This window comes from Nocardioides zeicaulis, assembly GCF_042432345.1.
Taxonomy (GTDB): Bacteria; Actinomycetota; Actinomycetes; order Propionibacteriales; family Nocardioidaceae; genus Nocardioides; species Nocardioides zeicaulis.
The window spans coordinates 376,854-487,650 of record NZ_JBHLXH010000002.1; the positions used below are offsets into that span (position 1 = coordinate 376,854).

Sequence of the window (110,797 nt, forward strand, 5' to 3'; positions counted from 1 at the left end):
GACGCGAGATGTCGACCGAGGACTGGAACGACGACGCCTGCCGCACGGTCGGGATGTTCCTGAACGGTGCCCCGCTCCGCTCCCCCGGCCCGCGCGGCGAGCAGGTGCGGGACCGGTCGTTCATGATCTGGCTCAACGGCGGGGTCGACGACGTGGAGCTGGCCCTCCCGGCCAACCAGTGGGTGCACCACGGCGAGGTGGTGCTGTCGACCAACGCCGACGTGCCGCTGGGCACGCCGGTCGTGGCGGGCGGCACGCTGACGCTGCAGGCCCGCTCGGTGCTGGTCCTGCGCCAGACCTGAGCCGGACCGGTCAGGCCGGGCGCTCGACCGCCTTGGCGGCCTCGATGACGACCGCGAGCCGCTCGCGCAGCTCGACGAGCTCGTCGAGGTCCATCCCGAGGCGCTCGACCACCGTGCCCGGCACCGCGAGGGCGCGGGCGCGCAGGTCGCGGCCCTCGTCGGTGAGCGCGACGGCGAGGCTGCGCTCGTCGTCGGGGTTGCGCCCGCGGGTGACCAGGCCGGCCGCCTCGAGCCGCTTGACCAGGCGCGACAGCGTGCCCGCGTCGAGGTCGAGCTGGTGGCCCAGCGCGGTCAGCGACAGCGGCTCGCGACCCCAGAGCGCGAGCATCACGAGGTACTGCGGGTGGGTCAGGCCGAGCGGCTCGAGGACCGGCCGGTAGACCGAGACGACCGTGCGGGAGGCGACCGCGAGGGCGAAGCAGACCTGCCGCTCGAGGGCGAGGGGGTCGTCGGCTTGGGTCGGGGCGGCCATTCGGTTAGCCTAGCAACAGTTGTCACAGCAAGGAATTGGACGGTCCCCATGCCGAGCAGCCTCCCCGCCCGCCGCACCGAGAAGGGTCGCGGTCACCTCCTCGACCTCGACGCGCCCCGCCGCGTCGTGCGCGACCCCTCCGCGGAGGACCGCGACCTCGCCCGCGTGCAGCGCTGGGTGATGTCGGTGATCGCCGTGACGACGATCCTCCACCTCTCCGGCGGCCTCGTGGTCGCGGCGGTCATGCTCGACGACAAGCCCCACTCCTCGCAGGTGGGGCTCGCCGTCATGGCCGGCGTGGTCGGCGTCCTCGCCGTGGCCACCGGGCTGGGCATCCACGGTCGCCGGATGCTCTCGCCCTGGCTGGTCCTCGGCCTGCTCCCGACCGCGATCGGGCTCTGGCTGATCGGCTGACGCACCGACCGGCCGGTGCTCAGGCCGGCTGGGCCACCCACTCGGCAGGGTCGCCGCAGTCGAGGTCGGTGATGCCCTGGGTCTCGAACGCGCCGAGCACCACGAGCCGGCGCACGGCCGCGAAGGTGAGCACGTGGGCCACCATGCCGGCGTAGGAGTAGACCCGCGGCTCGTCGCAGGTCACGTCGAGGAACGTGTCGTCGAGGCGGCCCTCGGCCACCGTGGTGCGCACCTGCGACAGGAAGGCGGGGCCCTCCTCGGCGAGCTCGCGGCGCAGGGTGGTCAGCGACTTCCCGCGCTCCTGGTCCCAGTCGTAGCGGCGCTGCTCGACGGCGGCGTTCCACTGCGCGAGCTGGCCGACGATCCGCGCCAGCACGGAGCGGATGGTCATGTCGTCGTCGATGGTGCCGATCGGCACCTCGATCGGGGCGTCGAGCTGGGCGTCGCCCAGCCGCTCGGCGCGGTCGAGCATCTCGCCGGTCAGCCAGAGGTGGTGCTCGATCATCCGGGTCAGCAGGTCCATGGCGGTCACCTTTCGGGCGGTGGGCAGCCGGAGGCTGCCCGGTGGGTGGAAGTGCACGTCGCTCGCAGCCGGGATCCGGGTGCTGCTCGGTGCGTGACGCCAGCGGCTGGGTGCGCTCCCGTAGGCCCGTGCGAAGGCACGGGTGAAGGCCTCGTGCGAGCCGAAGCCCGCCGCGATCGCCACGTCCAGGACCGGACGGTCCGTCGAGACCAGCTCGTACGCCGCCCGCTCGAGCAGCAGCCTGCGTCGCATCCGCTCGGGGGGCTCACCGCCGGCCGCCGAGACGACCCGGTCGAGGTGGTGGCGTGAGAGGTGGAGCCGACGCGCCCGCTCCTCGCTGCCCAGGTCGAGGGTCTCGGCCAGGGTGGCGAGGAAGTCCGCGAAGGTGTCCGCCGCTGTCGTCATGGCTCCAGCCTCGACGTGCGCGCCGCCCGGCGCTTGATCGTGCTTGCGCTCTCCCCCGGCACGGTGCGGGGCCTCAGAGCCGCAACGTGCTGATCGCGACGAGGTACGCACCCCGGACGAGGTCGGGGGCGTGGAAGCGCTCCTCGTCGTGGGCCAGTGCGCTCTCCCGGGCGCGCATCGCGGCTCCCGGGTCGGGTGCGGTCAGGTCGGCCGCGAGCGCGGCCACCACGAGCGGCAGGTCGTGCGCGTCGAGGTCGTCGAGCACCAGCCCGTCGTGGAGCATCCCCGCCGCCTCGGCCATCAGCTCGCGGGCCACGTCGGCGTCCACCTCGGGACGCGAGGCGGCCGCGGCGTCGGCCGCGGCGAGGAACGGGTCGAGCACGTGGGCGGGGACGCGGGAGGTCACGCCGCCATCCTCGTCACGGTCGCGCCGACGGGCAACCGTCGCGGGTCAGCGCGAGGAGACGATGGAGACGGCGACGCTGGCGTAGGCCGCCAGCGCCACCACCACGCGTGCGAGGGGGTAGAAGGCCATGCGGCGACCGTACGTCCGCCCGGCCGGTCCTGTCCCGGGAACGCCGAGTCGTGCTCGGCGCCCCCGGGAGCGACGGCGTCAGGCGGGCTCGGCGACCAGGCCGAGCTCGGCGACCGAGGCCAGCGCGTCGTTGCGCGGCACCACGCGGACCGTGTAGCCGAACGCGCCGGAGAAGGCGAGCGGGACGGTGGCGTCGAAGCGGTGCCGGTTGCCGTCGTAGGACTCCCCCACCGCCATCGGCGCGACGGCCGTGGCCGTCATCTCGTCGTCGGAGCCGATCCGGCCGTGCACGAGCTGGACGTCGACGTCGGCGGGCGAGAGCGAGCCGAGCGCGACCCAGGCGCGCACCGCGAGGGTCGCGCCGACCTCGGCCTGGTCGCCCACGCCCTCGGAGTCGACGTGCTCGACGCGGACGGACGGCCACGCCTCGCGGACCGCGTGCTTCCAGCCGGACAGATCGCGGGCACCGGCGTAGTCGGAGTTGAGCGCGCGGGCGGTGTGGGCGGCCGGCGCGTAGAGCTCGCGGACGTAGTCGCGGACCTGGCGGGTGGCGAGCACCTTGGGGCCGAGGGACTTGAGGGTGTGGCGCACCATCTCGATCCAGCGCGGGGGCACGCCCTCGTCGTTGGTCTCGTAGAAGCGCGGGACGACCTCGCCCTCGAGCAGGGCGTAGAGGGCGTTGGCCTCGAGGTCGTCACGCCGGTCGGCGTCCTCGATGCCGTCGGCCGACGGGATCGCCCAGCCGTTGTTGCCGTCGTACCACTCGTCCCACCAGCCGTCGAGGATCGAGAGGTTGAGGCCGCCGTTGAGCGCGGCCTTCATGCCCGAGGTGCCGCACGCCTCGTAGGGCCGCAGCGGGTTGTTGAGCCACACGTCGCAGCCGGGGTAGAGCGGCTGGGCCATCGCGATGTCGTAGTTGGGCAGGAACGCGATGCGGTGCCGGATCTCGGGGTCGTCGGCGAAGCGCACCATCTCCTGGATCAGCTTCTTGCCGGTCTCGTCGGCCGGGTGGGCCTTGCCGGCGATGACGAGCTGGATCGGGCGCTCGGGGTCGAGCAGCAGCTTCTTGAGGCGGGCGGGGTCGCGCAGCATCAGCGTGAGCCGCTTGTAGGTCGGCACGCGGCGCGCGAAGCCGATCGTGAGCACGTCGGGGTCGAGCGCGGTGTCGACCCAGGTCGTCTCGGCGGGGGCGAACCCGCGCTTGGCCGCCGAGCGGCGCATCCGGTCGCGGGCGTCGGTGACGAAGCGGGTGCGCAGGGTGCGCTTGAGGTCCCAGATCTCCCGGTCGGAGACCTGGTCGACCAGCGGCCACAGCGCGTCGGTGTCGTCGCCGTCGACGTCGGCACCGCGGCTCGCGGCGAGCTCGATGACCTCGCGCGCGATCCAGGTGGGCCCGTGCACGCCGTTGGTGATCGAGCTGATCGGCACCTCGGCCTCGTCGAACGCCGGCCACAGGCCGTTGAACATCCCGCGCGAGACGTGACCGTGCAGCTGGGAGACGCCGTTGGCTCGCTGAGCGAGGCGGAAGCCCATCACGGCCATGTTGAACACGCCGGCGTCGCCGCCGTCGTAGTCCTCGGCGCCGAGCGCGAGCACCCGCTCGACCGGCACGCCGGGGGTGGGCGAGCTGCCGCCGAAGTACTGCGCGACCAGCTCGCGGGGGAACCGGTCGATGCCCGCGGGCACCGGCGTGTGGGTGGTGAACACGGTGCCGGCGCGGGAGACCTCGAGCGCGGTGTCGAAGTCGAGGCCGGGGCCCCCCTCGGCGACGGTGAGCTCGCGGATCCGCTCGATGCCGAGGAAGCCGGCGTGGCCCTCGTTGGCGTGGAAGACCTCGGGCGCCGGTGCACCGGTGATGCGCGACCAGACCCGCAGGGCGCGCACGCCGCCGACACCGAGGAGCAGCTCCTGGCGCAGGCGGTGCTCGGAGTTGCCGCCGTAGAGCCGGTCGGTGACGTCGCGGTAGTGGGCGCTGTTCTCCTCGATGTCGGTGTCGAGGAGCAGCAGCGGCACCCGGCCGACGTGGGCGACGAGGATCCGCGCGACGAGGTCGGGGCCGTCGGGCAGCGCGAGGCTGATCGTGGCGCGGGTGCCGTCGGCCTCGCGGAGCACGGTCAGCGGCAGCTCGTCGGGGTCGAGGACCGGGTAGCTCTCCTGCTGCCAGCCGTCGCGGTCGAGCGCCTGCTTGAAGTACCCGTGGCGGTAGAACAGCCCGATGCCGACCAGCGGGATGCCGAGGTCGGAGGACGCCTTGAGGTGGTCGCCCGCCAGGATGCCGAGACCGCCGGAGTACTGGGGCAGCACGGAGGTGATGCCGTACTCCGAGGAGAAGTACGCGATCGCCCGCGGGGCGTCGTCGCCCGCCTTGCGGGCGTACCAGCGGTCCTCGGAGAGGTAGCGCTGCAGGTCGGCGTGCGCGGCGTCGAGGCGCTGGCGGAAGTCACCGTCCTCCACCAGCTCGTCGAGCCGCTCGCGGCTCACCGCGCCGAGGAGGCGGACGGGGTCGCCGGACACCTCGCGCCAGAGCGCGGGGTCGACGGACGCGAACACGTCCTGGGTCGGCGGGTGCCACGACCAGCGCAGGTTGCCGGCCAGGACGGACAGCGCTCCCAGCGGCTCGGGCAGGACGGGACGGACGGTGAATCGACGGATCGCTCGCACGGTCCACGACCGTAGGGCATTTCTTGGAACGATCCAAGACCCATCCGCCCGGGTGGGTCGTCCCACCCCTCCGCAGGGTGAGAACACGGGGCCTCCGGCTTGCGCGGCAACCACCAGTTCGCAAGTGTGGGGGCATGGTTGGACGCATTCCCGTCATGGACGTCTCCCCCGTCGTCGACCTCGGTCGGCAGTCGGCGAAGGCCACCGTCGGCGAGCCCATGCCGGTGCGCGCGACCGTGTTTCGCGAGGGGCACGACCAGCTCGCCGCCGAGGTCGTCGCGATCGACCCGGCCGGCGTGCGCCGCCCGCCGGTGCGGATGTGGCCCGAGGGCGAGGAGCCCAACCGCTACCTCGCCCACGTCACTCCCGACGTCGAGGGCGAGTGGACCTTCGAGGTGCACAGCTGGTCCGACGCGATCGCGACCTGGCAGCACGACGCCGGGATCAAGATCCCCGCCGGCGTCGACGTCGAGCTGATGTTCACCGAGGCGCGGCTGCTGCTCGAGCGGGTCGCCGCCGGCACCGGCCCCGACGCCCTCGACAGCGGCGAGGCCGCCCTGGTGAAGGGCGCCGCGGCCGCCGCCGAGGACGCCTCGCGCCCCGTGGGCGCCCGTCTCGCCGCGCTCCAGGACCCGGCCCTGGCCGCCGTGCTGCTCGCGCACCCGCTGCGCGAGCTGCTCACCACGACGGGCCCGTTCCGCTTCCGCGCCGACCGCACCCGCGCGCTCTTCGGCAGCTGGTACGAGTTCTTCCCGCGCTCGGAGGGCGCGACCGAGGACCCGAAGACCGGCAAGGTCACCAGCGGCACCTTCCGCACCGCGGCGAAGCGGCTCGACGCGGTCGCCGCGATGGGCTTCGACGTGCTCTACCTCCCCCCGATCCACCCGATCGGCGAGGTCAACCGCAAGGGGCCCAACAACACGCTCACGCCCGGGCCCGACGACCCGGGCTCGCCGTGGGCGATCGGCAGCAAGGACGGCGGGCACGACGCCATCCACCCCGAGCTCGGGACGTTCGAGGACTTCGACGCCTTCGTGGCCCGGGCCCGCGAGCTCGGCCTCGAGGTGGCCCTCGACCTGGCCCTCCAGGCCGCGCCCGACCACCCGTGGGTGACCACGCACCCGCAGTTCTTCACCACGCGCGCCGACGGCACCATCGCCTACGCGGAGAACCCGCCCAAGAAGTACCAGGACATCTACCCGATCAACTTCGACAACGACCCCGCCGGCATCTGCCGCGAGGTCCTGCGCGTGGTGAAGCTCTGGATGTCGCACGGCGTGCGGATCTTCCGGGTCGACAACCCCCACACCAAGCCCCTCGCATTCTGGGAGTGGCTGCTCGCCGAGGTGCGGCGCACCGACCCCGACGTGCTGTTCCTCTCCGAGGCCTTCACCAAGCCGGCGATGATGCACGGCCTCGGCGCCGTGGGCTACCACCAGAGCTACACGTACTTCACCTGGCGCACCGGCAAGCGCGAGATCGAGGACTACCTGCGCGAGGTGTCCACGGAGTCCGACCACCTGATGCGGCCGAACTTCTTCGTCAACACGCCCGACATCCTCCACGCCTACCTCCAGTACGGCGGGCCGGCGGCGTTCAAGGTGCGCGCCGCGCTGGCCGCCACCGGGTCCCCGAGCTGGGGCGTGTACGCCGGCTACGAGCTGTTCGAGCACGTCGCGGTCAAGCCCGGCTCGGAGGAGTACCTCGACTCCGAGAAGTTCCAGATCAGGGTCCGCGACTGGGAGGCCCGCGAGGCCGAGGGCACCACCCTCACGCCGTACCTGACCCGCCTCAACGAGATCCGTCGCCAGCACCCCGCGCTCCAGCTGCTGCGCAACATCACCATCCACTCCAGCGACGACGACAACGTCCTGGTGTTCTCCAAGCGGCACGTCCTGCCCGACGGGACCGACGACGTCGTCATCAGCGTCATCAACCTCGACCCCCACGGCACGCGCGAGACGATGGTGCACCTCGACATGCCCGCGCTCGGCCTGGACTGGCACGACTCGTTCGTGGCCCACGACGAGATCACCGGGGCCGACTGGAGCTGGAGCGCGCACGACTACGTGCGCCTCGATCCCGGCTGGGAGCCCGCCCACATCATCAGCGTCAGGAGGACCCGTTGACCGAGCACGCCCCGTCAGCCCCCACTTCGCCGGCCCCGATGCCGGCCGACGCCGGAGCGGCCACGGCGGTGCTCAACTCCGAGCCCGAGTGGTTCCGGACCGCCGTGTTCTACGAGGTGCTGGTCCGCTCGTTCCGCGACTCCAACGGCGACGGCACCGGCGACTTCAAGGGCCTCATCGAGAAGCTCGACTACCTCGAGTGGCTCGGCGTCGACTGCCTGTGGATCCCGCCGTTCTTCACCTCGCCGCTGCGCGACGGCGGCTACGACGTCGCCGACTACAACAACATCCTCCCCGAGTGCGGCACGGTCGAGGACTTCCACGACTTCATCGACGCCTGCCACCAGCGCGGGATCCGCGTGATCATCGACTTCGTCATGAACCACACGAGTGACGCGCACCCGTGGTTCCAGGCCAGTCGCAGCGACCCCGAGGGCCCCTACGGCGACTTCTACGTCTGGTCCGACACCGACGAGCTCTACCAGGACGCCCGCGTCATCTTCGTCGACACCGAGCCGTCGAACTGGACCTGGGACCCGGTGCGCCAGCAGTACTTCTGGCACCGGTTCTTCCACCACCAGCCCGACCTCAACTTCGACAACCCGAAGGTCCACGAGGCGATGCTGGAGTCGATGGCGTTCTGGCTCGACATGGGCCTCGACGGCTTCCGCCTCGACGCCGTGCCGTACCTCTACGAACGGCCCGGCACCAACGGCGAGAACCTGCCCGAGACCCACGAGTTCCTCAAGAAGTGCCGCCGCTTCGTCGACGAGAACTACCCCGGCCGCGTCCTGCTCTGCGAGGCCAACCAGTGGCCCGCCGACGTCGTGGAGTACTTCGGGCCCGAGCAGACCGAGGACGGGCGCTGGGTCGGCACCGAGTGCCACATGGCGTTCCACTTCCCGGTGATGCCGCGCATCTTCATGGCCGTGCGCCGCGAGTCGCGCTTCCCGATCTCGGAGATCCTCGAGCAGACCCCGGCGATCCCTGATGGCTGCCAGTGGGGCATCTTCCTGCGCAACCACGACGAGCTGACCCTGGAGATGGTCACCGACGAGGACCGCGACTACATGTGGTCGGAGTACGCCCACGACCCGCGGATGAAGGCCAACATCGGCATCCGCCGCCGCCTCGCGCCGCTGCTCGACAACGACGTGAACCGGATGGAGCTCTTCACCGCGCTCCTGCTCTCGCTGCCCGGCTCGCCGGTGCTCTACTACGGCGACGAGATCGGGATGGGCGACAACATCTGGCTCGGTGACCGCGACGGCGTCCGCACCCCGATGCAGTGGACGCCCGACCGCAACGCCGGCTTCTCGTCGGCCACGCCGGGCAAGCTGCACCTGCCGGCCATCCAGGACCCGGTCTACGGCTACCAGTCGGTCAACGTCGAGGCGCAGCTGGAGAACACCTCCTCGCTGCTGCACTGGACCCGCCGCCTGGTCCACACCCGGCGCCGGCACCCGGCCTTCGGCCTCGGCACCTTCACCGACCTGGGCGGCTCCAACCCCAGCGTCCTGTCCTACGTCCGCGAGCACTCGCCGGCGGGGCCCGACGGCGAGGACCGCGACGTGATCCTCTGCGTCAACAACCTCTCGCGCTTCCCGCAGCCGGTCGAGCTCGACCTCCGCCAGTTCGAGGGGATGGTGCCCGTCGAGCTCCTGGGCGGGGTCCCGTTCCCCGCCGTCGGCGAGCTCCCCTACCTTTTGACCCTCGGTGGCTACGGCTTCCTGTGGCTCAGGCTGACCGACCCGACGACGGGTCAGACGGGAACAGAGCAGTGAACGAGGAGATCAGCGCCTGGATCGGCGAGGCCCGGTGGTTCGCGGGCAAGGGACGTGAGTGGACGCTGACGTCGCAGCGACGCGTCGGCGAGCTCCCCGACCCGCCCGAGGGCCTGCGGGTCGCCATCGAGCTCGCCGAGGTCACCTACGCCGACGGCGACACCGAGCTCTACCAGCTGCCGCTGGCGTCCTACACCGAGCCCCAGGAGCGGCTGGCCCACGCGCTCGTCGGCGAGTGGGACGACGACGACCTCGGCCGCGTGTGGGTCTACGACGCGCTGCACGACCGCGAGGCCATGGCCCTGTGGCTGCGGGCCTTCGACGCGGCCGCCAACGCGACCCGCGGGCTGCTCCACTTCCACCGCATCCCCGGCCACGAGCTCGACCTCGAGGCCCACTCGACGCTGTTCTCGGGCGAGCAGTCGAACTCCTCGGTCGCTTTCGGCGACGACGCGCTGATGAAGGTCTTCCGCAAGGTCACCCCCGGCGTGAACCCCGACATCGCGATCCACCACGTCCTGACCGAGGCGGGCTCCACGCACGTCGCGGCGCTCTACGGCTGGCTCGACCTGGTCGACGAGGACACCGACACCACGATCCAGCTGGCGATGCTCCAGCAGTTCCTCCGCACCGCGAGCGACGGCTGGGACCTCGCCCTGGCGAGCGTGCGCAACCTGTTCGCCGAGGCCGACCTCCACGCCGACGAGGTGGGCGGCGACTTCGCCGGCGAGGCCGCCCGGCTCGGGGTCGCGCTCGCCGAGGTGCACGCCGACCTCGCCGGGCACTTCCCGGTCGAGCAGCGCGACGCCGCCGCGCTCGACGCGCTGGCCAGCGCGATGGAGGGGCGCCTCGACGCCGCCCTGCAGGTCGTGCCCGCGCTCGCCGACCACGAGGCCGGCCTCCGGCAGACCTTCGACCGGCTCCGCGCGCTCGACGGCGTCGAGGTGCAGCAGGTCCACGGCGACCTCCACCTCGGCCAGACGCTGCGCACGGCCAAGGGCTGGAAGATCGTCGACTTCGAGGGCGAGCCGGCCAAGCCGCTCGCCGTACGTCTCGAGCCCGACTCGGTGTGGCGCGACGTGGCCGGCATGATCCGGTCCTTCGACTACGCACCGCGGGTCGTGGCGCTCACCGCGGGCGCCGACACGGCCGAGGCCGAGCAGATCGCCTACCGCGCCACGGAGTGGGCCGCCCGCAACCGGCAGGCCTTCCTCGAGTCCTACTCCGCGCAACGGGGTACCGGGCTCGACGAGGCGGCGAGCGTCCTGCTCGACGCCTACCTCGCGGACAAGGTCGTCTACGAGGCCGTCTACGAGGCACGCAACCGCCCCGGGTGGTTGTCCATCCCGCTCGCAGCGTTGGGAGACCCCGCATGACCAACAGCACGACCGACACCACGCACGCCCCCGGTGAGCTCGACCTGCACCTGATCGGCGAGGGCCGCCACGAGGAGCTGTGGACCGTCCTCGGCTCGCAGCCGACCGACGAGGGCACCTCGTTCCGCGTGTGGGCACCCAACGCGATGGAGGTCCAGGTGGCCGGCGAGTGGGCCGGCTGGGACGGCGCGGCCCACCCGATGACCCGCCTCGACGGCTCGGGGGTGTGGCACGCGCACGTCGCCGGGGCCGGCGTCGGCTCGCAGTACAAGTACCGGATCCGCGGCGCCGACGGCCAGTGGGTCGACCGCGCCGACCCGATGGCGCAGTACGCCGAGAAGCCGCCGAGCTCGGCGTCGGTGGTGTGGCGCTCCACCCACGAGTGGGGCGACGACGCCTGGCTCGAGGCGCGTCGCGGCAAGAAGCCGGTCGACGAGGCCATGTCGATCTACGAGGTCCACCTCGCCTCCTGGCGCAAGCACTACTCCGGCGAGCTCTACGACTGGGACCAGATCGCGGACGCGCTGGTGCCCTACGTCGCCGACCTCGGCTTCACCCACGTCGAGCTGATGCCGGTGATGCACCACCCGTTCGGCGGCTCGTGGGGCTACCACGTCACCTCCTACTTCGCGGCCGACTCCCGCTTCGGCGACCCCGACGGCCTCAAGCGCCTCATCGACCGGCTGCACCAGGCCGGCGTCGGCGTGATCCTCGACTGGGTCCCGGGCCACTTCGCCACCGACGAGTGGGCGCTGGCCCGGTTCGACGGCACCCCGCTCTACGAGGACCCCAACCCCCAGCGCGGCTGGCACAAGGAGTGGGGCTCCCACATCTTCAACTTCGGGCGCAACGAGGTGCGCAACTTCCTCTACGCCAACGCGGTCTTCTGGCTCGAGGAGTTCCACGCCGACGGCCTGCGCGTCGACGGCGTCGCCTCGATGCTCTACCTCGACTACGCCCGCGAGCACGGCGAGTGGTCCCCCAACAAGCACGGTGGCCGCGAGAACCTCGAGGCCGTGCAGTTCCTCCAGGAGATGAACGCCACCGTCTACAAGCGCGTCCCCGGCATCGTCACGATCGCCGAGGAGTCGACCGCCTGGCCCGGGGTCACCGGCCCCACCAGCGACGGCGGCCTGGGCTTCGGCTTCAAGTGGAACATGGGCTGGATGCACGACTCGCTCGACTACGTGGCCAAGGACCCGCTCTACCGCAGCCACCACCACGGCCAGATGACGTTCTCGCTCGTCTACGCCTACGCCGAGAACTACGTCCTGCCCATCAGCCACGACGAGGTCGTCCACGGCAAGGGCTCCCTGCTGCGCAAGATGCCCGGCGACCGCTGGAAGCAGCTGGCCAACCTGCGCGCCTACCTCGCCTTCATGTGGGCCCACCCGGGCAAGCAGCTGCTCTTCATGGGCTGCGAGTTCGGCCAGGAGTCCGAGTGGGCCGAGAGCCGCGAGCTCGACTGGTGGCTGCTCGAGCACCCGGAGCACGCGGGCGTGCACGCCATGGTGCGCGACATGAACGCCGTCTACCGCGACACCGCCGCCCTCTGGGGCCGCGACAACGACCCGTCGGGCTTCCAGTGGGTCGACGCCAACGACGCCGGCCGCAACACCTTCTCGTTCGTGCGCCGCTCCCCCGGTGCCCCCGACCTGGTCTGCGTGACCAACTTCGCCGGCCAGCCGCACGACGGCTACCGCCTGGGCCTCCCGTCGACGGGCACCTGGACCGAGGTGCTCAACACCGACGCCTCGTCCTACGCGGGCTCCGGCGTCGGCAACCTCGGCTCCATCACCGCCGTCGAGGGCGAGCACGTGGGCCAGCCCGCCCACGCCGACATCGTCGTCCCGCCCCTCGCCACCGTCTGGTTCCGCAAGGACTCCTGACGACCACCCGCATGCGGTCGCGGGGTTCCGGCACCTCCTGTGCCGGTTCCCCGCGGCCCGGGGTGGCCGTGGTGACACACCGTGGGCCGCGTCCGCGGACCGCGGGGACCCCGATCCGGCACACACGGTGTCGCCACGCCTGTGGAGAGCCGGTCGCGGCGGTGCAGGCGATCTGGTCGACTGAGGAGATGCCCAAGGTCGTCGACTACAGCGGACGTTTCGCCTTCTTCGAGCTCGCCGCCTTCACCCTCGTCCGCGACCACGGCGTGAGCAGCCTCAGCCGCCACGGGGTCGCACGCGTGCTGGCGACCTCCATCAGCACCGTCCGTCGCCTGCTGCACCCGGAGGCGGACCTGCGAAGCCTCGCGCTGGGCGAGGTCCGCGTCCGGCACCGTCGTCGTCTTCGCGGGCGCGGACCCGAGACCGGCGTGGACGCCGCCCTGGGCCGCCTTGCCGCCGTGGTGCCGTTCAGTCCCGCGGACGTCGAGGAGGAGCTCGTGTGGTGGCGTCTGGCGGTGTCCGCACCGAGCACCGCCCGACCCGTACGCGAGCTCGAGGGCGACGAGCGCGTCGGTCCGCTGCACCACCAGTTCGCGGTCGCGTCCCACGGGTACGTCCCGATCGACGTCCTGCAGGCCGATGTCGGACGACCGACGTCGGGCTTCGTCACCGACGACGACGCCGACGTCGACGTCGTGGTGGCCGCACGGCGCGAGCGCGACGAGGAGGTCGCGGCCCGGGTGCACGAGGCGGTCCTCGTCGCAGCACCCGACCTGCCGGTGTCCGAGGCCGAGCGGCTCGCGCCCGTCCTGCACGCTCTCGTCGACGGCCTGGGCCTGGCCGTGGCCCTGGGGCGGCTGACACCGGCTGCGGCCCGGGAGGTCGCCCGTGCCCACCTCGAGGGGCTCGCGTGCGGGCGCTCGTTAGGCTGACGTGGTGCCGAACCCGATCAGCGTGACCAGCCACGACGGCGTCGCCCGGCTCCGCTGGAGCGGGGAGGTGAACGTCGACGAGCTGCGGCGGGAGGTCGCCGAGGCGCTGACCCGGCACTCCCGGGTGGAGGCGCTGGTCCCGGTGGACGACGCGTCGGCCCACCGGGCGGCGACGTGGGCCGGGATGCACCGCGAGGGCGTACGGCGGGCGCTGGACGCGGACGGCGAACCGGCCGACCAGTTCGTGTTCGCCCGGCTCGTCACCGACGAGCCCGTCTCGGAGCCGGTCGGCTTCCGCTCGCTGCTCAACTCCTTCCTCCCCCGCAAGCGCGCGATCGCGCAGATGCTGGTGCGCGACCCGGAGGGACGGGTGCTGCTGTGCCGCCTGACCTACAAGCGCGACTGGGACCTCCCGGGCGGGGTGGTCGAGGTCGGCGAGTCGCCGCGGGTGGCGGTGGAGCGCGAGGTCGAGGAGGAGCTCGGGCTCACGCTGCCGGCCGGCCCCCTGGTCCTCACCGACTGGCTGCCGCCGTGGGGCGGCTGGGACGACGCGGTCTGCCTGGTCTTCGACGGCGGCACCCAGCAGCCGGGCGTGCTCGCCGACGTCGTGATGCAGGAGCGCGAGATCCGCGACGTGCGGTTCTGCACGCTCGAGGAGGTCGACGAGCTGGCGGCCGACTTCACCGCCCGGCGGGTCCGTGCCGCCGTCACGGGTGAGGAGCCGTATACGGAGTCCGGTCGCTGAGGCAGGATGCCTCCATGACCTGGGTCTACGACTTCGCAGAGGGCAGCAAGGACCAGAAGGACCTCCTGGGCGGGAAGGGGGCCAACCTCGCCGAGATGACCAACCTCGGCCTCCCCGTCCCCCCGGGCTTCACGATCTCCACCGAGACGTGCCGGGCCTACCTGGCGCTGAAGGAGACGGGCGAGGGCGATGAGCCCGAGGGCCTGTCCGAGGAAGTCACCGAGCACCTCGCCTCGCTCGAAGAGGCGATGGGCAAGAAGCTCGGCGACGCCGAGGACCCGCTGCTCGTCTCGGTCCGCTCCGGCGCGAAGTTCTCGATGCCCGGGATGATGGAGACCGTCCTCAACGTCGGCCTCAACGACACCTCGGTCGGCGGCCTGGCCGCGCGCAGCGACTCCGAGCGCTTCGCCCAGGACTCCTACCGCCGGCTGCTGCAGATGTTCGGCGGCACGGTGCTCCACGTCGACTCCGAGCTGTTCTCCGACGCCCTCGACGAGGCCAAGCGCGCCAAGGGCACCGAGTCCGACCTCGACCTCGACGCCGACGACCTGCGCGGGGTCGTGGAGACGTTCAAGCAGATCATCAAGGACCAGACGGGCCGCGACTTCCCGCAGGACCCGCGCGAGCAGATGGACCTCGCGATCCGCGCGGTCTTCGACTCCTGGAACACCGACCGTGCCCGGCTCTACCGCCGCCAGGAGCGGATCCCGGAGGACCTCGGCACCGCGGTCAACGTGCAGGCGATGGTCTTCGGCAACTTCGGCATGGACTCCGGCTCCGGCGTCGCGTTCACCCGCGACCCCGCCAGCGGCGCGCAGGGCGAGTACGGCGACTACCTCCAGAACGCGCAGGGCGAGGACGTCGTCGCCGGCATCCGCAACACCGTGTCGCTGGCCGACATGGCCGAGATCGACCGGCAGTCCCACGACGACCTGATGACGATCATGACGCGCCTCGAGCGCCACTACCGCGACATGTGCGACATCGAGTTCACCGTCGAGCGCGGCAAGCTGTGGATGCTCCAGACCCGCGTCGGCAAGCGCACGCCGGAGGCGGCGTTCCGCATCGCGGTGCACATGGTCGACGAGGGCATGATCCAGATGGACGAGGCCGTGCTGCGCGTCACCGGCGACCAGCTCGCGCAGCTGATGTTCCCGCGCTTCGACGAGTCCGCCGAGCGCACCCTCCTCGCGAAGGGCATGAACGCCTCCCCAGGCGCCGCCGTCGGCAAGGCGGTCTTCGACTCCGACACCGCCGTGGAGTGGGCTGATCGCGGCGAGGACGTCATCCTCGTGCGCAAGGAGACCAACCCCGACGACCTGCGCGGCATGGTGGCCGCCCGCGGCATCCTCACCAGCCGCGGCGGCAAGACCTCCCACGCGGCGGTCGTGGCCCGCGGCATGGGCCGTACGTGTGTGTGCGGGGCCGAGTCCCTCGACGTCGACCACAAGGCGCGCGAGTTCCGGGTCCGCGACGGCGAGACGATCCGCGAGGGCGACGTGATCTCGATCGACGGCACCACCGGCGAGGTGTTCGCCGGCGCCGTGCCGGTCGCCGACTCGGTCGTGGTGCGCCACTTCGAGGGCGAGAAGATCGACGACGACCTGGCCCAGGCGGTCGCCCGGATCATGGCGCACGCCGACGGCGCCCGCCGGCTGCGGGTGCGCACCAACGCCGACACCCCCGACGACGCTGCGCGAGCGCGCCGCTTCGGCGCGCAGGGCATCGGCCTGTGCCGCACCGAGCACATGTTCCTCGGCGAGCGGCGCGAGCTGGTCGAGCGGCTCATCGTCGCCGAGGACGAGGCCGGCGTGGAGGCCGCGCTCGACGAGCTGCTGCCGCTCCAGCGCCAGGACTTCACCGAGATCCTCGAGGCGATGGACGGCCTGCCGGTCACCATCCGCCTGCTCGACCCGCCGCTGCACGAGTTCCTCCCCGACCTCACCGACCTCAGCGTCGAGGTGGCGCTCGCCGAGGAGCGGGGGCAGGTCGACGAGCACGCGCGCACCCTGCTGACCCACGTCCGGCGGCTGCACGAGCAGAACCCGATGCTGGGCCTGCGGGGCGTACGCCTCGGCATCCAGATCCCGGGGCTGTTCCGGATGCAGGCCCGCGCGATCGCCGAGGCCGCGGCCGACCGGATGGACGCCCACGGCACGCCGCGGCCCGAGATCATGGTGCCGCTCGTGGCCAGCGTGCGCGAGCTCGAGATCGTCCGCGCCGAGATCGAGCGGCAGGTCGCCGAGGTCGAGGAGGAGCGCGGCGTCAAGCTCGACATCTCCATCGGCACGATGATCGAGCTGCCGCGCGCGGCCTTCCTGGCCAACCGCATCGCCAAGGCGGCCGACTTCTTCTCCTTCGGCACCAACGACCTCACCCAGATGGCGTGGGGCTTCTCGCGCGACGACGTCGAGGCCTCGTTCTTCTCCCGCTACTTCGAGCACGGGATCTTCGACGTCTCGCCGTTCGAGTCGCTCGACCAGCTCGGCGTCGGCGGCATGGTGGAGATGGGCACCAAGAAGGGCCGCAAGACCAAGCCCGACCTCAAGGTCGGCGTGTGCGGCGAGCACGGCGGCGACCCGCGCTCGGTGCACTTCTTCGACGAGGTCGGGCTCACCTACGTCTCGTGCTCCCCCTTCCGCGTGCCGGTCGCCCGGCTCGAGGCCGGCCGCTCGGTGCTGGGGAAGCGCGACTCAGAAGAGCGCTGAGGCCAGGTTGCGACGACCCGCCAGCACGCGCGGGTCGTCGTTGCCGACCGCGGCGAACAGCCCGAGCAGGTGGTCGCGGGCCCTCTCGCGGTCCTTGTCGCTCGTGCGGGCGACGAGGTTGACCAGGCGGGTGAAGGCGTCCTCGACGTGGCCGCCGAGCATGTCGAGGTCGGCGACCATGGTCTGGGCGTCGACGTCGTCGGGAGCGTCGGCGGCTGCGGCGCGTGCGGCGTGGAGGTCCACCCCCTGCGTGCGCTGCATGACCTTCGCGATCGCCAGGCCACCGGCGGCCTCCACGTCGGCGGGGTTGGCGTCGACGAGCTTCTGGTACTCCGCGACGGCGCCGTCGATGTCACCGGCGGCGAGCGCGTCCTGCGCGGGTGCGTAGCGCGGGTCGACGACCTCCTCCTCGCCCTCGGCAGCGGGCGCGCCGCCCGAGCGCGGCTGGTGGCGGCCGGTGATGCCCTGGGCGGTGAGCTGCTGGCCCAGCTGGCCGAAGAGCGTGGTGAGCTCCTCAGGGGACAGCGCGCCGGGGATGGGCTGGGTCACCGGGCGGCCGTCGAGCACGACCATCATCAGCGGGACCTGGGGGATCTGCATGCCCTGGGCGATCTCGGGCTGGGTGTCGACGTCGACGAGCGCCGCGAGCAGGCGGCCTTCCTGCTGCTCGGCGACGGCGGCCACGTCGGCGGCGTACTGCTCGCTGCCCGGTGCCTGGCGCGCGGAGTGGAACACCATGACGACCGGGGCCGTCATCGACTCCTGGAGGACCTGCTGGAAGCTCTCCTGGGTGACGGCCACGGAGTACGAGCCGCCGGAGGTCGGCGCACCCGCCGGGGCGGCGGCCTGCTGGGGGGCCGGGGACTGGCCGAGGCCGGAGAGGTCGATGGCACCGGGACGGCTGAACGGCTGCTGCGTCATGCCCCCATCCTAGGAAGAAGGTGCACGCGGCGCAGATCGGGTCGGTAGCCTCGCTCCCATGGGATCCCGGGGCGCAGCACTCCTGACGCGGCACCGGCACAACCTGGGGCTGCTCGGCCGCTTCGGGGTGGTCGGTGTGTCCGGCGTCGCGGTCAACCTGGTGACCCTCGTCCTGCTGCGCCGCACCGGCCCGCACTTCGACGACGCCGTGGTCGGCCTGGGCACCACCGACTTCAACCTGCGCTGGTACCACGTGTACTCGACCGTGGCCTTCCTCGTCGCGAACCTGTGGAACTTCCAGCTCAACCGCACCTGGACCTTCCGCAGCAGCGGCCGGGCGCGGTGGTGGAGCGAGTACTGGCCGTTCCTGGTGGTCGGCCTGGGTGGCCAGGTGATCGGCCTCGCGCTGCTCACGCTGCTGATGCACCCGCACTCCCCCGTCGGCCTGCCCCGCGACGTCTTCGACGACTCCTCGGGCCTGCGCAACCGCCTCTACTGGTCGCAGCTGCTGGTGATCGCGCTCGTCACGCCGCTGTCGTTCGTGCTCAACAAGCTGTGGACCTTCGCGGCGGTGCGCACCGGCCACGAGGCGCTCGCGGACCCGCTGCGCGAGGACGAGGTGCTCGTCGGCGACGAGCGCCGCTGAGTCGGCCGGGGGCGCTGGCGCCCCGCCCGTGGGGGTGAGGTCGCGGCGTGCCGTCTTGTGGCCGAACTGAGGACGGCTCGCCCTGTCACCCGGCAGCTACCGCATGGTAGAAAACTCCGAGTCCAACGGGAGGGCGATCAACGCATGACTTCGGGGTGGTACGACTTCACCGACTACCAGGTGCTCGTCGTCGGAGGGACCCGTGGCCAGGGACACGCCATCGCGACGGCGTTCGCCGAGTCGGGCGCCTACGTCACGGTGACGGGCACGATGATGCTGCGCCCGCGCTACGCCGACGACCTGTCGGCCTTCGAGTACGAGTCGGTCAACCTCGCCCGGCAGGACTCGATCGACCACCTGGTCAGCGCCGTCCAGCACGTCGACGTGCTCGTGCTCGCCGCGGGGTGCAACCTGCCCCACGACCTGCCCGGGAGCGAGCGCGACTTCATCACCGAGGCGACCAGGCTCGGCCTGCTGGGGCCGACGTTCCTGACCACCCGGCTGCGCCTCAAGCTCAGCAACAGCCCCGCCGACGGCGGGGGCTGCGTGGTCAACACCGACGCCGTCCGGTCGTGGTTCGAGCTGTCGTCCACCCCCGACGAGGCGCGGGCGGAGGTCGTCGACTCCACGCGGCGTGCCGGCGAGAAGTGGGACGGCCTCGGCGTCCGGGTCAACTCCGTGGTCCGCACGCCCCGAGCGGTGGTCCCCCGCCAGTACGCACCGACCCCCGGTGCCGGCACGGCCAGGGCGGCGGGCGACACCCTCGTGCGCACCCGCCAGAGCACCTCCGACGCCGTCACCGACGCGACGCTGTTCCTCGCCAGCCGCGGTGCGTCCCGGATCACCGGGCAGACCCTGCACCTGGCCTGACACCGGCCTGACCCCGGTCAGTCGGCCGCGCGGGTGACCAGCTCGTCGGCGGCGCCGAACGCGTCGAGGTCGCCCGCGGCCACGAGCGAGGCGAGCCGGTCGAGCTCCGCCGCGCCTCCGGCCGCCCAGCGCTCCCGCAGCGTGGCGAGCGCGATCGCCTCCACCTCGCGCGCCGCGCGGGTCGTGCGCCGCCGCGCCAGCTCGCCGGTCTCGGCCAGCCAGGCCGCGTGGCGGTCGACCTCCTCGAGCAGCCGGTCGATGCCCTCGCCGGTGCTCGCGATCGTGGCGAGGACGGGCGGACGCCACGCGCCCTCGCGGCGCTCGGCCAGGGTGAGCATCGAGCGCAGCTCGCGCCGCGTGCGGTCGGCGCCGTCGCGGTCGGCCTTGTTGACCGCGTAGACGTCGCCGACCTCGAGGATCCCTGCCTTGGCGGCCTGGATGCCGTCGCCCATGCCGGGCGCGAGGAGCACCAGCGTCGTGTCGGCCAGGCCGGCGACCTCGACCTCGCTCTGACCCACCCCGACCGTCTCGACGACGACGACGTCGAAGCCGGCGGCGTCGAGGACCCGGACCGCCTGCGGGGTCGCGCGTGCCAGTCCACCGAGGTGGCCGCGGGCGCCCATGGAGCGGATGAACACGTCCGGGTCGAGCGCGTGGTCACCCATCCGGACCCGGTCGCCGAGCAGCGCGCCGCCGGAGAACGGCGACGACGGGTCGATCGCGAGCACGCCGACGCGGCGCCCGGAGCGCCGCAGGGCACCGACCAGCGCGTTGGTGGAGGTGGACTTGCCGACTCCCGGAGCGCCGGTGATGCCCACGACGTGCGCCCGGCCGACGTGCGGGGCCAGCGCGGCCATCACCTCGCGCAGGACGGGTGAGGCGTCCTCGACCAGGGTGACCAGCCGGGCCACCGCCGCCGCCTCGCCGCCCCGGGCGCGCGCCACGAGGTCGGGCACGGCGACGGTGCCCCGTCGCGTCACGCCGTCCCCACGACCCGTCAGGCGCCGGGCACGCGGATGATCAGGGCGTCGCCCTGGCCACCGCCACCGCACAGCGCGGCGGCACCGATGCCGCCACCGCGGCGCTGCAGCTCCAGGGCCAGCGTGAGGACCACGCGCGTGCCGGACATACCGACCGGGTGGCCGAGGGCGATGGCGCCGCCGTTGACGTTGACCTTGGCGTCCTCGATGCCGAGCTCGCGGGCCGACGAGATGCCGACGGCCGCGAACGCCTCGTTGAACTCGACGAGGTCGAGGTCGGCGGGCGTGATGCCCTCCTTCTCGCAGGCCTTCGCGGTGGCGGCGGCGGGCTGCAGCTGCAGGGTCGAGTCGGGCCCGGCCACCTGGCCGTGCGCACCGATCTCGGCGAGCCACGTCAGCCCGAGCTCATCGGCCTTGGCCTTGCTCATCACCACGACGGCTGCGGCGCCGTCGGAGATCTGCGACGCCGAGCCGGCCGTGACGGTGCCGTCGGGCCGGAAGGCCGGGCGCAGCCTGGCCAGGGACTCGACCGTGGTGTCGCCGCGGACGCCCTCGTCCTCGCTGATGACGACCGGGTCGCCCTTGCGCTGCGGGATGCTCACCGGCACGACCTCGTCGGCGAAGACGCCGTTCTTCCACGCCACGGCGGCCTTCTGGTGCGAGTACGCCGCGAAGGTGTCCTGCTCCTCGCGGGTCAGGTTCGCCCCGGCGGCGTTGCACTCCTCGGTGAGCAGGCCCATTGCCTGGGAGGTGAACTGGTCGAACAGGGCGTCGTAGGCCATCGAGTCGACGAGCTTCACGTCGCCGAACTTCACGCCCTCGCGCGACTTCGGCAGGAAGTGGGGGGCCTGGGTCATCGACTCCATGCCGCCGGCGACGACGATCTCGCACTCGCCGGCGCGGATGAGCTGGTCGGCCATCGCGATCGCGTTGAGGCCCGACAGGCACACCTTGTTGATGGTGATCGACGGGACGCTCATCGGGACGCCACCCTTGACCGCCGCCACGCGGGCCGGGTTCTGGCCGGCGCCGGCCTGGATGACCTGGCCCATGATCACGTAGTCGACCTGGTCGCCGCTTACGCCGGCCTTCTGCAGCGCGCCCTCGATGGCGACGCCGCCGAGGTCGGCCGCCGACTGGTCCTTCAGGCCGCCGAGGAGGCGTCCGATGGGCGTGCGGGCGCCCGCGACGATGACTGATCCGGTCATGGTTGTTCCTCCAGGCCTGACGGGTGTACGGCGGCAGCCGCCGCCACTCGGACGATACCCACCGCTCCCGGCGCCCCGGGAGGGGGTGAGCGTTCGTTCACCTGAGGCGCACGTCACACCCGCTCGCGCGGTGCCCCCGTCGGCGCGAGGATGACGCCATGAGCGCTCCCGACCTGCCCGCCGACGTCCAGCACCTCTTCACCGCGATCGACCACGTCGGCATCGCGGTGCCCGACCTCGACGAGGCGATGGCCTTCTACCGCGACGCCTACGGCATGCAGGTGCTGCACGAGGAGACCAACGAGGAGCAGGGCGTCCGCGAGGCGATGGTGGGGGTCGGCGACTCGGGCTCCTGCATCCAGCTCTTGGCGCCGCTCGGCCCGGACTCGACGATCGCGAAGTTCCTCGACCGCAGCGGTCCCGGGATCCAGCAGCTGGCGTTCCGGGTCGACGACGTCGAGCACGTCGCGGCCGTCCTGCGCGAGCGCGGGCTGCGCCTGCTGTACGACGCCCCGCGGCGCGGCACGTCCGACAGCCGGGTCAACTTCATCCACCCGAAGGACACCGGGGGCGTGCTGGTCGAGCTCGTGGAGCCGGCCGCCGCCGGCCAGTGACCCCCGCCGGCCGGCTCACGGCGCCGCCACCCAGCGGAAGCGCACCGTGTCGCCGGGTCGCAGCTGGGCCGCGCGGTCGACGTCGGCGTCGACCACCACGGCCACGACGGGGTAGCCCCCGGTGACGGGGTGGTCGACGAGGAACAGCACCGGCTCGCCGCTCGGCGGCACCTGCACGGCGCCGCGCCACGCGCCCTCGCTGGGCAGCTGCTCGTCCCGTGCGGGTGTGAAGGCGTGACCGCCGAGCCGCATGCCGACGCGGTTGCTGCGCTCGGTGACCTCCCACGCCGCCGTGACGAGGGCGTCCACGTCACGGACCCACCCGTCACGCGGACCGCGGACGGCGCGGAGCACGACCTCCCCGTCGAGGTCGGGCGCCGGCACGGTGTCGAGGTCGGGGAAGCGGTCGCCCGGGGTGCCGAGGGGCAGCTCGTCGCCGACCTCCAGCGGGCGCGGGCCCACGCCCGCCATCACGTCGGTCGACCGCGACCCCAGCACCTCCTCCGACACGACGCCGCCGCGGACCCCGAGGTAGGACCGCAGGCCCGCCGTCGGCGTCCCGAGCCGCACGCGCGTCCCGGGCCCGGCGAAGAAGACGGTGTGCGACCCGACGTCGCGTCCGTCGACGGTCACCGGGCACGGCGCCCCGGTGACGCAGCACCAGCTGCCCGCGCCGACCACCTCGACGTCCAGCCCGCCGGAGGTGACCTCGACCTCGGCCGCGCCCTCGTCGTTGGCGAGGACCCGGTTGACCTGGCGCAGGGCGGCCCGGTCCGCGGCCCCCGACCGTCCGACGCCGACGCCCGCGTGGCCCGGGCGGCCCAGGTCCTCGACCAGGGCGAGCGACCCGACGGCGTGCACGCGCAGCGCCCGGGTCACCGCCCGACCTCCACGAAGCGGACCCGCACCCCGGGCGCCAGCAGCGCCGCGGGGTCGCGGTCGAGGTCCCAGAGCACGACGTCGGTGCGGCCGATCAGCTGCCAGCCGCCCGGGGACGAGCGCGGGTAGATGCCGGAGTACTCCCCCGCCAGCCCGACCGCGCCAGCCGGCACGCGCGTGCGCGACTCCTCGCGGCGCGGCACGTGGAGCCGGTCGTCCTCGCCGACGAGGTAGCCGAAGCCCGGCGCGAAGCCGCCGAAGGCGACCTGCCAGGTCTGCCCGGTGTGCGCGGTCACGACCTCCCGCTCGGACAGGCCGGTCAGGGCCGCGACCTCGGCCAGGTCCGCGCCGTCGTAGGTCACGGGGATCTCGACCATCGGGCCGTCCGCCCCGGTGGCGAGGGTGGTCGGCACGACGTCGGCCAGGTGTGCGCGGAGGTCAGCCACGCCGACGCCCTCGGCCGCCACGACCAGGACCGTGCGCGCCGCCGGCACCACCTCGCCGACCGGTCCGGCTCCCGCGACGGAGCCGCGCGCGCGGAGCGCCGAGGCGTACGCCACCGCCTCGCGCGTCGATGCCAGCTCGACGAGCACGGCGCGGTCGCCGTAGGGCAGGAGCACGGGTGCGGCGCTCACGCGAACGCCCGGAGCCCCACGCCCTCCGCGACCAGCGCGTCGCGCACGGCGGTGGCCATCTCGACCGCGCCGGGGCTGTCGCCGTGGACGCAGACCGAGTCGGCCTCGACGCGCACCGTCGAGCCGTCGACGGCGACCAGCGTCCCGTCCGTGACCAGGCGCACCACCCGCTCCGCGACCTCGCCCGGGTCGTGCAGCACGGCGCCCGGCTCGCTGCGGGGAAGCAGCGTCCCCTCGGGGGTGTAGGCCCGGTCCGCGAAGGCCTCGCGCACCGTGCGCAGGCCCGCCGCCTTGGCAGCCTCGAGCAGCCGCGAGCCGGGAAGGCCCAGGACCGGCAGCGAGGCGTCGTAGGCCCTCACCGCCTCGACGACGGCACGCGCCTGCCCCTCGTGGTGGACGGTCGCGTTGTAGAGCGCGCCGTGCGGCTTGACGTAGGCCACGCGGGTGCCCGACGCGCGGGCCAGGGCCTCGAGGGCACCGATCTGGTAGAGCACGTCGTCGGTGAGCTCGGTGGCGTCGTAGTCGATGAACCGGCGGCCGAAGCCGGCGAGGTCGCGGTAGCCGACCTGGGCGCCGACGACCACGCCGAGCCGGGCTGCCGTCGAGCAGCACGCTCGCAGCGTCGAGGCGTCGCCGGCGTGGAAGCCGCACGCGACGTTGGCGCTGGTCACGACCTCCAGCACGCGGGCGTCGTCGCCCAGCGTCCAGCGTCCGAAGGACTCGCCGACGTCGCTGTTGAGGTCCATGGGAGGACGGTAGTCGCCCACCCGCGCAGGACCCGTCGGATGCCCGTCCCGGGCCCCTCGGACGGGCTGGATCGATCCAACGAGGCCCTGGCCGCGGCGTGCATCACACTCGGGTGACACCACCTGTACCCGTCGGTACGTTTCACGCACCCCGAGCCCCGACCCCAGGAGCCAGCCCGTGCAGCACATCCTTGACGCCATCCAGTCCGGCACCGCGAACTCCCAGGACTTCGCCAGCCTCGAGCTGCCCGAGTCCTACCGTGCGGCCTTCGTGAAGAAGGACGAGGTCGACATGTTCGAGGGCCTGACGACGAAGGAGAAGGACCCGCGCAAGTCGCTCCACGTCGACGAGGTCCCGCTCCCCGAGCTCGGTCCGGGCGAGGCGTTCGTCGCGGTCATGGCCAGCGCCATCAACTACAACACCGTGTGGACCTCGATCTTCGAGCCGGTCTCCACCTTCGGCTTCCTCGAGCGCTACGGCCGCGGCTCCGAGCTGACCAAGCGCCACGACCTGCCCTACCACGTGGTCGGCTCCGACCTGTCCGGCGTGGTCCTCAAGGTCGGCGCCGGCGTGACCCGCTGGAAGCCGGGCGACCGGGTGGTGGCCCACTGCCTGTCCGTCGAGCTCGAGGGCCCCGACGGCCACAACGACACGATGCTCGACACCGAGCAGCGGATCTGGGGCTTCGAGACCAACTTCGGCGGCCTGGCCGACGTGGCGATGGTCAAGGCCAACCAGCTGATGCCCAAGCCCGAGCACCTCACCTGGGAGGAGGCCGCCTCCCCCGGCCTGGTCAACTGCACGGCCTACCGCCAGCTCGTCTCCACCAACGGCGGCAACATGAAGCAGGGCGACAACGTCCTCGTCTGGGGCGCGTCCGGCGGCCTCGGCGGCTTCGCGACGCAGTACGCCCTCAACGGCGGCGCCACCCCGGTCTGCGTGGTCTCCAACGAGGAGAAGGCGAAGATCGCGCGCAGCATGGGCGCCGAGCTGATCATCAACCGCTCGGAGGAGGGCTACAAGTTCTGGAACGACGAGGGCACCGAGCAGGACCCCCGCGAGTGGAAGCGGTTCGGCGCCCGGATCCGTGAGCTCACCGGCGGCGAGGACATCGACATCGTCTTCGAGCACCCCGGCCGCGAGACCTTCGGCGCCTCGGTCTTCGTCACCCGCAAGGGCGGCACCATCACCACCTGCGCCTCCACCACCGGCTACATGCACGAGTACGACAACCGCTACCTCTGGATGAACCTCAAGCGGATCATCTCCAGCCACTTCGCCAACTACCGCGAGTCGTGGGAGGCCAACCGCCTCATCGCCAAGGGCCGGATCCACCCGACCCTGTCGAGGACGTACACCCTCGACGAGGTCGGCCAGGCCTCGCTCGACGTCCACCACAACACCCACCAGGGCAAGGTCGGCGTGCTGTGCCTCGCCCCGGAGGAGGGCCTCGGCGTCCTCGACCACGAGATGCGCGCCCAGCACGAGAGCGCCATCAACCGCTTCCGCGGCGTCTGACGGGGTCCGACGGCGTCCACCAGCGTCCGACCGGCGGTCCCGCACGGGCCCGCCCGGCCCCTGAGAGCCATCCCTCACCCCGGTTCGCGGATCGTCCGCGAGCCGGGGTGGGTTTGTCCCCCGGGATCGGACAGACTGGCCCCCGACGCAGTCCGTACGACGTGAGAGTGGGTGCCGCAGCATGAGCCGCGAGCAGGGTCTGTCCATCTTCGACGAGCCGGAGTCCGGGGGCGACTCGGGCGAGGAGACCCAGGTGCTCCCGGTGACGCCCCGGACGTCCTCGGCGCCCGAGGAGGCGCCGGCCGCCTCCCCCGACGAGGCCACCACCGCCGTCCCCGTGGTCACGCCCGACCCCGCGCCGGTCCCGCCGGCCGCTTCGCGCGAGCCCGAGCCGACGCAGCCGACCCGTGTGGTGCCGCCGCCGGCTGCCCAGCCCGCCGCCCAGCCGACCGCCCAGCCCGCCGCCCGGCCCGCCGCCCAGCCCGCGCCCGTCGCCGCCGCCCCGCTCCCGATGGTCCGTCGCGGCGGCTACGACAAGGCCGCCGTCGACCAGCGGCTCGGCCAGCTGCAGTCGGAGAAGTCCGGCCTGGCCAGCAGCCTGGCCAGCAGCGAGCAGCGCGTGATCGACCTCGAGGCCGAGCTCGACCGGGCCCGGGCCGAGCTGGCCGAGAACACCAACCCGACCTACGCCGGACTCGGCGGGCGGGCCACCTCGATGCTCAAGATGGCCGAGGACGAGGCCAACGACGTCCGCGTCGCCGCGCAGCGTGACGCCGACGAGATCCGTCGCAGCGCCGAGCGCGACGCGGCCAGCATCCGCGCCGAGGCCGCCCGCGAGGCCGACGACATGCGCCTGGTCCAGCTCAAGGAGCTCGACGAGATGCGCGCCCGCCTCACCGCGGACGCCGAGACCGAGCGCAGCCTGGCGAAGTCGGAGGCCGAGGACCTGCTCGCCGCGGCCCGTCGCGAGGCCGACCAGCTGCGCCTGGCCGCGCAGCAGGAGACCAACGAGATGCGCACGACCGCGACCCGCGAGGCCGAGCAGGCCCGCGCGGCCGCCGACCGCGAGGTGCAGGAGGCCCGGCGGACGCTCGCGGTGGAGAAGGAGCGGCTGGCCCGCGAGGCCGCCGAGCACCACAGCAACGCCACGGCCGAGACCGCCCGCCTGGTCAAGGAGGCCGAGGACCGCGCCACGGCCGCCGAGCAGCGCGCCCGTGAGGCGACTGCCCAGGCCAACGCCCACCGCGCGCAGGCACAGACCGAGGCCGAGGGCCTGCTCACCCGCGCCCGTCGCGAGGCCGAGCAGGTGGTCGCCTCCGCGCGCACCCAGGCCGACTCGATCAGCACCAGCCGCGCGGCCGAGGCCGAGCGCGAGCTGGCCAACATCCAGGCCGAGGTGGAGCGCGTGAAGAAGCGTCGCGACGCGATCACCGCCCAGCTCGGCGCCCTGCGCGACGTGGTGGCCGGGTTCGGCGAGGACGAGTCCTGAGCGGCGAGGGCCCCACCGAGCCCGGGCGCACCGACCCCACGGACACCTCCGAGGAGGAGGCGGCGAGCGAGGCGGCGGAGCGGGCCGAGCAGGCGGCCGACCGGGCCGACGACGCGGCGGAGGCGGCCGAGGAGGCCGCGGAGGTCGCGGAGGTCGCGGCCGAGTCGTCCGCCGCCATCGCCGAGCAGATCGACAACTCCACCGACCTGGTCGTCGCGCCCGACGCGCCGGCGTACCCCGACCCCCACCTGCCCTCCGCGCAGCCGGTGTCGGTGCTGCGCCACTCCCCCTTCAACATCGGGTTCTTCGGCGCCCTCGGCGCGGTCGTCGCCATCTTCTTGACCCAGCAGCTGCTCAGCATCTCCTCGGTGCTGGTGCTGCTCGTCCTGGCGATGTTCCTCGCGATCGGGCTCAACCCGGTCGTCGAGTGGTTCATGCGACGCGGCGTGCGGCGCGGGCTCGCGGTGGTGGTGGTGCTCGTCGTGGTGATCGGCGTGCTGGCGCTCTTCGTCGGCGCCGTGGCCCCGGTGATCAGCGACCAGATCGCCCTCATCACCACCAACGCACCCGGCTGGTTCACCGACCTGCAGCGCAACACCTACGTCGAGCAGCTCGACGACCGGTTCTCGATCATCGACAAGGCGCGCGACTACGTCACCGACGGCGACTTCACGCAGCGGGTGTTCGGCGGCGCGCTCGGCGTGGGCCTGGCGGTGCTCTCGGCCCTGACCAACACCTTCATCGTGCTGGTGCTGATGATCTACTTCCTCGCCTCGCTGCCGAGCATCAAGCACGCGGGCTACAGCCTGGCCCCGGCCTCGAAGCGCCCCCGGGTCAGCGAGCTCGGTGACCGGATCATCCGCAGCACCGGCGCCTACGTCTCGGGCGCGTTCCTCGTGTCGATCTGCGCGGGCATCAGCACGTTGATCTTCACGATGATCGTCGGACTCGGCGACTACAGCTTCGCGCTGGCGTTCATCGTGGGCCTGCTGAGCCTGGTGCCGGTCGTGGGTGCGGTGGTGAGCGGCGTGATCATGACGCTGCTGGCGCTCACGGTCTCGCCCACCGTCGCCCTCGTCGCGGCGATCTACTACATCGCCTACCAGCAGCTCGAGTCCTACCTGATCTCACCGCGCATCATGAAGAAGGCCGTCGACATCCCCGGCGCGATCACGGTCATCGCCGCGCTCGTCGGCGGCAGCCTGATGGGCATCGTCGGCGCCCTCCTCGCCGTGCCGGTCGCCGCCGCGCTGCTGCTGCTCCACCGCGAGGTCTTCCTCAAGCGGCAGGACGCCCGCTGAGCCGGGGCCGGCGAGCGGCGCGCGCCCCTCGCCGGCCTTGACCACCACGACGCCCAGCAGCACCAGCACCCCGCCCGCCAGCTGCACCGGCCTCGGCAGCTCGCCGAGCAGCAGCCACGCCCACAGCACGGCGGCGAGCACCTCCCCCAGCGCGACGAACGAGGCCAGCCGGCTGCCCAGGCGACGGCCGGCGGCGATGCCGGTGACGTAGGAGAACGCGGCGGTCACCAGGCCCAGGGCCAGCATCGGCACCCACCACGCGACGGCACGGCCGTCGTAGACCGCGTCGGCGGTGGAGGCGTGGAAGGGCAGCAGGCCCGACAGCCCCGCGACGAGGAGCACGGCACCGCCGACCAGCAGCCCGCCCGCGGCCAGTGTGATGCCGGGGAGCCCGTTGTCCTCGTCGGCCGAGATCACGAAGTACGTCGCCGCGCCGACCATGGCGCCCAGCGCCCAGAGCACGCCGACGGTGCTGAGGTCGGCGCCCGAGACCACGTCGAGGACCAGCGCAAGGCCGACCGCGCACACCCCCGCCCCGAGGAACGTCAGGCCCGAGGGGCGGTGGCCGTGGCGCAGCCAGAGCCAGACGACGACCGCGACGGGCGCGGTGTACTCCAGCAGCAGCGCGACGCCGACCTGCAGGTGGGTGACGGCGTAGAAGTAGCACAGCTGGGCACCCGCGACGGCGGCGACGCCGTAGACGACCACGACCCCGGCGCCTGCGCGCAGCAGGTGCCACCGGCCCCGGAGCGCGAGCGCACCCGGGACGACCAGGACCAGCGCGGCGATGGCGATCCGCAGGCCCACCGTCGCCCCGGCGCTCCAGCCGGTGTCGAGCAGCCCGCGCGCCAGCGCGCCCGAGAGGCCGAACGACGCGGCCGAGGCGACGGCGTACGCCAGCCCGGACGTGGTGCGGGACCCGATGTCATGTGTCAAAGCCGTCACGGTCATGACACTACGAAGGCGTGTGTAATGTGTCAACGTGCTGTTCACGGATGACACCGACGCCGCGCTCCAGGCCGCGGTCGCGCTGGCGAACTCCACCGACGAGCCCGGCGACCCGCTCGGGTCGGTGGACGACCTGTCCGCGTTCCTCGCCGAGTGGGCCTACACCGGGCGCCACGACGCCACCGCCGACGAGCTCGACGCCGTGCGCCGGCTGCGCCCGGCACTCCGTGGCCTGCTGCTCGCCGAGCGCGACGAGGCGGCCGCGATCGTCAACCAGATGCTGGCCCGGGCCCGCGCGCTCCCCCAGCTCCAGCGCCACGACCAGTGGGACTGGCACCTCCACGCCGTCGACCCCGACCGTCCCCTCGACGAGCGGGTCGTGGTGGAGACCGCGATGGCGATGGTCGACGTGATCCGCGCCGACGAGATGTCCCGGCTCACGCGCTGTGCCGCCGACGACTGCGAGGACGTCGTGCTCGACCTGTCGCGCAACCGCTCGCGGCGCTACTGCTCGACCACCTGCGGCAACCGCGAGGCCGTGGCGGCCTACCGGGCCCGCCGGAAGGGCTGACCCGCCGCCTCAGGCCAGGAAGCGCCGCAGCACCTCGAGGAAGACCTCCGGCTGCTGGGAGTGCACCCAGTGGCCGGCGCCCTTGATGGTGATCCGGCGGTTGCGGGGGAAGCGGCGGTCCATCTCCGGCGCGTGCTCCTCCGAGACGTAGTCGGAGTCGGCACCGCCGATCCACAGCACCGGGCCGTCGTACGACGCGTCACCGAGGCCCTCGGACGGCCAGCCGGCCAGCTCGTCCATGTGGCGCCCGAGCAGCTCCAGGTTGGGCTGCCAGTGCCAGCCGTCGTCGGTGCGGCGCAGGTTCTGCAGCAGGAAGCTGCGCACGGTGGGGTCGGGCACGGCGGCGGCCATCGCCGCGTCGGCCTCGGCGCGACGCTCGAGGGAGCCGAGGTCGAGCCCCCGCATGGTCTGCGTGTAGCCGATGAACTCGCGGCCGCTGTCGTAGGCGACGGGAGCGATGTCGACGACGGCGAGCCGCTCGACCAGCGCGGGGTGGCGCAGCGCCACGCACATGCTGATCTTGCCGCCCATCGAGTGGCCCACCAGGGCCACGGGCTCGTCGCCGAGCTCGGCGGCGACCAGGTCGGCGAGGTGGAGGTAGTCGAAGGTCTCCGTCCACGGAGAGCGCCCGTGGTTGGGCATGTCGAGCAGCGTGACGCGGTGGTCGGCGCTGAGCGCCTTGGCCACCTGGGTCCAGTTCTTGCCCTGGCCGAACAGGCCGTGGCAGAAGACGACGCGGCTCCCGGTCTCCCCGAGCTCGGTGCGGTGCAGGCTCACCGCGCCATCCTCGCGCAGCACCCTCAGGTCGCGACCACCGACCCGTCGTCGGTGCGGTGCACCAGGCCGTCGCTGGCGGCGAGGGCGAGGGCGCGGTCGAAACGCCCCTCCTCCCACCACTGGCCACCGACGAGCTGGCGCAGGTCGTCGGGGTGCGTCGGGCCGTGGGCCTCCAGGGCGCGCACGATCTGTCCCATCTCGTGGAGGACCTGGCGGTCGCGCGGCCCCTCGGTCGTCGGCTTGGGGGGTGGCATCGGGCTCATGCGTGGCTCCTCTCGCGCTGCTCTCCCTCGGAGGGCTGGTCCTCCGCGGTGAGCGGCTGGGCGATGTCCTCCAGCGACTGTCCCTCGGCCTTGACGCCCAGGAAGATCTCCACGATCCCGCCGGCCACCATCAGCGCCGCGCCCAGGAAGTAGCCCGGCGCGATGTCGGTGATGGCGTCGGCGGCGTCGATCAGCTTGCCGAACAGCAGCGGGCCGGTGATGCCACCGACGGCCGTCCCGATGGCGTAGAAGAAGGCGATGCACAGCGCCCGCGTCTCCATCGGGAAGACCTCCGAGGCGGTCAGGTACGCCGCGCTGGCCCCGGCGGAGGCGAAGAAGAAGATGACGGCGCCGAAGACGGTCAGGGTCACGGCGCTCAGGCTGCCCAGCATCAGGCCCGCGACGGCGAGCAGGACGCCGGAGAGGATGTAGGTGCCGGCGATCATCCGCACCCGGCCGATGCTGTCGAACAGCGGGCTCAGCGCCAGCGCCCCGATGAAGTTGCTGGCGGCGAAGATCGCGAGGTACCACCCGGTCTGGCCGACGTCGAGGAACGTGCTGAGGGTGTCGCCGTAGGTGAAGAAGAACGCGTTGTAGAGGAACGCCTGTCCGACGAACAGCGAGAAGCAGAGGATCGTGCGGCGCGGGTACATCGTGAAGACGGTCTTGGCGATGAGCGGCAGGCTGATGGTCTTGCGCTGCCGGATGGTGATGGTGCGGTCGACGCCGTGCAGCTCCTTGCCGCTCTCCTCCGACACCGTGCGCTCGATGTCGCGCACGATCTCCTCGGCCTCCTCCTCGCGCTCGTGGATGAAGAGCCAGCGCGGGCTCTCCGGCACGTGGCGACGCACCACGAGGATGCCGATCGCGAGGACGGCACCGAGGCCGAACGCCGAGCGCCAGCCCCAGCTGGGGTCGACCACGTTGGGGTCGAGCAGCGGGATGGTGAGCAGCGACCCGAGGGCCGCGCCCACCCAGAACGACCCGTTGATGGCCACGTCGACGCGACCGCGGTACTTGGCGGGGATCAGCTCGTCGATGGCGGAGTTGATGGCGGCGTACTCGCCGCCGATGCCCATGCCGGTGAGGAACCGGCAGGCGAAGTACCACACCGGGTTCATCGAGAAGGCGGTCAGCACGGTGGCCACGGTGTAGACGCCCAGGGTCAGCAGGAACAGCTTCTTGCGGCCGAAGCGGTCGGTGAGCTGGCCGAACAGCAGCGCGCCCACGCACGCGCCGGCGACGTACATCGCGCCGGCGAGGCCCACGTCGCTGCTGGAGAGCCCCAGGCCGGTGTCGTTCGGCTTGAGCGCCTCCGACATCGAGCCGACGATCGTCACCTCGAGGCCGTCGAGGATCCAGACGGTCCCGAGGCCGATGACGACCATCCAGTGCCAGCGCGCCCACGGCAGCCTGTCCATCCGCGCGGGGATGTCGGTGGTGATGGTTCCTGTCTCGACTCCGGCCATCCTCCGGACGCTAGGCCCGGTGCGGACGGCCCATCACCCCCCTGCGGGCGAACGGTTCAGAAGTCGAAGCCGTCGAACATGTCGCCGATGCCGTCGCCGATGCCGCCGAACAGGTCGCCGATGCCCTCACCGATGGCCCCGATGCCGTCGCCGAGGCCGTCGAACCCGCCCCCGAAGAGCATGCCCATGAACATCCAGTCCATCGGCGAGAAGGCGCCGAAGTAGCCGGCGGCGTAGGGCTGGTAGGCGCGACCGCCCTGCCAGTAGGGCACGCGGCGCGAGCCCACCATCACCTTGCGGATGTCGGGCTCGGCGCCGGCACGGACCCGCTCGACGTCGAGCGCGCAGGCCGGCACGTCGCGCTGCGCACCGCCGGGCGGGGTCCACGGCACGTCGGCCACCGACAGGCCGTGGCGCGGGTCGAAGAAGCACGGCGGCCGGCGCTGCGGCAGGGGCTGGCCGGCGACGCGGGCGCGCACGCACGCCATCGCGTAGCGACCGTCCTCCAGGATCTCGGTGACGTGCCTGACGTCCTCGGGCCGGCTCAGCGCGGCGGCGGCGGTCTTCGCGGACTCGTAGGCGTCCAGGGCGCGCTGGTAGTCGGCGTTCGCACCGGCGTCGAGCTGCTGCCCGGCGAGGTCGATGTCGAGGTCCTGGAGCTCCACGCCGAGGGCGGTGACGTCCTCCTCGGCGAGCCGCTTGACCGGCGCCACCTCGGCCTCGACGCGGGCCAGCTCGCGCCTCCTGCTCGACCGGCCTGCCCCGACCGCGACGGCGGTCAGCGCCCCGAGGACCACGAGCAGGAGCACGATTCCCATGCCCACAGCCTACGCAGCGCACCCACACGCGAGGGCGGGCCGCACGTCGACCCCCGACGACCTGCGACCCGCCCTGACACGCGGCCGGGGTGCGGGGCCATCCCCTGTGCGGCCCCGTTCCTCCCGGCGTGGGACCACCCTCCCGCGGGGCGGCCCCGCGCATCATCCGTAGTCCTACGTATCTGGTTACGCACGCATCCCCCGGAAGTCAGCGGCCCGCGGGGGTCCCGGGGCGCTAGATTCGCTCCGTGCTCTCACCCTGTCTCGGACGTGACGACGTGCGGCTCGCGCTGAGCGAGGCGGTCGAGGAGTCACGCTGGGTCACCGTCGTGGGCCCGCCCGGCAGCGGCAAGACGCTGCTGGTGCGCCACCTCGCCGAGACCTCGTCCGCCGCCTGGGTCGACGCGCGCAACCTGCGCAGCCTCGACGAGGTGCTGGTCGCGGCGCTGGCGACGCTCGAGTCCGAGACCGCCCCGGGCGACAGCCTGCTGGGCGCCCTCGGTCGCGCGGTCGACGGCCGGGACGGGTTGCTGGTGCTCGACGGGCTCGACCTCGACGCCACCGGCGCCGGTCCGCTGCTCCAGGCCGTCCTGGAGGGCACCAGCGAGGCCCGGCTCGTCGTCACCGCCCTCACCACCGCCGGGCAGCCCTGGGAGTCCGTCGTCCGGGTCGGTCCGCTGCCGGTGCCCAGCCAGCGCGCCCCGCTGGAGGGGCCGGCCGTCGACCTCTTCCTGCGTCGCATCCGCTCGGCCGGCGGCCAGCAGGTCGACCTTGAGCGGCAGGCTCACGAGGTGCGGCGCCTGCTGAGCGCCACCGGCGGCCTGCCGCTGCTCATCGAGCAGGTCGCGGTGCAGAGCGCGCTGGTCGGGCTCAGCAACGCGCTGACGTCGGTGAGCCTCGACCAGGCCGTGGACTCCGCCCACGAGCTCCTCGACGCCCCGAGCGCCACGGCGCTGCGCCGGATCGGGCTGCTCGACTTCCCCGCCGGGCTCGGCGTCGTGGCCCGGGTGCTCGGCCTCCCCGTCACCGACGCCGCCGAGGTCGCCGGCAACCTGGTGCGCCGCAGCCTGCTCGAGGTCGACGCGCAGGGCCGCTTCGACATGCTCTCCCCCATCCGCGGCCGCGCCCGGGTGCTCGCCACCCCCGACGACGCCGACGCCGTCGGGGCCGCCCTGCTGGCGTGGGCCGAGGAGCACGCGCCGGCCCACGACAACTACGGCGCCGCCGACGCCGAGTGGCTGCGCGACCTGCCCGCGATGCGGCACGCCGTGCTCACGGCCTGCGCGCGGCCGGAGACGCGCGCCCAGGGCTACTCGGTGGCCAACCGGATCTTCTCCTCGCTCTACACCTCCATGCGCACCCGCGAGGCCGTCGACATCCTCGAGGGCGCGCTCGCCAGCGGCGACGGGCCCCCGGAGATCGGCGCCCAGGTGGCGCGGCGGGCCGGCATCGCCGCCTCCGAGATGCGTGGCACCTACGAGGGTCTCTGGCTGCTCGACCGGGCCGACCAGCACGCCTCGTCCGCGCCGCGCCCCGAGGAGCAGCTCGCCAAGACCGCTTCCATCCGGGCGGAGATGCACCTCGACGCCGGTGACCTGGCCAGCGCCGAGCAGGAGGCCAGGCGCGCGATCGCGCTCGACCCGGAGGGGTCGATCAGCCGCCAGGCCACCCGCACCCTGGCCGACGTCTACGCCTCCCAGGGGCGGTTCGCCGAGGCCACCCAGGCCGTCAGCGAGGCGGTGCCGGCGCGGATGACGCGCGACGAGCGCTGGATCGACCTGTCGGCCCGCACGGTGCTCGCGCGCATCGCCCAGGAGCAGGGCCGGATCGCCGAGGCGGTCGCCGGCACCCGCGCGGTGATGGCCGAGGCCCGCGAGCTGGCCGAGGACCGGGTCTGTTTGCTGGCCGAGACCCTGCTGCGCGGGCTCGACCCGGCCTGGGTGCCCAGCGACGTGCAGCGCGAGTCACTGCCCTGGGCGGTGCGCCTGCCCGTCCTGGCCCAGGACGGCCGCGACCTCCTGCGGCGGGGCGACGCGCGCCGGGCCGCCGGGCTGGCGGCCGACGTGGTCGCCCTCGCCGACTCGGCGCGCCTGGGCCGCGACGGCGTCGAGGCGCGACTGCTCCTGGGCCGTGCGCTCGTCGAGCTCGGCGACCTCGACCAGGCCACCACCACCTACCTCACCGCCCTCGACCACTGCCGGTCGATGGGGATGCCGCTGCGGGGCGCCGACGTGCTCGACGGGCTCGCCGGGGTGGCCCACCGGCGCGACCTGTCCGAGGCCCGGGCGCTCGCGGCCGCAGCGTACGCCCTGCGCGTCCCGCGGATGGCGGTGCGCTGGGGCTACGCGGCCGACTACGACGTCGCGCCCGCGGGGCCGGTCCCGGCCGGCTGGCTCGACGGCGACGACCTCGGGGCGGACGTCGTGCCCCTCGTGACGGCGGTCTTCCACCGCCCGGCCTCCGCACCCCCGTCGGTGCTCGACGCGCTCACGGCGGCCGAGCGACTCGTGGCTGAGCGAGTGGCCCAGGGGCTGACCAGCCGCCGGATCGCGGAGGAGCTCTTCGTCTCCCCCCGCACCGTCGACGCCCACCTCACCCACATCTACCGCAAGCTCGACATCAACAGCCGTGCCCGCCTCGCGGCGCTGGTCATCGGGCAGGCCGCCCGCTGATCCTGCGCCGACCCTGGCCACTGTCGGTGGGCCGCGCCACCATGGGCGCATGAGCCGCACCCTCCAGGTGACCTTCGACGCCCACGACCCCGAGCTGCTCTCCCGCTTCTGGGCGGCGGCCATGGGCTACGTCAACCCACCACCGCCCGGGCGGTCGGTCGAGCCCGGGCAGGACGTGTTCGAGCTGTGGCACGCGTTCCTGGCGCAGGTGGGCGTCCCCGAGCAGGAGTGGAACAGCGCCTCCGCCGCCGAGGACCCCGACGGGGGCGGGCCGCGGCTCTTCTTCCAGCGGGTGCCGGAGGGCAAGACCGCGAAGAACCGGGTGCACCTCGACCTCCGTGCCGCCCCCGGCCTCGAGGGCGAGGAGCGGATGGCCGCGCTGGAGGCCGAGGCCGAGCGGCTGGTGGCGCTCGGGGCCACGCTCGTGGCGCGCCACGAGCCCGCGCCGCCGCTGGCCCACGGACACCTCGTCATGGCCGACCCCGAGGGCAACGAGTTCTGCCTCGACTGACCGGCCGCGACGTCGTCGTGCTCTACTGTGGGAGTGCGCTCGGGCACGCGATGGGCTGACCCCGGGGGACATGATGAGTGACGTGGCGGAACCGACCACGCGTGCGACGCCGTCGCGACGCGCCGTCGTCGGCGGCATCTGGACCGCGCCCGTCCTGGTGGCCGCGAGCACCGCGCCCGCCTTCGCCGCGTCCGCGGCGGCGGCCCTCGCGATCGACACCTTCACCGCCTACGGCGCCGCCTACGACGGTGCCGGCACTCCCCTGCGGATCGAGACCAAGGTCCAGGTCCGACGCGCGTGGGACGCCACCGCCCCGAAGGTCACGAGCATCTCGGTGACCATCGCCTTCCCCGACACCCTGGCCGCCGGCGGGAAGGCGACGTCGGTGTCCGGCGACGGCTGGTCGGCCACGTCGGAGAGCGGTCCCGCCGGCAACGCCTACACCTACGTGTTCACCTGGACCGGCATGCTCGACAACACCACCCAGTCGACCCCGGAGCTGGTGTTCCAGGTCAAGCGGAACAGCGTGCGCGCCACCGGCACCACGCTCACCGCCTACGTGACCTCGCCGCAGGCCACCGCGACGAGCCGCACGATCGCCACGACCACCTGAGGTCAGCGCGCGCCGTAGTCGCGGAAGCCGCGCCCGGTCTTGCGGCCGAGGTAGCCCGCGGTCACGAGGTGCTCGAGCAGCGGTGCCGGGGAGAAGCCCGGCTCGCGGAACTCGAGGTAGAGCTCGCGCTGGATCGCCAGCGAGACGTCGTTGCCCACCACGTCGAGCAGCTCGAACGGTCCCATCGGGAGCGCACAGCCCTGCTTCATCGCCGTGTCGATGTCGTCGGCGGTGGCGTAGTGCGCCTCGAGCATCTTGACCGCGTCGTTGAGGTAGGGGAACAGCAGCGCGTTGACGATGAAGCCCGACCGGTCGCCGCAGCGCACGGCGACCTTGCCGACCTGCTCGCACAGCGCCAGCACCGTCTCGGTGACCGCTTCGTCGGTGGCGACGGTCGAGACCACCTCCACCAGCTTCATGATCGCGGCGGGGTTGAAGAAGTGCATGCCGATGACGTCCTGCGGACGCGAGGTGACCCGCGCCATCGCGATGATCGGCAGCGACGAGGTGGTGGTCGCCAGGATCGCCCCGGCCCCGCCACGACCGCGGGTGCAGATCTCGTCGAGGTTCTCGAAGAGCGTCGTCTTGGTGGCGAGGTCCTCGGCGATGGCCTCCACGACGAGGTCGACGTCGGCGAGGTCGTCGAGCGAGGTGGTGCCCCGCACCCGGCCGAGGACCTCGGCCTTCTGCTCCTCGGTGGCCTTGCCCCGCTGGATCTGCTTGTCGAAGCTCTTGGTGAGCGTGGCGACGACGCCGTCGACCTTGTCCTGGCTGCGGCCGGTGAACAGCACGTCGTGACCGGCCTTGGCGAAGACCTCGACGATGCCGGAGGCCATCGTGCCGGTGCCGACGACGCCGACCAGGCCGATGTCGTGGCGCAGCTGCGGCTTGTCCTCTGCGCTCGGCGTGTGGGCGTCGGCGACGACGACCGGCGAGTCCGGGGCCTCGTAGGTGTAGAAGCCGCGGCCGGACTTGCGTCCGAGCAGGCCGGCGGTGACGTACTGCTTGAGGATCGGCGCGGGCGCGTGGAGGCGGTCACGGCCCTGCTTGTACATCGTGTCGAGGATCTCGTAGGCGGTGTCGAGTCCGATCAGGTCGAGCAGCGCGAGCGGGCCCATCGGGTAGCCGCAGCCGAAGCGCATGGCGGCGTCGATGTCCTCGCGCGAGGCGTACTTGCCCTCGTACATCGACACCGCGTGGTTGAGGTAGCCGAAGAGCAGCGTGTTGGCGATGAAGCCGGCCTTGTCGCCGCACACCACGGGGTTCTTGCCGAGGTCGCGCAGCAGGTCGGTGACCGCCGCCAGCACGTCGGGCTCGGTCACCACCGTGCGGATCACCTCGACCAGGTCCTGCACCGGCGCGGGGTTGAAGAAGTGGACCCCCACGACGCGACCGGGTCGCGCGTTGGCGGTGGAGATCTCGGTGACGCTGAGCGAGGAGGTGTTGGTGGCCAGGATCGCGTCGGGGCGCACGACGTCGTCGAGCGTGCGGAAGATCGCCTTCTTGACCTCCAGCGACTCCACGACCGCCTCGACCACCAGGTCGGCGTCGGAGAGGTCGGACATCTGCGTGGTGAGGGTGATCCGGCCCAGCAGCGCGTCGGCCTGCTCCTGGGTCATCTTCTCGCGCTTCACCGCGCGGCCGGTGGAGTGCTCGAGGTGCTGGCGACCCCGCTCGACGCCGGTCTCGTTGACCTCGACCCCGATGACGGCGTAGCCGTTGCGGGCGAAGACCTCGGCGATGCCCGCACCCATGGTGCCGAGGCCGATCACGCCGACGGTGGTGAACGCAGGGGCTGCCGTCTCAGTCATGGACGCATGCTCCCACGCCCCACGTCCGCCGTGGGTGTGGGGACCGTCACGCCCCGGGGCGCACCACGACGACCTCGTCGCCGGGGCGCACCGGGCCCGGTCGCACCACCCTCGCGCACAGCCCGCGCAGCCGGCGCGGCCTGCCCTCGGGGCCGTTGACGAAGGTCATCGCGTCCTTGCCGAAGCGGGCGATGAACTTGCCGCAGCCGTGGTGCGGCTGGTCGGTGACCACGACCACGGCACCCTCGGGACCGCCGATGTGCAGCTCGCTCCAGACGGGCAGGTTGTCGTGGGACAAGTCCAGGTCCAGGAACATCTGGTCGCCCGCGAGCACCTCGCGGTCGGGGTCCTGGGCGAGGAACTCCACCAGCCGGTGGTTCATCAGGTTCAGCTGCATGTCGGGGTGCGCGGAGCCGTCCGGCGTACGCCGGCTCCCGCGCTGGCGCCAGGAGTCGCCCACGAGCCCCTCGACGACGTCGAGCCATCCGACGTCGAGCACCTCGCGCTCCCCCGGTGCCGGTCGGCGCACCACCGTGCGCAGCACACCTACCTCGCGGGGCGAGGCGTCGAGCTCGGGGAGGAACGCTGTCAGGTCGGCGACCGACCGGTGCGGGCGCAGCACGCGACGCATCCAGGTGCGGCGCCCGTGGCGGCCGAGGCCGAGCCGCTCCTCCTCGTCGGTGACCTCCTGCTGCGGTCCGGTCAGCGGGTCGTCGGCGGCGAACTCGACGAACCCGTGGCGGGCGTAGAACGGCCCGTTCCACGGCAGGTCGGCGTACGTCGTCAGCGTCAGCGACCCGTGGCCCTTGAGCGTCGCGCGCTCGGCCGCCGCCTCGAGCAGCGCGGCACCGACGCCGCGGCGCCCGTGGTCGGGGTGCACCGAGAGCTGCGCGAGGTGGGCGTGGCCCACCATGTCGACGACGTGGGCGAAGCCGACCGGCGGGTCGCCGGCCACGAGCACGAACCCGGGCTGGGCGGCACGCCACTCCCCGCTGGGAGCGGGCGCGGACAGCGCGTCGCCGGTCAGGTCGCCGAGCACCGCCTCGAACATCGGCACCCCTGCGTCCTCGATCGCGGCGAGGAGCGGGAGGTCGCGCGCCCGCGCCGGGCGTGCTTCGTCGTCGGCCACGGGCCCACTGTAGATTCGCGCGACGTGAGGATCGTCGTTGCCACGTGCCAGGTCGACTACGCGGGTCGGCTCTCGGCCCACCTGCCGATGGCCACGCGGGTGCTGATGCTGAAGAACGACGGCTCGGTGTTGATCCACTCCGACGGCGGCTCCTACAAGCCGCTCAACTGGATGTCGCCGCCCTGCACCGTCCGCGAGGGCCTCTCGGAGGACGGCCGGAGGGAGTGGCTGGTCACCGCGACCAAGACCGACGACACCCTGCGCATCCTCATCGACGAGGTCCACCACGACACCTCGCACGACCTCGGTGTCGACCCCGGCCTGCAGAAGGACGGCGTGGAGAAGCACCTGCAGGAGCTGCTCGCCGAGCACCCCGCCACCCTCGCCGACGGCCTCACCCTCGTCCGTCGCGAGTACATGACGGCCATCGGCCCGGTCGACCTGATGTGCCGCGACGCCGACGGCCTGTCGGTCGCGGTGGAGATCAAGCGCCGCGGCGAGATCGACGGCGTCGAGCAGCTCACCCGCTACCTCGAGCTGCTCAACCGCGACCCGATGCTCACCAGCAGGGGCCCGGTGCGTGGCATCTACGCCGCCCAGGAGATCAAGCCGCAGGCACGGGTGCTGGCCACCGACCGCGGCATCACCTGCGCGCTCGTCGACTACGACGCCCTGCGCGGCATGGACGACGCAGAGCACCGGCTCTTCTGATGACCGTGCCGGACCGGATCTTCCACATCGCGACCGATGCCGACTGGCGCCGCACCCTGGAGACGGGCACCTACACGACCTCGACCGTCGGGCGGACCCTCGACGAGGAGGGCTTCATCCACGCCAGCAGGCGCGAGCAGGTGCAGGGCGTCTTCGACCGCTACTACGCCGGCCTGGGCGAGCACCTCGTCCTGCTGACGATCGACCCCCGCCGCCTCGACGCCGAGGTGCGGGTCGACCCCGTGGGCGACGACACCTACCCGCACGTCTACGGGCCGATCAACCGATCGGCCGTCGTCGGCGTCACGCCGCTGGACGGGCACGGCCGTCCGCAGACGCTGCTGTCGCTGTGGCTGCGCGGCATGGCGGTGCGGATGGGCGTCGCGGTCGTGGTGATGGCGCTGGTGCTCCTCGCGCTGTGGGCCACCGGCGTCCTCGGCTGAGCCGGGCTCAGAGGTCCTGACCGGCCCAGGAGCGGGCCACCCAGCCGTCGGCGTCGGCCTCCATCGCCACCAGGCCGCAGTGGGGCATCGGCAGGTCGCGCGAGTGGCTCGGGGCGAGGTTGACGGCCAGCGCGGACAGCGCCAGGCACATCACGCCGCCGTGGCTGACCACCAGCGCGGCCTCGCCGCGGTGGGTGTCGGCGACCTCCTCGAGGACCGCCCGGTAGCGGGTGACGACCTCCTCGCCGCTCTCGCCGCCCGGGATCCGCGCCGCGAGGTCGCCGTCGAGCCAGGCGGCGAAGGTCGCCGCGAACGGGTCGGGCACGCCGGTGGTCCCGCGGGCGTCACCCACCCCGAACTCGCGCAGGCCGGTGCGGACCACGACGTCGGTGCCGAGCACCCCCGCGACGATCTCGCCCGTCTGGACGGCCCGCGCCATGTCGCTGGTCCACACGCGGGCGACGCGCTGGCCGCGCAGCGACTCAGCCAGCTCGCGCGCCTGCGCACGGCCAAGGGGCGTCAGCCACCCACCGGCGTCGCTGAGCAGCTCGCTCTCGTAGGCCGCCTCCCCGTGGCGGGCGACGAGCACACGGGCGGCGCACTGCAGGTCAGCCATCGACCAGACCCACGACGTCGCCCGCGCAGCCCCACGACAGGGTGACCCCGGCGCCGCCGTGGCCGTAGCAGTGCACGACGTCGCCCACCCGCTCGAGGCGCACCTCCGGGCGCGCCGGTCGCAGCCCGACCTTGTGGCGCAGGACCCGCGCGCCCTCCAGCTCCGGCACGAGGGCGACGGCACGGTGCAGGACCTGCTCGGCGACGGCCGGGTCGGGCGTGCGGCTCCACTCCCCCTCGACGTCGGTGCCGCCGAGGACCACCTCGTGCGTCCGGGGCACCACGTAGGTCAGCCCAGCGCCGTCGAGGGTCCAGCGGTCGAGGCCGACCTGCTCGACGACCACGACCTGCCCGCGGACGGGCTGCACGCTCGGGTCGGCGCCGAAGTGGCGCGCGCCGAGTCCGGTGGCGTTGACCACCAGCGAGCCGTCGTCGGGCAGGGCGGAGAGGTTCATCCGGGTGAGGGTGCCGCCGAGCTCCTCCACGCGCGAGGCCAGCCAGCGCAGGTGGACGGGCATGTCGACGACCGGGCTGGCGAACGTCCACCCGTCGGCGTAGCCGGGTGGCAGCGACGTCTCACGCTCCAGCGTCGGCACCGCCGAGCGCCACCAGGGGTCTGGTGCGTGCTCGCGGAGCAGCTCGGTGCCGGTCAGCACCCGCACGCCCGTCCGCGGGTCGCCGGCGAGCCCCGCGAGGACCTCGTACGTCGTCGCGCCCCACGTCGTCACGCGCTCGCGCGGTGCGGCGCGGTAGGGGTACCAGAGCGCGGCCGCCACCGCGGAGGTCGTCTCCAGCGGAAGGTCGCGGGCCACCACGTCGACGCGGTGCCCGGCCTCGAGCAGCCGCACCGCGCAGGTCAGCCCGACCACACCCGCCCCGACCACGATCACCCGTCGCATGCCGGTGAGTCTGCCAGCCGCGGGACGGGCGTGCGTCGCCTCAGGCGGTGGCGCCCGCCTGGCGCGGTGCCGTCGGGTCCTCGCCCTCGGCGCCGTGCTCGCGGGCGACGTACTCCTCGATGTCCTCGACGTCGTCGCGGTTGCGCGTGACCACGGCCAGCAGGTCGCTCATCGTCGCGACCTCCTCGACCTGCTCCTTGATGAACCACTGCATGAACTGCTCGGAGGCGAAGTCGTGCTCCTCGCGGGCGATCCGGAGCAGGCCGCCCACCTGCTCGGTCACGGTGCGCTCCTGGTCGAGGGCGAGCTGCACCGGCTCGACGACGTCGGTGAACGACGACGTGGGCGCCGGGACGGCGGGGATGGTGACCGCCTCGTCGGTGTCGAGGAGGTACTGCACCATCATCATCGCGTGGCCGCGCTCCTCGAGCGCCTGGGCGTAGAAGAAGGCGGCCATCCGCGGCATCGTCAGCGCGTCGTAGTGGATCGCGCACGCGAGGTACTGGTGGTGCGCGGCGAGCTCGTTGCCGATCTGGACGTTGAGCTGGGCGGTGAAGCGGGCGGCGGGCATCGGGGCTCCTGGGTCGGGCGCGGGCTCAGGCCGCGAGCTTCTTCTTCGACTTCTTGCGCGTGCGCTCGAGCTCCGCGGTGGTGACCAGGCGCCTCCTGTGGACGGTGTAGCCCTCGGGGAGGGTGCCCTCCTTGAGCATCCGCAGGGGGCACCGCCGGCACTTGGGGGTGTCCTCGCAGCACTTCTTCTTGGGCAGCGTGGCGACGGCGCCCTTCGACGCCTTCATCTTCTTCGTCGCCTTCTTGCCCACGCGCACACCGTACAGGAGGACTTAGGGTTGCCTCACCTCAGTCCAGGCCGTGGGCCGTCCGGATGACGTCCACGAACCCGTCCATGATCTCGGTCAGCCCGAAGTCCTTGGGCGTGTAGACCGCGGCGACCCCGCGCTCGACGAGCGCCCGGGCGTCGGAGGAGGGGATGATCCCGCCGACGATGACCGGCAGGCCTCCGAGGCCGGCGGCCGCCAGGCCGTCGAGCACGTCGGGCACCAGCTCCATGTGGGAGCCGGACAGGATCGAGAGACCGACGAGGTGCACGTCCTCGGCCACCGCGGCGGCGACGATCTGCTCGGGGGTCAGGCGGATGCCCTGGTAGATCACCTCGAAGCCGGCGTCGCGGGCGCGCACCGCGACCTGCTCGGCGCCGTTGGAGTGTCCGTCGAGGCCGGGCTTGCCGACCAGCACGCGCAGCCGGCCGCCGAGCTCCTCGCCCGTGGCCCGCACCCGCTCGCGCACGGCACTGAGCGCCTCGCCGGCCTCGGCGACGCCGACGGCGCCCGAGACCCCGGTGGGGGCCCGGAACTCGCCGAACACCTCGCGCAGCGCACCGGCCCACTCCCCCGTCGTCGCGCCGGCACGGGCGGCGACGAGCGTCGGCTGCATCAGGTTGGCGTCGGTGCGCGCGGCGTCGGCCAGAGCCGCCAGGGCGGCCCGCACCTCGTCCTCGTCGCGCTCGGCCCGCCACGCCTCGAGGCTGGCGAGCGCCGCACGCTCGGCCTCGGGGTCGGCGGTCTGGATGGCGCCGTCGAGGTCGGCGGTGAGCGGCGAGGGCTCGGTGGTCTCGAACCTGTTGACCCCGACGATGACCTCCTCGCCCGACTCGATGCGCGCCCGCCGGGCGGCGTGGGCGGAGACGAGGTTCTGCTTCATGTAGCCCGACTCGACGGCGGCGATCGCGCCACCCATCGCCTGGACCCGCTCGATCTCGTCCTTCGCGCCCGCGACCAGCTCGGCGACCTTGGCCTCGATGACGTGGCTGCCGGCGAAGATGTCGTCGTACTCCAGCAGGTCGGACTCGAAGGCCAGCACCTGCTGCAGCCGCAGCGACCACTGCTGGTCCCACGGGCGGGGCAGGCCGAGGGCCTCGTTCCAGGCCGGCAGCTGCACGGCACGCGCCCGGGCGTCCTTCGACAGCGTCACGCCGAGCATCTCCAGCACGATGCGCTGCACGTTGTTCTCCGGCTGCGCCTCGGTCAGGCCGAGCGAGTTGACCTGCACGCCGTAGCGGAAGCGGCGCATCTTGGGGTCGGTCACGCCGTAGCGGTCGCGGGTGATCTCGTCCCACAGCTGCACGAAGGCGCGCATCTTGCAGGTCTCCTCGACGAAGCGCACGCCGGCGTTGACGAAGAACGAGATCCGCCCGACGACCTTCTCGAAGTCGTCCTCGGAGACCTGCCCCGACGCCCTGACCTGGTCGAGCACCGCGATCGCGGTGCACAGGGCGTACGCCAGCTCCTGCACCGGCGTCGCGCCCGCCTCCTGCAGGTGGTAGCTGCAGATGTTGATCGGGTTCCACTTCGGGATCTCGTGGACCGTGTAGGCGATCATGTCGGCGATCAGGCGCAGCGACTGCTGCGGCCCGAAGACGTAGGTGCCGCGCGACAGGTACTCCTTGATGATGTCGTTCTGGGTGGTGCCCGCCAGCAGGTGGGCGACCTCCTCCGGCGACAGCTCCGGGTTCTGCTCCTCCGCGACGACCTGGTACATCGCGAGCAGCCACATCGCCGTCGCGTTGATCGTCATGGAGGTGTTCATCTCCGTGAGCGGGATGTCGGCGAACAGCTTGCGCATCTCGCCCAGGTGCGGGACCGGGACGCCGACCTTGCCGACCTCGCCGCGGCTGAGCGGGCTGTCGGGGTCGTAGCCGGTCTGGGTCGGCAGGTCGAAGGCCACGCTGAGCCCGGTCTGGCCCTTGGCCAGGTTGGTCCGGTAGAGCGCGTTGGACGCCTCGGCGGTGGAGTGGCCGGCGTAGGTGCGCATCACCCACGGCCGGTCCTTGGCAGGACGCTCCGGGACCGTGCGGTCCGTCTCACCCGATTCCGTCATGGCGACACAGTAGGGCGAGGGTTACTGGTCAGTCACCGGCCGCGACGTGTGACGGATGCCTCAGGATCGGGTGCCGGTCACGCGGTGGCGGCGACCCGCTCGACCTCGATGGCATGGGCCAGCCGGGCCAGGTGGGCCATCCTGCGGACCGCGGGGCCCGGGTTGCGGACCGTGAGGTGGTGGCCCGAGAGCCACGCACGCCGGGTGGCCACGGCGAGCAGGCGGAGCGCGGTCACGTCGATCGTGGAGACGTCGGACATGTCGATGACGACCTCGCCGTCGGGGCCCGCGAGGCACGCGTTGATGGCGTCACGCACCTCCCGGGTGCTGCGCACGTCGAACGCGCCGTGCAGGACCAGCGTGGAACCGTCCGCGGTGATCTCCATCTGGTGCTCCTCACCGACGCCCCCCGGACGCCCAGTCGTGACCCCTGTCACTCCCATGGACGTTGTTGTACCCCGCGCGGTTGCACCGATGCACCATCTTTTCCGGCGAGTCGGCCCCCGTAGGCTGCGCCCATGGTCAACCTGACGCGCATCTACACCCGCACCGGCGACGCCGGCCGCACCCGCCTCGGCGACATGAGCGAGACGACGAAGACCGACCTGCGGCTCGAGGCGTACGCCTGCGTCGACGAGGGCAACGCCCACATCGGCGTGGCGCTGTCCCACGCCGCCGCCGACGGCGGCCTGGAGGACGACGTGGTCGCCGTGCTCACGCGCGTGCAGAACGACCTCTTCGACGTGGGCGCCGACTTCGCCACCCCCGTCGTGGCGGACCCGGAGTACCCGCCGCTGCGCGTCGAGCAGGACTACGTCGACCGGCTCGAGGCCTGGTGCGACCACTACAACGCCGACCTCCCGGCGCTGCGCTCGTTCATCCTCAACGGCGGCACCCTGGCCGCCGCGCACCTCCACGTCGCCCGCACCGTGGTGCGCCGCGCCGAGCGCGCCGGTTGGGCGGCCTACGCCGAGCACGAGGACACGATGAACGTCCTCGCCATCACCTACCTCAACCGGCTCTCCGACCTGCTCTTCATCCTCGCCCGCCACGCGAACCGCGAGAACGGCGACGTGCTCTGGGTGCCCGGCGGCGAGCGCTAGCACCGAGCTGACGCACCTGCACTGCTGAGACCCCCCGAGTCGGCGCAGATGTCCCGCCGAGACCCGCCGAGCTGACGCATCTGCACCCCTGAGGCCCGCCGAGCTGACGCATCTGCACCGCTCAAGGACGCCGGGTCAGTGCACTAGCGACAGCTCGACGCCGTTTCGCGGTGCACTCGCGACAGCTCGGCGCCATTTCGCGGTGCACTCGCGACAGCTCGGCGCCGTTTCGCGGTGCACTAGCGTCAGCTCGGCGGTGTTTTTCGGTGCACTCGCGTCAGGTCGGCGGTCAGGCGTCCTGGCGGACGCGCTGCTCGCGGGCCGAGGGCACGACGAGGGCGGCGGGCAGCAGCAGGAAGGCGACGACGAGCAGCGCCTTGAGGGTGCCGACGTGGTCGCCGACGAAGCCGAGGAACGGCGGGCCGGCGAGGAACGCGGCGTAGCCGACGGTCGACACGACGCTGACCCGGGCAGCGGCGCGCAGCGGGTCGTCCGCGGCGGCACTCATCCCGACCGGGAAGCCGAGCGAGGACCCGACGCCCCACAGGACGATGCCGAGCACGACCGACACCGGGTGGTCGGTGAGGACGATGAGCAGCACGCCGGCACCGGCGAGCGCCATCGTGGCCCACAGCACCGCGACGCGGCCGTGGCGGTCGATGAGGCCGGTGCCGAGGAAGCGGCCGGCGGTCATGGCTGTCACGAAGACCGCGAACCCGGCGACGCCGACCGCGTGCGAGACGTCGTGGCCGTCGACGAGCGCGACCGCGAGCCAGTCGTTCGCGGTGCCCTCGGTCATCGCGAGCGCCAGCACCATCAGGCCGATCAGCAGGGTGCGCGGCTCCAGCCACGCCCGCGCGGCCGACGTCCGCTCGCCCTCGTGGTCCTCGACCACCGGCAGGAACGACGGCGACGTCGTCCACACGACGACGAACGAGAGGACCACCACCAGGCCGAGGTGGACGGCGGAGGGCACGTCGAGCTCGATCATCGCCACGCCGAGCAGCGCCCCCACCACGGTGCCACCGCTGAAGCCGGCGTGGAAGCGCGGCATGATCGTGCGGTCGAGCCCACGCTCGACCTCGGCGCCCTCGACGTTCATCGCCACGTCCCACACGCCGATGCCGACGCCGTAGACCGCCAGCCCGACGACCGTCAGGGGCAGCGCGTCGCCGAGCGAGAACGCCGCGGTCAGCATGCCGACCGTCGCGAGCACCGCGCCCGCGCGGACGATCCGGACGGTCCCCCAGCGCGTGATGAGGGCGCCGGTCGTGGGCAGCGCGACGACCGACCCGATCGAGATCGCCAGCAGGACCAGGCCGAGCCGGCCGTTGCTGAGGTCGAAGCTCGAGCGCACCTCGGGGATGCGGGAGACCCAGCTGGCGAAGACCAGGCCGTTGAGGAAGAAGGTCAGGCCGACGGCATTGCGGGCGGCGGTGAGCTGGGGCACGGCACTCCTTGGCGAAACGTTTCGATCGAATCGATTCGATGCTAACCTCCAGGACGTGTCCGGATCAACCCGAACCCCCACGCTGGCGGACGTCGCCGAGACGGCCGGGGTCTCCCTGTCCACGGCCTCGCTCACCTTCTCGGGCAACAAGCCGGTCGCGGAGGCGACCCGCGAGCGGGTGCTGGCGGCCGCCGCCGCCCTGGGCTACCGCGGCCCCAATCCGCTCGCCCGCAACCTGCGCCAGGGACGCAGCGGCGTCGTGGGGGTGGCGGTCGGGCAGCTCAGCGAGGCCTTCCGCGACCCGGCCACGCTCCCCCTCTTCGACGCCATGTCCGAGGTGCTCGGCGCCGCCGGGCTCGGGCTGCTGCTGATGGCCGACGACGACGGGCACGCGAGGCTGCCGCTCGACGCGGTCATCTTCGACATCTGCGGCCGCGACGTGTGGATGCCCTACGACGACCTGGTCGCCCGCGGCGTGCCGCTGGTCGTCATCGAGGGGCCGGCCTGGCCCGGCACCACCTACGTCGACATCGAGCACCGCCGCGGCTCGGCCGAGCTGGCCCGCCACCTGCGCGGGCTGGGCCACGACCGGGTCGCCACGGTCACCCTCGAGCCCTCGCAGCCCCAGCGCGAGCGCGAGGCCGGGCTGCGCGAGGTCTACGCCGACCTCGAGGTCGTCGGCGCCTGCGCCAGCGACCTCACCGCCGCCCAGGAGGTGGTGGGCGCCTGGCTCGACACCGACCCCGACGCCACCGCCCTGGTGTGCCAGAGCGACGTCCAGGCGGCCGGTGCGGTGCTGGAGGCACGACGCCGGGGCCTCTCGGTGCCGGGCGACCTCAGCGTCGCCGGCTTCGACGGCGTCGCCACCCCGTGGCTCGACCTCGAGCTCACGACGGTCGTGCAGCCGATCGCGGAGAAGGGGCGTACGGCGGCGCGAGCAGCCCTGGCCCGCATCGAGGGCGAAGCCGTGGCCGACGTCGTGCTCCCGGTCGAGCTCCGCGTGGGCGGGTCCACCGGTCCGGCCCCGCGACGGGATGCCCAGGGCGGCTAGCGCCGGTCCCAGTCGGTGCCGGGCGGGCCCGACTCCAGCCACGACTGGAAGCCGGTGAGGGCCGACTCGCTCATCGCGATCTCCAGCGCTTGGCCGTCGTAGTGGCACGACGCCACGACGTGGCCGTCGTAGAGCGACATCTCCTCGGGGCCGGCCGGCGCGCGTCGACCGGAGTACTCGAGCAGGTCGCGCGCCCAGACCCGCTTGGGTCGCGGGGAGAGCGAGAAGATCCGGAACCACTCCAGGGACTGGCCGGAGTACCGGCCGACGCCGAGCAGCCAGCCGCGGCCCGGGTGCTCGGTGCGCACGCGGTAGCTGAGCTCGAAGGTGCCGCCGTGGCGGGCCAGCAGGCGGCGCCGGACGATGAGGGAGATGCCGTAGAGCAGCGCTAGGAGGAGACCGAGCCCGACGATGTCGAGCAACCACTCCCAGACCGGCATCCACACCTCCACAAAGCAGTGAGCGCACGAACCCGGAGGTTCGTGCGCTCACCCTAGCGCCAGTGCTCAGGCACCCGTCAGGAGGCCCGCTCCGCAGCACGCACGCGTGCCTCGGCGCGACGGACCTTCTCCTGCGCCTCGTCGTCGTTCTCGCCGGCCTGCTTGCACCGCTCGAGCTCGGCCCGGGCGTGCTCGAGGTCGATCTCGTGCGACATCTCGGCCCGCTCGGAGAGGATCGAGACCCGGTTGTCGGCGACCGAGAGGAACCCGGCGTCGACCGCCGCGATCCACGTCTCGCCCTCGACCGTCTGGACGTCGACGACGCCCTCGATGATCGAGGACAGCATCGGCGCGTGGTTCGGCAGGATGCCGACGTCGCCCTCGGTGGTGCGGGCGATGACCATGGTGGCCTGGCCCGACCAGACGAGCCGGTCGGCAGCGACCAGCTCGACCTGGAGGACTGCGTCGGTGGCCATCAGAGGCTCTTCTGGATCTCGGCCCACTTCTGCTCGACGTCGTCCAGACCGCCGCACATGAAGAAGGCCTGCTCGGCCACGTGGTCGTACTCGCCGTCGGCGATCTTGTTGAACGCCTCGATGGTGTCGGCCACCGGGACGGTCGAACCCTCGATGCCGGTGAACTGCTTGGCCACGTAAGTGTTCTGCGACAGGAAGCGCTGGATGCGACGGGCGCGGGACACGATGATCTTGTCCTCCTCCGACAGCTCGTCGACACCGAGGATCGCGATGATGTCCTGGAGCTCCTTGTTGCGCTGCAGGATCTGCTTGATCCGGACCGCGCAGCGGTAGTGGTCGTCACCGATGTACTGCGGGTCGAGGATCCGCGAGGTCGAGGTGAGCGGGTCCACGGCCGGGTAGATGCCGAGCGAGGCGATCTCGCGCGAGAGCTCGGTGGTCGCGTCGAGGTGCGCGAAGGTCGTGGCCGGCGCCGGGTCGGTGTAGTCGTCGGCGGGGACGTAGATCGCCTGCAGCGAGGTGATCGAGTGACCACGCGTCGAGGTGATGCGCTCCTGCAGCTGACCCATCTCGTCGGCGAGGTTGGGCTGGTAGCCCACCGCGGACGGCATGCGGCCGAGCAGCGTGGAGACCTCGGAGCCGGCCTGGGTGAAGCGGAAGATGTTGTCGATGAAGAGCAGCACGTCCTGCTTCTGCACGTCGCGGAAGTACTCCGCCATCGTCAGGGCCGACAGCGCGACGCGCAGGCGGGTGCCCGGCGGCTCGTCCATCTGGCCGAAGACGAGGGCGGTCTGCCCGAGGACGCCCGCCTCCTCCATCTCGACGATGAGGTCGTTGCCCTCACGGGTGCGCTCGCCGACACCGGCGAACACCGACACACCACCGTGGTCCTTGGCGACACGCGCGATCATCTCCTGGATGAGCACGGTCTTGCCGACGCCGGCACCGCCGAACAGGCCGATCTTGCCGCCCTGGACGTAGGGGGTGAGCAGGTCGATGACCTTGATGCCGGTCTCGAACATCTGGGTCTTCGACTCCAGCTGGTCGAACGCCGGCGCCTTGCGGTGGATGCCCCAGCGCTCGGCGGGCTCGAAGGTCTCGCCCTCGGCGAGGTTGAGCACGTCACCGGTGGTGTTGAACACCTTGCCGAGCGTCGCGTCGCCGACGGGCACGGTGATCGACTGACCGGTGTCGGTGACCTGGCCGCCGCGGACCAGGCCGTCGGTCGGCTTCATCGAGATGGCGCGGACCATGCCGTCACCGATGTGCTGGGCGACCTCGAGGATGATCGACTTCGTCTCGCCGCTGAGCTGGAACTCGCAGGTCAGGGCGTTGTAGATGGGGGGCATCGAGTCGGTCGGGAACTCGATGTCCACGACCGGGCCGATGACGCGGGCGATGCGGCCCACGGCGCCACCCCGGGTGGTCGTCTCTTCAACAGTGGCAGTCATGTTCACTCACTCCCGGCTTGTGCGTCGGCAAGGGCGTTGACGCCACCGACGATCTCGCTGATCTCTTGGGTAATGCCAGCCTGGCGGGCCTGGTTGGCGATGCGCTTGTACTTCTTGATGAGCTCGTCGGCGTTGTCCGTGGCGGACTTCATCGCCTTCTGCCGGGCGGCCAGCTCGGAGGCGGCCGCCTGCAGGAGGGCGAAGAAGATCCGGCTCTGGACGTAGCGCGGGAGCAGGGAGTCGAGCACGTCCGAGGGGGACGGCTCGAACTCGTAGAGCGGCAGCAGGTCGCCCTGCTCGGGAGCCTCGGTGCCCTCCACGACCTCCAGCGGGAGGAGCCGCACGGCAGTGGGCTCCTGGCTGAGCATCGAGCGGAACCGCGTGTAGACCACGTGGACCTCGTCGACGGCCCGCTCGTCCTCGCCGGTCTCGCCGAGGAAGGCGTCGATCAGCGTCGCGCCGATCTCGGCCGCCACGTCGTAGGTCGGCTGGTCGGAGAAGCCCGTCCAGGACTTCGCCACGGCGCGCTGGCGGAACTTGAAGTAGGCCTCGCCCTTGCGACCGCTGGTGTAGAGGTCGACGTCCTTGCCCTCGCCCTTGAGCTTCTCGACGAGGCGCTCGGCCTCCTTGAGCACGCTCGAGGAGTAGGCGCCCGCCAGGCCGCGGTCGGAGGTGACGATGAGGACCGCGGCCCTCTTCGGGTCCGCCGGCTCGGTGGTCAGCGCGTGCTCGACGTTGGAGAACGTCGCCACGGCCGACACCGCGCGGGTGAGCTCACGGGCGTACGGCGCTGCCGCCTGCGCCCGCTGCTGTGCCTTGATGATGCGGGACGCAGCGATGAGCTCCATGGCACGCGTGATCTTCTTCATCGACTCCGTCGACCTGATCCGCGCGCGGTACTCGCGTACCGAGAGAGCCATGCGTCAGCCTCGCTTCTGCTTGACGATCTGCTCCTGCTCGACGTCCTCGTCCTCGAGGGCGACGTGCTCTTCCTTGCCGGCCTTGATGCTCTGGCCGTCGGAGGTCTCGAACTGGTCGAGGAAGGAGTCGTACGCAGCGGCGAGCTGGTCCTCGGTCGAGTCCTCGAACTTCAGCGACTCGCGGATGCCGGCGAGGATGCCCTCGTGGCTGCGACGCAGGTAGTCGAGGAACTCGTTCTCGAAGCGCAGGACGTCGTCGGTGGGGACCTTGTCGAGGCGACCCGACGTGCCGGTCCACAAGGAGACGGTCATCTCCTCGACCGGGTACGGCGAGTACTGCGGCTGCTTGAGCAGGGCCATCAGGCGCTGGCCGCGGTCGAGCTGCTGGCGCGAGGCGGCGTCGAGGTCGGAGGCGAACATCGCGAACGCCTCCATGGCGCGGAACTGCGCCAGGTCGACCTTGAGCGAGCCGGTGACGTTCTTCATCGCCTTCGTCATCGCCGAGCCGCCCACGCGCGAGACCGAGACGCCCACGTCGATGGCGGGACGCTGGTTGGCCGCGAACAGGTCCGACTGCAAGAAGATCTGGCCGTCGGTGATCGAGATGACGTTGGTGGGGATGAACGCCGAGACGTCGTTGGCCTTGGTCTCGATGATCGGCAGACCGGTCATCGAGCCCTTGCCCATGTCGTCGGAGAGCTTCGCGCAGCGCTCGAGCAGCCGGCTGTGCAGGTAGAAGACGTCACCGGGGTACGCCTCGCGGCCCGGCGGGCGGCGCAGCAGCAGCGACACCGCACGGTAGGCCTCGGCCTGCTTGGTGAGGTCGTCGAACACGATGAGGACGTGCTTGCCGTCGTACATCCAGTGCTGGCCGATGGCCGAGCCGGTGTAGGGGGCGAGGTACTTGAAGCCGGCGGAGTCGGACGCCGGGGAGGCCACGATGGTCGTGTACTCCAGCGCGCCGGCCTCCTCGAGGGCGCCACGCACGGAGGCGATGGTCGAGCCCTTCTGGCCGATGGCGACGTAGATGCAGCGCACCTGCTTGTCCGGGTCGCCGGACTCCCAGTTGGCCTTCTGGTTGATGATCGTGTCGATCGCGATCGTGGTCTTGCCCGTCGCGCGGTCGCCGATGATCAGCTGGCGCTGGCCGCGGCCGATCGGGGTCAGCGCGTCGATGGCCTTGATGCCGGTGGCGAGCGGCTCGTGCACCGACTTGCGCACCATCACGCCGGGAGCCTGGAGCTCCAGCGCGCGTCGCTCGTCGGAGGCGATGTCGCCCAGGCCGTCGATCGGGTTGCCGAGCGGGTCGACCACGCGGCCGAGGTAGTTCTCGCCCACGGGGACCGAGAGGATCTCGCCGGTGCGGCGGACCGTCTGGCCCTCCTCGATCTTGTCGAAGTCACCCAGGACCACGACGCCGACCTCGCGGGTGTCGAGGTTGAGCGCGAGGCCGAGGGTGCCGTCCTCGAACTCGAGCAGCTCGTTGGCCATGACCGAGGGCAGGCCGGAGACACGGGCGATGCCGTCCGCGGCCTCGGCCACGGTGCCGACCTCTTCGGTCGTGGCCGACTCGGGCTTGTAGTCCGACACGAAGCGCTGAAGAGCGTCGCGGATCTCGTCCGGACGGATGGACAGCTCCGTCATTTCATCTCACCTGTTCTCTGGTCTGCTCGAAAGTGTTGCTTGGGTCTGGGTGGTCTGGATCAGCCGGCGAGCCTGCGCCCGGCGTCGTCGAGGCGGCTGGAGACCGTCCCGTCGATGACGTCGTCACCGATCTCGACCCGGATGCCGCCGATGACCGAGGGGTCGACGACGACGTTGAGGTGGACCTGTCGACCGTACGTCCGCGACAGCGAGGCGGCCAACCGCTCGCGGTCGGCGTCGGACAGCGGGCGGGCGACGTGGACGGTCGCGACGCCCTGGTTGCGGACCTCGGCCGCCACCTTCTGGTACTCGGTCAGCGCGACCGAGATCGTGCGGTGGGTGCCGGACAGGGCCTGGCCGACGAGCGCGAGCGTCGCCGGGAGCACCTTGTCGCCGAGCAGCCCGTGCACGAGCGCGGTCTTGTCGGAGCGGCTGCGTGCGGGGTCGGAGAGCGCCTGGCGCAGCTCCGGGCTGCCCTGCACGAGCTGGCCGACGGCGAACAGCTCGTCCTCGAGGCGGCCGGCGTCGTCACCCGACGAGCGGACCAGCGCGACCACGCCGAGCTGCTCGAGGACGTCCGGGAGGTCCCGGGTGGCGGTCCACCGCTGGGACACAGCGGTGGTCACCACCTGGAGCGCCCCGTCGGAGACCTTGCCGGACAGCACGTCTCGGACCAGGCCGGCCTTGGCCTCGCCGGGCACCGACACGTCGGTGGCGACCCGGCGCAGGCCCGCCTCGGCACGGAGGAGGTCGGCGACGCCGAACAGGTCCTGCGCCACCGTGCCGAGGTCACCGCTGCCCGGGAGGGCGGCGGCGGCTGCGGCGTAGGCGTCTGCGGACGCACCTCGCATCATCAGTTGACGCTCCCCGGCGTGGAGCCCTGCGCCTCGAGGTCGGCGAGGAAGCGCTCGACGACGCGGCTCTGGCGGGCCTCGTCCTCCAGGCTCTCACCCACGATGCGCCCGGCCAGGCCGGTCGCGAGGGTGCCGACCTCGGCACGGAGCGAGGTGACCGCCTGCTGGCGCTCGGCCTCGATCTGCGCCTTGCCGTGCTCGATGATGCGGCTGGACTCGGCCTGGGCCTGCTCCCGCATCTCGGCCACGATCTGGGCACCCTGCTCGCGCGCCTCCTCGCGGATGCGCGCCGCCTCGTGCCGGGCGTCGGCGAGCTGCTTCTCCAGCTCGGCGAGCCGGGCGTCGGCCTCGGCCTGCTTGGACTCGGCCGCGGCGATGCCGCCCTCGATCGCCTGGGTGCGCTCGGCGAAGGTCTGCTCGAAGCGCGGGGCGACGAACTTCCAGATCAGGAAGAGCAGCAGGCCGAAGACGACGAGCGACAGGGCGAACTCGACGGGGACGAACCCGAGCGGGTTCTCCGGGGCGTGCCCACCCTCGGTGGGCTCGCCCTCCGCGAGGAAGATCAGATTCTGCATGGGGCAGTCCTAGGTCAGTGAAGGGCAGGCGTCAGCTGAGGACGAACGCGAGGGCGATACCGATGATCGCGAGCGCCTCGGCGAGCGCGAAGCCCAGGATGGCGATCGACTGGAGGCGGCTCTGCGCCTCGGGCTGACGGGCGACGCCGGAGATGTAGGCCGCGAAGATCAGGCCGATGCCGACACCGGGGCCGATGGCCGCCAGGCCGTAGCCGATCATGTTGAGCGAGCCGTTGAGTTCACCAGTCACGGTGAGTTCCTTTCGTTCAGTGCTGCTTCAGGTGTTGGGGTGGTGCAGATCTGGGGGCGACGCGGGCGGGTCAGTGCTCGTCGGCGAGCGCGCCGGAGATGTACATCGCGTTGAGCAGGGTGAAGACGTAGGCCTGGAGGAACTGCACCAGGAGCTCGAGGAACGAGATCGCGATGGCCAGGACCCAGGCGAGCGGACCGGCGACGTAGCCGATGCCGCCGTACTCCAGCAGGAAGAGGCCGCCGGTGGAGAACAGGATGAGCAGGAGGTGGCCGGCGAACATGTTGGCGAAGAGTCGCAGCGCCAGCGTGACGGGGCGGACCAGGATGTTGGAGAAGAACTCCAGCGGGACCAGCAGCGGGTACATCGCCGGGCTGACGCCCGACGGCACGCTCTGGAGCTTGAGGTAGCCGAGGAGGCCGTGCTTCTTGATGCCGACACCGTTGTAGATGACCCAGCTGAGGCCCGCCAGCGCGTAGGCCATCGAGGCCCGCGAGAACGTCGGGAACTGGATGAAGGGGATCGACGCGAAGGCGTTGTTGATCAGGATGAAGAAGAAGAGCGTCACGAGGTACGGCACGAACTTGATGAAGTCGTGGCTGCCGATGATGTCGCGGCCCATCGAGTTGCGGACCATGCCGTAGGCGCTCTCCCCGGCGAACTGCATGCGGCCCGGGACCAGCGAGGGGCGGCGGAAGGCGACGAAGAAGAAGGCGAAGACCAGGACAGCGCCGAGCAGCAGCTGCACCATGGGCTTGGTGATCGCGGTGTCACCGATGTGGAACAGCGCTTGCTTGGAGAAGTCGAAGCTGTTGGGGCCCGGCGCGACGAACTCGCCACCGGACTCAGCCATCGTGATGCCGAACATCGAGTCAGTCTCCTACTGGCTTGCCTTGTTGAACCGTGCGTACGTCATGTAGATCCCGAAGCCGGCACCGACGAGGATGCCGATCGCCACGAGGAAGGTCGTTCCGAGCCACCGATCGAGCGCCCAACCTGCCAGCCCGTAGAGCGCCACACCGGAGACCACGTAGCCGAAGGCGTGCCAGGGGTCGCCCTTGGGTGCGTCGTCGGATGGGGTCTGCGGGGGAAGCTGTCGAGCCATCGCAGACCGGACACTAGCAGCGGAATCGGTCATCGCTCACCCCCGGGGTGAGCCACCGGCTGCCCGGTGGTCGAAGCGCTCGACGAGACGTCCCAGGCGGGGATGCGCTGGCGCGTGGCGGCGACGAGGTGCCCGGCCATCCACAGCAGGGTCACCGCGATCACGCCGGCCGCGAACCAGCCGCGAGCGAGGGTGTCGGCGCCGTAGCCGGCACCGTCGATGGCCAGCACGCAGACACCGAGGACGAGCAGCTGGAGCACGTAGGTCAGCAGGGCGACCAGGAGGGAGGCGCGGGGCATCACGCGGGCCACCAGGCTCACGAACGCGATGCCGAGGGCGAAGACCAGCAGGGTCAGCACTCCCCCGGTCGTCGCACCGACCACGGCGGACCGGCCCGCCGTCACGGCGCCGACGAGAACCAGGACCAGGACCGCTGCCGCACCGGCGCCCAACGCACCGAGGAGCGGTGACATCCCGGTGCGGGTGTCCTGCTTCGACTCGGTCGTCATGGTGGCGGCCTGTCCGTGGTGGAGGTCAGTTCTGACTGCTCGTGAAAACTATCACAAAGTCCTGCGGGGCCCCGAAACGGGGTCCCCGGATCCTCTCAGGACCCGAGGGCGGACGCGTCGGCGGGCTCGTCCTCGCGCCCCTCGACGGCGGCGTTCTCGGGCAGCCCGGTGTCCCCCAGCCCGGTCTTCCGGGGCCGGTGGACCTTGGGCAGCACGAAGGTCATCCCGATCGTCAGCGCCAGCATGGAGCCCACCGCCACCCACACCAGCCGGGTGTCGTAGAGGCTCACGATGACCGCCCCCGTGGCGATGGTGAACGCCCACATCCACATGATCAGCACCGCGCGGCGCTGCGAGTGGCCGATCTCGAGGAGCCGGTGGTGCAGGTGCTGCTTGTCGGCGCTCATCGGCGAGCGGCCTGCGCGGGTGCGACGTACGACGGCCAGCACGAGGTCGACGATGGGCACCATGAGCAGCGAGATCGGCAGCAGCACCGGCAGGACGGTGACGAAGAGGCTGTTGCCGCCGGTGCTCACGCCCGGGAACTGCCCGGTGAGGGTCAGCGCGCTCGCCGAGAGCACCAGCCCGATCAGCATCGACCCGGAGTCGCCCATGAACAGGCGCGCCGGGTGGAAGTTGTGCGGCAGGAACCCGGCGCACGCCCCGGCGAGGCCGGCGCTGAGCAGGGCTCCCGTGGTGGCCAGGGTGAGGTTGTTGGTCGCCGCGAGCGTGTAGCAGTAGAGGAAGAAGGCCGCCGCCCCGATGCCGACGACGCCCGCGGCCAGGCCGTCGAGGCCGTCGACGAAGTTGACCGCGTTCATGGTGCCGATGACCACGACGAGCGTCAGCAGCGTGCCCTGCGCGTCGTCGAGGGCGAACTGGGTGCCGTCGGCCCCCGGGAAGTACCAGAACCGCACGCCCAGGGCGACGAGCAGGCCCGCGGCAAGCACCTGCCCGCCGAGCTTGGTGAGCGCGTCGAGCTCGAAGATGTCGTCGATGACGCCGACCGCGCAGACCAGCGCGCCCGCGAGCAGCACCGCGCCGGCGTCGTCGAACACGAAGGTGTCGCTGCGGGAGAGGAAGGGCAGCTCCTGCGCCACGAGGTAGGCGGCGCACAGGCCGCCGAACATCGCCAGGCCGCCGAGGTACGGGATCGGCTCCGCGTGCACGTCGCGGTCGCGGACCTGTGCCACCGCACCCGTGCGCAGCGCGATCTCCCGCGCCACCACGGTGAGCAGGTAGGTCACCGACAGGGCGACGAGGAAGACGAGGAGGTACTCCCGCATCCGGGCCTATCCCTGGTCGGCGAGCACGATGCCGTGCTCGGTGAGGGCCTCGTTGAGCTGCTCGAGCGACAGCGCTCCCAGGCGCAGGACGCGGCCCTCGGGGACGGTGACGTCGACGATCGTCGAGGCCTCCCCTCCCGGCGAGGTGCCGGCGTCGACGATCACGGCGACCGCGTCGCCGAGCATCTCCTCGGCGGCGTCGGCGTCGGTGGCGGCGGGGCGCCCGGTGAGGTTGGCCGAGCTGACCGCGAGCGGGCCGGTGCGCTCGAGGACGGCGAGGGCGACCTCGTCGTCGGGCATCCGGACCGCGACGGTGCCGCGGGTCTCCCCCAGGTCCCACATGAGCGAGGCCTGCTGGCGGCACACGAGCGTCAGCGGACCGGGCCAGAAGCGCTCGACGAGCGTGCGCGCCCACGCGGGCACGCCCTCCGCGAGCGCGTCGAGCGTGGTGGCGGCCGACACCAGCACCGGCGGCGGCATCTCACGGCCGCGGCCCTTGGCGTCGAGGAGTCCCTGCACGGCCTCGTGCGAGAACGCGTCGGCGGCGATGCCGTAGACGGTGTCGGTGGGGATGACCACCAGCTGCCCGCGTCGTACGGCGGTCGCGGCGGCGGTCACTGCCTCTTCTCGCCCCTCCGGGGTCGAGGTGTCGATCCTGTCCACGTCGCTCATCGTGCCAGTCGCGCGGTCAGGTAACGAGGCCGACCCGCGAGGTCGAGGTGGTCCGCGACGTCGCGCCAGCGGCCGGTGGCGCGGAAGACGCCGGGGGCGGACTCGCCCTGCACGTCGGCGTGCTCCGCGCCGACCACTCCCCCGGGCCGCAGCAGCAGCGCGGCGCGGCGCTCGAGGACCCGCATCGCGTCGAGGCCGTCCTGGCCGGAGAACAGGGCCAGGTGGGGGTCGTGGTCGCGCGCCTCGGCCGCCACCGACTCCCACGCCTCGAGCGGGATGTAGGGCGGGTTGCACACCACGACGTCGAACCGGCCGGCCAGGTCGTCGAACGCCGTCGCCAGGTCGCCGTGGCGCAGGTCGACGCCGGTGCCGGCGAGGTTGCGCTCGGCCCAGGCGAGCGCGGCCTCGTCGAGCTCGACGGCGTGCACCTCCGCTCCCGGCACCTCGTCGGCGACCGCGCGGGCGATCGCGCCGGAGCCGGTGCACAGGTCGGCCACGACCGGGGTGCCCTCGACGGCGCGGGCGGCGTCGATCGCCCAGCCGGCCAGCAGCTCGGTCTCGGGCCTCGGCACGAACACCCCCGGTCCGACGGCGAGCTCGACGTGGCGGAAGGCAGCCGTGCCGGTCAGGTGCTGGAGCGGCTCACGGTCGGCGCGTCGCGCCAGGAGGGCGTCGTACGCCTCGCGCTGGGCGGCGTCGAGGCCGTCGACCAGCGGGAGACGCCCGAGGCCGATCCCGAGCACGTGGGCCAGGAGCAGGTCGGCGTCGCGCTCGGGTGAGGCGACGCCGGCCTCACGCAGGCGCTCGGCGGCCCGGCGGCGCAGGTCCCTCACTGCTCGAGCGCCGCCAGGCGGGCGGCCATGTCGGTCTCGACGCACGAGTCGAGGACCGGCTGGAGGTCGCCGTCGAGGACCTGGTCGAGGTTGTAGGACTTGTAGCCCGTGCGGTGGTCGGAGATCCGGTTCTCCGGGTAGTTGTAGGTGCGGATCCGTTCGCTGCGGTCCACCGTGCGCACCTGCGAGCGTCGCGCGTCGCTGGCCTCGGCGTCCGCGGCGTCCTGCGCGGCCTGGAGGAGCCGTCCGCGCAGGATGCGCATCGCGGACTCCTTGTTCTGCAGCTGGCTCTTCTCGTTCTGGCAGCTCGCCACGATGCCGGTGGGCAGGTGGGTGATCCGGACGGCGGAGTCGGTCGTGTTGACGCTCTGGCCGCCGGGGCCGCTGGAGCGGTAGACGTCGATGCGCAGGTCGTTGTCGTTGATCTCGACGTCGACCTGCTCGGCCTCGGGCATCACCAGGACGCCGGCCGCGGAGGTGTGCACGCGGCCCTGCGACTCGGTCACCGGCACCCGCTGCACGCGGTGCACGCCGCCCTCGAACTTGAGCAGGGCGTACGGCGCCTGGCCGGGCTCGACCGTCCCGCGCGCCTTGACCGCCGCGGTGACCGACTTGTAGCCGCCGAGGTCGGACTCGGTGGAGTCGAGCACCTCGACCGCCCAGCCACGGGTCTCGGCGTAGCGGGAGTACATCCGCAGCAGGTCGCCGGCGAACAGCGCCGACTCCTCGCCGCCCTCGCCCGACTTGATCTCCAGCAGCGCGTCCTTGCCGTCGGCGGCGTCGCGTGGGACCAGCAGCCGGCGCAGCCGCTCCGCGGCCACCTCTCGACGGGCGGCCAGGTCGTCGGCCTCCTGCGCGAACGCGGGGTCGTCGGAGGCGAGCTCGCGGGCCGCCTCGACGTCGTCGCCGAGCTGCTGCCACTCCTGCCAGGTCGACACGACCGCCGAGAGCTCGGCGTAGCGCTGGTTGAGCTGCTTGGCCAGGCGCTGGTCGGCGTGGGTCTCGGGCAGGGCCAGGCGCTCCTCCAGCTCGGCGTGCTCCGCCCTCATGCCCTCGACGGCCTCGAACATCTGTGCTCCTGCTCCCTCACGACCGGTCCCGCACGGACCCCGCCAGACGACAAGGCGCCGGCCACCCGCACGGAGCGGGCGACCGGCGCCTGGCGTGGACTACTTGCTCTCGGCAGCAGCCTTCTTGCCGTAGCGGGACTCGAACCGGGCGACGCGGCCGCCGGTGTCGAGGATCTTCTGCTTGCCGGTGTAGAACGGGTGGCACTGCGAGCAGACGTCGGCGTGGATCGAGCCGGAGGTCGCGGTGCTGCGGGTCGTGAACGACGCGCCGCAGGTGCAGGTCACGGCCGTCTCGACGTACTCGGGGTGGGTGTCCTTCTTCATGGCTTTCCTCTCGATGTGCTCCGGGTCGCCCGCGTGGATGCGTAGTGACGTGAACCGGAGCCGGCGCACAAGTGTGCCACCGGTCTGAACAGCGGCGCCAATCCGGGCATTCCCGACGGCGGGGTGGGTCCGGGGGTGGATCCGGGGGTGGATCCGGAGGTGGACCCGGGGACGGGCGTCAGCGGCCGACGACCTTGGTGACGGCCTGCTGGGAGTCGGCCGCGGCGAGCTTGGTCCGCAGGTCGCCGACGACGGCGCCCTCCGCCGGCGCGAGCAGCCGGTCCTCGTGGCGCGTGCCCGACAGCGTGACATCGACCGCGGGCACGATGCCCTTCGCGGCCCGGTCCGCGCTGAGGGCGAGCTCCCAGTTCTCGGTGCCGGCGATCTCCTCGAGGAAGAACTCGTCGGTCGCCGAGCCGGTGCCGACCGCGACCGTCGCCAGGACCGTCAGCGAGCCGCCGTCCTCGATCGTGCGGGCGGCGCCGAAGAACTCCTTCACCGGGTGCACGGCCGAGGCGTCCACGATGCCCGCGAGCACGCGGCCGTTGGCCGGGGCCGCGAGGTTGTAGGCCCGGCCGAGACGGGTGAGGGAGTCGAGCAGCACGACCACGTCGTGGCCGAGCTCGACGAGGCGCTTGGCGCGCTCGATGGCCAGCTCGGCGACCAGGGTGTGGTCGGCCGGCTGCCGGTCGAACGTCGAGGCCACGACCTCGCCCTTGACCGCGCGCTGGAAGTCGGTGACCTCCTCGGGACGGGCGTCGACGAGGACGACCATCACGTGGCACTCGGGGTTGTTGGTCGTCACCGACTGCGCGACCGACTGGAGCAGCGACGTCGCACCGGTGCGCGGCGGGGTCAGGATGAGCCCGCGCTGGCCCTTGCCCACCGGGGCAGCGATGTCGATCACCTTGCCGACCAGGTCGGCGTCGGAGGCCAGGCGCAGGCGCTGGTGCGGGTGCACGGGGGTCGCCGCACCGAACTCCGGGCGCTCGCGGGTCGAGTCGGCCTCGGTGCCGTTGACGCTGTCGATGCGCACCATCGGGTTGAACTTCTCGCGGCGCTCGCCCTCGCGGGGCTGGCGCACCTGGCCGACCACGGCGTCGCCGCGGCGCAGGTGGTACTTCCGCACCATCGACAGCGAGAGGTAGACGTCCTCCGGGCCGGGCAGGTAGCCCGAGGTCCGGACGAAGGCGCAGTTCTCCAGGACGTCGAGGATGCCCGCGGCGGGCACCAGCACGTCGTCCTCGAGGATCGTGGTGTCGGGCTCGTTGCGCCCGCTCGTCCGCACCGTGGTGCGGTCGCGGCCACGGCGGCGCCGGTTGCGCCGGCTGCCGCCCTCCCCGTCCTCGTCGTCGTCGAGGTCCCGGCTCTGCTGGTCCCGGTTCTGCTGGTCCCGGTTCTGCTGGTTCTGCTGGGCCTGACGGTCCTGCTGCTGGGACTGACGGTCCTGCTGCTGGGACTGACGGTCCTGCTGCTGGGCCTGACGGTCCTGCTGCTGGTCCTGCTGGTCCTGCTGCTGGTTCTGCTGCTTGCCCTTCTTGCCCTGGCGGTCCTGCTTGTCGGACTGCTTGCCCTGGCGGTCCTGCTGGTCGGACTGCTTGCCCTGGCGGTCCTGCTTGCCGGGGCGTTCCTGCTTCCCGGACGGCTGGTCCTGCTGCTGGTCCTGCTGCTGGTCCTGCTGCTGGTCCGCGGGCCGGCCCGACGGCTGCTCGGCCGGCTGGTCGGCCGGAGCCTGCTGCTGGCGCTCACCGGCCTGCTCGGCCGCGCGCTGCTTGCGGGTGCGGGTCCGCACGGTGGTGCGGGTCGTGGGCTCGTCGGCGGCCGGCTGCGCAGCCGCCTGCGCGGGGGCCTCCTGCGCGGGGGCCTCCTGCGCGGGCGCCGCCTGGGCCGGGGCGTCCTGGGCGCGCCCGGCCTTCGCGCCGCCGCCGGACTGGGCGGCCTTGATCGCGTCGACGAGCTGCGCCTTCTTCATCGAGCCGGCGCCGGCGACGCCCAGGCCGACGGCCATGGACTTGAGGTCGGCGAGCAGCATCGAGCTGAGCCCGCCACCCGCCTTCCGGGCGGCGGCCTTCTTCGCGGGCGCGGTCTCGGCAGCGGTCTCCGCGGCAGCGGAGGGAGTCTCGGTCACGTGGGTCCTTCGCACGTAGCGTCGCCTGCGGGTCACCGTCGAGCGGTGCGCGAGGCGGATGGTCTCGCCCGTCCGCGCGGTCGGAGACCGGGACGGGCTGGTGCGCCGAACGGCGCGCCGTCAGGTTAGCAGGCCCCTCAGCCGAGGACGGCCCCTTCGGGCTCCACGGCCAGGGCGTGGCACTGCCAGCCCTGCGGGCACCGGGCCTCGAGCTCCGAGGTGTCCCCGGCCCCGAAGGCCAGCACCGTCGGGCCCGCGCCGGAGACGACGGCCGGCACGCCGTCGGCGCGCAGGGCACGGACGAGGGCGAGCGTCTCCGGCATCGCCGGCTCCCGCTGGTCCTGGTGGAGCCAGTCGCGGGTGGCGGCCAGCAGGTGCTCCGGCTGCCCGGTCAGGGCAGCGACCAGCAGGGCCGCGCGCCCGGAGTTGGCCGCGGCGTCGGCGTGGGGCACCACGTCGGGCAGCAGGCCGCGCGCGACCGTGGTCTCGACCCCGGCCGGCGGCACGAAGACCACCGCGCTGACGCGGGGGTCGACGCCGGCGCGGACGGCGTACCAGCGCTCGTCCTCACGCCCGGAGATCACGAAGCCGCCGAGGAGGGCGGGCGCGACGTTGTCGGGGTGGCCCTCGAGGTCGGCGGCGAGCTCGAGCAGGGCCTCGTCGGAGGCGAGCAGCTGCCCCCCGGCCACCAGGCCGCGCGCGAGCACCACGCCGGCGACGATCGCGGCGGACGACGACCCGAGTCCCCGGGCGTGCGGGATGCGGTTGTGGCAGGCCAGCCGCAGGCCCGGCGGCTGCTCCCCCATCAGCGCGAACGCGGCCCGCATCGCCCGGACCACGAGGTGGCTCTCGTCGAGCGGCACCCCCGTCCCGTCCGTCCCGGCGCCCGCACCCTCGACCTCGACCACGAGCCCGGACGGCAGCACCTCGGCCTCCAGCTCGTCGCGCAGCGACAGCGCGAGCCCGAGCGAGTCGAACCCGGGGCCGAGGTTGGCCGACGTGGCGGGCACGGTGACCCGCACCGGTCCCTCGACGAACGTCGCCATGCTCAGGCGAGCCCGGCCGCGGCGGCGGCCGCCTCGACGTCGGCGTCCACGACCGTGTCGACCACGTCGCCGTGCGACTCCAGCGCGGTGGCGGTGTCCTTGAGGCCGTGGCCGGTGACGGTGATCGCGACCGTGGCGCCGGCGTAGCTCTCCCCCGCCGCGAGCTCGGCGAGCAGCCCGGCGATGCCTGCGGCGGAGGCGGGCTCGACGAAGACGCCGTCGTGGCGGGCCAGGCCGGCCTGCGCGGCGAGGATCTGCGCGTCGCTCACCGCGGCGAACCGGCCGCCGGACTCCTGCGCGGCGGCCTCGGCGAGCTTCCACGACGCCGGGTTGCCGATGCGGATCGCGGTGGCCTTGGTCTCGGGGTCGGGGAACGGCTCGCCGGTCACCAGGGGCGAGGCGCCCTCGGCCTGGAAGCCCCGCATCACCGGCCGCTTGCTGGAGCGCCCGAGGTCGGCGTACTGCTCGTAGCCCATCCAGTACGCCGAGATGTTGCCGGCGTTGCCCACGGGCAGGAGGTGGTAGTCGGGGGCGTCACCGAGGAAGTCGCAGATCTCGAACGCGGCGGTCTTCTGGCCCTGGAGCCGCACCGGGTTGACCGAGTTGACCAGCGCGACGGGGTAGCTCCACGCCAGGCCCTTGGCCATCTGCAGGCAGTGGTCGAAGTTGCCGCGCACCATGATGATCTGCGCGCCGTGCACGACCGCCTGCGCCATCTTGCCCGCCGCGATCTTGCCCTCCGGCACGAGCACGAGCGGCTTGAGGCCGGCCTTGGCGGCGTAGGCGGCCATCGACGCGGAGGTGTTGCCGGTGGAGGCGCACACCACGGCCCGAGCGCCGTCGTGCTTGGCCACCGAGATCGCGGTGGTCATGCCGCGGTCCTTGAACGAGCCGGTGGGGTTGTCGCCCTCGACCTTGAGCCACACCTGCCCGCCGGTCAGCGAGGACAGCCAGCCGGAGTGGACGAGCGGGGTGCCGCCCTCGCGCAGGGTGACCGGCTCGAGGCCCGCAGGCAGCAGGTCGATGAGGTCGCGGTACTCCTCGATCAGGCCGCGCCACTGGTGGGTCCCCCCGGCGATCGGGCTGCTCACTCGTCCCCACCCTCCACGCGCATCACCGAGGTGACCTCGCGCACGATGTCCATCTGCCGCAGCTGCGCCACCGTCGCGCTGAGCGCGGCGTCGGGGGCGGCGTGCGAGACGACCACGAGCTGGGCGTCGGCGCCGCGGCCCTCCTGGCGCACGGTCTGGATCGACACGTCGTGGTCGGCGAACGCGTTGGCGACCGCCGCGAGCACGCCGGCACGGTCGTCGACGTCGATCGCCACGTGGTAGCGGGTGCGGGTCTCCCCCATCGGCTGCACCGCGCGGTCGGCGTAGGCCGACTCTCCGGCACCGCGGGTGCCGGCGATGCGGTTGCGGGCCACGGTGACGAGGTCACCGAGCACCGCGCTCGCCGTCGGCGCACCGCCGGCGCCGGGGCCGTAGAACATCAGCTGGCCGGCGGCCTCGGACTCGACGAACACCGCGTTGTAGGCCTCGCGCACGCTCGCCAGCGGGTGGGAGCGCGGGATCATCGCCGGGTGCACCCGGGCCGCGACCTGGTCGCCGCGCAGCTCGCAGATCGCGAGCAGCTTGACCACCGAGCCCATGTCGCGGGCGCTGGCCACGTCTGCCGCGGTCACCTCGGAGATGCCCTCGCGGTGCACGTCGGAGGCGGTGACGCGGGAGTGGAAGGCCAGGCTCGCCAGGATCGCGGCCTTCGCGGCGGCGTCGAAGCCCTCGACGTCGGCGGTCGGGTCGGCCTCGGCGTAGCCGAGGTCCTGGGCCTCCTGCAGCGCCTCGGAGAAGCCGGCGCCGGAGGTGTCCATCTTGTCGAGGATGAAGTTGGTGGTGCCGTTGACGATGCCGAGCACGCGGGTCACCTTGTCGCCGGCGAGCGACTCGCGCAGCGGGCGCAGGATCGGGATCGCGCCGGCGACGGCCGCCTCGTAGTAGAGGTCGCGCTCGGCCTTCGCGGCGGCCTCGAAGAGCGTCGGGCCGTCCTCGGCGAGCAGCGCCTTGTTGGCGGTGACGACGCTCGCGCCGTTCTCCAGCGCGGAGAGGATCAGCCCGCGGGCGGGCTCGATGCCACCGATCACCTCGACGACCACGTCGACGTCGTCGCGGGCGACCAGCCCGGCGGCGTCGGTGGTGAGCAGGCCCTCGGGCACCTCGACGTCACGCGGTGCGTCGAGGCGGCGCACCGCGACCCCGACCAGCTCGACCGGCGCGCCGACCCGTGCGGCGAGGTCGTCGCGCTGCTCGCTGAGCAGGCGCACGACCTGCGACCCGACCGAGCCGCAGCCCAGCACCGCCACCCTCAGGGCGCGCTTGCCATCGTCACTCATCACTGAACACCCACATCGGTCGCCAACAGGTCCGCCACAGTCTCGCGCCGCAGGACGGTGAAGGTCTTCCCGTCCCGCACTCCGATCACCGGAGGACGGAGGGCGTGGTTGTAGTTGGAGGCCATGGATCTGCAGTAGGCCCCCGTCCCGGGCACCGCGACGAGGTCGCCGGGTCGTACGTCGCCGGGGAGGAACTCGTCCTTGACCACGATGTCGCCGGCCTCGCAGTGCTTGCCGACCACCCGCGCCAGCGACGGCCCGGCCTCGGAGGCGCGGGAGGCGAGCGTCGCGGAGTAGTCGGCGTCGTAGAGCGCGGTGCGGATGTTGTCGCTCATCCCGCCGTCGACCGAGACGTAGGAGCGCCGCGCGCCGCCGTCGAGGGCGACCTCCTTGACCGTGCCGACCTCGTAGACGGTGCACATCGACGGCCCGACGACCGCGCGGCCCGGCTCGATGGACAGCCGGGGACGAGCGATGCCGAGGGCCCGGCACTCGTGCTCGACGATCGCCGTGATGCCGGCGGCGAGCGCCTCGGGCTCCGACGGGTCGTCCTGCGTGGTGTAGGCGATGCCGAAGCCGCCGCCGAGGTCCATCTCCGGCATCGCGACGCCGAGCTCGGTGCCCACCTGGGCGTGCAGCGCGAGCACCCGCCGCGCGGCGACCTCGAATCCGGAGGTGTCGAAGATCTGGCTGCCGATGTGGGAGTGCAGGCCGAGCAGGCGCAGGCCGGGCGCGGCGTGCACGCGGCGCACCGCCTCGAGCGCGTCGCCGCTGGCGATGGAGAAGCCGAACTTCTGGTCCTCGTGGGCGGTGGCGATGTACTCGTGGGTGTGCGCCTCGACCCCCGCGGTGACCCGGACCATGACGCCCGTGGTGCGGCCGAGCTCGGTGGTGACGGCCGCGAGCCGCTCCACCTCGTCGAAGGAGTCGACGATCACCCGCCCGACGCCGAGCTCGACGGCCCGCTCGAGCTCGGCGAGCGTCTTGTTGTTGCCGTGGAAGCCCACCCGCGCCATCGGGAAGCCGGCCCGCTCGGCGACCGTGAGCTCGCCTCCGGAGCACACGTCCAGGCTCAGACCGTCGTCGGCCAGCCACCGCGCCACGGTGGTGCAGAGGAACGCCTTGCCCGCGTAGTAGACGTCGAAGTCGGCGAACGCGTCGCGGAACGCCACGGCGCGGGCCCGGAAGTCGGCCTCGTCGAGGACGTACGCCGGTGAGCCGTGCTCGCGGACCAGGTCGGGCAGCGGCACGCCGCCGACCGACAGCACGCCGCCGGACTTGGTGGTTGTGCGCGACCACAGGTGCGCGACCAGCGCGTTGGGGTCGGCCGGCTCACGCAGCCAGTGGGGGCCGCGCAGCGCGCCGTCGGCGTGCGCCCAACCGGAGGGATGGGCGGTCGGCACGACCGCTCACATCCTCTCGGGCGCCGAGACGCCCAGCAGGTCGAGGCCGTTGGCCAGGACCACCCGGGTCGCATCGACCAGCACCAGGCGGGCGCGGTGGAGGTCGGTGGTCTCCTCGTCGCCGCGCGGCAGCACGCGGCAGCTGTCGTAGAAGCGGTGGTAGGTGCCCGCGAGCTCCTCGAGGTAGCGCGCGACGCGGTGGGGCTCGCGCAGCTCGGCGGCGGCCTTGACCACGCGCGGGAACTCCGCCAGCGCCCGCAGCAGCTCGCCCTCCTTCTCGTGCTCGAGCAGCTCGGGGTGCGACGCGGCCACGACACCGAGGTCGGCGGCGTTGCGCATCAGGCTCGACACCCGGGCGTGGGCGTACTGCACGGTGAAGACCGGGTTGTCGTTGGTCGCGCGCGACCACAGGTCGAGGTCGATGTCGATCGGGCTGTCGCTGTGGTAGCGGGCCAGGGCGTAGCGGGCGGCGTCCACGCCGATCGCGTCCACCAGGTCGTCGATGCTCACGATCGTGCCGTTGCGCTTCGACATCCGCATCGGCTCGCCGTCGCGGAGCAGGTTGACCATCTGCCCGATGAGGATCTCGAGGTTCTTGCCGGGCTCGTCGCCGAAGGCGCTGCACATCGCGTTCATCCGGCCGACGTAGCCGTGGTGGTCGGCGCCGAGCATGATGAAGCAGCGGTCGAAGCCGCGCTCGCGCTTGTCGAGGTAGTAGCCCAGGTCGCCGGAGATGTAGGCGGGCGTGCCGTTGGACCGGATGATCACGCGGTCCTTGTCGTCGCCGTACTTCTCGGTGCGCAGCCACAGCGCGCCGTCGGCCTCGTAGGTGTTGCCCATCTCGGTGAGGCGGGCGATGGCGCGCTCGACGGCGCCGCTGTCGTGCAGCGACTTCTCGTGGAAGTAGACGTCGAAGTCGACCCCGAAGTCGGCCAGCGACTTCTTGATCTCGGCGAACATCATCTCGACGCCGACCTCGCGGAAGACCTCCTGCGCGGCCGCGTCGTCGAGCTCCTTGACGTCGGGGCGCTGCTCCACGACGGCGGCGGCGATGTCGTGGATGTACTGCCCGCCGTAGCCGTCCTCGGGGGCCGGCTCGCCCTTGGCGCTGGCCAGCAGCGAGGAGCTGAACCGGTCGATCTGGGCGCCGTGGTCGTTGAAGTAGTACTCGCGGGTGACGTCGGCGCCGGTCTTGGTGAAGATCCGGCCCAGCGCGTCGCCGACCGCGGCCCAGCGCACACCGCCGAGGTGGAGCGGACCGGTGGGGTTCGCGGAGACGAACTCGAGGTTGATCTTCTCGCCGGCGAAGGCGTCGGACGAGCCGTAGGACTCCCCCGCCGCGACGACGTCGGCCGCCACCTGGCCCTGCGCGCCGGCCTCGACCGAGATGTTGAGGAAGCCGGGCCCGGCCACCTCGACGTCGGAGACCCCGTCGGCGGCACGCAGCCGCTCGGCGACGAGGTCGGCGAGGGCGCGCGGGTTGGTGCCGGCCTTCTTGGCCAGCTGCAGCGCGACGTTGGTGGCGTAGTCGCCGTGACCCTTCTGCCGGGGTCGCTCCACCGTGACCTGGCCCGGTACGCCGTCGGGCAGCGTGACCGCACCGTCGGCCACGAGGGCCGTCAGGACGTCGACGATGGTCTCGGAGAGCTGATCGGGGTTCACCCGCCAAGCCTATCGGCGCCCCCGCGCCACCACCGAACCGGTTTCAGCCTGCGGCCGGGCGCCCACGCGCGGCCCTGCCCTAGGGTTCGGGCTGTGACGACCCACCCCACCTACGCCCAGCTCGTCGACCTCCCGGCCTACGTCGAGCAGCCCGTCCCGATGCCCTTCGAGGACATCAACGGCCACCTCAACGTGCGCCACTACATCGGGATCGCCTCCGAGGGCCTCGACGAGTCGCTGGTCGAGCTCGGCATCCCGCAGATGTGGCCGCTGACCGACGGCCACGCGTGCTTCACCGCCGAGCACCACGTCACCTACCTCAACGAGCTGCACACCGGCGTGGCCATGTCGGCCAGGGTGCGGCTGCTCGGGCGCTCCGAGCGGGCCGCCCACGTGCTGGTCTACCTGCTCGACGAGACCAACCAGCAGGTCTCCTGCGTCGTGGAGGAGATCTTCCTCCACATCGACCTCTCCACCCGTCGTACGGCACCGTGGCCGGCCGACGTCGCCGAGCGGATGGACGCCCGGGTCGCGGAGCACGCGAAGCTCCCGTTCGAGGCGGACACGTCGGGCTCGCTCGCCCTGCGCTGACCGCGAGGCGGTTTCACCCCCGCGTCGCCGGACGGGTAGTGTTCGGCGCGCAGCGGCCCCGGCCGCAGCGGGCCTCCGTAGCTCAGGGGATAGAGCACTGGTTTCCGGTACCAGGTGCCGCAGGTTCGAATCCTGCCGGAGGCGCCCTCGACGGCGGCACCCTCGGGTGCCGCCGTCCGGCATCTCCCCCTCTCCCCGCACCTCCGCGGCACTCTCCGCCTCTCTCCCGCCACTCCCTGCCCCTCCCGGCGTGACCCCGCGGCAGGTCCGTCGTTCAACCGGTGCAGGGGTTGCCCGCCGGTCACAGGGGAGCGGCGGGGATCCCCGCCAGATCCTGGGAGGGAACCGATGCACCACCGCACCCGCCGCCTCGCCGCCGCCGTCAGCGCCGGCCTCAGCGCCGGCCTCGTCCTCGCCGCCGTCTCGGCGGTCCCCGCGCAGGCGCACCAGCGCGACGCCGGCGCCGGCCTCAGCGACTTCGGCTACCGCGGCGACGTCTACGGCGTGAAGCTGGTCACCGACAGCGTGGAGGCCCTCGACCTCAAGGACGCCCACGCCCAGCAGCTCTGCACCCGCGCCGTCGGGCAGACCGTCGAGCGCTCGTCCGTGGCCTCCGTGCCCGACAACCCGCTCATCCAGGTCTCGGCGAGCACCAGCCGGACCGAGACCTACGCCGACGGTGAGACGCACGGCGTGCGCGGCACCAACACCATCGGCGACGTCAGCATCGGCGGCACCGTCGGCCCGCTCACCACGCCGAGGCTGGTCATCAAGGGTCTCCAGACGACCGCGAACGCGTTCCACACCCCACAGGGCTACGGCCACGACGAGGGCTTCACCTTCGCCAGCATCTCCCTCGAGCTGCTCGACAACACGGTCGTGCAGAGCCTGCCGCCCGAGCTCCAGCAGCTGCTCGCGCCGCTCGACCAGGTCACCGACACGGTCTTCACCGGCACCCAGCAGGCGGCCCAGCAGGTCTTCCAGGTGCTCAGCGACGCCACGAAGCCGATCGAGATCCCAGGCCTGGGCACCATCGCCCTCGGCTACGAGAACGGCCGGTCCAACGACCACAACGCGCAGTCGCAGGCCTCCGCGCTGCGCATCGACGTCACCGCGGGAGAGCGCCACCAGCTCGTCGAGCTCGGCACCGCCCGGGTCCGGATGGGCGGTCCCGCCCCGGTCGGGGTCTTCCGCTCCGGCGGCACGGCCATGGACTACCAGGCCCTCGACGGCGCGCTGAGCTTCGGCAACGTGGAGCACAAGGCGCTGCCGTGCCAGGGCTCGCGCGGCCGCACGCAGACCTACCAGGTCGCCCACGCCAGCCAGCTCGTGCCGGTGCCGGTCCTGCTCGACGGCGTCACCTACCAGGTCAACGGCGACCAGCACCGCGGCACGCAGGTGGCCAAGGGCTGGTCGCGCACCGCGATCGACCAGGTCTCCGTCCCGTCGGCTCAGCTGGTGATCTCCGACGTGTCGTCGCGGGCCGCGATGCGCCAGAAGACCGGCAAGCGCGTCGGCTCGAAGGTCAGCACCGCGGTCGGCTCGATCACCGTGGCCGGCCAGCCGGTCGAGATCCCCGCACCGGGCGGTGTGGTCGAGCTGCCCAACGGCATGGGCGTGATCCAGCGCCAGCTCGTCGACACCGGCTACCGCGGGTCGCAGGTCATCGGGCTGCGGGTCAAGCTGTTCTCCGACGCGGTCGTCATCGACCTCGCCCGAACGGCTGGTCGCATCTACCCGCGCTGACCACCCGCCACTACGCTCCCGGGCAGTGGCACCGGGCCGGCCATGGGGTTCGGCCCGGTGCCGCGTGGTGTGCGGATCAGCAGTGGCTCAGCAGTGGCGCAGCGTCGCGTCGCCGCGCGCGTCGCTGCCCAGGCGGCGGGCCTGGGCGACGTCGGGGAAGACCACGCTCGCCGCACCGACGTAGCCCACCCTGCCCTGCACCACGCAGGTGGTGATGCGGCGCGGGTCGACCTGCGCGACCGCCTGCGCCAGCTGGTAGAGCTCGGCCGGCGAGGCGTCGGTGGCCATGTGCTCCATCACCGTCATCACTCCGCGCTCGATGAAGCCCGGCCGGTCGGCCTGCGCCCGGATCCGGGCGTGGATCCCGCGCAGCGTGCGCTGCTGGTTGGCCGAGCGGTCGAAGTCGCCGCCCGCGAGGCTCTTGCGGATCCGGGAGAACGCCATGGCGTTGTAGCCGTCGAGGTGGATCCGGCCGCGGGCGAAGCCCTCCTTCTTCAGGTACGGGTCGGAGAACCGGCGCGGGTTGGTCACGGTGATGCCGCCGATGTCGTCGACCATGTCCTCGAAGAACGGGAACCGGGTCACCATCACGTAGTCGGGCTCGATGCCGACCAGGGTGCGCATGGCGCCCGCCATGCCCTGCGGGCCGCCGAAGTAGAGCGCGGAGTTGATCTTCTCCCGGCCGTGGCCGGGGATGTCGACCCACGAGTCGCGCGGCACGCCGATCGCGCTCGCCGCGCCGGTGCGGGTGTCGATGCCGACCAGCTGGAGCGCGTCGCCGCGCGAGCGGCGCATGTCCTCCCCCGGCCTGGCGTCCGAGCCGACAGCGAGGATCCACACGACGTCGTGCCCGCCGACCGCGACGCCCTGGGCGTGCCGGATGCGGGTCAGGGTGACCTCGGTGGACTGCACGGCCGACTGCGGCACCACCAGGGCGGTCACGGCCAGCACCGCCGCGAGCGCGAGCGCGCGCACGGCCCGGACACAGGTCGTGGGTGTCGGTGTCCTCATCGCTGCGCCCCCTTGGCGACGTCGTAGCCGAAGATCCGCCAGCTCCTGCCCTGGCGGGTGAGGAAGAGGCGGCCGCGCACGGTCGTGGTGCCGGCCCTGTCCCCCGTCGTCTCGAAGCGGAGCAGCACGTGGGCCGTGACCGAGCGCGCCTGCCGGTCCGTGGCCAGGATGTCGAGGGTGACGGTGCGGTGCTTGGCCGTCACCGAGTCGATCGACGCGCCCTGCGTCTGGTTGGTCAGCAGCGCCTTGTCGTCGCGCGCACGCTGCTCGGCACCGGCGGTGAAGCCCGGGAAGGCCGACGGGAACGAGGAGCGGGGGTAGTCGCCACCGAGGTAGGCCGCGTCCCACCAGCGGTCGACCACCCGGCCGACCTCGGTGCGCACCTCCTTGCGCCGGACGTCCGGCAGGCGGCCGTACACGCGGTGGATCCGGGTCTTCGTCTCGATGCCGTGCGAGGCGAGCGTGACGCCCCCGTCGTCACGCGAGAGCCGGTCGGGGGCGGTCTGCGGACCGGTCGCCGACTGGCACCCGGCGAGCGCCCCTGAGGCGGTCAGGACGAGGGCGAGGGCGGCGGTGCGGGGGCTCCACGGAGGGACCCCCGGCGAGGGGCGTGGCATGACGACTCCAGCGGTGTGACAGGCGGTGCGGGGCACGGTGGGAAGGCGTACCGATCAGTAGGGACCGGTGTGGGCGACACCATGCCTCACACGGCAGCCCCGCCCCTGCATTTGCGGGCGTGTACGACTAGCCTTGAGAGCGACTTTGGTCCAACCCTCGCGCGATGAGATCTGGAAGAGGCGAAACAAGCGTGGCGCAGTCCCCGAACGGGCAGTCCGGCAACCATTCCTCGGTTGCTCCATCCTCTGACCTGGGAGCCAACGAGTGGCTCGTGGAGGAGATGAAGGAGCAGTACGACAAGGATCCGGCCAGCGTGGCCCCGGAGTGGGCCCGCTACTTCGCGAACGGGTCCACGCCGGCTGCGACGTCGGCGCAGCCCGCGCAGGCCGCGCCCGCGACGTCGGCCGCGCCGGCCCAGCAGGCCGCCCCCGTGAAGCAGGCCGCGCCCGCCCCCGCCCAGCCGGCGGCCAAGGCCGCCCCGGCCGCCCCGGCCGCCGCGGCGAAGCCCGCGCCCGCCGCCTCGCAGCCGTCGGCCCCGAAGTCCACCCCGCGCCCGGCGGCCGCCGCCGACGAGCCGGCCAAGGGCACCAGCACGCCCGTGGCCAAGGACCCGAAGCCGTCCGCGCCGAGCGAGGCCAGCGACCAGCCGACCTACACCGTCCTGCGCGGCGCCCCGGCCCGCACCGCGGCCAACATGGACGCCTCGCTGTCGGTGCCGACCGCGACCTCCGTGCGCTCGGTGCCGGTCAAGCTGCTGTGGGACAACCGCACGGTCATCAACAACCACCTCGCCCGCGCACGCGGCGGCAAGGTCTCCTTCACCCACATCATCGGCTACGCCCTCGTCAAGGCGCTCAAGGCGATGCCGGAGATGAACGTCGGCTACGACGTCATCGACGGCAAGCCGAACCTGATCACCCCGGCCCACATCAACCTGGGCCTGGCGATCGACATGCAGAAGCCCGACGGCACCCGCCAGCTGCTGGTCCCCAACATCAAGGCCGCCGAGTCGATGGACTTCGCCGCCTTCTGGACCGCCTACGAGGACATGGTCCGCAAGGCGCGCGACAACAAGCTGACCGTCGCCGACTTCCAGGGCACCACGATGTCGCTCACCAACCCCGGCGGCATCGGCACCGTGCACTCGGTACCCCGCCTGATGGCCGGGCAGGGCGCGATCATCGGCGTCGGCGCCATGGAGTACCCGCCGGAGTGGCAGGGCGCCTCGGAGGAAGCGATCAACCGCAACGCCATCAGCAAGGCGATGACGCTGACCTCCACCTACGACCACCGCGTCATCCAGGGTGCGCAGTCGGGCGAGTTCCTCAAGCGCGTGCACGCCCTGCTGCTGGGCGAGAACGACTTCTACGACGAGATCTTCCGCTCGCTGCGCATCCCCTACGAGCCGATCCGCTGGGCCCGCGACATCGTCGCCAGCCACGACGACGACATCGTCAAGCAGGCGCGCATCCTCGAGCTCATCCACGCCTACCGGGTCCGCGGCCACCTCATGGCCGACACCGACCCGCTGGAGTACCGCCAGCGCAGCCACCCCGACCTCGAGATCGAGTCGCACGGGCTGACCCTGTGGGACCTCGACCGCGAGTTCGCCACCGGCTCGTTCGGCGGCGAGGGCCGGCGCTTCATGAAGCTGCGCAACATCCTCGGGATCCTGCGCGACTCCTACTGCCGCACCACCGGCATCGAGTACATGCACATCATGGACCCCGAGCAGCGCAAGTGGATCCAGGAGCGCGTGGAGCAGCCGCACGTGAAGCCGCCCCGCGAGGAGCAGCTGCGGATCCTGCTCAAGCTCAACCAGGCCGAGGCCTTCGAGACGTTCCTGCAGACCAAGTTCGTCGGGCAGAAGCGCTTCAGCCTCGAGGGCGGCGAGACCACGATCCCGCTGGTCGACGAGATCTGCGAGGCGGCCGCCGAGGCCGGCCTCGACGAGGTCACCATCGGCATGGCCCACCGCGGCCGGCTCAACATGCTCGCCAACATCGTGGGCAAGAAGTACAGCCAGATCTTCCGCGAGTTCGAGGGCAACATCGACCCGCGCACGGTCCAGGGCTCCGGCGACGTGAAGTACCACCTCGGCGCCGAGGGCGAGTTCGTGGCCGGTTCCGGCGCGAAGATCAACGTCTCCGTGGCGGCGAACCCCTCGCACCTCGAGGCGGTCAACCCGGTGCTCGAGGGCATCGCGCGCGCCAAGCAGGACATCCTCGACCGCAAGGGCGAGGACTTCCCGGTCCTGCCGCTGCTGGTGCACGGCGACGCCGCGTTCGCCGGCCAGGGCGTGGTCGCCGAGACCCTCAACCTGTCGCAGCTGCGCGGCTACCGCACCGGCGGCACCGTGCACGTGGTGATCAACAACCAGGTCGGATTCACCACCGCCCCGGGCTCCTCGCGCTCCTCCCTCTACGCCACCGACGTGGCGCGGATGGTCCAGGCGCCGATCTTCCACGTCAACGGCGACGACCCCGAGGCCTGCATCCGCGTGGCCCGGCTCGCCTTCGACTACCGCCAGGCGTTCAACAAGGACGTCGTCATCGACCTCGTGTGCTACCGCCGCCGCGGCCACAACGAGGGCGACGACCCTTCCTACACGCAGCCGCTGATGTACGACCTCATCGAGCAGAAGCGCTCGGTGCGCAAGCTCTACACCGAGTCGCTCATCGGTCGTGGCGACATCACGATCGAGGAGGCCGAGCAGGTCCTCAAGGACTACCAGCAGCAGCTGGAGAGGGTCTTCACCGAGGTGCGCGAGGCCAGCTCGGAGGCGCCGACCGAGTGGACCACCGTCCCGGACTACCCGGACAAGCCGGCCGGCGAGTTCCACACCGCGGTCTCCCCCGAGGTGCTGAAGCGGATCGCCGACGCCTACGTCACGCCGCCGGAGGGCTTCACCGTCCACCCGAAGGTGATGCCGCAGCTGCAGCGTCGTTCCGCCGCGATCACCGAGGGCCCGATCGACTGGGGCACCGGCGAGATCCTCGCCTTCGGCTCGCTGCTGATGGACGGCCGTCCGGTGCGCCTGGCCGGACAGGACTCGCGTCGCGGCACGTTCGTGCAGCGCTTCGCCACCATCATCGACCGCACCAACGCCGACGAGTGGACGCCGCTGACCAACCTCACCGAGGACCAGGCCAAGTTCCACGTCTACGACTCGCTGCTCTCGGAGTACGCCGCGCTCGGCTTCGAGTACGGCTACTCCGTGGCCCGTCCCGAGGCGCTGGTGCTGTGGGAGGCGCAGTTCGGTGACTTCGTCAACGGCGCGCAGACCGTCATCGACGAGTTCATCTCCGCGGGCCAGACCAAGTGGCGCCAGCAGTCGGGCGTCGTCCTGCTCCTGCCCCACGGCTACGAGGGACAGGGACCCGACCACTCGTCGGCGCGCATCGAGCGCTTCCTGACGATGTCGGCCGAGGACGCCATGGTGGTGGCCCAGCCCTCGACCCCCGCGTCGTACTTCCACCTGCTGCGCCGCCACTCGCTCGGCGAGGAGCACCGCCCGCTGATCGTCTTCACCCCGAAGTCGATGCTCAAGCGCAAGGAGGCGGCCTCCAAGCCGGAGGACTTCGTCGGCGGCACGACGTTCCGTCCGTTCATCGGCGACGACGCGGCCGACCCGTCGAAGGTCGAGACGCTCATCATGTGCTCGGGTCGCGTGACCTGGGACCTCATGGTCGAGCGCGGCAAGCGCGACAACGGCGAGAAGTTCGCCATCGGTCGCGTGGAGCGCCTCTACCCCAACCCGGTGGAGGAGATCCGCGCGGAGGTCGCGAAGTACCCGAACCTCAAGGCGATCCGCTGGGTGCAGGACGAGCCGCGCAACATGGGCCCGTGGCCTCACTACCAGCTCAACGTGTGGCCGCAGCTCGACGTCACCGTCGAGCCGGTGACGCGCCCGGCCTCCGCCTCGCCGTCCGTCGGCACGGTCAAGCGCCACACCGAGGAGCAGAAGACGCTCCTCGACGCGGCGTTCGCCGAGCCCCGGACCGCCGGCCACGACTACTGAGGGGCGCGGCGGGTGTACTTCACCGATCGCGGGCTCGAGGAGCTGGAGAAGCGCCGGGGTGACGAGGAGGTCACCCTGGCGTGGCTGGCCGACCAGATGCAGGCGTTCGTCGACACCCACCCCGAGTTCGAGACGGCCGTCGAGCGGCTGGCCACCTGGCTGGCCCGCCTCGACGACCCGGAGGACTGAGGCCTAGGCCGCCAGCGGGTCGGCGGCTGCCGGCTCATCCTCCGGCGCGCGCCGTCCCGGCAGGGCGAGGCGGCAGATCTTGCGCGCCACGCTGCCCAGCTGCCGGCGCAGCGGACCGGTCGTGTAGGCGATGCCGTACCGCTCGCAGATCTCCCGCACCTCGTCGGCGACCTGCGGGTAGCGTCGGGCGGGCAGGTCGGGGAACAGGTGGTGCTCGATCTGGTGGCTGAGGTTGCCCGTCATGACGTGGAAGAGCGGGCTGCCGGAGATGTTGGCCGAGCCCAGCACCTGGCGGTAGTACCAGTGCCCGCGGCTCTCGTCCGCGCACTCCTCGGCCGTGAAGGTCTCCGCCCCGGCCGGGAAGTGGCCGCAGAAGATGATGGTGAAGGCCCACACGTTGCGCACCAGGTTGGCGGCCGCGTTGCCGGCGAGCGTCAGCGGGAGGAGCGGGCCGGTCAGCGCCGGGAACAGCACGTAGTCCTTGAGCGCCTGGCGGCGCACCTTGCGCATGATCGCCGCATGCAGGGCCCTGTTCTCCTCCAGGCGGCGGGTGCCGTTGACGAGGTTCTCGACCTCGAGGTCGTGCATCGCCACGCCCCACTCGAAGAAGACCATCAGCAGGAACGCGTAGAGCGGGTTGCCCAGGTAGTAGGGGTGCCACGGCTGGTCCTCGTCCATACGGAGGACGCCGTAGCCGATGTCACGGTCCTTTCCGAGGATGTTGGTGAAGGTGTGGTGCAGGTAGTTGTGGGAGTAGCGCCACTGGTCGCTGGGGCACACGTTGTCCCACTCGTAGACGCGTGAGCTGAGGTGAGGGTCGCCCATCCAGTCGTACTGGCCGTGCATGACGTTGTGGCCGATCTCCATGTTCTCGAGGATCTTCGAGACCGAGAGCGCGGCCACCGCGAGCGGCCAGGCGGGCGGGAGGTAGAACAGCGCACGGCCGAGCACCTCCATCTGCTGCTGGCGCTTCACGACCGTGCGGATGTAGGCCGCGTCGTCCTCGCCGAGGTCGGCCAGGACACGACGCCGCAGGGCGTCCATCTCCTCGCCGAAGGCGTCGAGCTGGGCGGGGGTCAGGTGGGGCTTCATGGTGGCTCCTGTCCGGGTGGGTCCGGGTGGGTCTCAGAGGTCGACGACGCAGTCGCCGACGGGTGCGGAGACGCAGATCTGGATGTCCTCGTCGGGCAGCGAGGACTCCGCGCCGGTGAGCACGTGGCGCACGGTTCCCTCGGCCTTGCGGGTCGTGCAGGTGAAGCAGATGCCCATCCGGCAGCCGGACGCAGGCGCGAGCCCGGCCTGCTCGGCCTGCTCGAGCACGGAGGCGCCGGTGTTGGGCACCGAGCGGCCGGTGGCGGCGAAGGTGACGGCACCCTCGGCCGTCCCGCTGGGCGTGACCGCGAGCTTGAACTGCTCGGTCCGCAGGCGGTCGGAGCCGGCGTAGAGCTCGCGCACCGCGTCCATCATCGGCGCGGGCCCGCACAGGAACGTGTCGGTCTCCCGGTGCCCCGGTGCGAGCCGGCGGAGCTCGTGCTCGCTGACCCGGACGCCGTGGCGCAGGTGGACGGTGACGTCGTTGTCGGCGGCGGCGATCCGGGCCAGCTCGTCGGCGAACACCTGGTCCTCGGCGGACCGGGCGTAGTGCAGGAAGGTGACGCGGCGACCGGCACGACCGTCGTACCCGTCGCGCAGGAGGGTGCGGAGCATCGACATCGCCGGGGTGATGCCGGAGCCGCCGGTGATGAACAGCAGCGGGTCGATGCCGGGGGTGGCCGGGCTGACAGGGAGCGTGAAGTCGCCCTGCGCCTGCGAGAGGTGCAGCACGAGGCCGGGCTCGGCGTCCACGAGGTAGCGGCTGACCTGGCCGTCGGCGTGGGCGCGGACGGTGAGGGTGATCGGCTCCCCCGGCCGTGACGCGGCCGAGGAGACGGTGAAGCACCGGGTGGCGCGCCGGGCCGAGCCGGGCAGGTCGAGGCCGACCTGGACGTGCTGGCCGGCCCGGTGGCCGCGCCACGTGGGCGTCGGCTGGAGCGTCAGCGTCGCGACGGGGGCGCCGGGGGTGCTGGTCTCGCGGTGGACGTCGACGACGCGGGCGCGCACCTCGTGCGCCGCCCACATCGGGTTGATCCGCGAGAGGTAGTGGTCGACCCCGTGCGGCGAGGCGAGCGCGGCGAGGGTGCGCGAGCGGGCGATCCGGGTGAGGGTGCTCATCCCGTCCTCCGATCTTGGTGAACGTATGTTCACTCAAATATGGCCGCGTCGCCCCACCTCGTCAACCGTCGCGGCGCGTGATCCGACGCACGCGAGGTGCACACTCGTCCACCCGGGAGGGCCGCAGTGCCCTACGATCGCGGCCATGCCCGAGGAGCCGGAGTCGCGCGCCGAGCGCAAGGAGCGCACCCGTCGCGCCATCCTCGACGCCGCGCTCGCGCTCGCAGCCGACTCCAACCTGGCCGCCATCTCGCTGCGCCAGGTCGCCAAGCAGGTCGGGGTGGTGCCGACGGCCTTCTACCGGCACTTCGGCTCGCTGGAGCTGCTCGGCCTCGCGCTGGTCGACGAGAGCTTCCGGGCGCTGCGCCTGATGCTGCTCGACGTGTGGCGCCATGCCCCGGAGTACCGCGACTTCATCGACGGTTCGCTGCCGATCGTGGCCCAGCACGTGCGGGAGAACCGCTCCCACTACGCCTTCATCGCGCGCGAGCGCACCGCAGGTCCCCCCCGGGTGCGCGAGGCGATCGGTCGCGAGATCGACCTCATCACCCGCGAGCTCGCCACCGACATCGCCCGCAGCGGCGCTGCCGAGCACTACTCCAGTGCCGACATCGGCCTGCTCGCCGACCTCGTCGTCTCCTTCGTGGTGACGATCGCCGAGCGCCTGGTGGAGGACCCCGAGTCGGAGGACCGCGTGCTCGCCGACGCCCGCACCCAGCTGCGGATGCTGCTGGTCGGCGCCGTCAACTGGCGCTCGCGCTGAGGCTCGTGCCGCTCAGGTGCCGGGGCGCGGGACGACCGGTCGGACCGTGACGTCGGGGATGGTGGCGTCGCCCGGCAGGTCGATGACGTGCACGATGGTGTCGACGACCGTGTCGACGCTGATCCAGCGCGAGGCGTCGTAGGTGCGCCCCTCCTGCTCGTGCACCTTCTCCTGCATCGGGGTCGCGGTGCGGCTCGGGTAGACCGTGCTGACCCGGACGCCGTGCTCCACCTCCTCGGCGCGCAGCGCGTCGGCGAGGGCGCGCAGGCCGAACTTCGAGGCGGCGTACGCCGACCACTCGGGGCTCGCGGTGAGACCGGCCGAGGAGTTCACGAAGACGACCGTTCCACGCACGAGGCGCAGGTGCGGCAGCAGCTCGCGCGTCAGCACGGCCGGGGCGGTGAGGTTGACCGCGACCTGCTCCTCCCACTGCGCCAGGCGCAGCGACGAGACGGGCCCGAGGTCGACGACGCCGGCGACGTGGAGCAGCGTGTCGACTCCCCCGTCGACCTGCCGGCCGAGCCCGTTGAGGGTGCCGGGGTCGGTGAGGTCGGCGACCAGCACCTGCGCCCGGGGGAACTCCCGCCCGAGGTCGGTCGCGCGGGACCGGCTGCGCGCCACGAGCACCAGCTCGTCGCCGCGGTCGGTGAGCCGGCGGGCGAGCGCATGGCCGATGCCGGAGCCGGCGCCGGTGACGACGTGCTTCACCGGGTGAACACGATCTTGCCGAAGACGTCGCCCTCGGCCATCGCGGCGAAGCCGTCGCGCGCCTGCTCCATCGGCAGCGTGCGGTCGACGAGCGGGCGGGTGCCGGTGGCGTCGAGGAACCTCACCAGGCCGTCGAGCTCGTGGCGGGTGCCCATCGTGGAGCCGATCACCGCGAGCTGGAGGAAGAAGATGCGGGTGAGCTCGGCGTCGTCGAGCTGCGGACCCGAGGTGGTGCCGCTGATGACGATGCGGCCGCCGGGGCGCAGCGAGCGGATCGAGTGGCTCCAGGTCGCACGGCCGACGGTCTCCATCACGGCGTCGACCTTGACCGGGAGGCGGGCGCCGGACTCGTACGCCTCGTGCGCGCCGAGCTCGACGGCCCGCGCGCGCTTGGCCTCGTCGCGGCTGGTCGCGAGCACGCGGAGGCCCGCGGCCCGGCCCAGCACGATGAGGGCGGTGGCGACGCCGCCACCGGCGCCCTGCACCAGCACCGTCTCGCCGGGCGTGAGCCGGCCCTGGGTGAAGAGCATCCGGTAGGCGGTGAGCCACGCGGTCGGCAGGCAGGCCGCCTCCTCGAACGACAGCGACCCGGGCTTGGGCACGAGGTTGCGCCGCGGGACGACGACCTTCTCGGCGAACGTGCCCTGGTGCTTCTCCGAGAGCAGCGAGCGCTTCGGGTCGTAGGTCTCGTCGCCGCCCCACGCCGGGTCGCCGATGACCGCGTGCACGACGACCTCGTTGCCGTCCTCGTCGAGCCCGGCCGCGTCACAGCCCAGGATCATCGGCAGCGACTCCTCGCGCAGGCCGACGCCGCGCAGCGACCACAGGTCGTGGTGGTTGAGGCTGGCGGCCTTCACCGTCACCGTGGCCCACCCCTCGAGCACCTCGGGATCGGGACGCTCCCCCACCACCAGCCCGCCCAGCGGGTCGTCGGAGGAGAAGGACTCGGCGTAGACGGCGAACATGCCTCCGACCCTAGCGAGGGACCGGTGTCCGACGGGGTGGGGGCCTCGAGGACCCGGGCGTGGTGTCCGCCCTCGTGGCGCACGGCGAGTCGTCTGGAATGTGACGGCGCGGTCGCGGGTACCACCGGGCGTGGAACCGATCCCGGAGACCCTCCAGGCGCTCGGCGAGGTCGATCTGTACCTCGATGACGGCAGCCTGCTGGACCAGCTGACGGCGACCGCCTCACGCGCAGAGCAGCTCGTGCCCGGGCTCGTCGGGGTGAGCCTGGGCTACCACGAGCGTGGGTTGACCTTCACCCTCGTCGCCTCCGGGGAGCAGATCGCCGCTCTCGACGCCGTCCAGTACGCCACCAGCGGTCCGTGCGTCGACGCCATCCACCTCGGTCATGGCATCGCGACGCCCGACGGCCTGTTGAACGAGCGACAGTGGCACCACTTCGCCCGCGCGAGCGCAGCCGCGGGAGTGCAGAGCACACTGACCCTGCCCGTGGTCGACGACGACGTCGTGGTCTCCACGGTCAACCTGTACGGCCGCGAGGAGGACACCTTCGTCGGCAAGAGCGAGGTCCTCGCGGACGTGTTCGGCGCCTGGGCGTCGGGTGCGGTCGCCAACGCCGACCTCTCGTTCGCGACCCGCCGCGCCGCTGAGCAGGCGCCGACACAGCTCAAGCACACCGCGCTGGTGGACACCGCGACCGGGATCCTCGCCGCCGAGCGCGGCCTCTCGGTGGACCAGGCGCGCACCCAGCTCCACGAGTCGGCCAGCCGAGCCGGCGTCCCGGTCCACACGTTGGCTGCGATCCTGGTGGACGTGTACCTCGACGAGTGATCCTCGGGACGTGCCGTGGTCAGGCGTCCCTGGTCTCCTTGCGGCCGCGCGCGACGTCGAGGTGGTGGGTCATGACCTCGCGCAGGGAGACCGAGTCCACGGCGACGGTCACGATGGTCGCGCCCTCGGCGGCGTGGCGTGCGGCGGCGTCGCCGTCGTAGGCGTGGACGCCCACCGGCACGCCGGCGGAGACGGCGCGGGCCACGATCGAGGACAGGACCGTGCGCAGGTCGTCGGCGCGCTCTGCTCCTGAGAGGCCCAGGGACAGCGAGAGGTCGCCCGGGCCGACGTAGATCCCGTCGAGCCCCTCGACCGCCAGGATGGCGTCGAGGTCGTCGAGCGCCGTCCTGGTCTCCACCATGGCGACGACGAGCGGCTGGTCGGCTCCCCCGGACAGGCGACCGATGGACCGCCCACCGGCCGGGGCGTAGCGGGTGGCGGCGACGACCTCCCGGGCGTGGTCGGCGTCGCGCACGTTCGGCACGATGACGCCGCCGGCGCCGAGGTCGAGGGGGCGGCCGACGTCGGCGAACAGCGGGCTGCGGGTCCGCACCAGCGGCACCGAGCCGGCCGCCCGGACGGCGGCGGCGATCCCGGGGAGCTCGGCCTCCGTCACGGCCCCGTGCTGCAGGTCCACGACGACGAAGTCGGGACCGGTCCCGGCGAGGACCTCCGCGGTCACCACGCCCGGCAGGAGGCTCCAGAGCCCGTGGCACGGCTGCCCCTCGGACCACCGGTGCCGTAGGACGTCCTCGTCGATGACCATGGCGCCATCCTGCCCCGACCCGCCGGGCTGCGACGACCTGGGTCAGCGGCTGACGGTGCCGCGCTGCGACTGCAGCCGGGGTGCGATCCAGCGGTCAGCCACCCAGCCGGTGACGAGGGAGTACACCGCCTTGTGCACGACATCGACCCGACGCTCGAAGGGGGGCCAGGTCGACGGCGGAGCGCCGACTCCGGTGGCGTTCTCGACCGTCTGGTCGAAGGCCAGCCTGACGGCGGTGTGTGCGGCGTTCGCCCGGCTGCCCCGAATGCCGGTGGCTGCCCAGACACCACGCAGCGCACCGAGGGTGGCACCGGTTCCCCAGTGCATCGCGTGGTTCCACGCCCACGGCGTGTCGTAAACCGAGGGGTGCTGCCCCACGAGGGTCAGCAGCGCCCGAGCCGGTACGTAGGAGCTGCCGCGGTGCGTGACGGCCTGCTCCAGCTTCTCGCCGGCGGTCATCACGGCTACCCCGACGAGCCCGGCAGCGGCCCCCTGCGCCGCGGCTGTCCCCAGCGTCGCGATCCTGTTCCGTGTGCTCCGTTGCGCATCCATGGCGTCCGGTGCCCACGGACGTCCCTCTCGATGCCCGACCCATCACGGTCGGCGGGGTGGACTGGGGCAGACTCGGGCCATGGTGTCGTCCCCCGCCCCCGCCCCCGGCAGCTCCCGCGCGGCGGTCGAGCAGCTGCTCGCCCGGATCGAGTCGGTCGACCCGCTGGTCAACGCCGTCTGCACGCTGCACCCCGGGGCGCTCGCCCAGGCGGACGCCCTCGACCGCGAGGCCGCGGCCGGGCGTGTCCGAGGCCCGCTGCACGGACGCGCCGTGCTGGTGAAGGACAACATCGACACCCACGACCTGCCGACCACCGCGGGGTCGCTCGCGCTCGCCGCAGCACCGCCCCCCGGCCGGGACGCCACGCTCGTGCAGCGGCTGCGTGACGCGGGCGTGGTCGTCCTGGGCAAGACCAACCTCTCGGAGTGGGCCAACATCCGCGACGAGGCGTCGACGTCGGGCTGGAGCGCCTACGGCGGACTCACCCGCAACCCCTACGCGCTCAACCGGTCCGCCGGTGGCTCCAGCTCCGGCAGCGGTGCTGCCGTCGCGGCGGGCCTCGCACCGCTCGCGGTCGGGACCGAGACCGACGGCTCGATCACCTGCCCGGCGGCGTTCAACGGGTGCGTCGGCATCAAGCCGACCGTGGGCACCGTCCCGACCGACGGGGTCGTGCCCATCTCACGCTCGCAGGACTCACCGGGTCCGATGGCGACGACGGTCCGCGACGCCGCGTCGCTCCTGACCGTGCTCGCAGCGGACGGCACCGACTACGCAGCGCACGCCGTGCCGGGCCGCCTGACCGGCAAGAGGATCGGGGTGCCGCGGGCGACCTACTGGGGCTACTCGCCGCACGCGGACGCGGCCGCCGAGCGAGCCCTTGCGCTCCTCGCCGCCGAGGGAGCGACCATCGTCGACGGCACCGACCTGCCGGCGTTCGGGGACGAGCTGGGCGAGGACGAGCTGCTCGTGCTGCTCGCCGAGCTCCGGTCAGGCGTCGAGGACTACCTCTCCTCCCGCAGCGGGGACGTGCCGCGCACGCTGGAGGACGTCGTGGCGTTCAACCGGGCCCATTCCGCGACCGAGCTCGCCCACTTCGGCCAGTCGCTCTTCGAGCGAGCGCTGGCCGGTCCGCGGGAGGGCAGCCGCGAGCACCTCGCCGCACGCTCCAGGGGTCTCGCGGCCACCCGCGACGGCGGCATCGACCAGGTGCTGCGCGAGCACGACCTCGACGCCCTGGTCACGCCGTCGTACCCGCCCGCGAGCCCGATCGACCTGGTCAACCCCGATTGGTTCGCCGGCGGCTGCACCGCACCCAGCGCGATCGCCGGCTATCCCTTGGTCACCGTCCCCACCGAGATCGCCGCCGGCCTCCCGGTGGCCGTGTCGTTCTGGGGCACCGGCGCGAGCGAGGCCACGCTGATCGAGATCGCCCACGGGTACGAGCAGGCACGCGACCGGAGCACCGGCCCCCTCGCCGCGCCCACGTTCGCGACGTTCGTCTGACGACGGCCGAGCCTCCCGGCTCACGCCCCGCCCCAGCGCGCCAGCGCCTCGATCGCGTCGCGCAGCGCGAGCCCACGCTCGGTGAGCGCGTACGCCCGCGTGTTGTGGTGCAGCGGCAGCCGGGTCAGCACCCCGGCGGCCTCGAGCTCGCGCAGGCGGGTGGCGAGCATGTTGGTGGGCACGCCCAGGTCGCGCTGGAGGTCGCCGTAGCGCTGCGGGCCCTCCAGCAACCGCTCCACGACGAGCAGCGCCCAGCGCGAGCCGACGACCTCGAGCGCGGCGGCGAGACCGCTCACGCGGTGGGCTGCGCGTCCGGCTTCATCCAGAACGGCGAGTAGTGGTAGCCGTCGGGGTCGTCGAACTGGCGCTGGTACATGAACGGGTAGTCGTCGGTGTCGCCGACCCGGCCGCCGGCCGCGCGAGCGCGCTCGACGAGCTCGTCGACCGCCTCGCGGCTGGCGAGGTCGAACGACACGGTGACCTTGGACGGCGTGCCGGGGCCGCCGACCAGCTCCTCGGCGCCGCCGACGGCGGCGTACATCTCGCGACTGCCGAGCATGAGGTACTGCTCGGGCGCGATCGCGAAGCACGAGACGTTGTGGTCGGACATGTCGGCGTTGAGGGTCCAGCCGAGGGCGGTGTAGAAGTCCCTCGCGCGCTCGACGTCGTCGACCGGGCAGGTGATGAAGAGGCTCATGGCCGGATACTTGCAAAATGCAAGCGTCCCGTCAAGGAGTGAGCCCGAAGCCGGGCGTCGGCGATACTGAGCGCATGCGTCGTCATCTCTGGTGGGTCCTCGGCCTCGCGCTCGTGCTCGTCGGCGGCGCGCTCGCCCTGACCACGCAGGAGGCGCCGGAGGACTTCGGCTGGTTCGCCTACACGCCGGGCGGCAACCCCAGCTGGTTCGCCGGCGAGGACCGCACCGGGGGCTGGAGCTCGACCTTCCTCGTCTCGCGAGCCCAGCTGGCCGGCACCGGCCTCGCTGCCCTCGGGCTCCTGGCCCTCGCCGCGGGCGCGGGCTTCCGGTTCGGCCGCCGGCGCGCCCAGCAGCCGGAGGGGTAGGGCGCGGCGGCCCTCGTACGCCGCGCTCACGGGCTCAGTCTGCGGCCTCCGCCGTCACCGACGGCGTCGAGCCCTGCTGCACCTGACCGGCGAGGCCGAGGACGGCGTAGCCGAAGCCGTCGACGTCCAGCCCGGCCGCGGTCACCGACACGCCCTCCCCCAGCAGCACCGTCGCGCCGTCGAGCCCGTCGACCCCGACCGAGGCGGGCTCGCGGCGCGGGTTGACGACCACGACGTGGGAGTCACCGCGCCGCCAGGTGAAGGGGTAGCCCTCGTGCAGCACGGTGGTCGGAGCACGACCACCGAGCGCGGGGGTCGCGCGCCGCAGCGCGACCAGCCGGCGCACGAGGTTCAACGTCGAGCCGGGGTCCTGCTCCTGCGCGGCGACGGTCGGGCGGTCCGGCGACGGGTCGACCGGCAGGTAGAGGTCGTCGGCCGCCGCGGTCGAGAACCCCGCGTTGGGCGAGGCGTCCCACTGCATCGGGGTGCGGCACCCGGAGCGGTTGTAGCCCGGGTTGCAGATCGAGCCCTCCTTGTCGGGTAGGCCGGGGAGGTAGCGCATGCCGATCTCGTCGCCGTAGTAGAGCGACGGCACGGTGCCCCACGTGAAGAGGAACGTCAGCGCCGCGCCGAGCTCCTCGGGCGTGCGCGGGTCCGTGCGCAGCCGGCTGAAGTCGTGGTCGGCCGTGCCCATCAGCACCGGACGGGCGGGGTCGTCGGCCTTGGCGGCCGCCCAGCCCTCGAGGAACGTCCGCGTCGAGCCGAGGCCGTCGGCGTGGAAGAACGGGTCCCCCGGCGGCTGGAACGGCAGCACGCCCGCGCCGCCGTTGTCGAAGAGGCTCGCGTGCCCGGCGTGGATGACGAGCATGAAGTCGGCGTCGAAGCCCAGGGCGTCGCCGGTCCGCGGCTCCGTGCCCTCGGGGATCAGCACGGCGTCGGGGTGCGCCGTCGCGAGCCACGCCTGGAGGTCGCGCCAGACCTGGGTCGCCGCCAGCGCCCCGGCGTTCTTGCCGTGGTGGTCCTTGACGAGCGAGAAGGCCATGTCGACGCGGAAGCCGGCCACTCCCCTGCTCAGCCAGTGGTCGAGCACCTCGCGCAGCATCTGCTTGTTGCGCCTCGGCCCCGGGTCGTCGACGCCGTCGCGCCACGGCTCGTCGGCGGGCGTCTCGGTCCAGCCGAAGTTGAGCGCAGGCTGCTCGTCGTAGAAGTTCTTGAGGTACCAGCCCGGCCGCGGGCCGGGCGAGGCCACCCAGGCCGGCGTCCCCGGGATGTCGGAGCCCCACGCCCACTCCGGCAGCTGCTCGCACCAGACGTACCGGTCGCCCTCGGGGCTCGGCCCGTCGGCGTGCAGCTCGGCCTGGAACCACGGGTGCTCGATCGAGGTGTGCCCGGCGACGAGGTCGAGCAGCACCCGGATGCCCCGCTCGCGCGCCCGCGCCACGAGCTCGACGAGGTCGTCGTTGGTGCCGTAGCGCGGAGCGACGGTGAGGTAGTCGGACACGTCGTAGCCCGCGTCGACGAACGGCGAGGCGAAGCACGGGTTGAACCAGATCGTGTCGACGCCCAGCGAGGCGACGTGGTCGAGGCGGTCGATCACGCCGCGGAGGTCGCCGATCCCGTCGCCGTCGGAGTCGGCGAACGACTGCGGGTAGATCTCGTACACGACCGCGTCGGCCAACCAGTCCCCCGCCATGCAGCGATCCTAGGCAGGTCCCACCCGACGTGCCGGCGACGTCGGTACGCTCGCGCGATGCCCGAGCTCCAGCCCGTGGTCGGCGAGGCCGACCCGTCCCTTGACCAGCGGCTCAACGACGAGCTCGACCGGTTCAACAAGGCCGCGACGCCGGGCGTCCCGCCCGCCCGCGAGCTGACCGTCAAGGTGGAGCACGACGGTCGGCTCGTCGCCGGCGTGTCCGGCTGGACCTGGGGCGACGCCGCGGGGATCGGGATGACCTGGGTCCACGAGGACCAGCGCGGTTCCGGCCTCGGCGGCCGCCTGCTGGGCGCCTTCGAGCGCGAGGCCGCGGACCGCGGCTGCACACACGTGTTCGTCACGTCGTTCACGTTCCAGGCGCCCGCGTTCTACGAGCGGCTCGGCTACGAGGAGATCTTCCGCTGGGACGCGGTCCCGACGCCCGGACGCGACGACGTGCACCTGCGCAAGCAGCTCTGAGTCCCCGAGGACCCCGCCGGCTCAGCGCCGGGCGACGCCGTCCGCTCGCGCAGCCGCGGCCACGGCCTCGCGCACCGCGCCGGGGACGCGGGGATCGAAGGGCGAGGGGATGACGAGGTCCTCGCGGAGGTCGTCGCCGACGAGCTCGGCCAGCGCGGTGGCGGCGGCGACCTTCATGCCCTCGGTGATCGCGGTGGCGTGCACGTCGAAGGCGCCGCGGAAGATGCCGGGGAACGCGAGGACGTTGTTGATCTGGTTCGGGAAGTCCGAGCGGCCGGTCGCGACGACGCGGGCGTACTTGTGGGCGAGGTCGGGGTGCACCTCGGGCGTCGGGTTCGCGAGCCCGAAGATGATCGCGTCGGGCGCCATCGAGGCGACGATCTCCTCGGGCACCTGGCCGCCGGAGACGCCGATGTAGACGTCGGCGCCGTCCATCACGTCGGCGAGGCTGCCGCGGCGGCCGTGCCGGTCGGCGGTGTCGCGGGCGAGCGCCGCCTTCACCGGGGTCAGGTCGGAGCGCTTGGAGTTGAGGACGCCCTGCCGGTCGAGGACGGCGACGTCGTGCACGCCGGCCTCGAGCAGGATCCGCGCGACGGCGACGCCGGCGGCGCCCGCGCCCTGCACGACGACGCGGGCCGTGCCGGGGTCGCGCCCGGTCAGCCTGAGGGCGTTGGTCAGCGCGGCGAGGGCGACGACGGCCGTGCCGTGCTGGTCGTCGTGGAAGACCGGGATGTCGAGCCGCTCCTTCAGGCGCGCCTCGATCTCGAAGCAGCGCGGGGCGGAGATGTCCTCGAGGTTGATCCCGCCGAAGCTCGGCGCGAGCCGGACGACGGTCTCGATGATCTCCTCGGTGTCGGTGGTGTCGAGGCAGATCGGCACGGCGTCGACGCCGCCGAACTGCTTGAACAGCACCGCCTTGCCCTCCATCACCGGCATCGCGGCGGCGGGGCCGATGTCGCCGAGGCCCAGGACCGCCGTGCCGTCGGTGACCACGGCCACCGTGTTGGGCACCCACGTGTAGTGCTGCGTCATCGACGGGTCCGCCGCGATCGCCTCGCACACCCGGGCCACCCCGGGGGTGTAGGCGAGGGACAGCTCCTCCGGGCCGGCCAGGGCGGTGGTGGAGAGGATCTCCATCTTGCCGCCGAGGTGCAGGTCGAACACGGGGTCACCAGCGTGCGGGTGCGAAGCCATGGCGGCGATACTGGCACAGCTCAGGGGGTCCGCAGCCGCCGTCCCACGCGTGGGGAAGGCCACAGCCGCAGGCGTACGACGCCCAGCACCGCGTCGCTCGCCACCGGGCCGCGGTGGCGCGAGTCCACGCCCGCGCCCGGGTTGTCGCTCAGCAGCCACCAGCCCGCTGTCCCGTCCCTCAGCGCACGCTGCTCGACCGCTCGCTTGACCGCGAGCGTGCCGTCGACGAACCGGGCCACGACGAGGTCGCCGGGGCGCACCCGGGCGCCGTACCGGACGAGCAGCAGGTCGCCCTCGCGCAGCCCCGGCAGCATCGAGCGGCCGCGCACCACGGCGGTGCCGAACGGCGCGCCCCGACCTCCACCCTCGGGGGCGAGACCCCGCTGCCGACGCCACTGCACGCGGAGTAGTGTCGCAGCCGAATGCAGTCCCCCTTCCTGATCGAGAGGAATCCGATGCTTCGCCACCTGCTTGCACCGACCGTCGAGGTCTCCGCCCACTGCGACCTGCCCTGCGGCGTCTACGACCCCGCCCAGGCGCGCATCGAGGCCGAGTCCATCAAGGCGATCATCGCCAAGGTCGCCGACAACGACGACCCGGACTTCCGCACCCGCGCCATCCTCATCAAGGAGCAGCGCTCCGAGCTCGTCAAGCACCACCTCTGGGTGCTGTGGACCGACTACTTCAAGCCCCCGCACTTCGAGAAGTACCCCCAGCTGCACACCCTCGTGAACGAGGCCACCAAGCTGGCCGGCGCCTCGGGCACCAAGGGCGAGCTCGACGCCGCGAAGGCCGACGAGCTGCTCGCCAAGATCGACGAGATCGCGGAGATCTTCTGGGAGACGAAGAAGGCCTGACCAGACGCGACGGAGTCGCGGCTGCTCAGGCCTTCTTCTGAGCAGCTTGCTGCTTCGTGCCTGGTCCCGACGCCCCGGTCCTCGCGACCGGGGCGTCGTCGTACCCCCACCCGGCTAGGGTGTGGGCCAGCACTCGAGCTCGGAGGACGGAGACGTTGACGCAGATGGCAGATCACCACGGGGGCCGCGCCGACGTCGAGCTCCGGCTCCCCGCCGAGGGCGCGTACGCCACCGTCGTCCGCACGACGGCCGCGGGCCTCGCCGCGCGGCTCGACTTCACCATCGACGACATCGAGGACCTGCGCATCGCCATCGGTGAGGCCTCGGCGCTGGTGATCCCCGAGGCCGACCCGGGGGCCGACCTGGTCGCCTGCTTCTACTTCGGCCCGGGCTCGATGACGGTGACGCTGGAGACCGAGGCCGTCGACGAGCCGCCGCTCGACACCGAGAGCTTCGCCTGGCAGGTGCTCGACACCATGGCCCAGGACGCCGCCGCCGGACCCGAGGACGGGCGCTTCCGCGTCCGGTTCACGATGACGTCGCAGGTCGCTGCGGGAACGACAGGTGTCCACCACTGACATGGTCGACGACACGGGGGACGACACAGTGGGGGCCACAGCCGCTGACACGCTCGACGAGGCGCCGCCGAGCGCCGTCGAGCAGGTCCGCACGCGCAGCGCCGAGCTCTTCGCGGTGCTGCACGACGACAGCGCCGGCGCCGGCGAGCGCGCGCTCGCGCGCGACGACCTGGTGCACCTGCACCTCTCGCTGGTCGAGCACTGCGCGCGCCGCTTCCGCAACCGCGGCGAGCCGTTCGAGGACCTCCTGCAGGTCGGCACGATCGGCCTGATCAAGGCCGTCGACCGCTTCGAGACCGACCGCGGCGTCGAGTTCTCGACCTACGCCACGCCGACGGTCATCGGCGAGATCAAGCGCCACTTCCGCGACAAGGGCTGGGCGATCCGCGTCCCGCGGCGGCTGCAGGAGCTGCGGATGCAGATCGGTGGGGCGACCGGCGAGCTGACCCAGAAGCTCGGCCGCTCCCCCACGCCCCGCGAGCTCGCCGAGGTCATCGGCTGCACCGTCGAGGAGATCATGGAGGGCATCGAGTCCAGCCACGCCTACGCGACGCTCTCCCTCGACGCCACCGACGACTCCGACGACGGTCCGCCGGCCATGCTCGCCTCGCTGGGCGTCGAGGACGCCAGCATCGAGCACGTCGAGATCCGTGAGTCGATCAAGCCGCTGCTCGAGGGCCTCGGCGAGCGCGAGAAGCGGATCCTGCTGCTGCGCTTCTTCAAGAACATGACGCAGTCGCAGATCGCCGAGGAGATCGGCGTGTCCCAGATGCACGTCTCCCGGCTGCTGACCCGCACCCTCACCCAGCTGCGCACGTCGCTCGAACAGGACTAGAGCAGGACTAGAGCAGGCGGTCGGGGTCGTCGACCTCCAGCACCCGGGTGCTGGCCGGGTGGACCAGTCCGGCGACGGTGACGAGGCCCACGACCGCGAGCAGCGCGGAGAGCAGGCGGGGGCCGTCGGCCCACAGGTTCCACGCCAGGCCGAGCACGATCAGCTGGGCCATGACGACGGGGCCGCGCGCCCATCGCCGCAGCCTCCACAGCGACCACGCGCACCACGCCAGACCCGCTCCCGCAGCCAGGAAGAAGGCCGTGGTGGTCACGCCCATCGTCAGCCGCACCGACCGCAGGTTGGCCAGCTCGAGCAGGCCCAGGCCCGCCATCACCAGCGCCTCGACGAGCGCCAGCGAGGCGGCGACGACGAGCGGAGGGGGTACCACGGTCGCGGGGGCGGGGTTCTCGGACACGCGCCAACCCTAGTTGTGACGGACACGACCACCCCTGGGGGTTGTGTGAACGTTCCATTCTTGCAAGTCTGGTCGCTGCGCCGCGTGCTGAGGCACGCCCCTGATGGCGCCCGGGCCAGCTGATCGTCCGAAAACAGCACCAGCCTGTGACGTAGAAAGAGGGATCCCCCACCCCATGGATTGGCGCAGCCGCTCCGCATGCCTCGACGAGGACCCTGAGCTGTTCTTCCCGATCGGCAACACCGGTCCCGCGATCCTCCAGATCGAGGAGGCCAAGCAGGTGTGCCGTCGGTGCGAGGTGCGTGAGCAGTGTCTCGCCTGGGCCCTCGAGGCCGGGCAGGACCACGGTGTCTGGGGCGGTCTCAGCGAGGACGAGCGCCGCGCGCTGAAGCGTCGCAACGCCCGGGCCCGCATCCGCACGGCCTGACGGCTCACTCGAGCGGCAGGTCCGCCTGCACCCGGGCGCCACGCACGCCGGGGCCGATCTCGAGCACGCCGCCGAGCTCGGACTCGACGAGCGTGCGCACGATCGACAGGCCCAGCTGGGTCGAGCCGTCGAGGTCGAAGCCCTCGGGCAGGCCCCGCCCGTCGTCCTCGACGACCACGTGCAGCCGTCCGACGATCCGGCGGGCGGTGACCACCACCCGCCCGGTCGCCGGGGTCGCCCCCGCGGGCCGGTCCGCGTAGCCGTGCTCGACGGCGTTCTGCAGCACCTCGGTGAGCACCATCGCGAGGGGCGTGGCGGCCTCCGAGGGCAGCTTGCCGAAAGAGCCCTCGCGCACCACCCGCACCGGCACCTCGACGCCGCTGACGTCGACGACCATCGAGCCGAGCCGGTCGGCGATCTCGTCGAAGTCGACCGTCTCCTCGACCGCGTGGCTGAGCGTCTCGTGCACGATCGCGATGGACCCGACGCGGCGCACGGCCTCCTCGAGCGCCGACTTCGCGTCCTCGGCGGAGGTGCGCCGTGCCTGGAGGCGCAGCAGCGCCGCGACCGTCTGCAGGTTGTTCTTCACCCGGTGGTGGATCTCGCGGATCGTCACGTCCTTGGTGACCAGCTCGCGGTCGCGGCGACGCAGCTCGCTGACGTCGCGCACCAGCAGCAGCGCGCCGCTGCGCTCCCCCATCGGTCGCAGCGGGATGCTCCGCACGATGAGGGTCACCTCCTCGGTGCCGACCTCGGTGGCGCGACCGTCGCGACCGCCGAGCACGGCGCTCAGCGTCTCCTCGTCGGGGCGACGGCGCGGCGGCACGAGGTCGCGGGTCAGGTCGGCGAGCACGAGCCCGGCCAGGTCGCCCTGGAGCCCGAGCCGGCGGTAGGCCGAGAGGCCGTTGGGGCTGGCGTAGACGACCCGCCCCGCGGGGTCGAGGCGCACGAACCCGTCACCGACGCGCGGCGAGTCGGCGTGGTCGCTGCGCTGCCCGGCGAGCGGGAAGTGCCCGGCCGCGATCATCTGCGTCAGCTCGGCGGCGGTCTGCAGGTAGCTCAGCTCGAGCCGGCTGGGGGTGCGGACGCCGAGCAGGTTGGTGTTGCGCGCGACCAGGGCGATCACCTGCCCGGCGCGCCGCACCGGGATGACCTCGACCCGCACCGGCACGTCGTCACGCCACTCGGGGTCGCCCTCGCGGACCAGCCGCCCCGACGCGAGCGCCTCGTCGAGCATCCGGCGGCGTCCCATCGGGATGAACGTGCCGAGGACGTCGTCGACGAGCGCGGTCGGGCCGGTCGTCGGGCGCATCTGGCCGCCCGCCCAGTAGCCCTTGCCCTCCCGGTCGGGCAGCCACAGGACGAGGTCGGCGAAGGACAGGTCGGCCAGGATCTGCCAGTCGGCCATGAGCAGCTGGAGCCACGCCACGTCGTCCTCGACGAGGTCGGTGTGGGCTCGCACGAGCTCGTGGAGGGAGGGCACGCGGCCAGCCTAGGGGCAGCCGCCGGAGCGGCTCGGGCCGAGTTGGATCGGTGTCCGTGGTGGCTGGCAGGATGGGGGTCATGTCGATCGGGTACTGGAGCCAGGTGCAAGCAGCCGGGTTCGAGGTCCCGTCGGACCGGCCGCTCGACGACCTCACCGCCGAGCTCACGACCATGCTCGGGTCGACCGACGCCGAGGTCCGCGACGGCACGGCCTACCCCGCCCTGGCCACCTGGATCGAGCGCGGCATCTACGACGACCTGCTCCCCGGCCTGGGCGACGGCATGGCCGTCGGGCTCTCCGTCGGCCTCGGCGAGTCCGGCACCGACACCGTCTTCCGGCGCAGCTTCAGCGCGCTGATCCTCGCCGAGTGCCTGGAGCGCGACAACGAGCACCACCTCGTGCCCGGCCAGAAGGTGATGGAGTGGGGCGACCGGCTGGCGACCTGGTTCCTCTCCGAGCGCGACACCCGTGGCTTCGTCGCCGGCAAGGGCTGGGCCCACACCATGGCCCACGGCGCCGACGCGATCGGGGCGCTCGCGGAGTCGCCGCACCTGGCCGGCCCGGAGCACGCGGTGCTGCTCGACGTCGTCGCCGAGCGCGTCCTCCAGCAGGACCCGCACACGCCGCTGCTCTCCGGCGAGGTCGACCGCATGGTCCACGCCGTCATGCGCGTCCTGCGCCGCAACACCCTCGGCACCGACGTCCTCGAGCCGTGGGTGCACCACGTCGCGTCCGCCGGCAACCCCTACGGCCAGGGCGGCGACGGCGACCCGTTCCCGGCCGCCGCGACGTCGCAGACGTTCCTGCGGGCGCTCTTCGTCCAGCTCTCGCTGGCGCCCGACGCTCCCCGGGTGCGGCCCGACCTGCTGCTCGTCGTCATCGAGGCGCTGCGGCAGACCAACGTGCACCACCTGCTCCCGCCCACCGACTAGCCTGCGGAGCATGACTGACACCACGGGGCAGGCCACCGGGCACAGCGGCGAGGTCGCCGTCCAGGTCGCACGGGCGCACGGCGTCGAGACGATGTTCACGCTGTCGGGGGCCCACGTCTTCCCGATGTACGACGGCGCCGTGCAGACCCAGAAGGAGGGCCAGGGCCCGCAGGTGCGGCTGCTCGACGTCCGCCACGAGCAGACCGCCGCCTTCGCCGCCGAGGCGACCGGCAAGCTGACCCGCGTGCCCGGCCTCGCGGTCCTCACCGCCGGCCCGGGCGTCACCAACGGCATCAGCGCGATCGCGCAGGCCCAGTTCGCCGGGTCGCCGATGGTGGTCGTCGGGGGCCGCGCCCCGCAGAACCGCTGGGGCACGGGCTCGCTGCAGGAGCTCGACCAGCCGCCGATCATCGCGCCGGTCGCGAAGTCGGCGCGCACGCTGATGACCGCCGCCGACGTCGCCCCCGGCATGCACGAGGCGTTCACCCTCGCCCGCTCCAGCCACCGCGGCCCGGTCTTCGTCGACGTGCCGATGGACGAGTTCTTCGCACCCGCCTCCGGCGAGGTGCACGAGGGCCGCGCCGAGCGCATCGAGCCCGACCCCGACGCGATCGCCGCCGTGGCCCGCCTGCTCGCCGGGGCGCGCCGCCCGGTGCTGGTCCTCGGCACCGACGTGTGGGCCGACCACGCCGAAGGAGCCGCGCTGCGCTTCGTGGAGGACCTGGGCATCCCGACCCTCACCAACGGCATGGGCCGCGGCATCGTGCCCGGCGGCCACCGCTCGCTGGTGACCAAGGCGCGCGGCGCCGCGCTGTCCGGCGCCGACCTCGTGGTGGTCGTGGGCACCCCCCTCGACTTCCGGCTCGGCTACGGCGTCTTCGGCGGACCGGACAAGAACCCCGAGGGCGCGTTCGCGCGTGTCGTGCACGTCGCCGACTCCCCCGCCCAGGTGTCGGGCCACGCCGAGCTCGCCGGATCGGTCGCGGGTGACCTCACCACGGTCCTCGACGGGATCCAGGATGCCGTCGAGCGCGGCGACCGCCCCGACTGGTCCGACTGGGCCGACCACCTCGCCGACCAGGTCCGCGCCGCCACCGAGCGCGACGCGGCGCTGCTCACCGCCGAGGCCGACCCGGTCCACCCCGCGCGGATCTACGGCGAGCTGGTCCCGCGGCTGGCCGACGACTCGGTCGTCATCGGCGACGGCGGCGACTTCGTGTCGTTCGCCGGCAAGTACGTCGAGCCGCAGCGGCCCGGAGGCTGGCTCGATCCCGGCCCCTACGGCTGCCTCGGGGCCGGGCTCGGCGCGGCGATCGCAGCCCGGGTCGCCCGCCCGAGCGCCCAGGTCACGCTGCTGCTCGGCGACGGCGCGGCCGGCTTCTCGCTGATGGACGTCGACACGCTGGTGCGCCACGACCTGCCGGTCGTCATGGTCATGGGCAACAACTCCGCCTGGGGGCTGGAGAAGGGCCCGATGCAGATGCTCTACGGCTACGACGTGGTCGCCGACCTCGCCCAGCGCACCCCCTACGACGAGGTGGTCCGGGCGCTCGGCGGTGCCGGCGAGACCGTGACCGACCCGAAGCAGATCGGCCCGGCGCTGGACCGCGCGTACGCCGCGGGCGTGCCGTACCTCGTCAACGTGATCACCGACGTCGAGGCGGCCTACCCGCGCACCACCTTCGGGATCTGAGGGTGGCGCTCGAGGTCCGGCTGGCCCGCCCCGAGGAGCACGCACAGGTCGGCGAGCTGACGGTCCGCGCCTACGACGCGTTCACCCGCGGTCCCGCCGACCCCTACGTCGCCCGCCTGCGCGACGCCGCGGCGCGCGCGTCCGGGGGCGAGCTGTGGGTCGCGGTCGAGGGCGAGCGCCTGCTCGGCAACGTGACCTACTGCCCGCCCGGCTCGGCGTTCCGCGAGGTCGCCCGCGACGACGAGGGCGAGTTCCGGATGCTGGCCGTCGACCCCGCCGCCCGCGGGGCGGGCGCCGGCACGGCGCTGGCTCGCCACTGCGAGGCGCGGGCGCAGGCGCACGGCGCGAGCGGCATGGCCCTCTCGACGCTGGCCGAGATGGGCGACGCCCACCGCATTTACCGCCGCCTCGGCTACGACCGCGACCCCACGCGCGACTGGTCGCCGCTGCCCGGTGTCGACCTGCTGGCGTTCAGCAAGGTCTTCTGAGGCCTCAGCACCGTCGACCCGTGGTCGGGTCGTCGACGTCGTCGAAGCACACGGTGCCCCACGGCAGCGGAGCGATCCCGTCGTCGCCCGACCGCACCCACTGCCACGTCTCCCACGACCCGTCGTCGGCCGCCACCGCGGTGACCACGATGCCGGCGCCGGTGAGCCAGGAGCGGTAGCGGCGACCGTCGTCGGTCGTCCCGGAGCCGAGGGGCACCTCGCCCACCGGCCGAAGCCGGACCAGGCCCGCCTGGTCGCCCGCCTGCACGACGACCTCCATCGCCGACGCGTCGGAGGCCGACGACACGAGCACCGCGGCGGCGTCGTACCCGGCGAGGTACGCCGGGCTCACGACGTGCACCCGGGGGTCCGGCACGTCCAGCGCGTGGACGGCACCGTCGGCGCCGGGCCCGTCGACGACCAGCACCGGCCCGGATCCGTCGTCCTCCACGCGCACGCGGTGACCGAGGCCACCGTCGTCGAGGGCGACCTGCTGCCCGGCACCGATGGTCTCGGTGGACTCCGAGGTCACGTAGGGCAGGTCGTCGGCGCTGTCGGCGTCGCAGGCCGTCGTCGCCTCCGGCTCGTGCACGGCGCACCCCGGCTCGCCCGGGCGCAGCACACCCGCCTCGTCGAGGGTCCAGGCGTAGGTGTCCATCACGTAGGTCTCGGGGGTGAGCAGGGTCATGCTGCCGGACGCGCGGGCGAACGCCTCGACCGAGCGCGTGGAGACCAGCGTGCCGCGCCGCACCTCGAACGACTGCACGTGCACCAGGTCGTAGTGCTCGGTCTCCGACCCCGGGACGACGGCGTACCCGCCGGAGAGGAGGGCGGGATCGCTGGGCACGGCCTGCACCAGCAGCCCGTCACGGAGGTCGAGCACGACCGGCTCGAACGGCGCACCCGGGCCGCCCTGGAGGTCGGTGGTGTAGAGCACCAGCTCCTGGTCGCCGTCGGCGTCGGCGTCGACGGGCTGGAGCGCGTTGACGCCAATGGTCGTCCCGAGCTCGACGACGCCGAAGGCCTCCTCGCCGGTGCTGCTCAGCGTCGTCTGCACGCGGGTCCGGCCGTCGTGCCCCGAGGTCGGCTCGGCGAGGAACTCGACCCGCTCGCCCCTCCCGTCGCCGTCGAGGTCGAGGCGGGCCGGCTCGGAGAGGTCGTCGGGCTGCCAGTCGCGGCCTACGTCGACCGGCAGGTCCAGCTGCGGCCGGTCGGGCTGCGGCGCGATCTGCTCGGAGCGCGGCCGCCCGCCGACACCCTGCAGCACCACGCCCAGGACCAGGAGCACCGCTGCGGCCGTGGCGAGCAGCACCCAGGGCGAGCGCCAGGCCGGGCGCAGCTCGACCACGGGCGCCGCCAGGGGCTCGAGGTCCTCGGGGCGGACCAGGTCGGCGCGGGCGCCCAGCGCTGCGCGCAGCCGCTCCTCGATCCCCGGGACCGTGTCGTTCGCGCTCATCACTGCTCCTTCCCCGAGGTCGTGGTGGTCGTGGTGGTCATCGCCCTCTCCAGCGCCGCGAGCGCGCGGCTGGCGGTCGACTTGACGGTGCCGGTGCTGATGTCGAGGGTCCGGGCGATCTCCGCCTCGGACAGGTCCGACCAGTAGCGCAGCACCAGCACCTCGCGCTGCCGCGGCGCCAGCGTCTGGAGCGCTGCGATCACCTCGCGGTGCTCCTCCGCGAGGACGGCAGCGTCCTCGGGCGTGGGTGGCGGGAGGTCGCGAGGTGGTGAGTAGGCCCGCGCCGTACGACGTCGGCGCAGCGCCGAGCGGGCGGTGTTGACGACCGCGGTGCGCAGGTAGGCCAGCGCCTTGGCCGGATCACGCACGGCGTCGGGCCGACGGGCCAGCGCGGCGAACGCGTCCTGCACGACGTCCTCGGCCGAGGCGAGGTCGTCGACGAGCAGCACCGCGAGCCGGACCAGCGGGAGCCGGTGGGCAGCGTAGAGCTCGGTGATCTCCACCGTGGGCTCCATCTCGACCGTCCTCGTGCTCATGTCTGGTAGACGTGTGTGCGAGCGTCAGGTTGCCCCACCTGCGCACGAATCTCCGGGAGGACCCCCATGCCGCAGCCCGAGCCCGCATCGTTGACCTTCGTGGTCGGCGACGACGACACCGCCCTCGCCGTGGGGTCGGGGTCGCTCCCGGTGCTCGGCACCCCGCGGCTGCTGGCCTGGCTCGAGGCCGCCACCTGCGCCTGCCTCGCGCCGCTCCTGCGCGACGGCTCCACCAGCGTCGGCACCCGCGTGCAGGTCGAGCACCTCGCGGCCAGCCCGGTCGGCGCCGAGGTCGAGGTGAGCGCGTCGAGCGCGTACGTCGACGGGCGGCTGCACCGATTCACCGTCAGCGCCCGCGACACCACCTCCGGCAAGGTGCTCGCCGCCGGCGAGGTCACCCGCGTGGTCGTCGACGCGGAGCGGTTCCTCTCACGCCTGTAGGCGCGGGGTCCGGACATGCAAAAGTCCCCGCCGGCGGCGGGGACTTCGGCGACTGACGTGCGGGGAGCGCGTCAGGCGTTGGGGCGCTTGCCGTGGTTCGCGCCCTTCTTCTTGCGAGCGCGGCGCTTGCGTCCGGTCTTGCCCATGTCGTCCTCCTGGAATCGGTGCTCCGGGCAGTGTCTCAAAGCCACCGGCATCGGGGCGAATCGGGTGCGGCGCGACCGGACCGGGTCAGTCCGTGCGGCCCTCGGTGATCTGGACGCTGACCTCGCGCAGCTGGAGCCGCACCCGGTCGCGCAGCGCCTGGGGCGCGGACTCCGAGCAGGAACGCTGCACGAGCTGCTTGACCGCCCGCTGGAGGTCGTAGCGCTCGAGGCAGGGCCCGCACTCGCGCAGATGCATCTCCACGACGGCGCAGTCGGACTGGTCGAGCTCGTTGTCGAGGAGGTAGACGATGCGCTCGATGTAGTCGACGCAGTCGTCGCGCCCGTGCTGGTGCTCGCTCACGACGTCTTCCTCCCCTCGGTGGCCGCGTCGACGGACGACGTCGGCAGCAGGTCGTTGGTGCGCACGTAGTCGGCGAGCATGTCCCGCAGCTGGCGCCGGCCGCGGTGCAGGCGGGACATCACGGTGCCGATCGGCGTGTCCATGATCTCCGCGATCTCCTTGTAGGGGAATCCCTCGACGTCGGCGAGGTAGACCGCCAGGCGGAACTCCTCGGGGAGCCGCTGCAGCGCGTCCTTGACCTCGGAGTCGGGGAGGTGCTCCAGCGCCTCCATCTCCGCTGAGCGCAGGCCCGTCGAGGAGTGCGACTCCGCGCGGGCGAGCTGCCAGTCCTCGACGTCCTCCGACATCGACTGCTGCGGCTGGCGCTGCTTCTTGCGGTAGGAGTTGATGTAGGTGTTCGTCAGGATCCGGTACAGCCAGGCCTTGAGGTTGGTGCCGGGCTTGAACTGGTGGAAGGCGCTGTAGGCCTTCGCGAACGTCTCCTGGACGAGGTCCTCGGCGTCCGCGGGGTTGCGCGTCATGCGCATGGCGGCGCCGTAGAGCTGGTCGAGGAAGGGGAGCGCGTCGCGCTCGAAGCGGGCCGAGCGCTCGTCGGAGGACTCCTCCTCGAGGGGCTTCTCGGTGGCGGACGTGTCGTCCGTGAGCGATTCAGTCATCGCGTCCCACAGTAGCGCTGTGGAGGCTGCGTCGAGACCACGCTCCTGGCGTACGGGTCGGTCGAGGGTCAGTGACTGCACACCGACCTGAACACCTCACCCCCCGGAAGGATTCCCGACGACCTCGCGGACCAGCCACTCGAGCGTGGACTCCACCACGATCCCCATCGCCTCCTCCTGGCTCACCTCGCCGCGGGCCGGCACCTTGAGCCCGTGGTCGCCGCCGGGCACGACCACCAGGTCGACCCCGGTCGCGTCGCCGGGGAACTCCTCGGGGCGGCCCATCGGGTCGCGCTCGCCCTGCACCACCAGCGTCGGGAGCCCGGTGCCGAGCAGCTCGGGCAGGCGGGTCGGCTCGGTCCTCCCCGGCTGGTGGAGCGGGAACGACAGGGCCAGGCAGCCGGTGGCCCCCAGCGCCTTCGCGGTGCGGGCGGCCGAGCGCGCGCCCGCGGAGCGGCCGCCCACGACCAGCGGCGTGCGCACCCGCATCACGTCGGCGGCGCAACGCAGGGCCGCGTCGAGCGTCGGCGGCGCGGTCGCGACCTTGCGACCGGCCACGCGCCACGGTTGCTCGAACAGCACCACGCTCACGCCCTGCGCGGGGAGCGCGTCGGCGAGCGCCCAGAGGTCGCGAGACTCCACTCCCCCGCCGGCGCCGTGGCTGAGCAGCAGCGTGGCGATCGGTCGCGGCGAGCGCCGGGTGTGCAACCGCCCCTCCCCGTGGGGCGTGGCGACGCTGCGGACCGTGGCCTTCTTCACCGGGCCTCCTCCTCGGGCTCGACGGGCTCGACGGGCTCGACGGCCATCGGCTCGACGAGCTCGGGGCCGTTGTTGCGCACGTTGCTGACCAGGCGCGGCACGGCGTACGCCTCGAGGCGCCCGGGCGCGGCGGGCACGAGCAGCGAGGTGTCCCCGGGCGTGGTGGGGTCGAGCCAGGCGGCCCAGCGGTCGCGCTCGACCATCAGCGGCATCCGGTCGTGGATGTGGCCCAGCGCGTCCTCGGCCTGGGTGGTGAGGACCGTGCAGGTCCAGCGGAAGCGTGCGGGGTCGTCCTCGGCGCGCGTCGGGTCACGCCAGATCTCGTAGAGCCCGGCCATCGCGAGCACCCCGCCGTCCTTCGGCCGGATGAAGAAGGGCTGCTTGACCGGCTTGCCCTTCGCGTCCTTCTGCGAGCTCGGGTACCACTCGAAGTACCCGTCGGCCGGGAGCAGCGCGCGCCGGGTGGCGAACGCCTTGCGGTAGGCGGGCTTCTCCGCGACGGTCTCCATGCGGGCGTTGATCATCCGGTTGCCGATCGAGGGGTCCTTGGCCCACGACGGCACCAGTCCCCACGTCAGCACCCGCAGCTGCCGCTGCGGCGGCCCGTGCTCCTCCGAGTCGCGCGACGGAGGTCGCTCGACGACGGCGTAGACCTCCTTGGTCGGCGCCACGTTCCAGTCGGGCGCGAGGGGCTCGGCGATGCGGTTCTCGACGACCTCGAACTCCTCGACCAGGTCGTCAGGTTCGCGGGAGGAGGCGTAGCGGCCGCACATGCAGCGACCCTAGCGTCACCCGCGAGCCAGGTCGTCGAGGAGCATGCCGGTGCCCTCGTCGCTCGGTGGCACGCCCTCGATCCACACCCGCACACCGCCGGAGGGATCGCCGCCGCCGAGGAGGGTGCGCAGCACGCCGGCCCGGCGCCCGAGCATCGTGTCGCGCCGCGTGAGCACCACGACCCGCCTCGTGCCGAGCCGGGCGATGGTCTCGTCGCGGGCGAAGACGGTCCGGGCCGACTCGCCCGTCCGGGCCAGGCGCATCGCCCGGGTGAAGTGGTCGCCGACGTCGTCGGAGGGGTCGTCGCCGACCGGCACGGAGCACACCACCAGCGCGTGGTCGCGCACCGCGTCGCCCCCGAGGCGGTGCAGCTCGGCGAGCCGGCTGCGCAGGTGGGCCTGGCTCGCCAGGCCGGTCAGCGGGTCGTCGCACGAGAGCTGGTGGAGGTAGCCAAGGGTGGTCTCGCCCCACGCGAGCACCATCGCGGCCACCATGTCGTACGACGGCTCGGTGCCCACCGCGTGCCAGGCAGCCTGCCGCAGCCCGTCGAGCGCCTCCTCGAGCGAGGCGCCGTCGCGGGCGAGCTCCTCACCGAGGACCGCGCACGCGTCGAGCCCGTCCGACCCCGAGGAGAGCGCCTCACCCACGGCCTCGAACCGGTGCGGCAACCCCGACCGCGAGCCCGGCCGGCCCTCTGCGCCCACCCCGGGGCCAGGGGCCGCAGCACGACGACGACTGACGAAGATGCTCACGGCTCACCCCCCACGGGACTTGTTTCCTGCGGAGGAGACGGGCGCGCCCGGGTGCCATGACGCGATCGGCCTCGATTTCTCGGCAAGTTCTTCCGGATGCACCCCCCGGGGTGGGGCCGGGTCTACGCTCGACGGACCACCCACCTCACCGGTCCTGCCTGAGAGCCGCCCCATGAGCACCGCTACCCACGTCGAGCCGTCCAGCGACGCCGAGCTGATCTCGGCCGTCCGCGGCGGTGACGTCGACGCCTACGGCCTGCTCTTCGAGCGGCACGTCGACGCGGCCCGGCGGCTCGCCCGCCAGCTGGTGCCGCCCGGCGACGCCGAGGACCTCGTCTCCGACGCCTTCATCAAGGTGCTCAACGTGCTGCGCCGCGGCGGCGGGCCGGACGTCGCCTTCCGCGCCTACCTGCTCACCGCCGTGCGCCGCCTCCAGGTCGACCGGTTCCGCTCCGGCGCCCGGCTCCAGACCACCGACGACGTGGAGGCCTTCGACCCGGGCGAGCCGTTCCGCGACACCGCCGTGGAGGGGTTCGAGAACGCCGCAGCGGCGGCCGCCTTCGCCTCGCTGCCCGAGCGCTGGCAGCTGGTGCTGTGGCACACCGAGGTCGAGGGCGACAAGCCTGCCGACGTCGCGCCCCTGCTCGGCATGAACCCCAACTCCGTGGCAGCCCTCGCCTACCGGGCCCGAGAGGGCCTGCGCCAGGCGTTCCTCACCCAGCACGCGGCCGCCCTCGACGACGACACCTGCCGGTGGACCCATGCCCACCTCGGCGCCTACGTCCGTCACACCACGTCCCGCCGCGACACCGCCAAGGTGGAGCAGCACCTCGAGGGCTGCCGTCCCTGCACCGCGCTCCACCTCGAGCTCACCGAGGTCAACTCCCACCTCGGCGCCCTTCTCGCCCCGCTGCTCCTGGGCGGGGCGGCCGCGGCCTACCTCGGTGCGGCAGGTGGCGGCGCCGCGGTGCCGATCGGGATCGGAGTCCTCCTCGGGCGCCTCCGTGACGCCGTCGTGGCGCACGCGAGCACCGCTGCCGTGGCCGGCGTCGCCGTCAGCACGGCGGTGGTCACGGGCGGCGTGGTGCTCGGCCACCGGGGCGTCGACCGGCCCGCGGGCGGGGACCCGCCGGCCGCCGTCGGCACGGTCGACGGGAGCGCGTCCCCCGGCCTGCCGGACGGCTCGCGCAACGGCTCGCCGTCGCCGCGCCAGCGCGAGCGCCGCGGCCAGGGTGGTGCCGCACCGGGCGAGACCACGCAGCAGGTCTCCCTCACGCTGGCCACCGACGGGCCCGCGCCCACCGGGACGCCCTCGGACGGTCCCCCTGGTGGTCCCACCTCCTCCCCCACCGACGGTCCGGGCCCCACCTCCGGCCCCACCTCCACACCCCCGCAGGCACCGACGCAGAGCCCGACCCCGACCGGGAGCCCGACGACGACACCCACCGCGACGCCGACGGCCACGCCCACCCAGACCCCCACCCAGGCACCCACCGCGACGCCGACGGCCACGCCCACCCAGACCCCCACCCAGACCCCCACCCAGGCACCCACCCAGGCCCCGACCGCAGCGCCTGCCGACGCCTCGGTCTCCGGCACCGTCAGTGGTGCGCGGCCCACCTGGGACGTCGTGGTGACCGTCTCCGGGCTCACCGGCAGCTCAGGCGTGCTCACCGTCGTGGCCACCGCCGCCGACGCGGTGCGCACCAACGACAGGCGCTGCGACGTGGCGCGGCAGACGGTGACCTGCCAGCTCTCGGGCGACGCCTCGATCGCGCTGCAGGTGGTCGACGGCCAGGGCTCGACGCAGGTGAGCGCGTCCCTCGACCCCGCCGGCACCGACGCCGACCCGGGCAACGACACCTGGCGCGCCGTCCTGGACTGAACCCCACCGTCCGGCACCCCTGCGGACGTGGGCGGCCCCGCCACCGATCGTGTAGACAGGTGGCATGACGATCACCCGGTTGCTCGCCCGTCCGATGCTGGCCTCCATCTTCGTCGCCGGGGGCATCAACGCCCTCCGCAACTCCGAGGCCCACGCCGCGAAGGCCAAGAAGGTCACCGACAAGGTCGTCCCGATGGCCCAGCAGGCGGCGCCGAAGGCCCCGATCCCCACCGACGCCACCACGCTCGTGCGCATCAACGCGGGCGCCCAGATCCTCGCCGCCGCCGCCCTGGCCACGGGCCGCGCGCCCCGCATCAGCGCGACCGTCCTCGCCGCGTCGCTGGTCCCGACCACGCTCGCCGGTCACGCCTTCTGGGACGAGACCGACCCGAAGGCGAAGGCCGCCCAGCGCCTGCAGTTCATCAAGAACACCTCGATCTTCGGCGGCCTGCTCCTCGCCGGCGTCGACACCGAGGGCCAGCCCGGCCTGGCCTGGCGCGCGCGCCGCGCCGCCAAGGACGTGCGCCGCGAGGCCACGCAGGTCGCCAAGGACGCCCGCCGCGAGGCGCGGCTCGCCAAGGCCCATCTCGTCTGACCTCGATAGGGTGCGCGGGTGAGCGAGCCCGCCCCCGTCCCCGACCCCTGGCCGGCACCCCGGCCGGACGCCCCCGTCGACCGGGTCGTCCGGCTGCCGGGCAGCAAGTCGCTGACCAACCGTGCGCTGCTGCTCGCGGCGCTCGCCGAGGGCCCCAGCGTCGTACGCCGTCCGCTGCGCTCGCGTGACACCCTGCTGATGGCAGCCGCCCTCCGGGCGCTCGGCACGGGCGTCGAGGACCACGGCGACGACTGGGCCGTCGTCCCGGGCGCGTGGGACCGCGACGCCGAGGTCGACTGCGGTCTCGCCGGCACGGTGATGCGTTTCGTCCCGCCGGTGGTCGGGCTGGCCACCGGCTCGGTCCACTTCGACGGCGACCCGCACATGCGCCAGCGGCCCGTGGGCCCGATGCTCGCCGCGCTCTCGGCCCTGGGCGTCCGGGTCGACGACGGAGGGCGCGGGGCCCTCCCCTTCACCGTCGCCGGCGCCGGCTCCGTTCCCGGCGGCACCGTGACCATCGACGCGAGCGCGTCGTCGCAGTTCGTCTCCGCGCTGCTGCTCGCCGGCGCCCGCTACGACGCCGGGGTCGACGTGCGCCACGTGGGCAAGCCGGTGCCGTCCCTGCCCCACATCGAGATGACCGTCGAGATGCTCCGGCAGCACGGCGTGGAGGTCGACGACTCCGACGCCAACCGCTGGGCCGTCCGGCCCGGGCCGGTGGCCGCGGTCGACCACGACATCGAGCCCGACCTCTCCAACGCCGCGCCGTTCCTCGCCCTCGCCGCCGCGACCGGCGGTCGGGTGCGGGTCACCGGCTGGCCGGAGCGCACCACCCAGCCCGGCGACGAGCTGCGCGAGATCCTCACGCTGATGGGCTGCCGCGTCGAGCACACCGGCGGCGACCTCGTCGTCGAGGGGCCCGAGCGCCTGGACGGCGTCGACCTCGACCTCCACGACGTCGGCGAGCTGACCCCCGCCGTCGCCGCGCTCTGCGCCCTCGCCGGCTCCCCGTCGCACCTGCGCGGGGTCGCCCACATCCGCGGCCACGAGACCGACCGGATCACCGCGCTCGCCACCGAGCTCGGCCGGCTCGGCGCCGACGTCACCGAGCGGGAGGACGGGTTGTCGATCCGCCCGGCGACGCTGCACGGCGCGACGTTCCGCACCTACGCCGACCACCGCATGGCCCACGCCGGCGTCATCCTGGGCCTCGCCGTCGACGGGGTGCGCGTCGAGGACGTGGCCACCACCGCCAAGACCTTCCCCGACTTCGCCGGGGCGTGGAGCCTCGCCGTCCACGGCGGGTCGCCGTCGTGACCGGGCGCTACTCCGAGCACGACCAGGAGCACTACGAGCGACCCCGCCGCCGCACCCGGCCGCGCACCAAGGACCGGCCGACCTACGACGACGCCGTCGACGGGCGCGTGGTCACTGTCGACCGGGGCCGGTTCACCCTGCTCGTCGACGGCCACCGGGTGATGGCGATGAAGTCGCGCCCCCTCGGCCGCAAGGGCGTCGTCGTGGGCGACCACGTCCGGGTCGTCGGCGACACCAGCGGCGCGGACGGCTCGCTCGCCCGCATCGTCGAGGTCGTGGAGCGCTCCACCACGCTGCGACGCACCGCCGACGACGACGACCCGGTCGAGCGGGTGATCGTCTCCAACGCCGACCAGCTCGTCGTGGTCACCGCCCTCGCCGACCCCGAGCCGCGTCCGCGCCTGATCGACCGGGCACTGGTCGCGGCCTACGACGCCGGCATGACCCCGCTGCTGTGCCTCACCAAGTCCGACCTGGCCGACCCCGAGGTGCTGCTCTCGACCTACCGCTCGCTCGGTGTGCCGTGGGTGGTGACCCGCCTCAGGGGCCAGGGTGCCGGTGACCTCGCCGACCTGCGCGAGCGGCTCAGCGGACGCACCAGCGTCCTGGTCGGGCACAGCGGCGTCGGCAAGTCGACGCTCGTCAACGCCCTCGTGCCGGACGCGCGTCGCGAGGTCGGCATCGTCAACGCGGTCACCGGGCGGGGTCGCCACACCTCCACGAGCGCGTACCTGCTCGAGCTGCCCGGCGCGGACGGCTGGATCATCGACACCCCGGGCATCCGCTCCTTCGGACTGGCCCACGTGAAGCCCGAGGACCTCATCGAGGCGTTCCCGGACCTCGAGGAGATGACCGAGGACTGCCCGCGCGGCTGCACCCACGGCGCCGGCGAGCCCGAGTGCGGGCTCGACGTCGCGGTCGCCGCCGGCGACACCGACCCCGACCGCGTCGAGTCGTTCCGCCGGCTCCTGGCCGCGCGCGAGGGCGCCACCGACTGGTGAGTGCCCCTAGCCTGTGCCCATGCCCCTCTCCGGCTCGAACGACCACACCGACGACCTGAGGCTCGCGCACCTGCTGGCCGACGACGCCGACTCCCTCACCGAGGCGCGCTTCAAGGCGCTCGACCTCCACGTGATGAGCAAGCCCGACCTCACGCCGGTCACCGACGCCGACCGCGCCGTCGAGGAGGGCATCCGCCGCACCCTGTCGCGGGTGCGCTCGCGCGACGCCGTCGTCGGCGAGGAGCAGGGCACGACCGGCCACAGCCAGCGCCGCTGGATCGTCGACCCGATCGACGGCACCAAGAACTACGTGCGCGGCGTCCCGGTGTGGGCGACGCTCATCGCGCTCGCCGTCGACGACGAGGTGGTCCTCGGCGTGGTCTCCGCCCCGCAGCTGCAGCGCCGGTGGTGGGCCTCGACCGGGAACGGCGCCTGGACCGGGCGCTCGCTGCTCAAGGCGACGCGGTGCGAGGTGTCCGACGTACGACGCCTCGAGGACGCTTCGCTCAGCTACGCCTCGCTCGACGGCTGGGACGAGCGTGGCCGCCTCGACGACTTCCTCGCGCTCTCCCGCCGCTGCTGGCGCACCCGCGCCTACGGCGACTTCTGGTCCTACATGCTGCTGGCCGAGGGCGCCGTCGACATCGCCGCGGAGCCCGAGCTCGAGCTCTACGACATGGCGGCGCTCGACGTCATCGTGCGCGAGGCCGGTGGGCGGTTCACCTCCCTCGACGGCACCGACGGACCGTGGGGCGGCAACGCGCTGGCCACCAACGGGCACCTGCACGAGGCCGCGCTCGGCTTCCTCGGCTCCGTGGCCGACGACGGGTCCGACCCCGACGTGCCGCGCCGCGGACCGGGCACCGTCAGCAGCCTGCGCGACCGGCAGACGCCCCCCGTCCTCGACTGAGGCCTGTCGCCCGACCTCGCGCATGGCTACGGTGCTGTGCACGGGGCCGCGCCACCGGCCTCGTCCTGAGGAGAGGCGGAGCCCGATGAAGATCAGCGACGTTGTCCACGCCAAGCCCAGCC

General features: G+C 72.7%; 113 protein-coding genes, 1 tRNA gene and 2 pseudogenes (1 of these 116 running past the window's edge). 47 read left to right on the top strand and 69 right to left on the bottom strand.

The features are described 5' to 3' along the window. A pseudogene (locus tag ACFFJG_RS16310) lies at positions 1–302 on the top strand (glycogen debranching protein GlgX); the annotation flags it as partial. 10 nt (positions 303–312) lie between these two features. Here the strand turns inward: ACFFJG_RS16310 and ACFFJG_RS16315 are convergent. After that, complete coding sequence (locus tag ACFFJG_RS16315) at positions 313–774, bottom strand: MarR family winged helix-turn-helix transcriptional regulator (RefSeq protein WP_378519840.1); 462 nt, start codon at positions 772–774, stop codon at positions 313–315. Positions 775–822: 48 nt separating this feature from the next. On the opposite strand from ACFFJG_RS16315, the gene ACFFJG_RS16320 reads away from it, so the two are divergent. Continuing rightward, positions 823–1,188 (top strand): hypothetical protein, encoded by a 366-nt coding sequence (locus ACFFJG_RS16320; protein ID WP_378519841.1) that lies wholly within the window; start codon positions 823–825, stop codon positions 1,186–1,188. A 19-nt stretch (positions 1,189–1,207) separates the two neighbouring features. On the opposite strand, the gene ACFFJG_RS16325 is transcribed toward ACFFJG_RS16320, so the two are convergent. The 3 genes from ACFFJG_RS16325 to glgP all read right to left on the bottom strand — a co-directional run bounded on the left by ACFFJG_RS16325 (position 1,208) and on the right by glgP (position 5,312). Beyond that, on the bottom strand, positions 1,208–2,116 hold the full coding sequence (locus ACFFJG_RS16325; RefSeq protein ID WP_378519842.1) for a helix-turn-helix domain-containing protein: 909 nt from the start codon (positions 2,114–2,116) through the stop codon (positions 1,208–1,210). A gap of 73 nt (positions 2,117–2,189) precedes the next feature. Further along, entirely contained in the window at positions 2,190–2,522 is a 333-nt protein-coding gene (locus tag ACFFJG_RS16330; RefSeq protein WP_378519843.1) for a hypothetical protein, read from the bottom strand. A gap of 207 nt (positions 2,523–2,729) precedes the next feature. Beyond that, on the bottom strand, positions 2,730–5,312 hold the full coding sequence (gene glgP, locus ACFFJG_RS16335) for an alpha-glucan family phosphorylase (RefSeq protein ID WP_378519844.1): 2,583 nt from the start codon (positions 5,310–5,312) through the stop codon (positions 2,730–2,732). A gap of 134 nt (positions 5,313–5,446) precedes the next feature. Between glgP and ACFFJG_RS16340 the strand changes: the two genes are divergently transcribed. From ACFFJG_RS16340 to ppdK, 7 genes are all read left to right on the top strand, one after another. Continuing rightward, complete coding sequence (locus tag ACFFJG_RS16340; RefSeq protein WP_378519845.1) at positions 5,447–7,441, top strand: alpha-1,4-glucan--maltose-1-phosphate maltosyltransferase; 1,995 nt, start codon at positions 5,447–5,449, stop codon at positions 7,439–7,441. 38 nt (positions 7,442–7,479) lie between these two features. Beyond that, positions 7,480–9,225, top strand: coding sequence for a maltose alpha-D-glucosyltransferase (gene treS / locus ACFFJG_RS16345; RefSeq protein ID WP_378520350.1), 1,746 nt, complete (start codon positions 7,480–7,482; stop codon positions 9,223–9,225). Then, on the top strand, positions 9,222–10,601 hold the full coding sequence (locus ACFFJG_RS16350) for a maltokinase N-terminal cap-like domain-containing protein (RefSeq protein WP_378519846.1): 1,380 nt from the start codon (positions 9,222–9,224) through the stop codon (positions 10,599–10,601). The genes treS and ACFFJG_RS16350 overlap by 4 nt, the downstream gene beginning before the upstream one ends. Then, on the top strand, positions 10,598–12,490 hold the full coding sequence (gene glgB, locus ACFFJG_RS16355) for a 1,4-alpha-glucan branching protein GlgB (protein WP_378519847.1): 1,893 nt from the start codon (positions 10,598–10,600) through the stop codon (positions 12,488–12,490). The genes ACFFJG_RS16350 and glgB overlap by 4 nt, the downstream gene beginning before the upstream one ends. A 188-nt stretch (positions 12,491–12,678) precedes the next feature. After that, the gene (locus tag ACFFJG_RS16360; protein ID WP_378519848.1) at positions 12,679–13,422 is read left to right on the top strand and encodes a TetR family transcriptional regulator C-terminal domain-containing protein; all 744 of its coding nucleotides are present in this window, start codon (positions 12,679–12,681) and stop codon (positions 13,420–13,422) included. 4 nt (positions 13,423–13,426) lie between these two features. Further along, positions 13,427–14,167 carry an NUDIX hydrolase gene (locus tag ACFFJG_RS16365; protein ID WP_378519850.1) on the top strand — a complete coding sequence of 247 codons (741 nt, stop codon included), beginning with the start codon at positions 13,427–13,429 and terminating at the stop codon, positions 14,165–14,167. 14 nt (positions 14,168–14,181) lie between these two features. Then, a complete protein-coding gene (gene ppdK, locus ACFFJG_RS16370) occupies positions 14,182–16,875 on the top strand; it encodes a pyruvate, phosphate dikinase (protein ID WP_378519851.1) in 2,694 nt (897 codons plus the stop codon). Here ppdK and ACFFJG_RS16375 read toward each other — a convergent pair. Further along, a complete protein-coding gene (locus tag ACFFJG_RS16375) occupies positions 16,861–17,796 on the bottom strand; it encodes a co-chaperone YbbN (protein WP_378519852.1) in 936 nt (311 codons plus the stop codon). The genes ppdK and ACFFJG_RS16375 overlap by 15 nt on opposite strands. 58 nt (positions 17,797–17,854) lie before the next feature. On the opposite strand from ACFFJG_RS16375, the gene ACFFJG_RS16380 reads away from it, so the two are divergent. Then, entirely contained in the window at positions 17,855–18,442 is a 588-nt protein-coding gene (locus tag ACFFJG_RS16380; RefSeq protein ID WP_378519853.1) for a GtrA family protein, read from the top strand. 144 nt (positions 18,443–18,586) lie between these two features. After that, the gene (locus ACFFJG_RS16385; RefSeq protein ID WP_378519854.1) at positions 18,587–19,312 is read left to right on the top strand and encodes an SDR family oxidoreductase; all 726 of its coding nucleotides are present in this window, start codon (positions 18,587–18,589) and stop codon (positions 19,310–19,312) included. A 17-nt stretch (positions 19,313–19,329) separates the two neighbouring features. Here ACFFJG_RS16385 and meaB read toward each other — a convergent pair whose 3' ends face one another. Both meaB and ACFFJG_RS16395 read right to left on the bottom strand, forming a co-directional pair. Further along, positions 19,330–20,292, bottom strand: coding sequence for a methylmalonyl Co-A mutase-associated GTPase MeaB (meaB, locus tag ACFFJG_RS16390; protein ID WP_378519855.1), 963 nt, complete (start codon positions 20,290–20,292; stop codon positions 19,330–19,332). 17 nt (positions 20,293–20,309) lie between these two features. Then, positions 20,310–21,500: an acetyl-CoA C-acetyltransferase gene (locus ACFFJG_RS16395; RefSeq protein WP_378519856.1), complete on the bottom strand. Its 1,191-nt coding sequence runs from the start codon at positions 21,498–21,500 to the stop codon at positions 20,310–20,312. A gap of 158 nt (positions 21,501–21,658) precedes the next feature. Here ACFFJG_RS16395 and mce point away from each other — a divergent pair, with 158 nt between their 5' ends. Continuing rightward, the gene (mce, locus tag ACFFJG_RS16400) at positions 21,659–22,114 is read left to right on the top strand and encodes a methylmalonyl-CoA epimerase (RefSeq protein WP_378519857.1); all 456 of its coding nucleotides are present in this window, start codon (positions 21,659–21,661) and stop codon (positions 22,112–22,114) included. A 15-nt stretch (positions 22,115–22,129) separates the two neighbouring features. Here mce and ACFFJG_RS16405 read toward each other — a convergent pair whose 3' ends face one another. The 3 genes from ACFFJG_RS16405 to ACFFJG_RS16415 are packed head-to-tail and all read right to left on the bottom strand — an operon-like array spanning position 22,130 to position 24,374. Then, positions 22,130–22,993, bottom strand: a complete 864-nt coding sequence (locus tag ACFFJG_RS16405; RefSeq protein WP_378519858.1) for a 5-oxoprolinase subunit C family protein — start codon at positions 22,991–22,993, stop codon at positions 22,130–22,132. Beyond that, on the bottom strand, positions 22,990–23,628 hold the full coding sequence (locus tag ACFFJG_RS16410; protein ID WP_378519859.1) for a 5-oxoprolinase subunit B family protein: 639 nt from the start codon (positions 23,626–23,628) through the stop codon (positions 22,990–22,992). The genes ACFFJG_RS16405 and ACFFJG_RS16410 overlap by 4 nt, the downstream gene beginning before the upstream one ends. Then, entirely contained in the window at positions 23,625–24,374 is a 750-nt protein-coding gene (locus ACFFJG_RS16415; protein WP_378519860.1) for a LamB/YcsF family protein, read from the bottom strand. Before ACFFJG_RS16415 ends, ACFFJG_RS16410 begins: the two co-directional genes overlap by 4 nt. Before the next feature lie 178 nt (positions 24,375–24,552). On the opposite strand from ACFFJG_RS16415, the gene ccrA reads away from it, so the two are divergent. The 3 genes from ccrA to ACFFJG_RS16430 all read left to right on the top strand — a co-directional run bounded on the left by ccrA (position 24,553) and on the right by ACFFJG_RS16430 (position 28,683). Next, entirely contained in the window at positions 24,553–25,893 is a 1,341-nt protein-coding gene (ccrA, locus tag ACFFJG_RS16420; RefSeq protein WP_378519861.1) for a crotonyl-CoA carboxylase/reductase, read from the top strand. Positions 25,894–26,074: 181 nt separating this feature from the next. Beyond that, the gene (locus tag ACFFJG_RS16425) at positions 26,075–27,382 is read left to right on the top strand and encodes a coiled-coil domain-containing protein (protein ID WP_378519862.1); all 1,308 of its coding nucleotides are present in this window, start codon (positions 26,075–26,077) and stop codon (positions 27,380–27,382) included. A 272-nt stretch (positions 27,383–27,654) separates the two neighbouring features. Next, the gene (locus tag ACFFJG_RS16430; protein WP_378519863.1) at positions 27,655–28,683 is read left to right on the top strand and encodes an AI-2E family transporter; all 1,029 of its coding nucleotides are present in this window, start codon (positions 27,655–27,657) and stop codon (positions 28,681–28,683) included. A gap of 51 nt (positions 28,684–28,734) precedes the next feature. Here ACFFJG_RS16430 and ACFFJG_RS16435 read toward each other — a convergent pair. After that, positions 28,735–29,634 (bottom strand): annotated as a pseudogene (locus ACFFJG_RS16435) (EamA family transporter); the annotation flags it as partial. Between the two features lie 31 nt (positions 29,635–29,665). On the opposite strand from ACFFJG_RS16435, the gene ACFFJG_RS16440 reads away from it, so the two are divergent. Then, positions 29,666–30,202, top strand: a complete 537-nt coding sequence (locus ACFFJG_RS16440) for a CGNR zinc finger domain-containing protein (protein ID WP_378519864.1) — start codon at positions 29,666–29,668, stop codon at positions 30,200–30,202. 9 nt (positions 30,203–30,211) lie between these two features. On the opposite strand, the gene ACFFJG_RS16445 is transcribed toward ACFFJG_RS16440, so the two are convergent. Genes ACFFJG_RS16445 through ACFFJG_RS16460 form a run of 4 tightly spaced genes read right to left on the bottom strand, consistent with a single transcriptional unit; the run spans position 30,212 to position 33,529 of the window. Then, positions 30,212–30,979 (bottom strand): alpha/beta fold hydrolase, encoded by a 768-nt coding sequence (locus tag ACFFJG_RS16445; RefSeq protein WP_378519865.1) that lies wholly within the window; start codon positions 30,977–30,979, stop codon positions 30,212–30,214. A 23-nt stretch (positions 30,980–31,002) separates the two neighbouring features. After that, positions 31,003–31,242 (bottom strand): hypothetical protein, encoded by a 240-nt coding sequence (locus ACFFJG_RS16450; RefSeq protein ID WP_378519866.1) that lies wholly within the window; start codon positions 31,240–31,242, stop codon positions 31,003–31,005. After that, positions 31,239–32,711, bottom strand: a complete 1,473-nt coding sequence (locus tag ACFFJG_RS16455; RefSeq protein ID WP_378519867.1) for an MFS transporter — start codon at positions 32,709–32,711, stop codon at positions 31,239–31,241. Before ACFFJG_RS16455 ends, ACFFJG_RS16450 begins: the two co-directional genes overlap by 4 nt. Before the next feature lie 56 nt (positions 32,712–32,767). Beyond that, positions 32,768–33,529, bottom strand: coding sequence for a hypothetical protein (locus tag ACFFJG_RS16460; protein ID WP_378519868.1), 762 nt, complete (start codon positions 33,527–33,529; stop codon positions 32,768–32,770). Between the two features lie 248 nt (positions 33,530–33,777). Between ACFFJG_RS16460 and ACFFJG_RS16465 the strand changes: the two genes are divergently transcribed. The 3 genes from ACFFJG_RS16465 (at position 33,778) to ACFFJG_RS16475 (ending at position 37,325) form a co-directional block, all read left to right on the top strand. Beyond that, the gene (locus ACFFJG_RS16465; RefSeq protein WP_378519869.1) at positions 33,778–36,201 is read left to right on the top strand and encodes a LuxR C-terminal-related transcriptional regulator; all 2,424 of its coding nucleotides are present in this window, start codon (positions 33,778–33,780) and stop codon (positions 36,199–36,201) included. 49 nt (positions 36,202–36,250) lie between these two features. Beyond that, complete coding sequence (locus ACFFJG_RS16470) at positions 36,251–36,712, top strand: VOC family protein (protein ID WP_378519870.1); 462 nt, start codon at positions 36,251–36,253, stop codon at positions 36,710–36,712. Between the two features lie 82 nt (positions 36,713–36,794). Further along, complete coding sequence (locus tag ACFFJG_RS16475) at positions 36,795–37,325, top strand: hypothetical protein (RefSeq protein ID WP_378519871.1); 531 nt, start codon at positions 36,795–36,797, stop codon at positions 37,323–37,325. 2 nt (positions 37,326–37,327) lie between these two features. Here ACFFJG_RS16475 and ACFFJG_RS16480 read toward each other — a convergent pair whose 3' ends face one another. Beyond that, a complete protein-coding gene (locus ACFFJG_RS16480; protein ID WP_378519872.1) occupies positions 37,328–39,136 on the bottom strand; it encodes a 3-hydroxyacyl-CoA dehydrogenase family protein in 1,809 nt (602 codons plus the stop codon). Positions 39,137–39,182: 46 nt separating this feature from the next. Next, positions 39,183–40,265, bottom strand: a complete 1,083-nt coding sequence (locus ACFFJG_RS16485) for a GNAT family N-acetyltransferase (RefSeq protein WP_378519873.1) — start codon at positions 40,263–40,265, stop codon at positions 39,183–39,185. A 24-nt stretch (positions 40,266–40,289) separates the two neighbouring features. On the opposite strand from ACFFJG_RS16485, the gene nucS reads away from it, so the two are divergent. Next, entirely contained in the window at positions 40,290–40,976 is a 687-nt protein-coding gene (nucS, locus tag ACFFJG_RS16490) for an endonuclease NucS (RefSeq protein WP_378519874.1), read from the top strand. After that, a complete protein-coding gene (locus ACFFJG_RS16495) occupies positions 40,976–41,419 on the top strand; it encodes a DUF952 domain-containing protein (RefSeq protein ID WP_378519875.1) in 444 nt (147 codons plus the stop codon). Before nucS ends, ACFFJG_RS16495 begins: the two co-directional genes overlap by 1 nt. 7 nt (positions 41,420–41,426) lie before the next feature. Here the strand turns inward: ACFFJG_RS16495 and ACFFJG_RS16500 are convergent, their stop codons facing one another. The 6 genes from ACFFJG_RS16500 to ACFFJG_RS16525 form a co-directional block, all read right to left on the bottom strand. Further along, the gene (locus ACFFJG_RS16500) at positions 41,427–42,035 is read right to left on the bottom strand and encodes a histidine phosphatase family protein (protein ID WP_378519876.1); all 609 of its coding nucleotides are present in this window, start codon (positions 42,033–42,035) and stop codon (positions 41,427–41,429) included. Continuing rightward, on the bottom strand, positions 42,028–42,933 hold the full coding sequence (locus ACFFJG_RS16505; RefSeq protein WP_378519877.1) for an FAD-dependent oxidoreductase: 906 nt from the start codon (positions 42,931–42,933) through the stop codon (positions 42,028–42,030). Before ACFFJG_RS16505 ends, ACFFJG_RS16500 begins: the two co-directional genes overlap by 8 nt. A 40-nt stretch (positions 42,934–42,973) precedes the next feature. Further along, a complete protein-coding gene (locus tag ACFFJG_RS16510) occupies positions 42,974–43,504 on the bottom strand; it encodes a ferritin (protein WP_378519878.1) in 531 nt (176 codons plus the stop codon). A 25-nt stretch (positions 43,505–43,529) separates the two neighbouring features. Then, positions 43,530–43,754 carry a hypothetical protein gene (locus ACFFJG_RS16515; RefSeq protein WP_378519879.1) on the bottom strand — a complete coding sequence of 75 codons (225 nt, stop codon included), beginning with the start codon at positions 43,752–43,754 and terminating at the stop codon, positions 43,530–43,532. Positions 43,755–43,791: 37 nt separating this feature from the next. Next, complete coding sequence (locus tag ACFFJG_RS16520; protein WP_378519880.1) at positions 43,792–45,828, bottom strand: ethylmalonyl-CoA mutase; 2,037 nt, start codon at positions 45,826–45,828, stop codon at positions 43,792–43,794. A gap of 77 nt (positions 45,829–45,905) precedes the next feature. Next, a complete protein-coding gene (locus ACFFJG_RS16525) occupies positions 45,906–46,214 on the bottom strand; it encodes an STAS domain-containing protein (protein ID WP_378519881.1) in 309 nt (102 codons plus the stop codon). Positions 46,215–46,346: 132 nt separating this feature from the next. Between ACFFJG_RS16525 and ACFFJG_RS16530 the strand changes: the two genes are divergently transcribed. Continuing rightward, positions 46,347–46,931, top strand: a complete 585-nt coding sequence (locus ACFFJG_RS16530; RefSeq protein ID WP_378519882.1) for a cob(I)yrinic acid a,c-diamide adenosyltransferase — start codon at positions 46,347–46,349, stop codon at positions 46,929–46,931. A gap of 289 nt (positions 46,932–47,220) precedes the next feature. On the opposite strand, the gene ACFFJG_RS16535 is transcribed toward ACFFJG_RS16530, so the two are convergent. Next, positions 47,221–48,381, bottom strand: coding sequence for an MFS transporter (locus tag ACFFJG_RS16535; protein ID WP_378519883.1), 1,161 nt, complete (start codon positions 48,379–48,381; stop codon positions 47,221–47,223). Between the two features lie 55 nt (positions 48,382–48,436). Between ACFFJG_RS16535 and ACFFJG_RS16540 the strand changes: the two genes are divergently transcribed. Continuing rightward, the gene (locus tag ACFFJG_RS16540) at positions 48,437–49,432 is read left to right on the top strand and encodes a LacI family DNA-binding transcriptional regulator (RefSeq protein ID WP_378519884.1); all 996 of its coding nucleotides are present in this window, start codon (positions 48,437–48,439) and stop codon (positions 49,430–49,432) included. On the opposite strand, the gene ACFFJG_RS16545 is transcribed toward ACFFJG_RS16540, so the two are convergent. The 22 genes from ACFFJG_RS16545 to argS all read right to left on the bottom strand — a co-directional run bounded on the left by ACFFJG_RS16545 (position 49,429) and on the right by argS (position 70,469). Further along, on the bottom strand, positions 49,429–49,872 hold the full coding sequence (locus tag ACFFJG_RS16545; RefSeq protein WP_378519885.1) for a DUF2550 domain-containing protein: 444 nt from the start codon (positions 49,870–49,872) through the stop codon (positions 49,429–49,431). The two genes, ACFFJG_RS16540 and ACFFJG_RS16545, sit on opposite strands and share 4 nt — an antisense overlap. Before the next feature lie 77 nt (positions 49,873–49,949). Continuing rightward, a complete protein-coding gene (locus ACFFJG_RS16550; protein ID WP_378519886.1) occupies positions 49,950–50,348 on the bottom strand; it encodes a F0F1 ATP synthase subunit epsilon in 399 nt (132 codons plus the stop codon). Further along, on the bottom strand, positions 50,348–51,799 hold the full coding sequence (atpD, locus tag ACFFJG_RS16555) for a F0F1 ATP synthase subunit beta (RefSeq protein WP_378519887.1): 1,452 nt from the start codon (positions 51,797–51,799) through the stop codon (positions 50,348–50,350). Before atpD ends, ACFFJG_RS16550 begins: the two co-directional genes overlap by 1 nt. A gap of 2 nt (positions 51,800–51,801) precedes the next feature. Then, positions 51,802–52,719 carry a F0F1 ATP synthase subunit gamma gene (locus ACFFJG_RS16560; protein ID WP_378519888.1) on the bottom strand — a complete coding sequence of 306 codons (918 nt, stop codon included), beginning with the start codon at positions 52,717–52,719 and terminating at the stop codon, positions 51,802–51,804. A gap of 3 nt (positions 52,720–52,722) precedes the next feature. Continuing rightward, the gene (gene atpA, locus ACFFJG_RS16565) at positions 52,723–54,363 is read right to left on the bottom strand and encodes a F0F1 ATP synthase subunit alpha (protein ID WP_378519889.1); all 1,641 of its coding nucleotides are present in this window, start codon (positions 54,361–54,363) and stop codon (positions 52,723–52,725) included. A 59-nt stretch (positions 54,364–54,422) separates the two neighbouring features. Then, positions 54,423–55,217 (bottom strand): F0F1 ATP synthase subunit delta, encoded by a 795-nt coding sequence (locus ACFFJG_RS16570; RefSeq protein ID WP_378519890.1) that lies wholly within the window; start codon positions 55,215–55,217, stop codon positions 54,423–54,425. After that, complete coding sequence (locus ACFFJG_RS16575; protein WP_378519891.1) at positions 55,217–55,792, bottom strand: F0F1 ATP synthase subunit B; 576 nt, start codon at positions 55,790–55,792, stop codon at positions 55,217–55,219. Before ACFFJG_RS16575 ends, ACFFJG_RS16570 begins: the two co-directional genes overlap by 1 nt. A 31-nt stretch (positions 55,793–55,823) precedes the next feature. Further along, positions 55,824–56,012, bottom strand: a complete 189-nt coding sequence (atpE, locus tag ACFFJG_RS16580; RefSeq protein ID WP_344732221.1) for an ATP synthase F0 subunit C — start codon at positions 56,010–56,012, stop codon at positions 55,824–55,826. Between the two features lie 100 nt (positions 56,013–56,112). Next, positions 56,113–56,910 carry a F0F1 ATP synthase subunit A gene (gene atpB, locus ACFFJG_RS16585; RefSeq protein WP_378519892.1) on the bottom strand — a complete coding sequence of 266 codons (798 nt, stop codon included), beginning with the start codon at positions 56,908–56,910 and terminating at the stop codon, positions 56,113–56,115. 12 nt (positions 56,911–56,922) lie between these two features. Beyond that, on the bottom strand, positions 56,923–57,147 hold the full coding sequence (locus ACFFJG_RS16590; protein WP_378519893.1) for a hypothetical protein: 225 nt from the start codon (positions 57,145–57,147) through the stop codon (positions 56,923–56,925). Positions 57,148–57,176: 29 nt separating this feature from the next. Continuing rightward, a complete protein-coding gene (locus ACFFJG_RS16595; RefSeq protein ID WP_378519894.1) occupies positions 57,177–57,656 on the bottom strand; it encodes a hypothetical protein in 480 nt (159 codons plus the stop codon). A gap of 95 nt (positions 57,657–57,751) precedes the next feature. Next, positions 57,752–58,942: an MraY family glycosyltransferase gene (locus ACFFJG_RS16600; protein ID WP_378519895.1), complete on the bottom strand. Its 1,191-nt coding sequence runs from the start codon at positions 58,940–58,942 to the stop codon at positions 57,752–57,754. A gap of 6 nt (positions 58,943–58,948) precedes the next feature. Further along, positions 58,949–59,614, bottom strand: coding sequence for an L-threonylcarbamoyladenylate synthase (locus tag ACFFJG_RS16605; RefSeq protein WP_378519896.1), 666 nt, complete (start codon positions 59,612–59,614; stop codon positions 58,949–58,951). Further along, on the bottom strand, positions 59,611–60,447 hold the full coding sequence (gene prmC / locus ACFFJG_RS16610; protein ID WP_378519897.1) for a peptide chain release factor N(5)-glutamine methyltransferase: 837 nt from the start codon (positions 60,445–60,447) through the stop codon (positions 59,611–59,613). Before prmC ends, ACFFJG_RS16605 begins: the two co-directional genes overlap by 4 nt. Beyond that, entirely contained in the window at positions 60,444–61,517 is a 1,074-nt protein-coding gene (prfA, locus tag ACFFJG_RS16615) for a peptide chain release factor 1 (RefSeq protein ID WP_378519898.1), read from the bottom strand. The genes prmC and prfA overlap by 4 nt, the downstream gene beginning before the upstream one ends. 99 nt (positions 61,518–61,616) lie before the next feature. Next, positions 61,617–61,841: a 50S ribosomal protein L31 gene (gene rpmE, locus ACFFJG_RS16620; protein WP_121140724.1), complete on the bottom strand. Its 225-nt coding sequence runs from the start codon at positions 61,839–61,841 to the stop codon at positions 61,617–61,619. A gap of 178 nt (positions 61,842–62,019) precedes the next feature. Beyond that, positions 62,020–63,969, bottom strand: a complete 1,950-nt coding sequence (gene rho / locus ACFFJG_RS16625; protein WP_378519899.1) for a transcription termination factor Rho — start codon at positions 63,967–63,969, stop codon at positions 62,020–62,022. Between the two features lie 137 nt (positions 63,970–64,106). Continuing rightward, on the bottom strand, positions 64,107–65,015 hold the full coding sequence (thrB, locus tag ACFFJG_RS16630) for a homoserine kinase (protein WP_378519900.1): 909 nt from the start codon (positions 65,013–65,015) through the stop codon (positions 64,107–64,109). A 2-nt stretch (positions 65,016–65,017) separates the two neighbouring features. Further along, positions 65,018–66,106: a threonine synthase gene (thrC, locus tag ACFFJG_RS16635; protein ID WP_378519901.1), complete on the bottom strand. Its 1,089-nt coding sequence runs from the start codon at positions 66,104–66,106 to the stop codon at positions 65,018–65,020. Then, complete coding sequence (locus ACFFJG_RS16640) at positions 66,103–67,404, bottom strand: homoserine dehydrogenase (protein ID WP_378519902.1); 1,302 nt, start codon at positions 67,402–67,404, stop codon at positions 66,103–66,105. Before ACFFJG_RS16640 ends, thrC begins: the two co-directional genes overlap by 4 nt. Beyond that, complete coding sequence (lysA, locus tag ACFFJG_RS16645; RefSeq protein WP_378519903.1) at positions 67,404–68,807, bottom strand: diaminopimelate decarboxylase; 1,404 nt, start codon at positions 68,805–68,807, stop codon at positions 67,404–67,406. Before lysA ends, ACFFJG_RS16640 begins: the two co-directional genes overlap by 1 nt. Positions 68,808–68,813: 6 nt before the next feature. Then, positions 68,814–70,469, bottom strand: coding sequence for an arginine--tRNA ligase (gene argS / locus ACFFJG_RS16650; protein ID WP_378519904.1), 1,656 nt, complete (start codon positions 70,467–70,469; stop codon positions 68,814–68,816). A 93-nt stretch (positions 70,470–70,562) separates the two neighbouring features. Here argS and ACFFJG_RS16655 point away from each other — a divergent pair, with 93 nt between their 5' ends. From ACFFJG_RS16655 to ACFFJG_RS16665, 3 genes are all read left to right on the top strand, one after another. After that, positions 70,563–71,060 (top strand): thioesterase family protein, encoded by a 498-nt coding sequence (locus ACFFJG_RS16655; RefSeq protein WP_378519905.1) that lies wholly within the window; start codon positions 70,563–70,565, stop codon positions 71,058–71,060. Between the two features lie 71 nt (positions 71,061–71,131). Continuing rightward, positions 71,132–71,204: transfer RNA gene (locus ACFFJG_RS16660), tRNA-Arg, on the top strand. A gap of 204 nt (positions 71,205–71,408) precedes the next feature. Next, entirely contained in the window at positions 71,409–72,806 is a 1,398-nt protein-coding gene (locus tag ACFFJG_RS16665) for a choice-of-anchor P domain-containing protein (protein WP_378519906.1), read from the top strand. An 87-nt stretch (positions 72,807–72,893) separates the two neighbouring features. Here the strand turns inward: ACFFJG_RS16665 and ACFFJG_RS16670 are convergent, their stop codons facing one another. Continuing rightward, positions 72,894–73,817 carry an LCP family protein gene (locus ACFFJG_RS16670; RefSeq protein ID WP_378519907.1) on the bottom strand — a complete coding sequence of 308 codons (924 nt, stop codon included), beginning with the start codon at positions 73,815–73,817 and terminating at the stop codon, positions 72,894–72,896. Then, complete coding sequence (locus tag ACFFJG_RS16675; RefSeq protein WP_378519908.1) at positions 73,814–74,434, bottom strand: hypothetical protein; 621 nt, start codon at positions 74,432–74,434, stop codon at positions 73,814–73,816. The genes ACFFJG_RS16670 and ACFFJG_RS16675 overlap by 4 nt, the downstream gene beginning before the upstream one ends. 164 nt (positions 74,435–74,598) lie before the next feature. Here ACFFJG_RS16675 and ACFFJG_RS16680 point away from each other — a divergent pair, with 164 nt between their 5' ends. Together ACFFJG_RS16680 and ACFFJG_RS16685 are read left to right on the top strand one after the other, a co-directional pair. Continuing rightward, positions 74,599–78,456 carry a multifunctional oxoglutarate decarboxylase/oxoglutarate dehydrogenase thiamine pyrophosphate-binding subunit/dihydrolipoyllysine-residue succinyltransferase subunit gene (locus ACFFJG_RS16680; protein ID WP_378519909.1) on the top strand — a complete coding sequence of 1,286 codons (3,858 nt, stop codon included), beginning with the start codon at positions 74,599–74,601 and terminating at the stop codon, positions 78,454–78,456. 12 nt (positions 78,457–78,468) lie between these two features. Beyond that, complete coding sequence (locus ACFFJG_RS16685) at positions 78,469–78,645, top strand: DUF6104 family protein (RefSeq protein ID WP_183079702.1); 177 nt, start codon at positions 78,469–78,471, stop codon at positions 78,643–78,645. Positions 78,646–78,648: 3 nt separating this feature from the next. Here ACFFJG_RS16685 and ACFFJG_RS16690 read toward each other — a convergent pair whose 3' ends face one another. Together ACFFJG_RS16690 and ACFFJG_RS16695 are read right to left on the bottom strand one after the other, a co-directional pair. After that, positions 78,649–79,737, bottom strand: coding sequence for a fatty acid desaturase family protein (locus ACFFJG_RS16690; protein WP_378519910.1), 1,089 nt, complete (start codon positions 79,735–79,737; stop codon positions 78,649–78,651). A 33-nt stretch (positions 79,738–79,770) separates the two neighbouring features. Further along, on the bottom strand, positions 79,771–80,856 hold the full coding sequence (locus ACFFJG_RS16695) for a ferredoxin reductase (protein ID WP_378519911.1): 1,086 nt from the start codon (positions 80,854–80,856) through the stop codon (positions 79,771–79,773). Between the two features lie 145 nt (positions 80,857–81,001). Between ACFFJG_RS16695 and ACFFJG_RS16700 the strand changes: the two genes are divergently transcribed. Next, positions 81,002–81,619, top strand: coding sequence for a TetR family transcriptional regulator (locus tag ACFFJG_RS16700; protein WP_378519912.1), 618 nt, complete (start codon positions 81,002–81,004; stop codon positions 81,617–81,619). A 12-nt stretch (positions 81,620–81,631) separates the two neighbouring features. Here the strand turns inward: ACFFJG_RS16700 and ACFFJG_RS16705 are convergent, their stop codons facing one another. Together ACFFJG_RS16705 and ACFFJG_RS16710 are read right to left on the bottom strand one after the other, a co-directional pair. Continuing rightward, positions 81,632–82,327, bottom strand: coding sequence for an SDR family oxidoreductase (locus ACFFJG_RS16705; RefSeq protein ID WP_378519913.1), 696 nt, complete (start codon positions 82,325–82,327; stop codon positions 81,632–81,634). Next, positions 82,324–83,292 (bottom strand): zinc-binding dehydrogenase, encoded by a 969-nt coding sequence (locus tag ACFFJG_RS16710; RefSeq protein ID WP_378519914.1) that lies wholly within the window; start codon positions 83,290–83,292, stop codon positions 82,324–82,326. The genes ACFFJG_RS16705 and ACFFJG_RS16710 overlap by 4 nt, the downstream gene beginning before the upstream one ends. Before the next feature lie 130 nt (positions 83,293–83,422). On the opposite strand from ACFFJG_RS16710, the gene ACFFJG_RS16715 reads away from it, so the two are divergent. Next, positions 83,423–84,121 carry an ANTAR domain-containing protein gene (locus tag ACFFJG_RS16715; protein ID WP_378519915.1) on the top strand — a complete coding sequence of 233 codons (699 nt, stop codon included), beginning with the start codon at positions 83,423–83,425 and terminating at the stop codon, positions 84,119–84,121. Between the two features lie 19 nt (positions 84,122–84,140). Here ACFFJG_RS16715 and ACFFJG_RS16720 read toward each other — a convergent pair whose 3' ends face one another. Beyond that, on the bottom strand, positions 84,141–84,887 hold the full coding sequence (locus ACFFJG_RS16720) for an HpcH/HpaI aldolase family protein (RefSeq protein ID WP_378519916.1): 747 nt from the start codon (positions 84,885–84,887) through the stop codon (positions 84,141–84,143). Between the two features lie 42 nt (positions 84,888–84,929). Beyond that, a complete protein-coding gene (locus ACFFJG_RS16725) occupies positions 84,930–85,346 on the bottom strand; it encodes a hypothetical protein (RefSeq protein ID WP_378519917.1) in 417 nt (138 codons plus the stop codon). 172 nt (positions 85,347–85,518) lie between these two features. Here ACFFJG_RS16725 and ACFFJG_RS16730 point away from each other — a divergent pair, with 172 nt between their 5' ends. Then, positions 85,519–86,946, top strand: coding sequence for an amidase family protein (locus ACFFJG_RS16730; protein ID WP_378519918.1), 1,428 nt, complete (start codon positions 85,519–85,521; stop codon positions 86,944–86,946). 20 nt (positions 86,947–86,966) lie between these two features. Here the strand turns inward: ACFFJG_RS16730 and ACFFJG_RS16735 are convergent, their stop codons facing one another. Together ACFFJG_RS16735 and ACFFJG_RS16740 are read right to left on the bottom strand one after the other, a co-directional pair. Beyond that, positions 86,967–87,242 carry a winged helix-turn-helix transcriptional regulator gene (locus tag ACFFJG_RS16735; RefSeq protein WP_378519919.1) on the bottom strand — a complete coding sequence of 92 codons (276 nt, stop codon included), beginning with the start codon at positions 87,240–87,242 and terminating at the stop codon, positions 86,967–86,969. After that, positions 87,239–87,643, bottom strand: coding sequence for a VOC family protein (locus ACFFJG_RS16740; RefSeq protein WP_378519920.1), 405 nt, complete (start codon positions 87,641–87,643; stop codon positions 87,239–87,241). Before ACFFJG_RS16740 ends, ACFFJG_RS16735 begins: the two co-directional genes overlap by 4 nt. 74 nt (positions 87,644–87,717) lie before the next feature. Here ACFFJG_RS16740 and ACFFJG_RS16745 point away from each other — a divergent pair, with 74 nt between their 5' ends. Further along, positions 87,718–88,008, top strand: a complete 291-nt coding sequence (locus ACFFJG_RS16745; protein ID WP_378519921.1) for a hypothetical protein — start codon at positions 87,718–87,720, stop codon at positions 88,006–88,008. 34 nt (positions 88,009–88,042) lie between these two features. Here ACFFJG_RS16745 and ACFFJG_RS16750 read toward each other — a convergent pair whose 3' ends face one another. Continuing rightward, positions 88,043–89,701, bottom strand: coding sequence for an alpha-amylase family glycosyl hydrolase (locus ACFFJG_RS16750; RefSeq protein WP_378519922.1), 1,659 nt, complete (start codon positions 89,699–89,701; stop codon positions 88,043–88,045). A 57-nt stretch (positions 89,702–89,758) separates the two neighbouring features. Between ACFFJG_RS16750 and ACFFJG_RS16755 the strand changes: the two genes are divergently transcribed. After that, complete coding sequence (locus tag ACFFJG_RS16755; protein ID WP_378519923.1) at positions 89,759–90,181, top strand: GNAT family N-acetyltransferase; 423 nt, start codon at positions 89,759–89,761, stop codon at positions 90,179–90,181. 21 nt (positions 90,182–90,202) lie between these two features. Here ACFFJG_RS16755 and ACFFJG_RS16760 read toward each other — a convergent pair whose 3' ends face one another. Together ACFFJG_RS16760 and ACFFJG_RS16765 are read right to left on the bottom strand one after the other, a co-directional pair. Beyond that, the gene (locus ACFFJG_RS16760; RefSeq protein WP_378519924.1) at positions 90,203–91,375 is read right to left on the bottom strand and encodes an NAD(P)-dependent malic enzyme; all 1,173 of its coding nucleotides are present in this window, start codon (positions 91,373–91,375) and stop codon (positions 90,203–90,205) included. A gap of 20 nt (positions 91,376–91,395) precedes the next feature. Further along, positions 91,396–91,776: a S24/S26 family peptidase gene (locus ACFFJG_RS16765; RefSeq protein WP_378519925.1), complete on the bottom strand. Its 381-nt coding sequence runs from the start codon at positions 91,774–91,776 to the stop codon at positions 91,396–91,398. Between the two features lie 54 nt (positions 91,777–91,830). Between ACFFJG_RS16765 and sodN the strand changes: the two genes are divergently transcribed. From sodN to ACFFJG_RS16780, 3 genes are all read left to right on the top strand, one after another. Continuing rightward, positions 91,831–92,232, top strand: coding sequence for a superoxide dismutase, Ni (gene sodN / locus ACFFJG_RS16770; RefSeq protein WP_056601510.1), 402 nt, complete (start codon positions 91,831–91,833; stop codon positions 92,230–92,232). Between the two features lie 164 nt (positions 92,233–92,396). Then, complete coding sequence (locus ACFFJG_RS16775; RefSeq protein ID WP_378519926.1) at positions 92,397–92,810, top strand: ATP-binding protein; 414 nt, start codon at positions 92,397–92,399, stop codon at positions 92,808–92,810. Continuing rightward, on the top strand, positions 92,797–93,645 hold the full coding sequence (locus tag ACFFJG_RS16780; RefSeq protein WP_378519927.1) for an RNA polymerase sigma factor SigF: 849 nt from the start codon (positions 92,797–92,799) through the stop codon (positions 93,643–93,645). Before ACFFJG_RS16775 ends, ACFFJG_RS16780 begins: the two co-directional genes overlap by 14 nt. Before the next feature lie 7 nt (positions 93,646–93,652). Here the strand turns inward: ACFFJG_RS16780 and ACFFJG_RS16785 are convergent, their stop codons facing one another. Further along, positions 93,653–94,060 (bottom strand): hypothetical protein, encoded by a 408-nt coding sequence (locus ACFFJG_RS16785; RefSeq protein WP_378519928.1) that lies wholly within the window; start codon positions 94,058–94,060, stop codon positions 93,653–93,655. Positions 94,061–94,235: 175 nt separating this feature from the next. On the opposite strand from ACFFJG_RS16785, the gene ACFFJG_RS16790 reads away from it, so the two are divergent. After that, a complete protein-coding gene (locus ACFFJG_RS16790) occupies positions 94,236–94,487 on the top strand; it encodes a WhiB family transcriptional regulator (RefSeq protein WP_056601527.1) in 252 nt (83 codons plus the stop codon). A 4-nt stretch (positions 94,488–94,491) separates the two neighbouring features. Here ACFFJG_RS16790 and ACFFJG_RS16795 read toward each other — a convergent pair whose 3' ends face one another. Next, positions 94,492–95,970 carry a sensor histidine kinase gene (locus tag ACFFJG_RS16795; protein WP_378519929.1) on the bottom strand — a complete coding sequence of 493 codons (1,479 nt, stop codon included), beginning with the start codon at positions 95,968–95,970 and terminating at the stop codon, positions 94,492–94,494. 80 nt (positions 95,971–96,050) lie between these two features. Here ACFFJG_RS16795 and ACFFJG_RS16800 point away from each other — a divergent pair, with 80 nt between their 5' ends. Genes ACFFJG_RS16800 through ACFFJG_RS16810 form a run of 3 tightly spaced genes read left to right on the top strand, consistent with a single transcriptional unit; the run spans position 96,051 to position 99,086 of the window. Then, the gene (locus ACFFJG_RS16800) at positions 96,051–96,905 is read left to right on the top strand and encodes a DUF2785 domain-containing protein (RefSeq protein ID WP_378519930.1); all 855 of its coding nucleotides are present in this window, start codon (positions 96,051–96,053) and stop codon (positions 96,903–96,905) included. 10 nt (positions 96,906–96,915) lie between these two features. Further along, positions 96,916–98,598 carry an acetolactate synthase gene (locus tag ACFFJG_RS16805; RefSeq protein WP_378519931.1) on the top strand — a complete coding sequence of 561 codons (1,683 nt, stop codon included), beginning with the start codon at positions 96,916–96,918 and terminating at the stop codon, positions 98,596–98,598. Between the two features lie 2 nt (positions 98,599–98,600). Further along, positions 98,601–99,086, top strand: coding sequence for a GNAT family N-acetyltransferase (locus tag ACFFJG_RS16810; protein WP_378519932.1), 486 nt, complete (start codon positions 98,601–98,603; stop codon positions 99,084–99,086). A 4-nt stretch (positions 99,087–99,090) separates the two neighbouring features. Here the strand turns inward: ACFFJG_RS16810 and ACFFJG_RS16815 are convergent, their stop codons facing one another. Together ACFFJG_RS16815 and ACFFJG_RS16820 are read right to left on the bottom strand one after the other, a co-directional pair. Next, positions 99,091–100,542, bottom strand: coding sequence for a hypothetical protein (locus ACFFJG_RS16815; protein ID WP_378519933.1), 1,452 nt, complete (start codon positions 100,540–100,542; stop codon positions 99,091–99,093). After that, positions 100,542–101,078, bottom strand: coding sequence for a SigE family RNA polymerase sigma factor (locus ACFFJG_RS16820; protein WP_378519934.1), 537 nt, complete (start codon positions 101,076–101,078; stop codon positions 100,542–100,544). Before ACFFJG_RS16820 ends, ACFFJG_RS16815 begins: the two co-directional genes overlap by 1 nt. Before the next feature lie 66 nt (positions 101,079–101,144). On the opposite strand from ACFFJG_RS16820, the gene ACFFJG_RS16825 reads away from it, so the two are divergent. Next, the gene (locus tag ACFFJG_RS16825) at positions 101,145–101,519 is read left to right on the top strand and encodes a thioesterase family protein (protein ID WP_378519935.1); all 375 of its coding nucleotides are present in this window, start codon (positions 101,145–101,147) and stop codon (positions 101,517–101,519) included. Positions 101,520–101,590: 71 nt separating this feature from the next. On the opposite strand, the gene ACFFJG_RS16830 is transcribed toward ACFFJG_RS16825, so the two are convergent. From ACFFJG_RS16830 to ACFFJG_RS16855, 6 genes are all read right to left on the bottom strand, one after another. After that, the gene (locus ACFFJG_RS16830) at positions 101,591–101,665 is read right to left on the bottom strand and encodes a 50S ribosomal protein bL37 (RefSeq protein ID WP_369759046.1); all 75 of its coding nucleotides are present in this window, start codon (positions 101,663–101,665) and stop codon (positions 101,591–101,593) included. Between the two features lie 85 nt (positions 101,666–101,750). Continuing rightward, complete coding sequence (rsrA, locus tag ACFFJG_RS16835; protein WP_378519936.1) at positions 101,751–102,026, bottom strand: mycothiol system anti-sigma-R factor; 276 nt, start codon at positions 102,024–102,026, stop codon at positions 101,751–101,753. Then, positions 102,023–102,682, bottom strand: coding sequence for a sigma-70 family RNA polymerase sigma factor (locus ACFFJG_RS16840; protein WP_378519937.1), 660 nt, complete (start codon positions 102,680–102,682; stop codon positions 102,023–102,025). Before ACFFJG_RS16840 ends, rsrA begins: the two co-directional genes overlap by 4 nt. 96 nt (positions 102,683–102,778) lie before the next feature. Then, positions 102,779–103,441 (bottom strand): alpha/beta hydrolase family protein, encoded by a 663-nt coding sequence (locus tag ACFFJG_RS16845; RefSeq protein WP_378519938.1) that lies wholly within the window; start codon positions 103,439–103,441, stop codon positions 102,779–102,781. After that, on the bottom strand, positions 103,438–104,214 hold the full coding sequence (locus ACFFJG_RS16850; RefSeq protein ID WP_378519939.1) for an SOS response-associated peptidase: 777 nt from the start codon (positions 104,212–104,214) through the stop codon (positions 103,438–103,440). Before ACFFJG_RS16850 ends, ACFFJG_RS16845 begins: the two co-directional genes overlap by 4 nt. A 15-nt stretch (positions 104,215–104,229) precedes the next feature. Then, positions 104,230–104,862 carry a hypothetical protein gene (locus tag ACFFJG_RS16855; protein WP_378519940.1) on the bottom strand — a complete coding sequence of 211 codons (633 nt, stop codon included), beginning with the start codon at positions 104,860–104,862 and terminating at the stop codon, positions 104,230–104,232. 277 nt (positions 104,863–105,139) lie between these two features. Between ACFFJG_RS16855 and ACFFJG_RS16860 the strand changes: the two genes are divergently transcribed. The 6 genes from ACFFJG_RS16860 to ACFFJG_RS16885 form a co-directional block, all read left to right on the top strand. Further along, positions 105,140–106,852: a sigma-70 family RNA polymerase sigma factor gene (locus ACFFJG_RS16860; protein ID WP_378519941.1), complete on the top strand. Its 1,713-nt coding sequence runs from the start codon at positions 105,140–105,142 to the stop codon at positions 106,850–106,852. Between the two features lie 64 nt (positions 106,853–106,916). After that, positions 106,917–107,447 (top strand): DoxX family membrane protein, encoded by a 531-nt coding sequence (locus tag ACFFJG_RS16865; protein ID WP_378519942.1) that lies wholly within the window; start codon positions 106,917–106,919, stop codon positions 107,445–107,447. An 18-nt stretch (positions 107,448–107,465) separates the two neighbouring features. Further along, entirely contained in the window at positions 107,466–108,764 is a 1,299-nt protein-coding gene (gene aroA, locus ACFFJG_RS16870) for a 3-phosphoshikimate 1-carboxyvinyltransferase (RefSeq protein WP_378519943.1), read from the top strand. Further along, positions 108,761–109,765, top strand: a complete 1,005-nt coding sequence (rsgA, locus tag ACFFJG_RS16875) for a ribosome small subunit-dependent GTPase A (protein WP_378519944.1) — start codon at positions 108,761–108,763, stop codon at positions 109,763–109,765. Before aroA ends, rsgA begins: the two co-directional genes overlap by 4 nt. A 19-nt stretch (positions 109,766–109,784) precedes the next feature. Beyond that, complete coding sequence (locus ACFFJG_RS16880) at positions 109,785–110,675, top strand: inositol monophosphatase family protein (RefSeq protein ID WP_378519945.1); 891 nt, start codon at positions 109,785–109,787, stop codon at positions 110,673–110,675. An 85-nt stretch (positions 110,676–110,760) separates the two neighbouring features. Further along, a protein-coding gene (locus tag ACFFJG_RS16885) for a CBS domain-containing protein (RefSeq protein ID WP_378519946.1) crosses the window boundary here: on the top strand, positions 110,761–110,797 show its 5' portion. The gene runs 395 nt beyond the window's last position; 37 of the gene's 432 nt are visible here — the first part of the coding sequence; it begins with the start codon at positions 110,761–110,763; its stop codon lies beyond the right edge, outside the window.

Excerpts from the sequence above, each read along its gene's own strand:
- atpA (WP_378519889.1), bottom strand. The coding sequence starts at position 54,363 with ATGACGGAGCTGTCCATCCGTCCGGACGAGATCCGCGACGCTCTTCAG.
- ACFFJG_RS16360 (WP_378519848.1), top strand. The coding sequence starts at position 12,679 with ATGCCCAAGGTCGTCGACTACAGCGGACGTTTCGCCTTCTTCGAGCTC.
- ACFFJG_RS16755 (WP_378519923.1), top strand. The coding sequence starts at position 89,759 with ATGCCCGAGCTCCAGCCCGTGGTCGGCGAGGCCGACCCGTCCCTTGAC.
- ppdK (WP_378519851.1), top strand. The coding sequence starts at position 14,182 with ATGACCTGGGTCTACGACTTCGCAGAGGGCAGCAAGGACCAGAAGGAC.
- ACFFJG_RS16710 (WP_378519914.1), bottom strand. The coding sequence starts at position 83,292 with ATGTTCGCCGTCTACGCCGAGTCCTTCTCCTCCGACGACCCGCTGGGC.
- ACFFJG_RS16495 (WP_378519875.1), top strand. The coding sequence starts at position 40,976 with ATGACCGTGCCGGACCGGATCTTCCACATCGCGACCGATGCCGACTGG.
- ACFFJG_RS16340 (WP_378519845.1), top strand. The coding sequence starts at position 5,447 with ATGGTTGGACGCATTCCCGTCATGGACGTCTCCCCCGTCGTCGACCTC.
- atpD (WP_378519887.1), bottom strand. The coding sequence starts at position 51,799 with ATGACTGCCACTGTTGAAGAGACGACCACCCGGGGTGGCGCCGTGGGC.
- ACFFJG_RS16380 (WP_378519853.1), top strand. The coding sequence starts at position 17,855 with ATGGGATCCCGGGGCGCAGCACTCCTGACGCGGCACCGGCACAACCTG.
- ACFFJG_RS16665 (WP_378519906.1), top strand. The coding sequence starts at position 71,409 with ATGCACCACCGCACCCGCCGCCTCGCCGCCGCCGTCAGCGCCGGCCTC.
- ACFFJG_RS16385 (WP_378519854.1), top strand. The coding sequence starts at position 18,587 with ATGACTTCGGGGTGGTACGACTTCACCGACTACCAGGTGCTCGTCGTC.
- ACFFJG_RS16320 (WP_378519841.1), top strand. The coding sequence starts at position 823 with ATGCCGAGCAGCCTCCCCGCCCGCCGCACCGAGAAGGGTCGCGGTCAC.
- ACFFJG_RS16600 (WP_378519895.1), bottom strand. The coding sequence starts at position 58,942 with ATGCGGGAGTACCTCCTCGTCTTCCTCGTCGCCCTGTCGGTGACCTAC.
- ACFFJG_RS16470 (WP_378519870.1), top strand. The coding sequence starts at position 36,251 with ATGAGCCGCACCCTCCAGGTGACCTTCGACGCCCACGACCCCGAGCTG.
- ACFFJG_RS16740 (WP_378519920.1), bottom strand. The coding sequence starts at position 87,643 with ATGAGCCTCTTCATCACCTGCCCGGTCGACGACGTCGAGCGCGCGAGG.
- ACFFJG_RS16690 (WP_378519910.1), bottom strand. The coding sequence starts at position 79,737 with ATGAAGCCCCACCTGACCCCCGCCCAGCTCGACGCCTTCGGCGAGGAG.
- ACFFJG_RS16560 (WP_378519888.1), bottom strand. The coding sequence starts at position 52,719 with ATGGCTCTCTCGGTACGCGAGTACCGCGCGCGGATCAGGTCGACGGAG.
- ACFFJG_RS16680 (WP_378519909.1), top strand. The coding sequence starts at position 74,599 with ATGAGATCTGGAAGAGGCGAAACAAGCGTGGCGCAGTCCCCGAACGGG.
- ACFFJG_RS16640 (WP_378519902.1), bottom strand. The coding sequence starts at position 67,404 with ATGAGTGACGATGGCAAGCGCGCCCTGAGGGTGGCGGTGCTGGGCTGC.
- ACFFJG_RS16520 (WP_378519880.1), bottom strand. The coding sequence starts at position 45,828 with ATGACGGAATCGGGTGAGACGGACCGCACGGTCCCGGAGCGTCCTGCC.
- ACFFJG_RS16460 (WP_378519868.1), bottom strand. The coding sequence starts at position 33,529 with ATGGGAATCGTGCTCCTGCTCGTGGTCCTCGGGGCGCTGACCGCCGTC.
- ACFFJG_RS16510 (WP_378519878.1), bottom strand. The coding sequence starts at position 43,504 with ATGCCCGCCGCCCGCTTCACCGCCCAGCTCAACGTCCAGATCGGCAAC.
- ACFFJG_RS16850 (WP_378519939.1), bottom strand. The coding sequence starts at position 104,214 with ATGTGCGGCCGCTACGCCTCCTCCCGCGAACCTGACGACCTGGTCGAG.
- ACFFJG_RS16700 (WP_378519912.1), top strand. The coding sequence starts at position 81,002 with ATGCCCGAGGAGCCGGAGTCGCGCGCCGAGCGCAAGGAGCGCACCCGT.
- ACFFJG_RS16800 (WP_378519930.1), top strand. The coding sequence starts at position 96,051 with ATGTCGATCGGGTACTGGAGCCAGGTGCAAGCAGCCGGGTTCGAGGTC.
- glgB (WP_378519847.1), top strand. The coding sequence starts at position 10,598 with ATGACCAACAGCACGACCGACACCACGCACGCCCCCGGTGAGCTCGAC.
- sodN (WP_056601510.1), top strand. The coding sequence starts at position 91,831 with ATGCTTCGCCACCTGCTTGCACCGACCGTCGAGGTCTCCGCCCACTGC.
- ACFFJG_RS16605 (WP_378519896.1), bottom strand. The coding sequence starts at position 59,614 with ATGAGCGACGTGGACAGGATCGACACCTCGACCCCGGAGGGGCGAGAA.
- ACFFJG_RS16790 (WP_056601527.1), top strand. The coding sequence starts at position 94,236 with ATGGATTGGCGCAGCCGCTCCGCATGCCTCGACGAGGACCCTGAGCTG.
- ACFFJG_RS16480 (WP_378519872.1), bottom strand. The coding sequence starts at position 39,136 with ATGACTGAGACGGCAGCCCCTGCGTTCACCACCGTCGGCGTGATCGGC.
- ACFFJG_RS16590 (WP_378519893.1), bottom strand. The coding sequence starts at position 57,147 with ATGGCTCGACAGCTTCCCCCGCAGACCCCATCCGACGACGCACCCAAG.
- thrB (WP_378519900.1), bottom strand. The coding sequence starts at position 65,015 with ATGGCGACGTTCGTCGAGGGACCGGTGCGGGTCACCGTGCCCGCCACG.
- ACFFJG_RS16825 (WP_378519935.1), top strand. The coding sequence starts at position 101,145 with ATGCCGCAGCCCGAGCCCGCATCGTTGACCTTCGTGGTCGGCGACGAC.
- ACFFJG_RS16455 (WP_378519867.1), bottom strand. The coding sequence starts at position 32,711 with ATGGCCGGAGTCGAGACAGGAACCATCACCACCGACATCCCCGCGCGG.
- ACFFJG_RS16775 (WP_378519926.1), top strand. The coding sequence starts at position 92,397 with ATGGCAGATCACCACGGGGGCCGCGCCGACGTCGAGCTCCGGCTCCCC.
- ACFFJG_RS16815 (WP_378519933.1), bottom strand. The coding sequence starts at position 100,542 with ATGAGCGCGAACGACACGGTCCCGGGGATCGAGGAGCGGCTGCGCGCA.
- atpE (WP_344732221.1), bottom strand. The coding sequence starts at position 56,012 with ATGATCGGCTACGGCCTGGCGGCCATCGGCCCCGGTGTCGGCATCGGC.
- ACFFJG_RS16315 (WP_378519840.1), bottom strand. The coding sequence starts at position 774 with ATGGCCGCCCCGACCCAAGCCGACGACCCCCTCGCCCTCGAGCGGCAG.
- ACFFJG_RS16450 (WP_378519866.1), bottom strand. The coding sequence starts at position 31,242 with ATGAGCCCGATGCCACCCCCCAAGCCGACGACCGAGGGGCCGCGCGAC.
- ACFFJG_RS16750 (WP_378519922.1), bottom strand. The coding sequence starts at position 89,701 with ATGGCGGGGGACTGGTTGGCCGACGCGGTCGTGTACGAGATCTACCCG.
- ACFFJG_RS16505 (WP_378519877.1), bottom strand. The coding sequence starts at position 42,933 with ATGCGACGGGTGATCGTGGTCGGGGCGGGTGTGGTCGGGCTGACCTGC.
- ACFFJG_RS16695 (WP_378519911.1), bottom strand. The coding sequence starts at position 80,856 with ATGAGCACCCTCACCCGGATCGCCCGCTCGCGCACCCTCGCCGCGCTC.
- ACFFJG_RS16575 (WP_378519891.1), bottom strand. The coding sequence starts at position 55,792 with ATGCAGAATCTGATCTTCCTCGCGGAGGGCGAGCCCACCGAGGGTGGG.
- ACFFJG_RS16840 (WP_378519937.1), bottom strand. The coding sequence starts at position 102,682 with ATGACTGAATCGCTCACGGACGACACGTCCGCCACCGAGAAGCCCCTC.
- ACFFJG_RS16425 (WP_378519862.1), top strand. The coding sequence starts at position 26,075 with ATGAGCCGCGAGCAGGGTCTGTCCATCTTCGACGAGCCGGAGTCCGGG.
- ACFFJG_RS16500 (WP_378519876.1), bottom strand. The coding sequence starts at position 42,035 with ATGGCTGACCTGCAGTGCGCCGCCCGTGTGCTCGTCGCCCGCCACGGG.
- ACFFJG_RS16745 (WP_378519921.1), top strand. The coding sequence starts at position 87,718 with ATGCGTCGTCATCTCTGGTGGGTCCTCGGCCTCGCGCTCGTGCTCGTC.
- ACFFJG_RS16670 (WP_378519907.1), bottom strand. The coding sequence starts at position 73,817 with ATGAGGACACCGACACCCACGACCTGTGTCCGGGCCGTGCGCGCGCTC.
- ACFFJG_RS16325 (WP_378519842.1), bottom strand. The coding sequence starts at position 2,116 with ATGACGACAGCGGCGGACACCTTCGCGGACTTCCTCGCCACCCTGGCC.
- ACFFJG_RS16760 (WP_378519924.1), bottom strand. The coding sequence starts at position 91,375 with ATGGCTTCGCACCCGCACGCTGGTGACCCCGTGTTCGACCTGCACCTC.
- ACFFJG_RS16530 (WP_378519882.1), top strand. The coding sequence starts at position 46,347 with ATGGTCAACCTGACGCGCATCTACACCCGCACCGGCGACGCCGGCCGC.
- ACFFJG_RS16860 (WP_378519941.1), top strand. The coding sequence starts at position 105,140 with ATGAGCACCGCTACCCACGTCGAGCCGTCCAGCGACGCCGAGCTGATC.
- ACFFJG_RS16720 (WP_378519916.1), bottom strand. The coding sequence starts at position 84,887 with ATGGTCATCGACGAGGACGTCCTACGGCACCGGTGGTCCGAGGGGCAG.
- treS (WP_378520350.1), top strand. The coding sequence starts at position 7,480 with ATGCCGGCCGACGCCGGAGCGGCCACGGCGGTGCTCAACTCCGAGCCC.
- ACFFJG_RS16395 (WP_378519856.1), bottom strand. The coding sequence starts at position 21,500 with ATGACCGGATCAGTCATCGTCGCGGGCGCCCGCACGCCCATCGGACGC.
- ACFFJG_RS16880 (WP_378519945.1), top strand. The coding sequence starts at position 109,785 with ATGCCCCTCTCCGGCTCGAACGACCACACCGACGACCTGAGGCTCGCG.
- ACFFJG_RS16675 (WP_378519908.1), bottom strand. The coding sequence starts at position 74,434 with ATGCCACGCCCCTCGCCGGGGGTCCCTCCGTGGAGCCCCCGCACCGCC.
- ACFFJG_RS16415 (WP_378519860.1), bottom strand. The coding sequence starts at position 24,374 with ATGGACCTCAACAGCGACGTCGGCGAGTCCTTCGGACGCTGGACGCTG.
- ACFFJG_RS16595 (WP_378519894.1), bottom strand. The coding sequence starts at position 57,656 with ATGACGACCGAGTCGAAGCAGGACACCCGCACCGGGATGTCACCGCTC.
- ACFFJG_RS16550 (WP_378519886.1), bottom strand. The coding sequence starts at position 50,348 with ATGGCCACCGACGCAGTCCTCCAGGTCGAGCTGGTCGCTGCCGACCGG.
- atpB (WP_378519892.1), bottom strand. The coding sequence starts at position 56,910 with ATGTTCGGCATCACGATGGCTGAGTCCGGTGGCGAGTTCGTCGCGCCG.
- ACFFJG_RS16725 (WP_378519917.1), bottom strand. The coding sequence starts at position 85,346 with ATGACCGCCGGCGAGAAGCTGGAGCAGGCCGTCACGCACCGCGGCAGC.
- ACFFJG_RS16525 (WP_378519881.1), bottom strand. The coding sequence starts at position 46,214 with ATGGAGATCACCGCGGACGGTTCCACGCTGGTCCTGCACGGCGCGTTC.
- prfA (WP_378519898.1), bottom strand. The coding sequence starts at position 61,517 with ATGTTCGAGGCCGTCGAGGGCATGAGGGCGGAGCACGCCGAGCTGGAG.
- ACFFJG_RS16375 (WP_378519852.1), bottom strand. The coding sequence starts at position 17,796 with ATGACGCAGCAGCCGTTCAGCCGTCCCGGTGCCATCGACCTCTCCGGC.
- ACFFJG_RS16865 (WP_378519942.1), top strand. The coding sequence starts at position 106,917 with ATGACGATCACCCGGTTGCTCGCCCGTCCGATGCTGGCCTCCATCTTC.
- ACFFJG_RS16805 (WP_378519931.1), top strand. The coding sequence starts at position 96,916 with ATGACTGACACCACGGGGCAGGCCACCGGGCACAGCGGCGAGGTCGCC.
- ACFFJG_RS16820 (WP_378519934.1), bottom strand. The coding sequence starts at position 101,078 with ATGAGCACGAGGACGGTCGAGATGGAGCCCACGGTGGAGATCACCGAG.
- ACFFJG_RS16730 (WP_378519918.1), top strand. The coding sequence starts at position 85,519 with ATGGTGTCGTCCCCCGCCCCCGCCCCCGGCAGCTCCCGCGCGGCGGTC.
- ACFFJG_RS16545 (WP_378519885.1), bottom strand. The coding sequence starts at position 49,872 with ATGCCGGTCTGGGAGTGGTTGCTCGACATCGTCGGGCTCGGTCTCCTC.
- mce (WP_378519857.1), top strand. The coding sequence starts at position 21,659 with ATGAGCGCTCCCGACCTGCCCGCCGACGTCCAGCACCTCTTCACCGCG.
- rpmE (WP_121140724.1), bottom strand. The coding sequence starts at position 61,841 with ATGAAGAAGGACACCCACCCCGAGTACGTCGAGACGGCCGTGACCTGC.
- ACFFJG_RS16570 (WP_378519890.1), bottom strand. The coding sequence starts at position 55,217 with ATGATGCGAGGTGCGTCCGCAGACGCCTACGCCGCAGCCGCCGCCGCC.